Source organism: Caballeronia sp. dw_276, from assembly GCF_018449635.1.
In the GTDB taxonomy this organism is placed as follows: Bacteria; Pseudomonadota; Gammaproteobacteria; order Burkholderiales; family Burkholderiaceae; genus Caballeronia.
On record NZ_JAAVUV010000006.1, the window covers coordinates 344,007 to 459,349 of the forward strand.

The following is a 115,343-nucleotide window of genomic DNA, read 5'->3' on the forward strand; positions in this document are numbered from 1 at the left end:
GATACCGATCAGATCGAATGGTGCAATGCCATCGCTGAAACGCATTTCGGACTCGATGCAAAACGCGACCTGCGCCAGCATATAACCCACCTTGTACGTCAGCCCGATTTTGTCCGGTATCTGGCTTCGCAGCATTACGAAGAAGTGCTGGTCATGCGCGGAATGGGTTTGAACCGGCAGCATGTTTTGTCGGTGCAGATATTCCCTTACGGTGAAAATCGGAAGCTGATTCTCACGCAGGACATCACCGAGCTTGAAAGAACGGACTCCATGCGGCGCGATTTCGTCGCGAACGTTTCGCATGAGTTGAAGACGCCATTGACCGTGTTGTCGGGCTTTCTCGAAACCATGCGGGAGATTCCTCTCAACGAAGCGGACCGCGCGCGGTATCTGGAAATGATGGAGCAGCAATCGGCGCGGATGCAGAACATCGTGCGCGATCTGCTGGTGCTCGCGAATCTAGAAGGCGATGGCAAACCGCCCAGCGACGACGTGCTAGATATGCGCGCCGTACTGCGTCACCTTGAAGAAGACGCCGAGAATTTATCGAGCGGCCGGCACAGGATCACGTTCAACGTCGATGAAGCGCTGACCGTGTCCGGTTCCGAAACGGAGATTGTCAGTGCGCTCGCCAATCTGGTGACGAACGCAATTCGATACACCCCGGATGGCGGCACCATCGATGTCACGTGGCAACGCGTGCGTGACCGCGCGGTGTTTTCGGTGCGTGACAGCGGACTTGGCATACCGGCCGAACATATTCCGCGTTTGACCGAGCGGTTTTATCGCGTGGATAGAAGCCGGTCGCGCGATACCGGCGGTACCGGTCTTGGTCTTGCGATCGTCAAGCACGTATTGCAGCGCCACCACGCAGACCTGGAGATCAAAAGCGAGGAAGGGCGTGGCAGCACGTTCCTGGTGAAGTTTCCGGCCGCGCGTACGTCGCTGAGGAAGTCGATCGCGGCCTGAACCGGTCAGGAGCAGAACTTCGTCAGCAAACCAAGTTGCGCGTTGCGCATGGATTTGCCCGGCCGCCGCCGCCGATAATGTCCATCGCTTTGCATGAGCCACGCGGACTGGTTATCGCCGAGAAAGGCTGACAAACCTTCCGCAATGACTCGCCGTTTCAGGCGCCGGTCGTTCACGGGAAACGCCACTTCCACACGCCTGAAGAAGTTGCGATCCATCCAGTCGGCGCTCGACAAATAGACATTCTCCTTGCCGCCCGCGTAGAAATAAAAGATGCGGTGATGCTCGAGAAAACGCCCGACAATCGAGCGCACGGTAATGTTCTCGGATAAGTCTTCCACGCCCGGTTTCAGCGCACACACGCCGCGCACGATCAAGTCGATCTTCACGCCCGCTTGCGAGGCTTCGTATAAAGCGGCGATCACGGTGGGTTCGAGCAGCGCGTTCATCTTGGCGACAATCCGCGCCTTCCTGCCGGCACGTGCGTTTTCGGCTTCAACGCGAATCGCTTCCATGAGGTTCGGATGCAGCGTGAACGGCGCTTGCCAAAGTTGATGCAGACGCAGCTCGCCGCCAATGCCCGTGAGTTGCTGGAACACGTGATGCACGTCTTCGCAGACTTCCTGATTCGACGTCATCATGCCGAAATCGGTATAAAGGCGCGCGGTGCGTGGGTGATAGTTCCCGGTACCAAGATGCGCATAACGCCTGAGCATCATCTTGCCGTTCTGCAGTACGCGCCGCACGATCAGCATCATCTTCGCGTGGCATTTATGGCCGACCACCCCATAGACCACATGCGCGCCGACGGCCTCGAGTTGCGAGGCCCAGTTGATGTTCGTCTCTTCGTCGAAGCGCGCAAGCAGCTCGACCACCACAGTCACTTCCTTGCCGTTGCGCGCCGCTTGCATCAGCGCGTCCATCAACGGTGAATCCGTTCCCGTGCGATAGATCGTCTGCTTGATCGCGACGACTTGCGGGTCCTTTGCGGCCTGAAGCAATAACTCCAGGACGGGCTGGAAGCTCTCGTAGGGATGATGCAGAAGCACATCGCCTTTATCGATGACATCGAAGAGGTTGGACGCGTTTGCGATCACGCTCGGTACAGCGGGAATATGCGGCACGAACTTGAGGTCGGGACGATCGACCATCTCGGGCAACTGCATCAAACGCACGAGGTTCACCGGCCCGCTCACGCGATAACAATCGCGGTCATTCAGCTCGCTCTCGTCCAGGAGCCTGCGAATCATATGCGGCGGCGTTTCCGCCGACACTTCCAGGCGCACCGCATTGCCCAGATGCCGCGCCGGCAATTCACCTTGCAGCGCGACGCGAAGGTTGGTGATTTCGTCTTCATCGACGAACAATTCGCTATTGCGCGTGATGCGAAACTGGTTGCAACTGCGCACGACCAGATGCGGAAACAGCTGGTCCACGAAGCGCTGCATCAACGAGCTCAGCAGCACGAACCCGTGCGGATATCCCGACAGCGCCTCAGGCATGCGCACGAGCCGGGGCAGGGCGCGCGGCGCCTGCACGATACCCATCACCGCCTGGCGTCCGAACGCGTCCTTGCCTTCCAGTTCGATGACAAAGTTCAGGCTCTTGTTCAGCACGCGTGGAAACGGATGCGCGGGATCGAGCCCGATTGGCGTCAGCACCGGCAGCAACTCGTTATGAAAATAGTCGCGCGCCCAGTCGGTCTGTGCTTCGGTCCAGGACTCGACGCCATGAAAATAGATGCCCTCGCTTTCGAGCGCGGGATAAACGCTGTCCTGCAGCATTGCGTACTGCTGATGCACCAGCCTGTGCGCACGCTCGACCACGAGGTCATACACGTGCTGCAGCGACATGCCATCGGGCGAAAGCGAGCCGGGGTTGTCGCGCATCTGCTCCTGCATGCCGGCCATGCGGACTTCGAAAAACTCATCGAGATTGCTGCTGGTGATGCAGATGAAACGGAGTCGTTCGAGCAGGGGGACGGCGGTATCGGCGGCTTGCGACAATACGCGTTCGTTGAAGCCCAGAATGCCCAGTTCGCGGTTCAGAATGGGATAGCGGTTGGACATCGGTATTAAAAGCGCTCAGAAAAACAGAATGTGCAAGGATCGCCCGGAATGAATCACAATATGATGACGTTTTCGTGAAATCGTAATGTCACGAATTTAACGCAGGGCACGCGTAAGGTCGACCCTGGCGATATTCGCCCGGACACGCCTCAAAATCGATTTATCCTCTTTGTTTGTTTCATTTGCTTTTCGCCAGACCAGCACGCCGGTCCGCTTGGAATTAAAATTGGCGCGCTGCGGAACGCATGCACATTGTTTGCGCGCCCGGACTTGCAAGCGAATGCAGGAACAACCCTACGGAACCTAAAAAATCGATGGTCAACTCACCTCATCTTTTGGCAGCCGTAGATCTTGGATCGAACAGCTTCAGGCTGATCGTCGGACGCGTTGAAGAAACGCCGTCGGGCAGCCCGATCTATCAGGTCGACGCACTGCGCGAACCCGTGCGTCTCGCGGCCGGCCTGTCACGCGACAAATATCTCGATCGCGCCTCGCAACTGCGCGGCTGGGACGCGCTGAAACGTTTTGGCGAACGGCTGCGCGACTTTCATCCCGATCACGTGCGCGCCGTTGCAACCAACGCGCTGCGCGTAGCCAAGAACGCCGAGGAGTTTCTTGCCGAGGCGCAGAACGCACTTGGGTTTCCCATCGAAGTGATTGCCGGGCGCGAGGAAGCGCGCCTGATCTATGCAGGCGCCGCACACTCCGTGCCCGCGAGCGCCGGCAAACGGCTTGTAGTGGATATTGGCGGCGGTTCGACGGAGTTCATCATCGGCTCGCATTACACGCCCATTCATATGGAAAGCCTTTATATAGGCTGCGTGAGCCATAGCCGGCAATTCTTCGCCGCCGGCAACGTCGATGAATACTCCATGCGCCAGGCCGAACTTGCCGCCAAGCGTGAAATTGAAATCATCTCCAGCGAATACAAGCAGACCGGCTGGGACCAGGCGATCGGTTCATCGGGCACGGCGCGGGCGCTTGCCGAGTTGATCGAAGCCAATGGTTTCAACGATCCCGGCATCACTCACGGCATCTCGCGCGGCGGCCTTGAGCGGTTGAAGAAGGCGTTGATCAAGGCCGAGAACGTGAACCGGCTGAAGCTCATTGCGCTGAAGGCCGACCGCATTCCGGTGCTTGCCGGCGGCTTGTCGATCATGCTGGGCGTGTTCGAGGAACTGGGCATCGATTACGTCGATACCACCGACGGCGCGTTGCGTCTCGGCGTGCTTTACGACTTGCTTGGACGCACGCAGCATCAGGACATGCGTACCGTGACGGTGGAAGGGTTCAAACGTCGTTACGCGGTCGATGGCGCGCAATCGGAGCGCATCGCGGAGCTGGCGATCAGCTTCTACGAGCAGCTCGAGGCAGGCGAATCTTCCGCCGACGCCGAACGCCGTATCGAGAACAAGATGTTCCTCGGCTGGGCCGCCGCGCTGCACGAGATCGGTCTTTCGATTTCGCATAGCGCCTATCACAAGCATTCGGCGTATATCGCGAGTCACGCCGATATGCCCGGATTTTCACGTACCGATCAGGCGCGCCTGGCGGGTCTGGTGCTGGGACATGTTGGCAAGCTCGGCAAGCTGTCGCACGCGCGCGATGTCGACTGGACGCTGCTGTTTTGCCTGCGGCTCGCGGCGTTGCTGTGCAGGAGACGAGCCGACGTGGGCTTGCCGGCCATCGAGGTCACGGCAACAAACGGCGGTTTCGACGTAAAGCTGCCCAACGACTGGGTCTCGCTGAACCCGCTGACCGACTATAGCCTCGTGCAGGAGGCGGCCGAGTGGGAGAAGATCGGCAAGCCGTATCGGGTGGTTTATACGGGGGTTTGATTCCGGAGGTGCGCAGCGGTCAGTCAGCCATGAAATGCCGCGCGTACCGTTCGTTGATATCGCACAGGCGCAGCAAGGTCAGGAAATCGGCCGTGTTGAAATCCGGGTCCCAGGCCGGTGCGCCACAAATCTTCGCGCCAAGGCGCAAATAGCCTTTGACCAGCGGCGGCGGCGCGACCTTCGCGCCCGTGCGCAATTCCTGCACTGGCAGCGGCGTGTGCGCGAACGCGCGGTATTCGAGCGCCGTCAACGCGTCCTTCTCCATTCCATCGAAAAGATCGGCGGCGTAGTGGCCGCCATCGGCCATCGATACGCTCGCGCAGCCCAGCATGGTCTCGTAGCCGTTCTGCTTCATGTACGCGGCGAGCCCGCCCCATAACGACATGATGACCGCGCCGCTGCGGTAATCGGCATGCACGCACGAGCGGCCGACTTCGACGAGTTTCGGGCGCAGATGGGCCAGGCGCGAGACATCGAATTCACTCTCGGCGTAGAGGCGGCCTGCGCGTGCGGCCTGATGCGGGGGCAACACGCGGTACGTGCCGACGACCTTCAGCGTGTCCAGGTCGCGGACCAGAAGGTGGTCGCAGAAGGCGTCGAATGCATCGACGTCGAGGCCCGCCGGACCTTTCAACTGGGCGCCCATTTCGTCGGCAAACACACGGTAGCGCAGTCGCTGGGCCTCGCGGAGTTCGGCTTCGGAATGCGCCCACGATACCCGCAGCCTGTGCTGCGCCGTCACCGTTTCGGCCGCACGGGGCAAGCGGTCGGAGCCGCCTACACCATTCGATGGGTTCACGAAAGCGTGCATCGTCGATTCCTGCATTGACAATCCCCAGGTGGATTTGGCTGACGTATTACCGATAGCCGACAATGTAAGTTTCCCGAATGACGCTCGCATGGCATCACGGTGACGATTCAATGAAGTGCGTGGTTTGTCTCCCTTGTCGATGCGAACCGGCGGCCGGGTTTAAAGCAGGTCGGGGCCGGTGACGGCGCGCAATACGATCTGGTCGTCGCCCGCGCGTGAACGTCCCTGGAACCACCAGATGCCCGCTTTCTTGATGGTCCAGCCGGCTTCCTGCCCGGTCATGAGCCAAGCCGCGACGTGTCCGAGCGTCGGCTGATGCCCGACGATCACGACCGTTTCTGCTACGCCTTTCGGCCACTGCGCGGCATCGAGCACGGCCTGCGCCGAGGCGCCCGGCGCGATTTCCTTCAGCACCTGATACCGGTCGCCGAAGGTTTCCACTGTCTGGATGGTGCGCGCGGCGGGACTGACGAGAAAGAGCGCATCGTCATCGATACGGCTTTTCAGCCATTTCGCCGCCGCTTGCGCCTGTTTGACGCCGCGTCCGGTCAACTGGCGCGCGAGGTCGCTTGCGGCCTGGTCCTCGGCTTCGGCGTGACGCCAGAGAATAAGGTTCATCGGATATCTCCTTTTTGGGGGCTTTGAGCGTTTTCGATTGCGCCGGTATCCAGTACACGCTATAGTCTCGCTCTTGTCGGAGCGTAGCGCAGCCTGGTAGCGCATCTGATTTGGGATCAGAGGGTCGAAGGTTCGAATCCTTTCGCTCCGACCACGTTACACATGAAGGGGTCACGAGTTCAACTCGCGACCCCTTTGTCATTTCTGGCGCGGTTTGGTTGCTCTTTTGGGCCGTCGCATCCGGTTGCAATTCCCGATATCGTTTAATCTTCCTGCTTCATCCTCAATTCAACGAAATCTTTCCGGGCCGTCCATGCCGCGCTTCGCCGTTCTGTTTGCCTGTTCCGTGCTCCTTTCCGCATGTGCCGATTCAACGCCGCATCGAGTGATACCGCAGGATCCGCCTGACTACAAAGGCGTTCCAACGGATACCACCCCGCCCGACATGACTATCATTCCGGCCAAGCCAGCCCCGTCCGCGCAGCCGCAATGATCGTCTGCATGCGGCGCGCCGGTTGCCTGCCCGAACGCCGCGGCAGCGTATAATTTGCTCATGAACACGCCCGCCAACGCCGCCCAGTCTCACGACCACTCGTCCGCCGACGCGCTTCAGGCCGCAGTTACCATGGCCGACGACTACTGTCGCGAGCGCGGGCAAAAGCTCACGCCCATCCGCCGCACGGTGCTGGAACTGCTGCTTACGTCCGGCCGCGCGACCAAGGCTTACACGCTGCTCGACGAAATGCGCGCCATGCACCCCAATGCATCGCCACCGACGGTTTATCGGGCGCTGGATTTCCTGCTGTCGGCGGGGTTGATTCATCGGATCGAATCCATCAACGCGTTCACGGTCTGCCACGACCTGACGCATTGCCAGCACGGCGTTTTGGTTGTTTGCCAGCAGTGTGGGCGCGTGACCGAATTGCAGCAGCAAAAGCAGCTGCGCCAGAGTCTGCTGTCGCAGGTCGAGGCAAGTGGATACAAGCTGGCGGGCGACGATATCGAGCTAAAGGGTATATGTCCGGCGTGCCAGGCGGCTGAGGATCCGGGCGCGCATAAGCACGATCACGATCACGCGGCGCATTAAACCAGTCGATCAAAACAAAAGGCCGTTCTGACGAGAGTCAAAACGGCCTTTTTGCATGGCGCGGCGTGTCTCGCGGTCACGGCAGGAGGGATTCAACAAGAAGGCGAAACGCCGATGCGGGCACATCGGCGTTTCTAACCCGCGGGACCTGTTCGCGCAGAGAGGCGCGGGCTAAGAACATTCTAGGGCGCAACAATTTGCCGGATTGCGATCACTTGTATCAACGCGTAACCCAATGTGCGGATGCCAAATACTTGACGAACAATCGGCCACGGCAACGAAGGCCACGGCACGTAATTGTTACGATCGATATATGGTATTACCGGGCGTCATGCGAAATTCTTGCTGCACCGGTATGATCGAATTTCTCTCCGGCTAAAACTATCTTTGATCATGACCGCGCTGTGGATCTTTCTTGCAGTCTGCCCGCTTGCGATGATTTCGCTGCTGGTGTTCGCGTCGCACATCGACCCGTTGTCAGGACGGTGGCGCGGAGCACGGCTGATCGGCTCCTTGCATGTCCCGGACGTGCGGAATCAAGGCAGGCGCCTTGGCGACGCCCTGAAAAATCAAGCTGTTGCCAGCCGCGCGAATACTACTGCTTACAGCGAATCACCATCGACCGGTTCTTGACGTTCGCGCCAAAAATTCCGGCAACCGATCCGCCCGAGGTTGCTCCGTTGTCCACGTCCTTCGACACAACGTCGTAGCCATACGATCCGCAGATTTCTCCGGCCTTTTTATAGCATTCGGCCCAGCTTGTGCTGGCGTCACCGCCGCTGCAGTTGATGGCGAACCCCGTGTCGCCAGTTGGCAAATAGGTCCGTTTTGCTGTGTTTGCGCAGCCTGTCAGCGCGGCTGCGGCTACCAGCACAACAGCCATTGCGGCCAGTTTTTCAAGCGCCGAAGCGCGGACGTTCTCTTTCATCGATTCTTCCCTGTAACTGATTGAACCTATCCGAGCGCGTTTTTGCGCGATGGACTCATCGAGGCGGCAGATAGCGCGACGGATCGATCGAACTGCCCTTGTAGCGCAATTCGAAGTGCAGCATCACGCGGTTCGTGTCGCTGTCGCCCATCTCTGCAATGGGCTGGCCTTGCGTAACTTGCTGGCCTTCCTTCACGAGCAGCACGCGGTTATGCGCGTAGGCGGTTAGGTAGTCGGCGTTGTGCTTCACGATCAGCAGGTTGCCGTAACCACGCAAGCCGTTTCCTGCATAAACCACCGATCCGGCAGCCGCTGCCACGATCTGCGTGCCCGGCGTGCCGCCAATATCGATACCCTTTGAAGTCTTGCCGTCGAAACCGCGGATCACGGCGCCTTGTACCGGCCAGATCAGCGAAATGCTGGTGGCCGGTTTGACCGCGCCGCCTGAAACGGCGGGCGCCGTGTCCGCAGAACTCGTGCCGCCGCCAGTACGGGCCGGCGCGGACGAAGACGGCGAAGACGGCGAAGACGGCGAAGACGCGAGAGCCGTTCCCGCCGGCGGCGCCACGCGCAACACCTGATCGACTTCAATTGCGTTCGGGTCGGTGAGATTGTTCCAGCGCGAAATATTCTGTACCGATGTCCGGTTCGCGCGCGCTATCTTGGACAGCGTATCGCCCCGTTCCACACGATAAAACCCCGGTCCGACAGGTGCGGAGCCACACGCGGCGAGCACTGCGACCAGGGTCGCACAGGCCAGCCGTCGAATTATTTTTGTCAAACTCAGAACCTCGCAAAGCGCCGCACAACCCGAAGAGCCACGGCGGACAAACAACAACGCGTAACGTCGAAAAGTATGATTTTAACGTCCTCGCGCCGTGGCACTCAGAAGCGTGCGTGCGCCAAGTTGGGCCAGGCTCCTGTATTCGTTTTACGATGCCGGCGAAATGGTCAGCCGGAGTGCCGCCGTTTCTGTTTTACCGGGTGCGAGCCACCGCAATCCGTGGCCGTTGTGAATGGCATCCGGGAGACCCACCCACGGCTCGACGCAATAAAAATCCGACGCAGGGGCTTCAGTCCACGTCGTCACGGCATACCAGGGTACCGAGTCGGGGCGTTGCAAATCGAAATTGACCGCGCGCTTCAGGCCAGGCGTCACGAGCCGGACCGGCTGGTCGGACGGGCCGGTGAAGCAGTGAAAACGGTCGAGGATGCTTGGGTCATCGATCGAATAAAGTGATTTGCCCGCTTCCGGTTCGGTGATCGAGCCGTCTTCGAGCTGGCGGCGCATTTCCGTGCGCGGCAGTTCAATGCTGCTGATGCCACGCTGATCGTGCGGCAAAGCGAAATAGAAATGGTGACCGGAGTAGTAGGGCAGAGGGACTTCGCCCGGATTCGAGGTCGTCAGTTCGACGTCGAGCGTCACACCGTCCACGAGCCGGTACGCGGCTTCAAAGCGAAAGGCGAATGGATAACCCTGACGCGTGAAATCGTTGTCGACCAGCGTCATTCGCACGCCGTGTCCGTCCGGATCTATCCTGTGTTCGAACGGCAGGTTGCGCGCGAAGCCGTGCATGGGCAGGTCGTGCACGACGCCTTCGGGGTCGCGCCACTTGCCGATTTCACCTTCTACGAAATGGCGCCCAAGGAACGGGAACAGCAGCGGATTGCCGCCGCGAATCTTGACGAAGTTGGACCAGTCGGGTGCAGCAGGCCAGAAAATGACCGGTTCGCCGCCGACTCGCCACGTCATCAGGCGTGCGCCGGCGTGCGGGGCGATTTCGAGAACGGCGTCGTCGCGTTTGATTTCCAGGATGTCGGGCGTTGATGACATGTCGGCGGTCTCCTTGGCGTTAATGGTCGGACAGGTCGATGCGTTTGGCGTATGAATCGCGCTCAATTCTACGGGGAAACCCTTTTGGGGAAACTGCGACTGACACACCTGGTTTCATTGGCCCGATAATGCAAGCACGATGTAACGCACATGAAACATTTTTTCGGCCTTGGCGATCGAGTCGTCCAAGATGATCCTACGAAATACGAGGTTGATATGGATCTGGCTTTGATGTTCGGAGTTTTTATCTTTGGTACGTTTGGCGCGGGAACGGCTTTGTTCTTATACAAGCTATAAGCGCTGCGTTGCCAGGTCGGCAGTTGTAAAAGGCTCGTCTTACGACGAGCCTTTTTTATTTTTCTTTTTATATTCATATACCTAACAATAAGCTTTCGACTGCGCGATCTCGCACGCAAACGCTTGGCGCTGCAATTGGCGACCGGCATAATCGGCGCGTTTTGCGTGCCGTATGCTGCACCGCCGCGGCCATGCGACTTGTCGCTGGCCTGTCGCCACCAACGAAAGAGGACTGACGCGTGACTTTGTGGTTTCTGATTTTCCTGAGCGTGCTGCAGGGCGTGACCGAGCTGTTCCCGGTCAGCAGTCTTGGCCATACCCTTCTCGTGCCGGGCTTGATCGGCATGCATATCGATAAACACGCGCCACAATTGCTGCCGTTCCTCGTCGCGCTCCACCTCGGAACCGCGCTTGCGTTGCTGTGGTATTTCCGCAAGCGCTGGGTGGCGCTGGTGATCGGGTTTGTCGGATCGCTGCGTGGCCGCAAGAACGCCGATGGTCACATGATGTGGGCACTGATCATCGGCACGATTCCGACGGGCATCGTTGGCCTCCTGCTCGAGAAGCGGCTCGAGGCACTTTTCCACGACCTCCGGATCGTCGCAGCGGCTTTGATGGTCAACGGCGTGTTGCTGTGGGTGGGTGACCGGTTAACACGCACGCGCGCCGAGCGCGCTCCGGAAGACCTCACCTTCAGGCAGGCGTTCCTGGTCGGTCTGGCGCAAATCGGCGCGCTGATTCCCGGCTTCTCGCGCAGCGGCCTGACGATCATTGCCGGCGTGGGCGCGGGTTTGAGCGCCGAAAAAGCAGCCGAGTTTTCGTTCCTGCTCGGTACGCCGATCATTTTCGCGGCCGGTGTGCTCGAATTGCCCAAGCTCTTCCATGCACCCGATCAACTCGCCGATGCCATCCTTGGCGGCGTGCTGACGGGCATCGCCGCGTATCTCAGCGTGCGTTTCCTGATGCGGTATTTCGAAGGAAAAGGGCGGCTTGCGGCGTTCGGCGTGTATTGCCTGATCGCGGGCGCGTTCTGCCTTGGCTGGTTCATGCTCCATCCGCAACCAGTTTGAGACGTTGCAAATGACGTGAGGGGCCCCGGAATGGGGCCCCTCACGCTTTCAATGAGGTAAAATCGCAGATCGTCTGCACCGCGGCAGTAGCTCAGCTGGATAGAGCATCGGCCTTCTAAGCCGAGGGGCGGGGGTTCGAGTCCCTCCTGCCGTACCAAAGTCACTATTTGCGCTGGTTCACAGCGCAAGTTGCTGGCACAAAAACATCAGCACAAGCAGCGCCGCGAACAACAGCGCGCAGCCTATGGCGGTGACGACGCGTGGCCACATGGCCGGCTTCGCTTCATCGATGTATCCATGTTCCTCCGGCCAGCCTTCCAGCCCGACTCGCTCGGGTTGTCTTGCAAGCAGCCGATCCATCGCTGCCAGGCCTTTTGGCATGACGAGCGCACATGCAATGACCACGATGCACAGGCACCCGTAAAGCGTCGGTATGAGATGGGCATCCATGATCGGAGGAGCGCTGAAGTCGACAAGCCTCTGATGTTAGATTTGCTCTTCGATGGCCTCCATCGGACACGTCTGAGATAGTCCTGCAATACTCTGAAATGCATCCGCGATGGCCATTCGGCCTAGCTTTTGCGCTTGCGGCGCACATGTGGCCTCATGCTATCCTCGACGCCAGACGATCGTCATTTGCCAACGGGTCCCGGCATTTCGAATCGCGATCCACGCAGAAAATCAATCAATATCCATCGAGGGAGAACATTTCATGTCACAGCCGGTGTCACAGTCCGTCCGCGGGCTCAAACGCGTCTCCACGCAGTTCACCTTGTCGCTGGTCGCGGGCTGCGTTTTGCTGGCCAGCGGCGCAGCACAAGCGGCTAATCTCGGGTTCCTGAACAACACGCCCATCACGTACATGAAGCAGCGTGATATGGAGATTCTCAACAAGGCCGCGCACACCGCGCTGGATACCAAGCAGGACGGCGAATCGCTCGACTGGAACAATGAAGGCGCCCGCAATCCAGTGGCAGTCAATGGCACGCTCACGCCATCGGATACGGACAAGAAAGGCGACAGGACCTGCCGCAAGCTGACCATGGTCGCGCATGCCAAGGGGCAGACGCAAACCTGGGCGCCGACTATCTGCAAGACTGAAGGCGGCAAATGGGCGCTGCTCAAGCAGTGAGCCGCATTCAACCAAAAACTTGCGGCGAATATTCGTTCAAGGCTCGGCCGGACAGGTCGATCAATGGCTGAGCGAACGGTTTCGTGCGGCGTCGTGATACTCAACACGCAAGGCGACGTGTTGCTCTGTCACGCGACCGAGACCTCGCACTGGGACGTTCCCAAAGGTCAGGGCGAAGAAGGTGAGGAACCGGTCGAAGCGGCGTTGCGCGAGCTCGTGGAAGAGACGGGGATTGTTCTGCCGGCGGAGCGGCTCAAGGATCTCGGGCGCTTTGTGTATCGGCGGGACAAGGATCTGCACCTGTTCGCGGTTCTAGTCACCGAGAACGAAGTCAAGATCGAGGAGTGCGTTTGCGAATCGTACTTTCCGCGTCGGCGTGACGGCACGATGATCCCCGAAATGGATGCATACAGATGGGTATCGCCAGCCGATGTCGATCAGTATGCAAGCCGAAGTCTTGCGCGGCTTTTCCAGACTACGCTGTCACTCTCAGAATTGCATCAAACGCTCGCGTGACCGCTTGACCTAGCCGTTCAATTATCCGATGGCCGGTCGTTCGGGTTCGCGAACAGCGCTCTCATTTCGGGCGAAAGCGGGAAGCGCAGGTTGATGTTGTCGGGCGGAATGGGCTGCATGAACCAGGTGTTGTACAAGCTTTCCGCTTCGCCCGAACGCTGCATGCCGGCAATGACGTCATCGGCGAGTTTCTTGAAGACGGGGTCGCCCTTGCGCATGACGCACGCATATGATTCGTGTGCGAGCGGGTCGCCTGTGACCACGTAATCGCGCTGCGCGGCGCCTTCTTGCGCGATCTTTCCATACAGCAGCGGATCATCCATTACGAACGCGACAGCGCGGCCGGTCTTCATCGCATCGAACGCTTCTGCGTGATCGCGGGCGGCAAGGATCCGCAAGTCGAGCTTTTGATTAAGCGACAAAGCGCGGATCAATTGTTCGTCGGATGTGCCTGCGGTCGTGGAAACTGTCTTGCCGCGAAGGTCGCCGTAATTGCGGATGCCGGACTTGCGCTTCACGACCATCCGGATGCCATAGTCGAAGAAGCTGTTCGAGAACGCGACCAGTTGTTCACGGTCGCGAATATGTGCGGTCGAGCCGCACTCCAGGTCGATCTGGTGGTTGACCACAAAAGACAAGCGGTTCGTGGACGTCACCACTACCGTGCTCACGGCGAGATGAGGCTTTTGCAGGCGGCGGCGGACTTCATCGACGATCTTGAGCGCGATGCTTTGCGAATAGCCGATAGGTTGCTGCTTCGCGTCCAGATACGAAAACGGCACCGACGATTCCCTCACGCCGAGAACAACGCTGTTGTTCTCGGCGATCTTGCGCAGCGTGGGCGATACCTGGGATTGTTCCACCGTGCTCGCGCAGACCGCCTGCGCCGCCATCAGCAGCGAGATCGCGGACGCAGCGCACATTGCGCGAACGAGCCGCCGCGTCAATGTGCGATCAGAACGGTTACCCGGCGACATTGGTGTAAATCCCGCCGGCCTCAAGCCGGCTTGCCCCAGCTATCCCGCAAGCTGACGATACGATTGAACACCGGCACGCCCGGTTTCGAGTCGACCCGGTCAGCCACAAAGTAGCCATGCCGTTCGAACTGGTAGCGATCTTCGGCGTTGGCATTGCGCGCCGACGGTTCGAGATACGCACGGACAATGCGCTTTGAGTCCGGGTTCAACGCATCGAGAAATTCAGCGCCGCCGGCTCCCGGTTGTGGTTCCTTGAAGAGGCGATCGTAGAGACGGACTTCGGCTTCGTACGCGTCTTTTGCGCTGACCCAATGAATCGTGCCCTTGACCTTGTAGGCGTTCGCGCCTTCCGTGCCCGATTTGCTGTCGGGGAAATAATTGCAGTGCACGGCGGTGATGTTGCCGTTCTCGTCCTTGTCCGCGCCGGTGCATTCCACCACGAAGCCGTATTTCAGCCGCACCTTGTTGCCCGGGAACAGACGGAAATAGCCCTTCTTCGGCTCTTCCTGGAAGTCCTCGCGCTCGATCCACAATTCCCGCGAGAACGGGAACTCGCGCACACCGCGATCCGGATGGTGCGGATGCACGGGCGCGCTGCACGTTTCGCTCGTGCCTTCCGGATAGTTGTCGATGATCAGCTTCAGCGGATCCAGCACGGCGATCGAGCGTGGCGCTTTCTCATCCAGGTCGTCGCGCAGCGCGCCTTCGAGCACGCTCATGTCGATCCACGAATCGACCTTCGTCACGGCCACGCGATCGCACATGAGGCGAATGCTTTCGGGCGTGAAGCCGCGGCGCCGGACGCCCACGATAGTCGGCATGCGCGGATCGTCCCAGCCTTCCACGTGGTTTTCATTCACCAGTTGCAGCAGCTTGCGCTTGCTGGTGATCGCGTACGTCAGGTTCAGGCGCGAAAACTCGATTTGCTGCGGCAGGGGACGGGTGAACTTGCCGTCGTCGGCGAGTTGATTGAGGAACCAGTCGTACAACGGACGATGATCCTCGAATTCGAGTGTGCACAGCGAATGCGTGATGTTCTCGAGCGCGTCCGATACACAATGCGTGTAGTCGTACATCGGATAGATGCACCACGTGTCGCCGGTCCGGTAATGATGCGCGAAACGAATCCGGTAGATCACCGGGTCGCGCATGTTGAAATTCGGCGATGCCATGTCGATTTTCGCGCGCAGCACGTGTTCGCCTTCCTTGAATTCGCCGGCTTTCATGCGGCGAAACAGGTCGAGATTTTCTTCGGGCGTGCGGTCACGGAACGGCGAATTCTTGCCGGGTTCCTGCGCGGAACCGCGCGTCAGCCGCATTTCCTCGGCTGTTTGGCTATCCACATATGCTTGACCGCGCTCGATCAGCAGTTCGGCGAATTCATAGAGCTGGTCGTAGTAATCGCTCGCGAAGTACAGGAATTCCTGACCGTCCTTATTCCAGTCGAAACCGAGCCATTTGACGGCGTCGATGATGGAATCCACGTACTCGACGCTTTCCTTTTCCGGGTTCGTATCGTCGAAACGCAGGTGGCAGACGCCGCCATAATCACGCGCGATGCCAAAATTCACGCAAATACTCTTCGCATGGCCGATGTGCAGATAACCGTTCGGCTCGGGCGGAAAACGCGTCTCGACCCGCTGCGACCATTTGCCGTTGCGGTTATCTTCGTCAATGATATTGCGGATGAAATTATTTACCGCCGGGGCGTCGTTGCGATCGGTGTTCATGCGAAATAGAAGGAGAGCTGACGAGGGCGCTAGCGTTCGAAGACGTGCGGCTTGCGTTCGGTAAGACTGAATTGATCCAACGATTCTACCTTAGCAACCGGCCCGGGGCAGCGCGGGCCGGGATTTTGCCGCGATGTGCGGGGCGGGTGCGACATGTTTCTTATCTGGTGCGAACGCACGGCGTTTCAATACCGGATGTATCGAGCGTAACGGGAGGTAAATCGCATTGTCGGTAATGATGAGACGATTTTAAGATAGCTTCGCGTTCTGAAATAATGAGATTGAAAGGTTCGGGGCGCGGCGTTCTGACAATAAAAAGGAAGGTTCCATCATGAACAAGATCACGCGGGTATCGATTCGGGTTGCTGCAGTTGCGACGTTGATCGCGGCAATGTCAGGGTGTGCGATGAGTCGTACGCAAGCGCACGCGGGGATTGGGGCTGCGGCCGGCGGGGCGTTGGGATACGTGTTGACGGGCGGGCCGTTGGGGACGGTTGCCGGGGCGGCGGCGGGTGGACTCGTCGGGGCGGGGGTTAGGTAGGTTTTTTTGCGCGGGGCTGGAGTCGGGGGTTGGTGCCGGGATGCTGCTTTTTCGGTCTTCGCGCGTTATATCTTGGGCGTTTTCTTTAGCACTGTTAGCCACTGTGCGTGGCGGCACTTCATTTCTTTGTCCAAACGGCGACAAAGAAACGGAGCAAAGAAAACGCCTTTCAACAATCGGCTCATAAGTGTCCCGAGCGTGCAGTTATGACGATTTGGGACCCCAAAAGCACGCTCGGCGTATAACCCCGGACCGTTGAAACCCTCCCCCTCCGGTCACAGATACCCACACGCTTCGCCACCAGTGTGGGTAGCCGTTAATACGGAAGCCTGGGTTGTGCCTATTTACCCGTGAACGCATGGTTTGGTCGTGATGGTCCCCGGAATAGGCGGAATTGCCCCGACACAGCACCGAACCGCAGTTCCCCGGCCGCCGGGCGCCAGCAAAATCCGCCGCCCATTCCCGTATAATCGACAATCCCGAATCTGGCCCCGGCTGGTGTTCATCGGCAGAAGTCGAAGCCTTGCCGTGCGCCGCAGCCGTACAAAACAGCAGACCCGCAAGCCATGAAAGCCGCCGACATCCGCGAGAAATTCCTCAAGTTCTTTGAATCGAAGGGCCACACGATCGTGCGCTCGTCCAGCCTCGTGCCGGGCAACGATCCCACGCTGCTGTTCACAAACTCCGGCATGGTCCAGTTCAAGGACGTATTCCTCGGCACCGAATCGCGCCCCTATTCACGCGCGACCACGTCCCAACGCAGCGTGCGCGCCGGCGGCAAACACAACGACCTCGAAAACGTCGGCTACACAGCCCGCCATCACACGTTCTTCGAAATGCTCGGCAACTTTTCGTTTGGCGACTATTTCAAGCGCGATGCAATCCACTACTGCTGGGAACTGCTGACCAAGGTCTACGGCCTGCCGCCGGAAAAACTCACGGTCACGGTCTATCAGGAAGACGACGAAGCGTTCGCCATCTGGGAAAACGAAATCGGCGTGCCGAAGGAAAGAATCATCCGCATCGGCGACAACAAGGGCGCGCGCTACGCATCGGATAACTTCTGGACCATGGGCGACACCGGTCCGTGCGGCCCGTGCTCGGAAGTGTTCTACGATCACGGCCCGGAAGTGTGGGGCGGCCCGCCAGGATCGCCTGAGGAGGACGGCGACCGTTTCATCGAGATCTGGAATCTCGTGTTCATGCAGTTCAACCGCGAGGCCCAGGGCAACATGACCAAGCTGCCCAAGCAAAGCGTCGATACCGGCATGGGCCTCGAACGTCTCGCCGCCGTGCTCCAGCATGTGCACAGCAATTACGAAATCGACCTGTTCCAGTCGCTCATCAAGGCCGCAGCCCGCGAAACGGGTACGCCGGACCTCACGAACAATTCGCTGAAGGTGATCGCCGACCACATTCGCGCATGCTCGTTCCTGATCGTCGACGGCGTGATTCCCGGCAACGAAGGCCGTGGTTATGTGCTGCGCCGTATCGTGCGCCGCGCGATCCGCCACGGTTACAAGCTCGGCCGCAAGGGCGCGTTTTTCCACAAGCTCGTAGCCGATCTGGTCGAGCAAATGGGCGCGGCCTATCCGGAACTGAAGGACGCCCAGACGCGCGTCACGGATGTGCTTAGACAGGAAGAAGAGCGTTTCTTCGAAACCATCGAACACGGCATGTCGATGCTCGAAACAGCGCTGGCCGAACTCGACGCAAAGGGCTCGAAGCAACTCGACGGCGAACTCGCGTTCAAGCTGCACGACACGTTCGGCTTCCCGCTGGATCTGACGGCGGACGTGTGCCGCGAGCGCGGCATCACGGTAGACGAAGCTGCGTTCGATGAAGCCATGGCGCGTCAACGCGAACAAGCGCGTTCGGCTGGCAAGTTCAAGTCGGCGCAAGGCCTGGAATACGCAGGCGAGAAAACCACGTTCCACGGCTACGAGAACGAGATTTTCGATGACGCGAAGATCGTCGCAATCTATGTAGACGGCGTTTCGGCAAAAGAAGCGCAGCCGGGCCAGCAGGCCGTCGTCGTGCTCGATCACACGCCGTTCTACGCGGAATCTGGCGGGCAGGCCGGCGATCAGGGCGTACTCGCGAACGCCGCGGTGCGCTTTGCAGTGGCCGATACGTTGAAGGTCCAATCGGACGTCGTCGGTCATCACGGCTCGGTCGAGCAAGGCACGCTGAAAGTGGGCGACGTGGTCAAGGCGGAAATCGATACGATTCGCCGTTTGCGCACCGCCCGCAATCACTCGGCAACGCACCTGATGCACAAGGCGTTGCGCGAAGTGCTCGGCAGCCATGTGCAGCAAAAGGGTTCGCTCGTCGATCCCGACAAGACCCGTTTCGACTTCGCGCACAACGCGCCCATGACGGACGAACAGATCCGTCGCGTGGAAGAAATCGTGAATGCGGAAGTGCTGGCGAACGCGCCGGGCATCGTGCGCGTGATGCCGTACGACGAAGCGGTGAAGGGCGGCGCAATGGCGCTCTTCGGCGAAAAATACGGCGACGAAGTGCGCGTGCTGGATCTCGGCTTTTCGCGCGAGTTGTGCGGCGGTACGCACGTGAATCGCACGGGTGATATCGGCTTGTTCAAGATCGTGATGGAAGGCGGCGTCGCGGCGGGGATTCGTCGCGTGGAAGCCATTACCGGCGACAACGCCGTGCGTTTCGTGCAGGAACTCGACGCGCGGATCAACGCGGCATCGGCGGTATTGAAGGCGCAGCCGTCGGAGCTGACCCAGCGCATCACGCAGGTTCAGGAACACGTGAAATCGCTGGAAAAGGAACTCGGCGCGCTGAAGTCGAAGCTGGCATCGAGCCAGGGCGACGAACTGGTGTCGCAAGCGGTCGAGATCGGCGGCGTGCATGTTCTGGCTGCGCAATTGCCGGGCGCGGATGGCAAGACGCTGCGCGAAACCGTCGACAAATTGAAGGACAAGTTGAAGAACGCGGCTATCGTTCTCGCTGCCGTCGATGGCAACAAGGTCAGCCTGATTGCAGGCGTGACGGCGGAGGCATCGAAAAAAGTGAAGGCGGGCGATCTCGTAAATTTCGTTGCTCAGCAGGTTGGCGGCAAGGGCGGTGGCCGGCCGGACATGGCACAGGCGGGCGGCACGGAACCGCAGAACCTGGCTGCAGCGCTGGCAGGTGTCAATGAGTGGGTCAAAGGAAAGCTTTAACCCGCCGCGAGGCCAGATTGAAAGCCCGCCATTGCGCAAAGCACGGCGGGCTTTTTCGATTGCGAACGCACTATTTGCAAGCCGATCGACAGGTACGTCACTTGCGGTTCCTTGCGTCAGCGCGGACACGAAGTCCCGCGCATTGACTACAAAAGGAACACGTTCATGAACAAGAAATTTGTCTCGCTCGCACTCGCGTCCTCGATGCTCTTCACCACCGGCGCGGTCTATGCCAAGGGATGTCTGGAAGGCGCGGCAGTTGGTGGCGTGGCCGGTCACGTCGCGGGTAAGCACGGCGTGGTGGGTGCAGCCGGCGGTTGCGCAATCGGTCATCACGAAGCCAACAAAAAGGACAAACAAGCACAGCAATCCGCGGCAGCGAGCCAACCCGCCGCCAAGTAATTCGGATTTGTCTGTATCCGGGCGATGAAATCCGCGGCGGCGTCTTATTGACGTCTCCGCGAGTCTGGACGCGAACCGCTAAAATAACGGCCACGTCCACATCGCTCCGGCACCAGACCGCATGCAACATTTCGCCTCCGACAATTACGCCGGCATCTGCCCCGAAGCGCTGGCTGCGCTGATTGACGCCAACAATAGCGGCCACGAACCCGCTTACGGCGACGATTCCTGGACGCAAGGCGTCTGCGATCGCATCCGCGATCTTTTCCAGACAGACTGCGAAGTCTTTTTCGTCTTCAACGGCACGGCCGCCAATTCCCTGGCCCTTGCTTCGCTCTGCCAGTCCTATCATTCGGTGATCTGCCACGAACTTGCGCACATCGAGACCGATGAATGCGGCGGCCCGGAATTCTTCTCCGGCGGTTCGAAATTGCTGACGGCGCCGGGTATCGATGGAAAACTCACGCCGGATGCCATTGAAGCAATCGTCACGCGTCGCGCCGATATCCACTACCCAAAGCCCAAGGTCGTCACGCTCACGCAATCCACCGAAGTGGGGACCGTGTATAGCGTCGAGGAGATTCGCGCGATCGCGGCCATTGCCAAGCGACGGCATTTGAAGGTGCATATGGACGGCGCGCGCTTTGCGAACGCGGTGGCGTCGCTGAACGTGCATCCATCGGAAATCACGTGGCGCGCAGGTGTCGATGTGCTGTGTTTCGGCGGCACGAAAAACGGCTTGCCGGTTGGCGAGGCGGTGATCTTCTTCGATAAAGCCCTGGCTGTCGATTTTGCGTATCGGCTCAAGCAGGCGGGGCAACTGGCGTCGAAGATGCGCTTTATTTCCGCGCCCTGGCTCGGCCTTCTGAACAACGATGTCTGGCTGCGCAATGCGCGTCACGCCAACTCGATGGCTCAGCTGATGGCCGACCGCCTTGCCGATATTGAAGGCGTGAAGGTCATGTTCAAGCCGCAATCCAACGCCGTGTTCGCCGAACTGCCGCCGCACGTGGCGCAGGCGCTACGCACGAAGGGCTGGAAGTTTTATCAGTTCATCGGCTCGGGCGGCTGCCGGCTGATGTGCGCGTGGGACACGCTGCCGGAAACGGTGGAACAATTCACTGCCGAAATCCGCGCGCTTTGCGCCGCTCGTTGAGTTCTCGACATCACGGAATTTACCCATGATCGAATACCATTTCTGTCCGCGCGATGCGAATAAGCTGGTCGAACGTGCCGATGCCGCCCACGAAGGCGGCCGCGTGCGGCTCGCGTGCCCGGACCCGGAGTGCGGCTTCGTTCACTGGAATAATCCGCTGCCGGTGGTGGCGGCTATCGTGGAATACGAGGGCAAGATCCTGCTCGCGCGCAACGCGGCGTGGCCCGAAGGCATGTTTGCGCTGATCACGGGCTTTCTGGAGAACGGCGAGACGCCCGAAGAAGGCATCGCGCGGGAAGTGCTCGAGGAAACATCGCTGGTTGCGCAATCCGTGGAACTGGTTGGCGTGTACGAGTTCATCCGCAAGAATGAGCTGATCATTGCGTATCACGTGAAGGCGAACGGAACGATCGCGCTGTCGCCGGAATTGCTCGAATACCGGCTGGTCGAGCCGCCGAAGCTAAGGCCGTGGCGCGCGGGAACGGGACACGCCGTTGCCGAATGGATGCGCAGGCGCGGGTTGGCCGTCGAATACGTGGACCGGCCGGGACAGTAGGCGCGCTCGCGGGTCTGCGTGATTGACGGACTCTCCCTGCACTCCTAACATGCCTGACGCAGACTACAACGGGGACACGTCATGGCTTTCATCTTTTATCTCACGCATATTCATCTCGGCTTCGACGCGCTCGCCTCACTCGATGGCGAATGTGCGCGCATTGGCATCAGGCGGCCGCTGATCATCACGGACAAGGGCGTGCTCGCGGCAGGCCTCGTTTCGCAGACCGTCCAGGCGATGACCCTCGACGCCGGCGCGGTTCCCATCTTCGATGAAACCCCGTCGAACCCAACCGAAGCCATGGTGATGAAAGCCGCGGCGCTCTACAAAAGCGAAAAGTGCGACGGCTTGATTGCGGTGGGCGGCGGGTCGTCCATCGATCTGGCAAAGGGCGTGGCGATCGCCGCGACGCATCCGGGCACGCTGACCGAATACGCGACCATTGAAGGCGGCAGCAACAGGATCACGTCGGACGCTGCGCCGCTGATCGCTGTTCCGACCACCTCCGGCACGGGCAGCGAAGTGGCGCGCGGCGCGATCATCATTCTCGACGATGGCCGCAAGCTCGGCTTCCATTCATGGCATCTGCTGCCGAAATCGGCGATCTGCGATCCGTCGCTGACGCTGGGCTTGCCGCCCATGCTCACGGCCGCGACCGGCATGGATGCGATCGCGCATTGCATCGAAACGTTTCTTGCGCCCGCGTTCAATCCGCCTGCTGACGGCATTGCGCTGGATGGGCTCGAGCGCGCTTGGGCGAATATCGAAAAAGCGACGCACGATGGCCAGGATCGCGACGCGCGCCTGAACATGATGAGTGCCTCCATGCAGGGCGCGATGGCGTTCCAGAAGGGTCTTGGCTGCGTGCATTCGCTTTCGCATCCCATGGGCGGACTGGTCGTGAACGGACGTACCGGCTTGCATCACGGCACGCTGAACGCCGTGGTTCTTCCAGCCGTGCTGCGCTTCAACGAAAGTGCGCCGAGCGTGATCGCTGAAAACCGTTTCGCACGCATGCGCCGCGTGATGAATCTCCCCGCTGGCGCCGATGTCGCTCAAGCCGTTCATGACATCACCGCGCGTCTTGGCTTGCCAACGCGTTTGTCGCAAATGGGCGTGGAAGAGAACATGTTCGACAAGGTCATCAAAGGGGCGCTCGCCGATCATTGCCACAAGACGAATCCGCGCGAGGCGAGCGCGGAGGATTATCGGCGGATGCTGCAGGAGTCGTTCTGATTCATGACGCGACCTGTACCCACGAAGCGCGCGGATTATCCGCATTTTCTCTCGATCAACACGCGCTGGTCCGACAACGATATCTACGGCCACGTGAACAACGTGGTGTATTACAGCTACTTCGATACGGTGGTGAACGAGTATCTGATCCGCGAAGGCGCGCTGGATCTGGAAGCCGGCAAGACGATCGGCCTCGTGGTCGAGACGCATTGCAGCTACTTTGCGTCGCTGGCGTTTCCTGATCGTATCGATGCCGGTCTGCGCGTCACGCAGCTTGGCACAACGAGCGTGCGTTATGAAGTCGGCATCTTCAGCGCCGGGTCTGAGCGACCGGCCGCGCAAGGGCATTTCGTGCATGTCTATGTGGATCGCGATACACGCCGTCCGGTGCCGCTGCCCGATGCGCTCGTTGCGGCGCTCAAGCCGCTCGTGAACGGGTAGGGCCGCGCAGCGTGGACGCGTTCGTTCAGTGGTTCGCGATCAACCTTCTGAATGGCGTGAGCGTCGGGTTGCTGCTGTTCATGCTGTCGGCGGGATTGACGCTGATCTTCAGCATGATGGGCGTGATCAACTTCGCGCACGCGAGCTTTTATATGCTCGGCGCGTATGTGGGTTACGCGCTCGCGGCGCATTTCGGTTTCTGGTTTGCATTGATCGTTTCACCGATGATTGTTGGCGCGCTCGGCGGGTTGTTCGAGCGCTTCCTGCTTCGTCGGATCGAAACGCGTGGTGCACTCGCCGAATTGTTGCTGACGTTCGGCGCGGCGTATTTGATCGCCGAAGCGGTCAAGCTTGTCTGGGGGCTCGCGCCGCTCAACGCCGCTGTCCCTCCTTCTCTCGATGGTCCTCTCTTCACGCTCTTCGGCGCGGCTTTTCCGCGTTACCGCGCGTTCATGATGGTCGTATCCATCGCGATGCTTGTAGCGTTGTACACAGTGTTGCATGTATCGCGGATAGGACTTGTGGTGCGGGCCGCGCTGACGCATGCAGCGACAGTCGAGACACTCGGGCACAACGTGCCCTATGCGTTCACGCTGGTCTTTGCTGCCGGCACGGCGCTCGCCGCGCTCGCCGGCGTGATCGGTGCACCGCTGTTCGTGATCGAGCCTTCGATGGCCGAGAACATCGGGCCGATCGTGTTTGTGGTTGTCGTCGTGGGCGGCCTGGGTTCCATTGGCGGGGCGCTCGTTGCGTCGATATTGATCGGGTGCGTGCAGACGTTCGCAGTCGGCACGACGATGTCGCTGGGAATCATCTCGAAGGCGATGGGCGCCGAGTTGCCGCCGGCCTGGGCGGCGTTGAGCGTCGCGCAGATCGCGCCCGTGTTGCCTTATGTCCTGCTGGTTGCAATGCTCGTGCTACGGCCACGCGGGCTCTCCGGACAACGGGATGACGATGCTTGAGTTCAGGCGCCTGACACCATGGCTGCTGCTCATAGCGGGTCTCGCGTTGCCGCCTGTGTTCAGCTCACAAAGCTGGCTGCTCGCGTATCTCGCACAGACGGCGACGATGATCGTGTTCGCGCTTTCATTCAATCTGCTGCTTGGCGAAACAGGATTGCTGTCGTTTGGTCACGCCGTGTACGCGGGTCTTGGCGCGTTTGCCGCCGCGCATTTCTTCAATCGATACCACTTGCCCCTGCCGTTGTTGCCGCTGGTCAGCGGTCTTGCCGCGGCGTTTGCCGGCATCGTATTCGGCTTCTTTTCCACGCGCCGCGCCGGCACCACGTTCGCGATGATCACGCTCGGAATCGGAGAGCTGGTTGCGGCGGCTGTGTGGCTCGTGCCGGGATGGTTCGGCGGCGAGGGCGGCGTTTCCATCGATCGTGCGAGCGGACCCGCGGTTCTGGGTTTGACCTTCGGACCCGCGATTCAGGCTTATGCATTGATCGCGATCTGGTGCGTGCCTGCATCTCTCTCGATGTACAGGTTCTCGCGCATGCCGTTTGTGCGTGTCGCGAATGCCGTGCGCGATAACCCCGTGCGTGCCGCTGCCATTGGTTTCGATCCGCGCCGTGTGCGCTTTGTCATGGTTATCGTGGCGGCGTTTTTTGCGGGCGTGGCGGGGGGGCTTGGGCTCATCAACGTGGAACTGGCATCGGCGGAAGGCGTGGGGCTGGCGCGCTCGGGAAGCGTGCTGATTGCGGTGGTTATCGGTGGGACCGGGGTATTTTTCGGGCCCGTGTTGGGCGCGGTTCTGCTTACGTTCTTTAGCGTGGCGGTGGCGAGTGTGTCGCCCGCATGGGCGGCCTATCTCGGCTTGTTTTTTGTGTGGGCCGTGGCCGCGGCGCCGAGGGGATTGTCGGGATTGTTGGTTGAACAATCACGCGAACTTTCAGCTCCTGTTGCATGCGCGTCTCTAGCATGGTTGATAGCGATTGTGATCGCGGTAGAACTCGCTTACGCGCTGCAATTTGATAGCCACGGCGACGGCTTCGCGCATATTGCAGGATTGCTGCTTGACGCTCACCGCGCCGGTCCGTGGTGTCTCGCGTTGTTCAGCGCCGCGATTGCCTTGGTGCTCACAAGAGTTTCACGGAGCGCACGATGAAAACCGCGCTCGAACTCAGGCAGATCACCAAGCGCTTTGGAAATACGGACATATTGCGAGGCATCGACCTCGACATTCGCAAAGGCGAGCGTCATGCGTTGATCGGTCCGAACGGCGCAGGGAAATCGACGTTGTTCGATCTCATCGCGGGACGTACGTTGCCGTCGAGCGGCCAGGTCATATTGGACGGCGTGAACGTTACGGGATTGCCGGCTCATCGGCTTGGACGTATGGGACTCGCGCGCAGTTTCCAGACATCACGCGTATTCGACGGCCTGAGCGTGTGGGACAACGTTCAGTGTGCGGTGCTCGGTGCCCAGGCGTCGTGGTTGGCCAGATGGTTCGGGACAAGCGGGATCGATCAAGAAACTCGGCGTGTTGTCGATGCGATCGGATTGTTGAAGCGCCGCGACCAACCGGCATCGGGTCTCAGTTATGCAGAGTTGCGCGCGCTGGACCTTGGCCTTGCACTTGCGTCGGGCGCGTCGACATTGTTACTCGATGAACCCACCGCCGGCATGAACCGCTCGGAAGCGGCGCGCGCGCTTGCGCTGATACGCGAGACCACGCAAGGCAAAACCTTGCTGATAGTCGAGCACGACATGGAAGCCGTTTTCGCGCTCGCCGACAGAATTTCGGTGCTCGTTCAAGGCCTCGTAATTGCAACAGGAACGCCGGATGAAATCGCCGCCGACAATGACGTTCGCACGGCCTATCTCGGTGACGCATCATGACGGTACTGCTTGAAGTCGAAAATCTGAACGCATGGTACGGCGCAAGTCAGGTGCTGCGTGGTTTGAGTATGAGCATCAACGAAGGGGAGGTCGTCGTGCTTGCCGGACGCAACGGATCGGGGCGCTCGACGCTCGCAAAAGCGCTGCTGGGACTCGTGCGGGCAGAAGGCGTGGCGCAATTTCGCGGCTTGTCGATCATTGGAGAACGACCTTATGTCATTGCGCGGATGGGACTCGGTTACGTGCCCGAACAACGCGACGTGTTCCCCACACTAAGCGTTCGCGAGAACTTGCTGCTTGGCATGAAGCGCGGCGGTTCACGTTTCAGCATCGCCGATGCGGAAGAACTTTTCCCGGTCCTGCAGGAGCGCAAGGCGGTCAAAGCGGGTTTGCTATCGGGCGGCGAACAGCAGATGCTCGCGCTCGCGCGTACCTTGATGGGCGACCCGTCGTTCGTGATCGTCGATGAACCCACGGAAGGGCTCGCGCCGCAAATCGTGACGCAGGTTGCCGCGTGTCTCAAGAGCCTGCAAGCGCGAGGCGTGGCAATCCTGTTGATCGAGCAACGCATGACGATCGCGCGTGAACTTGCGACGCGCATTGCGGTAATGGGGCACGGCGCGATTGTGTTCGATGACACCCCCGATGCGCTCGCCGCCAACGAGCGCATCACGCGCGAATGGCTATCCGTCGGCAGTTGAAGAGTCAAGAAGCCTTGCTATCCCGCTCCACGATCCACTCGTGCTTGGGATCGTTCTTGAAGTGCCACGTGCGTTTGTCGCCGGCCATCACGTTGAGATAGTAGTTGTCGTAACCATACGGCACCACGACCGGATGATAACCGCGCGGCACCATGACCACGTCATGATCTTCTACGGCCATGGTTTCATCGATATCACGTTCGTCGGTATAGACGCGCTGGAACGCAAAACCTTGCGGCGGGTTCAGCCGATGGTAATAAGTCTCTTCAAGCGAACTCTCCACCGGCACGTTGTCCTTGTCGTGCTTGTGCGGAGGATAGCTCGATGCATGTCCGCCCGGCGTCTTCACTTCGACGACAAGCAGGCCTTCGGCGTCTTCGGTTTGCGGAAGAATATCGCATACGTATCGCGTATTTGCGCCTTTGCCGCGGGTCGAACGTTTCATTTGCGATGGCTCGATGAGACGCGGCGGATACCTGCCCGTAGCGGGCGCACTCGCAACACCGATCTCTGCATCCCGGTCCGCGCGCACGGTCGCGGCCATCTTCGGTGGCAGATAAACGGCGTAGGGCGCGGTGTCTTCGAACACGCTGTCACGCGAACCGAGTTTCTCCCACTTTTGATCGCCGGCTTCAATGCTCACTGTCCCCGACAATACAACGATACACACCTCGCGTTTCGCCTCATGCACATGCACGATATCGCCGGTTTCGAGCCGATAAGCCGCAAATCCCACGTGCTTCCACAACGCGGTTTCCGGCGTGACGCGCGCGATGGTCTGACCTTCGCGCGATGCCTTGACGAGCAGGCTCATGCTGCCTCCTGAAGTGATTGATCAACGAGCGCGCGCAGCGTCTTGTAGCCTTTCTCGGCGTACGCGTAACTCGTTGCGATAACGGGGTCCTGTTCAGCCTCGACCACGAGCCAGCCGCTGTAGCCGTGCCGTTTCAAGCGCGCAATGATCGATGGAAAATCGACTGCGCCATCACCTGGAACTGTGAACGCGCCGTTGATGACCGAGTCGAGAAAACTCCAGTTGCGGTTGCGCGCAAGCTTGACGATGTCCGGCCGAACGTCCTTGCAATGGACGTGGCATACGCGTCCGATGTGTTTATCGAGTACGACGAGCGGGTCGCCGCCGGCGAACGTAATGTGCCCTGCATCGAAGAGCAGGCCGACCGAATCGTTGGTCAGGCTCATCAGCTTGTCCACGTCCGCAGGCGTCTCCACGTACGCGCCCATATGATGGTGATACGCGACGCGAACCCCTTTGGATAAGGTGTATTCAGCAAATGTGTTCAGGCGTTTTGCGTATTCGGTCCAGCGGTCTTCCGAGAAAAAACGCGGACGTTGATAGAGCGGTCGCGGCGAGCCTTGAATTGAATCCGCGACTTCGCCGTAGACCATTACCGTGGCTCCGTTCTTCGCGAGCAGTTCGAGATGCGGGCCCACGGCAGCTATCTCGTCCTCCGCACTACGCTCGGCGAGTCGGCCGGAATACCAGCCGGAGACCAACGCCAGATCGTAGTCACCCAGCAGTTTTTTCAACGCGTCCGGTTCGCGCGGAAACTTGTTGCCGAGTTCGAAGCCATCGTAGCCGATCTTCTTCCCTTCGGTGAGCGCAACGCTCAACGGCGTCTCGCCGCCGAGCGAGGGAAGGTCGTCGTTCATCCATGAAAGCGGATTGATGCCGATTCGTACATCGAACGTGCTCATCTGTTATTCCTTCGTGCGCTTCGAGCGCGCAGTGAGTCTTTTCTCATAGTCAGCGCGCGCCGCGCGCACCGTTTCACGCGATGACACTTCAGGCACGGCGACTTCCCACCACCAGCCGCCTTCTTCCGTGGGACGCGCGGGGTCGGTATCGATGCTGACAAGATACGATTTCGTCGATGCCCGCGCGCGTTGCATCGCGCCTTCGAGTTCATCGATATTCGCAACATGTTCCGCCGTCGCGCCGAGCGAGCGCGCGTGCATTGCGAAGTCGATGGCGGGCGCCCCATCGGGTCCCTGGCGGCTATCGGCCAGCAGGTTGTTGAACGGTGCGCCACCGCATGCTTGCTGCAATCGGTTGATGCAACCATAGCCGCGGTTATCGAGCAGCACGACGATGATTTTCGCGCCAAGCATCACGGACGTGGCGAGTTCGCTGTTCATCATCAGATAGCTGCCGTCGCCTACGATCACGATCACTTCACGCTCCGGCCGCGCGAGCTTCGCGCCCAGTGCGCCAGCTACCTCGTAACCCATGCACGAGTAACCATACTCGACGTGATACCCGCCTGGTGTGCTCGTGCGCCAGAGCTTTTGCAGATCGGCCGGCAAGGTTCCGGCTGCGCAAACCACAATGTCGTTCGAGGTCGATTGTTCGCTGGAACGCTGCACGGCGCCGATAACATCAGCTTCACGCGGCAAGCTGTTGTCCCGCTGCGGCGCGTTGGTCACGTGGTCGACAGTCGAACGCCACCTGTCTGCAAGCTCGTTCGCGCGTACAGTCCAGGGCGGTGACGCACGCCAGTCGCCGAGCGCTGCGCTCAACGCCTCAAGTGCGAGCCGTGCATCGGCTTCTACCGCCAGGGCGCCTTGTTTCAAGGCATCGAACGCGTTTGCATTGATGCCGACAAGCTGCGCCCACGCGAACAACGTGTTCGATCCCGTCGTGAAATCCTGCAGCCGCGTGCCCACCGCGAGCACACAATCGGCATCGTGTGCCAACGTATTCGCGGCTTCCGAACCAGTCACACCGATACCCCCAAGATTCAGCGGATGATTCCATTCGAGTGCGCCTTTTCCCGCCTGCGTTTCCGCGACGGGAATGCCATGACGTTCCGAGAAGGAGCGCAATGCTTCGGTTGCCAAACCATAAAGCACACCGCCGCCCGATACGAGCAATGGCTTTTTAGCCGCGCGCAATGCGTTGGCGGCGCGCGTGATGTCATCGGCTGCGGGCGAGGGTGCGTGGAACGAAACCACGCGCGGTTCGAAGAACGATTCGGGATAGTCGTACGCCATTGCCTGCACGTCTTGCGGCAACGCGAGCGTGACGGGACCGCACAACGCGGCATCGGTCAATACGCGGATCGCGCGAGGCAGCGCGCTCAACAATTGCGCGGGATGCACGATGCGGTCGAAGTAACGCGAGACGGGTTTCAACGTATCGTTCGCGGACACGTTGCCATCGGCGAAATCCTCCACTTGTTGCAGGACGGGATCGGGCGCACGCGACACGAAGATATCACCGGGCAGCAACAACACAGGCAAGCGGTTCACGTGCGCCAACGCAGCGGCGGTCACAAGATTCGTCGCGCCCGGGCCAATGGATGTGGTCACCGCCATCATCCTCCGGCGAAAATTCGCCTTCGCATATGCGATGGCCGCATGCGCCATGGCCTGTTCGTTGTGCGCGCGAAAAGTCGGCAAGGTCTCGCGATGCGCGTACAACGCCTCGCCCAAACCCGCAACATTGCCGTGGCCGAAGATCGCAAAAACGCCGCCGAAGAGCGGCTCGCCATCCTCGGTCCGTTGCGCCGCAAGGTAGCGGACCAGTGCCTGCGCGGTGGTCAAACGGATCGTGCTGTTCATGCTGCCTGCTCCGCGGTGGCTTTCGATTGCTGGGCGGCACGCGCGTCTTTCCAGGCGTCGATCAGCGTTTCGAACGTGCGCCGCACGCGTGCGATGAGCTCGGCATCATCGATGGTCCCGGCAAGCCACGCGTGACTCGGCTCATGAAAGATCGTGCGGCCGACGGTAAACCCGCGACATGTCTTCGATAACGCCGCCGGTTTGAACCCTTCGCAAAGCTGATCGACCGCCGCCGATAACCCCAGCAGCACCACGCCGCGACACGCCGGATCACGCTCGGCGATCAACGCATCGACCGCTTGCCATTGCGTTGCGCTCATTGGTTCGAGCTTCCACCACTCGGGATAAATGCCGAGGTTATACAGCCGTTTCAATGACCGCAGCGCGGTGTCTTCCGCAATCGGCGGACCGTTTTTCGGCACGATCACTTCGAGCAGCAACTCGTGGCCGCTCGCCTGAACCGCGTCGTACAGCGTGCGAATCTGCGCTTCTTGTTCAAGACGGATATCGTGAGGATGATCGGGGTGATAGTGGACCAGGCACTTCGCGACATGCTCGCGCGGCCATTCGATCAACGTGGTTCCGATCGACCGGCCGTGATCGAACACAAGCGGCATGGAACCGGGCAATTCAACGGGCCGGCCGATCCACCAGCCGCGGCCGGTCGCGGCGTTCAGCGCGTCCTGACCATAGCGGTCATCGATCAAAACACCAATACGTCCTTCAAGTCCGCGTTCTTTTTCGGTCTGCGCGACGGCTTCCACGAACAAGCCCTTGAGCGCGGCGATACGGGTTTCGTCCGCGCCGGTTTGCTGCGCAAGATCGAAGAACTGGTTGCGATGATCGAAGGCGAAACCCAGCACTTCATCCCATTGTTTTCGAGCTGGCGTCACGCGATGCAAACGCGCAAGCGTCGCATCGCGATCGGGGCGGCGCATGCGGATGGGATCGGCGCGGGCGGCTTCCAGGAAGTAGCTGAGCTCGGCAGGTGTGGGCATGGCCGGCGCGCAACCGTGACGCGAGACCACCAGCCCGCCGCACGCGTTGGCCGTGCGGGCGCAGACCTCCATGGGCTCGTCGCGTAGCCATCCGGCGAGGAAACCTGCGGCGAACGCATCGCCGGCGCCAAGCACGTTCAGGACTTCGACTTCCACGCCGCCATGAACGGGTGCATCGTCTATCGACACGGGAATGTCGCCTTCGATGATCGAGCAGCCCATCGGTCCACGTTTAACGACAAGCGTTGCGCCGGTGACGGAACGAACCGCCGTCAACGCTTCGATCAGCGTGTCCTTGCCGCCGGCAATCCGGAACTCTTCTTCCGTGCCGATCACGAGGTCCATCAGCGGCAGGATGCCTTGCAAATGCGCGGTGACGCCATCGTTCGCGACGAACCTGGTTTCGCCATCGGCCTTGCCGGTCAAACCCCACAGCACTGGCCGATAATCGATATCGAGCACCGTTCGAACCTGATTGCGGCGTGCGTAATCCAGCGCGCGCCGGCTCGTGCGGTTCACTTGATCCGTGGAGAAGTGCGTGCCCGTAATCAGCAGCGCTTTCGATGACGCTATGAACGCTTCATCGAAGTCGTTTTCATCGACCGCCATATCCGCGCAATCATCGCGATAGAACACGAGCGGGAACGTATCGCGATCCTCGATGCCGAGCAGCACGAGACCCGTCAGCCGGTCGTGGTCGATGCGTACGTGACTCGTGTCGCACCCTTCGCGCTCCAGCGTCTCGGTAAGAAAGCGGCCCATGTGATCGTTGCCGACGCGCGAGAGCATCGCGGATTTGAGACCGAGTCGCGCGCACCCGAACGCAATGTTCGCCGACGACCCGCCCAGGTATTTCGCGAAGCTCGATACATCTTCGAGCCGTGCGCCGACTTGCTGCGCGTAGAGATCGACCGCAAGCCGTCCGAGACACACAATGTCCCGCGTTCGCCCCGCGGCGAATCGCGATCCGGTTGATGAATGCAATGCCATGTCCGATCCTTTGAATAGATGAAAACTCGCGAAGCCGCCCGTCTTCACGCCGGGGCGTCTTCCAGTTCGCTCATCATTTGCTGCATCTCGGCGCCGCCCGCCATCATGTCGAGGACTTCGTTCTTCGTGATCGTGTCTTTGGTGAACGTGCCCATTGAACGTCCGCGATTGAGCAGCGTGAACGAATCGCCGATGGGATACGCGTGATGTACGTTGTGCGTGATGAAGATCACGGAAATGCCTTTCGCGCGCGCTGTATGGATCAGGCGCAGCACGTTGAACGATTGCTTGACGCCGAGCGCGGCCGTGGGTTCATCGAGGATCAGAACGCGTGCGCCGAAATGAATCGCGCGTGCAATCGCGAGGCATTGCTTCTCGCCGCCTGACATGGTGCCGATAGGTTGATGCGCATCGCGAACATTGATGCCCATTTCGGAAAGACGCGCAGTCGATGTTTCTGCCGCGAGGTCGAGATCCATTACGTTCAAGAAGCCGAAGAGCTTCTTTTGCGGCTCGCGTCCCATGAAAAAATTACGCGCGACGGATAACAGCGGCACGAGCGCGAGATCCTGGTACACCGTCGCGATACCCATGTCGAGCGCTTCCTTGGGCGAGCCGAACTGCACGGGTTTCCCATCGACGAGATATTCGCCGGAAGAGGGCGTGTGAACGCCCGCGAGCGTCTTGATCAACGTGGATTTGCCCGCGCCGTTGTCGCCCAGCAGGCAATGCACTTCGCCGCGCTTCAAACGCAGGGTCACGCCGTTCAGCGCGATCACGCGGCCGAAGAATTTGCTGACGTTTTCCAGCGCGAGAATGGTGTCTTGTTCAGCCATGACCGTTCCCCTTATTGAGCTTGTTTATTGAGCCTGCGAGACGCGACGACGCACGTAGTGATTGAACAGCACGGCGATCAGCAGCATCACGCCGAGGAACACGCGGAACCAGTCGGAGCTGACGTTCGTGTACGTGATGCCGATCTGCACCACGCCGAAAATCAGCGCACCAAAGCACGCGCCGATCACCGATCCATATCCGCCCGTGAGCAAGGTCCCGCCGATCACCGCCGCGATGATCGCTTCGAATTCCTTCTGCAGGCCGCGATCGGCCGCCGCCGAGCCGATGTCGCACACTTGCAGCACGGCAAAGAGGCACGAGCAGAACGCAGTCAGCACGAACAGAGAAATCTTCACGCGCCGCACCGGCACGCCGACGTTCTTTGCTGCATTTGCATCGCCGCCGACTGCGAGAATCCAGTTGCCGAATCGCGTCTTGGCAAGCACGAACGCGCTGACCGCGGCGAGTCCGAGCCACCACAAAATGACCTTGGGAATGCCGGGCACGAGCGGTTCGCCGCTATCGAGCAACTTGCCGATACCCATGTGCCCGAGCCACGAAAAAAGTCCATGCAACGCGACGCCATGAAACAGCGTGTTCGCAAGCCAGTCGTTCTGCGCGAGATCGCCGACGCCCGAAATGATCGTGCGGTCCGCGAAGAGAATGGAGAGTGCGAGCGTAAGACCCCGCAAGATGAACAAGAACGCCAGCGTGACGATGAACGATGGCAACCGCGTCTTCACGACCAGATACCCGTTCAACGCGCCAAGCAGCATGGAACAGACGAAGGCGAACAGGATCGCAACAGACAATGGCCAGTGAAAATACACTGATGGAATTGCGACCATCATGCCGGCGAAACCGATCATCGAACCGATGGACAGATCGAACTCGCCCGCGATCATCAAGAGGCATGCGCCGACCGCAAGCAGGCCAAGATACGCCGCGACCTGCGACCAGTTCATCACGCCGTCTAGGTTGAACATGCCCGAGCTTCCAGCGCCCACACCGAACACAATGAACACGAGCACGGCGCCGGATATGGCCGCGAATTCCGGGCGGTTCAAGATGTGGCCGAACCAGGATTGCCGCCTGACGCGTTCATCGGCGGGAATGGTCGTGGCCGGCGTGTTTGCGGAATCGGCCGGATTGGAAAGGGGAGGAACGTGCTTGCCGGCTATACCCATGATGGCTCCTTGAAGCGCGCGGCCGGCCGCCTGAGCGGACCCGGGCGGCGGCGCGTTGAGAGAAAGCGGGTGCTGCGGACGGTCGCGTCAGGTCAAGGAAGACCTGACAGCCGTCTGCATTTAATTACCGATATTGGCCTGCGAACTTCAAGACCTTGTCGATGTTGTCCTTCGTGATGAAGCCCGGACCCGAACGAATGTTCTTCGGGCCGTATGAAGGCTCGAGGCCATACGTCGCGAGGCGCGCCTTGAACTTCGGATTGGCTTCGAGGATCTGGCGGATCTTCACCGGATCGGTGGTCTTGTCCTTCTTCACAATCGCCAGCACGGCGACCGGGATATAGCCCTGCAAGTACGGCTGCTGATCGATTGCGAACTGGATCGTGCCGGCTTGAATGGCTTTGGCGATGTCATCGGAAAAGTCGAAGGTTGCAAACCAGATCTTCTTTTCCAGGCCCATCTGCTGCACGGCTTTCAACGTGGCCGATGCGGGCGTCGGCCCGAGCGTCAGGATGGCCTGCGTGTTCGGATGGTTGCGCAAATACGCGCTGACTTTCGACTGGATCTCGGTTGGGTCTTGCCCTGAGTCGAGCGTCGACGGTTTGTAATCGACGCCGATGGCATCGGCGAAACCACGGCAACGATCGAACGAGACCACGTTGGTCGCCAGATGGTTGACGCACAGGAACGACTTGATGCCCGCGGCCTTTGCCTTCTCGCCGGCCGCTTTCCCCGCGACATATTCCGGCTGGCCGATATGCATGATCGCGCCGAGCTGCGCGCTTTGCTCTTCGGTGCCCGAGTTGATCGTGACGAGCGGAATCTTCTTGGCCGTCACCTTGTTCATCGAACTCTTGAGTACGTCGAAATCCGCGATGGTCACGATCACACCATCGTAATTACGTGCCGCCGCCTGTTCGATCAAGCGCGACATGTCGGCGAGATCGCCGTTGGGCGGGTTGCGGTAATCCGTCTCGACGTTGAAGTCCTCGTCGGCTTGTTTGATGGCGTTCTTGATCGTGTTCCACCACGAGTCTGAATCCGGCGCGTGGCTGATCAAAACGAAATGGGCGTCTGGAGCCGCGTGGGCCGCCTGGCTGCTCAGTGCCGCTGCGCCGCACAAGGCGGCAGCCGCCGCGAGCGCGCGCAGGGCGGCTCGGCCATTGCAAAGTCTCATTGTCTCCACCTATCTCGGTTGTTTTTCTGGATGAGCAACAGGCGTGGTGGTCAGCGTTCACGTCCCCTCGCTCACGACCAAGATTAGGACAAGTCACATCGCTATGCAATAGGAAGTTTAACTACCCGATGTTTGGAAAATTCATTCCATTTGTTGTGCGAGGTATCTATAATCGGTTGCATCGAATATGGGAAATACGAAGAGCGCGGCATGAAGGAAGACACGCAAGACATTCAGGAAGCAACAACGCAGACGCAGACCGTCGACGAGCTGATGCAACGCATCACCGAAGCTTACGATGCGCTTCCGCGCCAGTTGAAAAGCGTGGCCACATATATAGAGCAGCATCGCAGCAACGTGATGATGGATCGCACCGGAGACATTGCGGCTGCGTGCGGCGTGCATCCGTCTGCGGTCGTGCGCTTCGCGCAGCGCTTCGGTTTTTCCGGCTTCTCTGACCTCCAGGCGATTTTCAAGCAGGCGTACACGGGCCAGAACGGCTCGGCGCAAAGCTACCAGCAGCGAATCAGAAAACTGATCGATGAAAAACCCGGCAAGTTGTCGGGCGGGTCGGTCGCGCGCGAATTTATTGCGGCGAGTCAAAGCGGGCTCGCCGAACTCGAAGCAGGTCTCGACGACGAACAATTCGAAGCCGCCGTGAAGATGTTGCAGCAAGCCGAAAACATCTACGTGATCGGGGTGCGGAGATCGTTTCCGGTGGCGAGTTATATCGTCTATGCGCTGCAGCATACGGCCAAGCGCGTGCATCTTGTCTCGGGCTTTGGCGGCATGTATCGCGAGCAGATTCGCAGCGTGAAAAAAGGCGATGTGGTGATCGCGATCAGCTTCGCGCCGTACGGCAAGGAGACGCAATACTGCGTGCGCGCGGCGCAGCATCACGGCGCCAAGACTTTAGTCATTACCGACGGCCAGCTTTCGCCGCTCGCGCGTCACGCGAGCGCGCATTTGTTCGTGAAGGAGGGCAGCGCGTTTGCGTTCCGCTCGCTCACGAGCACGATCTGCCTGTGCCAGGCGCTGTTTATCGCGCTTGCGTACCGGCTTGAATTGAACGTAGAAGAATCAAGGGAGACAGGCGGCTATGACGATTGATGTAGCAGTTTTTGGAGCAGGGCGGATCGGCAAGATCCATGCGGCGAATCTGGCGAAACAGCCGGGCGTGCGCCTGAAGTATGTAGTCGATGTCAACAAGGAAGCCGCCGCTGCTTTGGCAGCACTGCACGGCGCGCAAGTGGCGGACGTGGAAGGCGCGCTCGGCGATGCGTCCATCGGCGCGACCGTTGTGTGTTCAAGCACCGATACCCATGCCGACCTGATCATGAAATCGGCGGCGCAGAAGAAACATGTGTTCTGCGAAAAGCCCGTGGACCTGACGCTCGAGCGCGCACGCGCTTGCGCCGATGCCGTTGCGAAAGCCGGCGTGGTCTGCATGATCGGCTTCCAGCGCCGCTTCGATCCGACGTTCTCCGCGCTGAAGGCGCGCGTGGAGGCGGGTGAAATCGGCGATCCGGAAATGCTGGTTGTCACGAGCCGCGACCCGGGCGCGCCGCCGGTTGAGTACATCAAGCATTCGGGCGGCATTTTCAAGGACATGCTGATCCACGACTTCGACATCTTCCGCTGGATGCTCGACGACGAAGCCGACACGCTGCACGCCACCGGAAGCTGCCTGAGCGACCCGGCGATTGCGGATGCTGGCGATATCGATTCGACGGCCGTCACGATCCGCACCAAACGCGGCCGCCTGTGCCAGATCAACACAACACGGCGCGCGGCGTACGGTTACGACCAGCGCTTCGAATTGCTCGGCAGCAAAGGCATGCTGCAGGCAGGCAACGTCCGGCCGACGGAAGTCACCGCGTACTCGAAGACGGCGGTATCGAACGATGTTCCCGAGGCGTTTTTCCTCGAGCGATACCGCGCGGCGTACGCGCTGGAAATCGCCCATTTCTTCGATGCCGTCCAGGAAGGCAAACCGGTCCGCACGACGGTCGCCGACGGACTGAAAGCGCTGGAACTCGCCGATGCCGCCACGCGTTCATGGCGCGAAGGTACGATCATCAAGCTGGGCGCGGCATGAAAGCCACGGTGCGGATCGGCATAGTCGGATTGGGACGGCTCGGCCAGCGCCACGCGCGCAATCTCGCGTGGCACGTGCCCGGCGCGACGCTCGCCGCCGCGTGCAGCCCGGTTGCGGCCGAACGTGAATGGGCGGCGGAAAACCTGCCCGAACTCACGCTTCACGACGACTACGCGTCGTTGCTGCAGGACCCATCGCTCGATGCCGTCTGGCTCGTCACGCCTACGTCCTTGCACGCCGACCAGATCATCGCGGCGTTGCGGGCCGGCAAGCACGTGTTCTGCGAGAAGCCGTTGTCGCTGGATCTTGCGCAGTGCGATCGGGTTATCGAAGAAAGCGCGCGGTTTCCCGACCTTCAGGTGATGATTGGTTTCGTGCGTCGTTTCGATGCCAGTTATCGCGACGCCTTCAACAAGATTCGCGAAGGCGCGATCGGCCGGCCGTTCATGGTTCGCTCGCAAACCGTCGATAAAAACGATCCCGACGGCTTCTTCGTGCGGTTTGCGCCGACATCGGGCGGTTTGTTCCTAGATTGCAGCGTGCACGACATCGACCTCGCACGCTGGATGCTCGGCAATCCGAAGGTCACGCGCGTGTTTGCAAGCGGCACGATCGCGATCCACGAAGGCCTGGCCGAATGCGGCGACATCGATAACGGCGTTGCCATCTGCGAGTTCGGAGGCGGCCAGATGGCGGTTTTCCATGCGTCGCGGACAAGTGCGCACGGCCACGATACCCAGACGGAAGTCGTGGGAACGGGCGGGGCGTTATCGGTGGGAAACAATCCGCGGGCAAATCGCGTGGAAATTTTCGATGCCACCGGCATCCGCAACGAATGCACGCCAACCTTCTTCGAGCGCTTCGAACACGCGTTCCTGAACGAGGCAGAAGCGTTTGTGGCCGCGCTCAACGGCGGTCCGGCAACGGGTCTCACGCTTGAAGATGCGCGCGAAGCGACACGCATTGGCATTGCAATGAGGGAATCCCTTGCCAAGGGCGAAGCGGTGAATTTTTAGGCAGTGGGGTAAAATCGAACTCTTACAAAAGCAAGTTCGAACAAGGCTCATCCGATGGAAGTGCACAAGGAAGTCGACGCGCGCGGGCTCATGTGTCCGCTGCCCATCTTGCGGGCGAAGAAGGCGCTGTCCGACATGCAAAGCGGTCAGATACTGAAGGTCCTCGCGACCGATCCTGGTTCCCAGCGCGACTTTGCCGCGTTTTCGAAGCAGACCGGTAATGAACTGGTGGAATCGTCGTCGCACGACAAGGTTTTCACTTTTCTGATGCGGCGGCGTTAAACGGCGTGGCTGGATAAAAAAATGCCCATGATAAAAATCATGGGCATTTTTTCTGGGGCGCCGCAAAGGCGCCCGAAGCCAGCTTCATCCAACCAGATGCGGCGAGCGCGTATCCAGATATTCCTGGAAGTCAGCCGCAACTTCCGGGTGACGCAGCGCAAATTCCACCGTCGCCTTCAGATAACCGAGCTTGCTGCCGCAGTCGAAACGCGTGCCGTGGTACTTGTACGCGAGCACTTGTTCATCGGCGAGAAGGGATTGGATTGCGTCCGTCAACTGCAGTTCGCCGCCGGCACCCGGCTTCAATGCGCGGATATGGTCGAAAACGCGCGGCTTCAGCACATAACGGCCGACCACACCGAGATTCGACGGAGCGACAGCCGGTTCCGGCTTTTCCACGATGCCCGACAACTTGAAAATATTGTCTTCCCACTCTTTCCCGTCGATAACACCGTACGACTTCGAATCCTGAGCCGGGATTTCTTCCACGCCGATCACCGAGCTGTGATAGTGATCGAACACTTCGATCATCTGCGTCATCACTGGCGGCGTGCCGTACAACAAGTCATCGGCGAGGATGACGGCGAACGGGTTGTCGCCAACCAGCTTTTCCGCACACAACACCGCGTGGCCCAGACCGAGCGCTTCCGCCTGGCGCACGTAGAAACAGTCCACGTGGCTCGGCTTGATGCTGCGAACGAGGTCGAGCAGCTTCTGCTTGCCGCGCGCTTCCAGTTCGGCTTCGATCTCATACGACTTGTCGAAGTGATCTTCGATAGCGCGCTTGCTGCGCCCGGTCACGAAGATCATTTCCGTTATGCCGGCCGCCATGGCCTCTTCAACCGCGTACTGAATCAGCGGTTTGTCGACAACGGGCAGCATTTCCTTCGGGCTGGCCTTGGTCGCGGGGAGGAACCGGGTACCGAGACCCGCAACCGGGAAAACCGCTTTCGTAACTTTTAGCATTTGATGACCCTGATCCTCTTATCGTGTTTAAACGTCAAGCCTGAAATTCGTGGGCGGCAAGCCACTGCCATGATGCAGGTTGATGCGTTAATAAAAAAGTGCGACGAGATTAATTCTTTCCAGCGTCAAAACTGCACTTTGCTATAGACGGAACAAGACATGGGTTAGTTTCCGGTCGTGCCTTGGCGTTCAGGTCGGCTCGCTGGGAATTCTCAAGCCGGCAAACGTGAAAGCTGTGCTTTCAGCTTGTCGGCCGCCGATTCGAATTCCGCGAGCCGCTTGCGTTCCTGTTCAACCACGGCGGCCGGTGCGCGAGCTACAAAACTTTCATTTTCCAGCTTTACGCGCGCACGGCCGATTTCCTGCGTCAAGCGATCCACTTCCTTCGTGAGGCGTTCGCGTTCTGCAGCAACATCGATTTCGACCTTCAGCACCAACTTGTTCGATCCTACGATAGCAACTGGCGCGCCACTTGCCTCTGCGTCGAGCGCGGTTTCGTCGGCGATGATCTTCACTTCCGACAAACGCGCCAGCGCCTGGACATAAGGCGCGAACGATTTCAGCTGCGCTTCGTCGCCCGTTGCCAGCAGCGGCACTTTCACTGCCGGCGACAAATTCATCTCGCCGCGCAGATTACGACATGCATCGATGACACCCTTCAGTTCGGCTGCCCACTGTTCTGACGATTCGTCGATTTTCGACGGCTGCGCCTGAGGGTAGCGCTGAATCATGATCGACGTTGTTTCGCCGCCATTTGCGAGCTGCGGATACAGGTCCGTCAGCGGCGCAACCTTCTGCCACAAGGCTTCCGTGATAAACGGAATGATTGGGTGAGCCAGGCGCAGCACGGTTTCCAGTACGCGGAGCAGAGTGCGGCGCGTCGCGCGCTGCTGCTCGGGCAGGCCATTCTGGATCTGCACTTTCGCCAGTTCCAGGTACCAGTCGCAGTACTCGTCCCAGACGAATTTGTAGATCGTGCTTGCCACGTTGTCGAACCGGTAATCCGCGAAACCCTTCGCCACGTCCGCTTCCACGCGCTGCAGCAGCGACACGATCCAGAAGTCCGCCTGCGAGAAATGCAGGTAGCCGCCCGGGCCGCAACCACCGGCTTTGCATTCTTCCGGTTTGCCGAAACCACAGTCGTGGCCTTCGGTGTTCATGAGCACAAACCGTGTAGCGTTCCACAGCTTATTGCAAAAATTACGATATCCCTCGCACCTTGCCAGATCAAAATTCACGTTGCGACCGAGCGTGGCCATTGACGCCATTGTGAAGCGCAAAGCGTCCGTGCCATAAGGCTGGATTCCGTCCGGGAATTCCTTGCGGGTTTTTTTCTCGATCTTCTCGGCCTGCTTCGGGTTCATCAGGCCCGTAATGCGCTTGGCGACGAGCGTTTCCAGATCGATCCCGTCGACTATATCGATCGGATCGAGCGTGTTGCCCTTGCTCTTCGACATCTTCTGGCCTTCGGCGTCGCGCACGAGGCCATGGACGTAGACCGTGCCGAAAGGAACCTGACCGGTGAAATGCGTGGTCATCATCACCATCCGGGCGACCCAGAAAAAGATGATGTCGAAACCGGTCACAAGCACCGAAGAAGGCAGGAAGTGCTTCAGTTCCGGCGTTTGCTCCGGCCAACCCAGCGACGAAAACGGCACCAGCGCGGACGAAAACCATGTGTCGAGCACGTCGTCGTCGCGTTTCAGCGTGCCGGTATAGCCTTTCCCGGTCGCTTCCGCGCGTGCTTCGGCTTCTGTTTTCGCGACGAAGATCTCGCCGTTCTCACCGTACCACGCGGGGATTTGATGGCCCCACCAGAGTTGGCGGGAAATACACCAGTCCTGGATATTTTCGAGCCACTGGTAATAGGTGTTCGACCAGTTTTCAGGCACGAACTTGATCTCGCCGCTGCGCACGACGTCGAGCGCCGTTTTCGCAATCGATTTGCCCGGATGGAACGTGCCTTCCGGTGCCGGTTTGCTCATGGCCACGAACCACTGGTCCGTCAACATGGGCTCGATCACCACGCTCGTGCGGTCGCCGCGCGGCACCATCAGCGTGTGCGGCTTGACGGATTCCAGCAGGCCGAGCGCTTCCAGGTCGGCTACGACCTGCTTGCGGGCATCGAAACGATCCAGTCCACGGTATTTTTCCGGCGCGTTGTCATTGATCCTGGCGTCGAGAGTGAGGATCTCGATCATCGGCAGCTTGTGGCGCAGGCCGACCTGATAGTCGTTGAAATCATGCGCAGGCGTGACCTTCACCACGCCGGTTCCGAACTCGCGATCCACGTAATCGTCCGCAATCACCGGAATCTCGCGATCCGACAACGGCAGCATCACCGTCTTGCCGATCAGATGCGCATAACGCTCGTCTTCCGGATGGACCATCACGGCGGTGTCGCCCAGCATGGTTTCCGGGCGCGTGGTGGCTACGGTCACGTGGCCCGAGCCGTCCGGAAGCGGGTAGTTGATATGCCACAAATTGCCGGCTTCTTCCTCGCTGACCACTTCCAGGTCGGACACAGCCGTGCCCAGCACCGGATCCCAGTTCACCAGCCGCTTCCCGCGATAAATCAGGCCCTGCTTGTAGAGCGTGACGAACACATCCTGCACGGCGGCCGACATCTTGTCGTCCATCGTGAAATATTCGCGCGACCAGTCGATGGACGCGCCCAGCCGGCGAACCTGTCCCGTGATGGTCGAGCCTGATTGCTGTTTCCATTCCCAGACGCGTTTCAGAAATTCCTCGCGGCCGAGATCGTGGCGCGAGATGCCTTTGGCGTCCAGTTGACGCTCGACGACGATTTGCGTCGCGATGCCCGCGTGGTCCGTGCCCGGCAGCCACATGGTGTTCTCGCCAAGCATGCGGTGATACCGCGTGAGGCTGTCCATGATGGTCTGGTTGAATGCGTGACCCATGTGCAGCGTGCCGGTGACGTTCGGCGGCGGGAGCTGGATCGAGAAGTCTTTCTTCCCTTCGTCGAGAGTGGGCGCGGCGTAACCGCGCTTTTCCCATTCCGGTCCCCAGTGGGACTCGATGTTTTGGGGCTCGAAACTCTTCGCAAGCGTGTTGTCACTCATGGGGTGGGATCTGCCGAAAAATGCGTAAAAAAGAAGCGGGGGTCGAACAGCGACATCGGTGAATTATAAGGTCTTACCGGACCGGCAGCCGATTTAGGCGCTCCAGGGCGGCTTGAGCGCTGATCGTTTCGAAAACGTGTCCGGTCGCGCGGTCTTATAATGTTCGACCCACCGGAAGACTCGCCCATGCCCGATCTGCTTGCCAATCTGAACCCCGAACAACTTGCCGCCGTCACGCTGCCAAACGAGCCGGCGCTCATCCTGGCGGGCGCGGGCAGCGGGAAAACGCGCGTCCTGATCACGCGCATAGCGTGGCTGATCCAGCAGGTTTATGCGTCGCCGCAAACCATTCTTGCCGTCACGTTCACGAACAAGGCCGCCAAGGAAATGATGGCGCGGCTGACGGCCATGATGCCCATCGATACGCGCGGCATGTGGATCGGCACCTTTCACGGCCTGTGCAACCGCATGCTGCGCGCGCATTTCCGCGATGCCGGCCTGCCCCAGGCGTTCCAGATCCTCGATACGGCGGACCAGCTCTCGGCCATCAAGCGGCTGATGAAGGGCCTGAATATCGACGACGAAAAGTATCCGGCGAAAAACCTCCAGTACTTCATCAACAACGCGAAGGAACAAGGGCTGCGACCAAAAGACGTGGACGCCACCGACGCCTTCAATATGAAGTTCGTCGAGTTGTACGCGGCGTACGAGCAGCAATGCCAGCGCGAAGGCGTGGTGGACTTTCCCGAGCTTTTGCTGCGCTGCTACGAGCTGCTTGCGCACAATCCGCCGCTGCGCGCGCATTACCAGGCGCGCTTTCGCAACATCCTGGTCGATGAGTTCCAGGACACGAACAAGCTGCAATACGCGTGGCTCAAGATCCTGGCGGGCGAGCACAACGCCATCTTCGCGGTGGGCGACGACGATCAGTCCATCTACGCGTTCCGTGGCGCGAACGTCGGCAACATGCATGACTTCGAGCGCGAATTCCACGTGCGAAACATGATCAAGCTGGAGCAGAACTATCGCTCGCATGGTCATATTCTCGATACCGCCAACTTCCTGATAGCGAAAAATTCGCGGCGGCTGGGCAAGAACCTGCGTACCGATGCCGGTCACGGCGAACCAGTGCGCGTGTACGAAGCCGCGACCGATACGCAGGAAGCCGGGTGGATTGTCGAGGAGATCAAGGCGCTGATTCATGCGGGCGCCGCACGTGGCGAGATTGCGATCCTGTATAGAAGCAACGCGCAGTCGCGGACCATCGAACATACGCTCGTGAATGCGGGCATTGCGTATCGCGTGTATGGCGGCTTGCGGTTCTTCGAGCGCCAGGAAGTGAAACACGCGCTCGCGTATCTACGCCTGATCGACAACCCCAACGACGACACCGCGTTCTCCCGCGTCGTGAATTTCCCGACGCGTGGTATTGGCGCCAGGTCGATCGAACAACTCGCCGATGCCGCGCGTCTCTACAACTGCTCCATGGCCGCGGCCGTGCCCTATGTGGCCGGCAAGGCGGGTTCGAGCCTCGCGAATTTTGCGCAGTTGATCGGCAAGATACGCGCGGAAACGCAGCACATGAGCTTGCCGGAAACAGTGGAGTACGTGGTTCGCGCGAGCGGTCTCGCGACGCATTACGAGAACGAACGCGAAGGTCAGGACCGGCTTGAGAACTTGCAGGAAGTGGTGAACGCGGCGGCGGCGTTCGTGCAGGAGGAGGGCTACGGGCTCGATACCCCCGCGCGTTCCATCCCGCTGCGTCCAGGCGCTACGAACGCGCCGGAAATTGGCGTGGCCACGGATGATCCGGCCGTCGATGTGCTCGATCCCGAAAGCCCCGCCGATCCCGCGCAAAACCCCGACACCATGACGCCGCTGGCGGGATTCCTGTCGCATGCATCGCTCGAGGCCGGCGACAACCAGGCGCAAGCCGGCCAGGACGCCGTGCAACTGATGACAGTGCACGCGGCGAAGGGTCTCGAGTTCATGGCGGTGTTCATCACCGGGCTGGAAGAGGGCTTGTTTCCGCACGAAAACAGCGCGCAGGAAAGCGACGGGCTCGAAGAGGAACGGCGCCTGGCATACGTGGCGATCACGCGGGCGAAGGAGCGGTTGTACTTATCGTTTGCACAGAGCCGGATGTTGCATGGCCAGACGCGCTACAACATCCGCTCCCGTTTCTTCGATGAACTCCCGGAAGAGTCGCTCAAATGGCTCACGCCGAAAGTGGAAGCGGGCGCGCGTTGGGGCGGCCGGGCGGACAACGCCGGCTGGGGCCGCGACTGGTTTGCGCGTCCGGGGCAGGAACGCGGGGAACGCGCCGCGTACACGGACCCCGATGCGGGCAAACCGTTGCCCGCGTTCGCCAACAACCAGCGCGCGGCGGACACCGGGTTCAAGATCGGCCAGCCGGTCTTCCACAACAAGTTCGGCGAAGGCACGGTGATCGCGCTGGAAGGCGCGGGAACCGACGCGAAGGCGCAGGTCCGCTTCAAGCGTCATGGCGAGAAATGGCTCGCGTTGGCGGTGGCGAAATTGCAGGCGGTCGAATGACGAAGGCAACAAGCGGCGCGGGTTTGCTCGGCATCATGGCCGCGTTGCCGCAGGAACTGGGCGATCTTATCGATGCAATGCGTCTTGCCGGGAATGTTCGCACCGAGGTCATCGGGCGGCGCGAATATCACGTCGGGACGGCGCATGGCGTGCCTTGCGTAGTGACGCTGGCGCGCGTTGGCAAGGTGGCTGCGGCGGCTACGGCGAGCGCGCTGATCCATGTGTTTGGCGTCGAGGCAATCGTGTTCACGGGCGTCGCGGGCGGCGTTCGGGAAGACGTGCGGGTGGGCGATATCGTGATCGGCGATACGCTGCTGCAGCACGATCTGGATGCATCGCCGTTGTTTCCGCGCTTCGAGGTGCCGTTGCTCGGCATGGCGCGTTTTGCCGCAAATGCGGAATTGAGCGATGCGCTGGCAAAGGCCTGCATCGCCTTTCTCGCCGATGAACACGCGACGCTCGAAGCGCGGTTCGGTGTGCATCCGCCGCGTTTGCATCGCGGGCTGATTGTGAGCGGGGACCGGTTTGTATCGAGTCACGCCGAGGTGAACGCGCTTCGCGTCGCGTTGCCCGATGCGCTCGCCGTCGAGATGGAAGGCGCCGCGCTCGCCCAGGTCTGCTACGAGTACGACGTGCCGTGCGCGGTGGTACGAACCGTGTCCGATACCGCCGACGCCGACGCGCCCGAATCATTCCTCGATTTCCTGCACGCGCTGGGCGGCGCGTATTCTTCGGGCATCTTGCGACGGTTCCTGGCCGCGCGCGCTTAAACCCCGTCTTTTCTCTTCTTCAACGCTATAGCGCTGCTCTCTGCAGCGCGTTCGGCTTTTCAGTTTCCCCGCAACAACGCCTCCAATCGTTTCCGAACGGTCCTGCCCCAAAATTCCCGCTTGTAAGTGAGAATGATTCTCAATTACAATGCATCGGACGACAGGAGGTCCACTTTGACCCAAACGACGCCCGAATTGCCCGGTTTGATGCACGTTTCGTCGCCCGATCTCGGCCGGGCAACGCAGGTTATATCCGTCAACGCGGCGCGTGTGATCGAGACAACTCGCCACGCCTGGCTCGGCGACGCTTCAAAAGCCGCATCAAAACCCGCGACGCACAGCGCCAAGCAAGCCCGGCGGCCCCGCTTTTTGCGCCGCCCAATGGTCGCGAACCTGGCTTTAGTGATGAATTTCTGGAGTACGAGACCGCTGTGATCGCCATCCAATCTCAAACTGCAACATCAGCGACGTCCGCACCGCAAACGATCAATCCGTCCGATGTCCCCAACCAGCGCATGCACGACGCCAGCCGTTTTCCGCTCGTGCGCTTGCGCCGCCGCTCGGTGCAGCCCGGTTACGCCTTCGCATGGGGCGCCGAAATGCAGCGCCTGCTCGCGCTGAAGGCGCCGTTCGTGATCGTCGCGGAGTATTGCACGGACGAACCCGCCGACGATCTTCGCCTGCGCTCCGCCTGGCTGCGATCGAACCGGGCCGCCCTGGCGATGTATTGCCGTGGCCTGATCGTGATCGAGCCACGCATCGAGGCACGGGCATCGACACGCGAAACCGTGCGCGGCATGTGCGAGGGCAGCGGGTTGCGCATGGTCGTGGTGTCGGGCATGCGCGTGGCGAACGAACTTGCGCCCGTGCTGCTCAAGCACTCGGGTCCGGACCTCTCGAAACCGCCTTCCATCGATAAACCCCGTCTCCAGATGCCGTGACGCGGGATCAAATCAGGGCCGTCCCTCTCTAGCACGGCCTTACCGGCTGAACTATGCTCAGGAGCAATTCGCCACGCCCGATGATCCGGGCGCGGCGATTCCGCTACCCGACAGAGGTTCGAATGCCGACTTATCGTGAAGCTCACCGCCGTTCGATCGACGATCCCGAATCATTCTGGGGCGAACAGGCCAGGCGCATCCATTGGGAAACGCCGTTCGATCAGGTGCTCGATCGCAGCAATCCGCCGTTTGCGCGCTGGTTTGTCGGCGGCAAGACGAACCTCTGCTACAACGCCGTCGACCGTCATCTCGCCTCGCGCGCGCAACAGAACGCGCTCGTGTATGTATCGACGGAAACGGGCATCGAGCGGCGTTATACCTACGCCGAACTGCACGGCGAAGTGAACCGGATGGCCGCTGTCATGCGCTCGCTCGGCGTCAAGCAGGGTGAACGCGTGCTGATCTATTTGCCGATGATCCCCGAAGCCCTGTTCGCAATGCTGGCGTGCGCGCGGCTCGGCGCGGTGCATTCGGTCGTGTTCGGCGGCTTCGCGGCGCCGAGCCTGGCGGCGCGCATCGATGACGCCACGCCCGTCCTGATCGTCACCGCCGATGCCGGCGCGCGCGCGGGCAGGGTGATCGATTACACGCCCCTCATGGATGAAGCGCTGGCACGCGCGGAGCACAAGGTGGCGAACGTGTTGTTGATCGACCGGCAACTTGCGCCTGAACGGTTGCAGGCGCCGTATCTGGTCGATTACGAACCGCTGCGCGAACAGTTCTTCGATGCCCAGATTCCATGCGTATGGCTCGAGTCGAACGAACCTTCGTACGTGCTTTACACGTCCGGGACGACCGGCAAACCGAAGGGCGTACAGCGCGACGTGGGCGGGTACGCGGTGGCGCTGGCGGCGTCGATGGAACACATCTTCCAGGGCAAACCCGGCGACACCATGTGGACCGCGTCGGACGTGGGCTGGGTGGTCGGGCACAGCTACATCATCTACGCGCCGCTGATTGCCGGGCTGACCACAGTCATGTACGAAGGCACGCCCATTCGCCCGGATGGCGGGATCTGGTGGCGCATCATCGAGCAGCACAAGATCAACCTGATGTTCACTGCACCAACCGCGCTGCGCGTGCTGAAGAAGCAGGACCCGAAGCTGATGGAGCAGGCGGATTTATCGAGTTTGCGCACGCTGTTTTTAGCCGGCGAACCGCTTGATGAACCCACCGCGCAATGGATCCAGGGCGCGCTGAAAAAGCCGGTCGTCGATAACTACTGGCAAACCGAAACCGGCTGGCCGATGATCGCCATTCCACGCGGCATTGAAGCGTTGCCGCCAAAACTGGGATCTCCCGGGGTGCCGTCGATGGGCTTCGCCTTGACCGTGCGCAACGAAGCAACCGGTGACATTTGTGCGGCAGGCGAGAAGGGCGTGATCGCGCTCGACTACCCGTTGCCGCCCGGCTGCATGCAAACCGTCTGGGGCGACGATTCGCGGTTCATCAAGACTTACTGGCAGAGCATTCCCGGCCATCAGTTGTATTCGACCTTCGACTGGGGCGTCACCGACGAAGACGGCTACGTTTCCATTCTCGGACGTACCGATGACGTGATCAACGTCGCCGGGCACAGGCTAGGGACGCGCGAAATAGAAGAGGCAATCAGCAGTCATCGGGCGGTGGCGGAGGTTGCGGTTGTAGGCGTTGCCGATCCGGTCAAAGGGCAGGTCGCGCTGGCGTTCGTTGTTTTGCGCGATGCGCAGGCGCTGGACCAAGAGGGCGCACGCGAAGCACTGGAAGCGGAACTTGCACGCAGTGTCGATTCACAGCTTGGGGCGATCGCCCGTCCCGCCCGCGTGCATTTTCTTGCGATGCTGCCCAAGACGCGCTCGGGCAAGCTGCTTCGACGCGCGATCGCAGCGCTGGCCGAAGGCCGCGACCCCGGCGACTTGCCGATGATCGAAGACGCCGGGGCGTTGGTGCAGGTGAAAGAGGCTTTGACGCGATAATGAAACGTTCCGGGTGCGCCGCCCGGAACGCTTTTGTTCCTTCAACGAACCAGCTTTTGCAAGGCCGATTGCGTCTTCGGCGATCCATGCACCGCTTCCTTCGCCAGGTTGATTTGCATGGTTGTAGCCGCGACTTCATGCACGGCCCGCTCGAGTTGATACGTTCCCCGGGCGTTGAGCCAGTCCAGAATTTCCGCCAGATGCCAGACCACCGCGCTGCCTTCGTGAACCGGTGCAGGAAAAGTCGAAGGATTCGCGAGCATCAGCTTGCGCATGTTCTGGCGCGTGACGCCGATGGTATCGGCGACGTCGGTCAGGCCCACAAAATCCGGCGATGCCTCCACCAGCGTGGCTGATGGAACGGCTGATTTCACGTCCTTCAATGCGCTCATCAACGCAGCTTCCGCGCTGTCCGCTTCGCGCGTAAATTCGAGTGCGATGCGACCCGCTTGTCCGATGCCAATCAATGCGTCGTCGCATCCGGCGGCGCCAAGACGCCCGATCAATTCCTCGTGATCGCAGTCGCTTTCCGATAGCCGATATTTCAGTGTGAACGTGTATTCCATGGCGCAAATTCAAGTAAGACCGCTGATTGCTGGGAAACCTTTTCTGGCTGGAACGCGCAATTGTCCACTACGCGTCTGATCGCCCGCGCGTGATTGACCGCGTTCTTGGGCGTGCTCCAGATGCTGGTGATACAAAACTCGCCACAACGGCAAGTAGCCTCGTTGAATGGACAGTACATCCGTCCCCACGCGTGGCTGGCGCCTGGTTCAACGCGCCACCCGTGCGATTCAGCATGCCGCAGTGCTTCTTCAATTTCCTTCTTCTGATGCTTCGAACGAGTCATCCTTAGCTCCATAGTAGAAGCGCCGCCCAAAGTTGTCAAGTGACAACCTTGGGCGGCGCTGGAACATCGAAACGAAAACTCGTTTTGGAGTCGTGCTTTCGCCGGCCGTGTGCCTGTCCTGCTCACACGACCGGAAACATCACGCGGGTGCCGATACCTTTTTCTCCCGGGTATTAGGCAGCAAGATGGTCAGGACTCCGATCAGCGGCAGGAACGAACAAACCTTATAGACATAGTCGATGCTCGTCGCGTCAGCCAGATGGCCAAGGACCGCCGCGCCAATACCGCCCATGCCGAACGCGAAGCCGAAGAACAGGCCTGCGACCATGCCGACCTTGCCGGGAACCAGTTCGGTCGCATAAACCAGGATGGCCGAGAACGCCGACGCCAGGATCAGCCCGATCACAACGGAAAGCACGCCGGTCCAGAACAGGTTGGCGAACGGCAACATCAGCGTGAAGGGCGTCACGCCCAGGATCGATACCCAGATCACGACTTTGCGGCCGATCTTGTCGCCAACAGGACCCCCTACGATGGTGCCGACGGCGACTGCCGCGAGAAACCAGAAAAGGTGAACCTGCGCTGTTTCGATCGACAAATGAAACTTGCTGATGAGATAAAACGTGAAGTAGCTGGTAATGCTCGCAAGATAAAAATACTTCGAAAATGTGAGCACCATCAGGACGGTCATCGCAATGATCACCTTGCTGCGGGGCAATGCCGACACCACGGCGGTATGACGCGCTTTCTTCACAGCAGGATGACGCTGATACCACCGTCCGATATTGAACAACACAAAAATCGCGAGCAGCGCTGCCGCCGAAAACCACGCAATGCTGCGTTGTCCATGGGGCATGATGACCAGGGCAGCCAGCAAAGGTCCGAGCGAACTCCCCGCGTTGCCGCCGACCTGAAACACCGACTGCGCAAGGCCGTGCCGCCCGCCGGACGCCATGCGTGCCACGCGCGATGATTCCGGATGGAATATCGAAGATCCGCAACCCACCAGTGCCGCTGCTATCAACAAGACCGAGAAGCTTCCTGCCATCGACATCAATAACAAGCCGCACAGCGTGAATCCCATGCCGACAGGTAACGAATACGGTTTTGGATGTTTGTCGGTGTAAAGGCCGACGAGCGGCTGCAATAACGACGCCGTAATTTGATACGTCAGCGTGATCAGGCCGATTTGCCCGAACGAGAGGGAAAACTCGCTTTTGAACATCGGGTAAATGGCGAGAATCAGCGACTGGATCATGTCGTTGAGCAGATGCGCGAAACTGATCGCGCCCAATACTGGAAATACGGTGCGGGGAGCGGCCGTGATCGGCGAACTCGCCGAACTCAAGGGAGGCGCGGCGCCAAGTGCGTTTTTATCGATGCTGGTCTGCATGGGAAAGGGCTGGAGAAGTCGCGCGTTGCATTTGCTATTCGCCTTAACCACCGGCGGATAACCCATGCTGGCAATTTTAAAGTGTCCTCTATGCATTGTCCGGCCAAGTTTTGTCGCGAACCAGACACTGGCGGGGCGGGTCATACGGGTTTTCCATGCGTTTTCGTCATGAAACGGGGTTTTGCAATAGCCGCTGAAAACATTCCTAAAGAACTGCTGGTTCCCGCCGTTGACCATTGATGTACTCGCGCTTGCCGCCCAAAAAGCGGCTCCCGCGTGATGCCAATCAAAACTTGGGATTCAATCGATGAAATTGTTCTCGCTGCGTGGCAACCCCGGCGCTGGTTTTATTCCCGAGGCCGGTGCGGGCGACAAAAGCTCGAGGCTTCAGGTAAATGCAACAAGCCGCCGTTCTTTGTCCGTGAAAGCATCGCTGCGGCTCGCGTTTGCGGTGCTGTTGATCGGAACGCTGGTTATCGGCGTGATTGCGCTCACGCAAATCAGCCGTCTGAATGGCTCGACGGATTCGATTTATCGCGAAGGGTACGTGGCGAGCCGTGCCGCCGAGGAACTCCGTGCCGCAATGTTGCGCGCGAGCCGCTCGCAAAAGATGCTGCTGACCGCGACGACGGCAAAGGAGCGCGATGAGCTCGGCGCGGACATCGACCATGCATTGGCGGACATCGGCCGCGATCAAGCCCAGCTGCAAAGCTTCGCCGATCCAACGGGCGGCCAGAAGCAACTGGCCAAGGCCGTGGGCGCGTGGAGCAACGACTTGCGCGCTTTCGTCAAGCTCATGAAAGAGCAGCCGCTCGATTTGTCGCAGATGAACTGGCAAGTCGGCATGCAGGACGTGTCGTTGCTGGTGGCGACCGGCAAGCTGGAGAAGCTCGTCAATGTGCTGATCGAACAGCGCGGGGTGGCTGCGAAGGCGACCATCGATACCGCTTCGTCCATCTATCACGCGTCGTTCGTGATGGTCGCCGTGTTGACGCTGGCGCTGATCGTGCTGGCGTTTTTTGTCGCCGAATGGGTCGTGCGGCGGCTTGCCAGGCAACTCGGCGGCGAACCCGTCTACGCGATGCAGATCGCAAGCCGCATCGCTGCGGGCGACCTGTCGAACCGCATCACCATCGCCAAGCGCGATAACACCAGCATGCTTTACGCGCTTTCCGGCATGCAGTCGGGTTTATCGACGACGGTCGGCGAAATCGCGGCAAGCGCTGAAGCGATTGCATCGGCATCGGGCGAAATCTCGCAAGGCAACGTGGACTTGTCGCAGCGCACGGAGCAGCAGGCGGTCGCGCTCGAAAAGACCGCGTCGAGCATGGAGCAGTTGACATCGACCGTGCGCCAGAACGCCGAGAACGCGAAGCAGGCGAGTGCGCTCGCGCACAACGCGTCGGAGATCGCGGAGAAGGGCGGCGAAGTCGTCGGCCGCGTGGTCGCGACCATGGAGCAGATCAATGCCAGCGCGAAGAGCATTGGCGACATCATCGGCGTGATCGAGGGGATTGCGTTCCAGACGAATATTCTCGCGCTCAATGCAGCCGTGGAAGCGGCGCGGGCCGGCGAGGAGGGGCGCGGGTTTGCGGTTGTTGCGGGCGAGGTGCGCAGCCTTGCGCAACGGTCATCGGCGGCGGCGAAAGAGATCAAGGGCTTGATCCATACATCGGTTTCACGCGTCTCCGACGGTTCCACGTTTGCGCACGAAGCCGGCGCAACCATGGACGAAGTCGTGCGTGCAGTGAAGCGCGTGACGGACATCATGGGCGAGATATCGGCGGCTTCGGCGGAGCAGAGCAGCGGTATCGAGGAGATCAATCACGCCGTCACGCAGATGGACGCCGGCACGCAACAAAACGCGGCGCTCGTCGAACAAGCTGCGGCCGCTGCGCAATCGCTCGATGACCAGGCGCACGCGCTGAAACAACTCGTTGGAAAGTTTCAGTTGAAGTGATGTAACGCTGTGTTCGAAAGAACGAGGGCTTGCCGCAAAGCACGCCTTCGTTCTAGAATTCGCGACGGGCGCGGCAGGGCGCCCGGTCTCGCGAAAGTGAAAGCACCTGTCACGCGTTATCTCTTCATCTGGATAAACCGCAACGTTGAACCTTTAGCCGCAGCGAGAACGGCGCATTAAGGAGAAACGTCATGTGGTCGACATCCGCACCCCGCGCAGTCAATTCAACCCTCACCAATACCGAATTCCTTCGACGCCACGCGCGCCGGCTGCTTCGTCTCGCACGCGCAGAAAGCACAAGCACCGCGATGCCCGTACTTCGGCGTCTGCTCGCCGCCGGCGTGATGCGCGACACAACGCTTACGCAATTGCACGAAACCCGCGTGGAGATCCAGCTCAAGCACGTGCTGAACTTGCTTGCGGTCGAGCTCGGACATTTCGGCTGGGATGCCTGTAAAGCGGTGATCGATACACAAGCGCCGGCTGTCATCGACAGATACCGCTTCGATGCCGGCGCTTTCGGCGATTACGAAAAAGTGTGGTTCGCGAACGCTGCCGAAAGCCGTGAATGGCAGCGCGAGAATGGAGGGTACATCGTGGAATACGGAGATCAGGCGGTGGCCATTCTCTGGCGCGAGTAATTCATCCTGAGAACTGGCGGCGCGCTTGGCTGCTTCGACCTGAGCGCGCCGACTAGATCAATTCCATTTCTTTCCAGTCGGCGTTACTAAAAAAACGGCTTAATTCCCGCATCAGGTCGTTTAGCGCGGACATTTCCATCGATGTGATCTTGCGCACGTGCTGCGCCTGGGTCCAGTCGCCGTAGAGCATTGCCACCGTCGATCCATTCGCTTTCACCGGCAAGAGGACGAACGCGTGGGCGTCGCCGAACGACGATTTGAACCAGCGCGGCAGACGTGCATCGATACGCGGATCACGCGCATTCTCGATGAAAATCCCTACCGGATTCGAGATGGCCAGATGAAACACGTCCGGCTGGAACGCGGCCGGAAACGTCAGCGATGGCAACAATGATTCCACGCCCGGACCGAGTCCAAGCCGCGCCTGGAATTCCTCGTTGGCCTGGCGCACGAACACGACCGTGCGCGAGAACGAAAGCCCGGCGAGCACGGCTTCGGACGCAAGCGCGAGCACCGGCGCCAAGGCGTTCTTCGATGGCAGCGAGCGCAAGTCGTCGAGGCTCGCGGCAATGCGTGCTTCCGCCGATAACCCCGCGCGCGCGATCGCATCGGCGTCCGCGCGCAATTCCACGATCTCGCGCATCACGCCGTCGTTGGAGTCTTCGTTTGCAAGCGCCAGGCTCATTTCGGCGAGCGTGGCGGCGTCGGTTGAAAGCGCACGGCTATAACGGTTGGCAATATCGATCAGCGAACTCTCGCGATGGGCTTCATCGACATGTTGTGCGGTGAGCGCGTCCGCGACTTCGGTGGAGTAGTTGGTGACCGCCTGCAGCCAGCGCACATGGCGCGGCGTTTTTTCATCGACGGGCGCGAGCGGATCGCGCGTCAGCATGCCCGTGCGGATGGTCTCCGGCAAACGCCAGCGGTCCGCGGCCTCGATGCCGATCTCTTCGAACGTCACGCCCAGGAGCGCACCGCACGCAATGCTGTCGCTGATGTCCTCGGCGGCGGCTTTGCGGCGCAACTGATCCCATTCGGTCTCGAGATAAAACGCGACCAGCAGCTTGCCGATCTGCCGCATCAGCGTACAGACCACCGCTTCTTCCGATGCCCGGAATTCGCTGCGCTCGGTCACTTGCCGCGCGACCGCGCCGGACAGCAGCGTGCGGTTCAGCTCCAGCTTGGCATCGATACGGCGCGGCGCGCTGTGATGAAAATGATCGACGAGTTTCAGCCCGACCACCAGATGACCGACCGCGTCCATGCCGAGCACCATCAACGCGCGCGTGACGGTCGTGATGTTGCCGCCGAACGAGATGTACATTGCGGAATTGGCGAGCCGCAACACCTTCTGCGTGAGGCCGAAGTCAGACAGAACGACCTGGACGAGGGCGGTGAAGTCCAGATCGTCGTCGCTCATGGCGGATACCGTGGTGCGCAAGGCCTGCGACAGCATGGGGAAATCCCCGCGCTCGCTCATGCGTGCCCACAGTTTGTCCAGTAATTCGGCTTTGGTATTGCTTGCCATGCGATTGGTGTGTTGCCTTGCAGGTTCCAGTCCGGTTGGCTGAGCCAGCTTGGGTCAGGCGCGTTGCGGCGTTCAGGCCGGCAACGCGCGTTCGACTCAGCCGAAGTGTAATGCGCGGAAAAAAACTTGCCTAAGTCCGGCGTGCAAGTCCCGGGTCCCTTATCACAAGCTCATGTGTCTACGCCTTATAACGGCGCAACGGCACACAAGCTTTAAGGCAGACGCGAGACGTATCACAGTTTGTGACGGTATCTTATAAAGACGCCTGGAGAAAGAGCGTTTTATCCTCAAAGCAACGCTTGAGCTCCGTCGCCGGAAGCGCCTTGCTGATCAGCCAGCCCTGTATTTGATCACAGCCCATCTCGATTAGCAGATTACGCTGGGCTTGCGTCTCCACGCCTTCCGCGACAAGTTCAAGTCCGAGGGATTTGGCCAGGCCCACCACAGCGGTGACGATTGCCCGGTTATTACGCGATGTCAGCAAGTTTTCGATAAAACTCCGGTCTATCTTGAGCTTCGAAAGCGGGAAGCGCTGCAAGTACGAGAGGCTGGAATAACCGGTGCCGAAATCATCGACGGCAAAGTGGATGCCGAGCGCCGCCAGCGTTTCAAGCAACAGCGTGGCTTCCTCGGGATCGTGCATCAGCAGGCTTTCAGTGATCTCGAAGACCAGGCGGCGCGGATTCAGACCCGTCAGTTCGAGCGCGTCCTTCACGTTTTGCGTAAAGCGTTTGTCGCGGAATTGCTGCGGCGACACGTTCACCGAGACGTAATCCAGCATGATTCCGTCCTTGTCCCACTGCACCAGTTGCATGCACGCCGCTTTCAAAACCCAGTTGCCGAGATAGTTGATCAGGCCAATCGATTCCGCCAGTGAGATAAAAGCCGCGGGGGGAACCAGGCCATGCACCGGATGCTGCCAGCGGATCAACGCTTCGACGCCGACCACGCCGCCATGACGGCTTTCGGTGATCGGCTGGAAATGCAGCGCAAATTCGCCGTTGCGCACGCCTTCATACAGATCGGCTTCCAGGTTCAGCCGTTCGGCGTTGCGCGGATCGTTATCGGGCGCATGGAACACGACGATATTTCCGCCCGAACCCTTGGCCTGCGCGAGCGCGTGATCGGCCATGCGCAACAGGCTGCTGCCGGTATGTTCGACGGCATCAGGGTATATGGCGGCGCCAATGCTCGCTGACAAATGCGTATGTTGCCCGCGATATTTATACGGCTGCGCCACCGCACTCAGCAGGCGCCGGCCGAGGTCTTCAGCCGAAGCGATCGCTTCGTCCGCTGTGCCCGCCGTCATCAAGACAGCGAATTCATCGCTCGAGACGCGTGCCACGCGCTCGCCCGCGCGCGCCGCATGCTGCAGCCGGCGCGCGGTCTCACGCAGCATGTCGTCGCCGGCGTCGTAGCCGAGCGCGCGGTTGATGCGCTGAAAGTCATCGATGTCCACGCGCAGCAGCGCCGCGTGCGTTCCCATGTCAACGGCTTCGGCCTGGGCGGCATCGAGTGCCGCCTGCAGGGCCGTCAGGTTTTCCAGGCCCGTGAGCGGATCGTGATTGAGTGCGTGCCGCAACGCGGCTTCGGTTTCGCGCCAGTGCGAGACTTCGAACGCGGCGACCGCGAAGCCGCCATCAGGCGTCGAGAGGATTCGCAACTCCACCAGAATTGGCGTTGTCAGCGACTTCAGCAGATGCAGCGTCGCAGCTTCCTGCTTGCCGCTTTGCCGGGCGCGGACGACGAGTTCATCGAGTTCATCGATCTCATCCGAAGGCACCAGCTCGTGCAACGTCAGCGAGCTCAGGTAGTCGCGGTGATAGCCGAGGAACTCGACACTTCTCTCCGACACGTAATGGACCTGCAGCGACGCATCCACTTGCGCGATAAAGTCGACGGCGGCGAGTGTGGCTTCTGCGGCGCCTGGAGAAGTCCCGCCGGGCGCATTGATTGCGACAACCGAATGGGTTTGTTCACCGCGCGCGGAGGAAACCTGGACAAGCCGCGCCGCATTGGACGGAACCGGCGCATATGATTTCGCGCCGGCCGCCGGTGCATCGATGGTAGCGAGCCTGGGATTGCAATTGGCTTGCGCCCGGGCGACCAGCGTCGCGGCGGCCCGGCGCACGGTAACGCGAGTCTGGGCTGCGAAGGCGAGCCATGCATTGAGGCGCTGAGCGCGTGTCCGTTTTACTTGCATGTTGTATGGGTTTGGCCTGTCTGAACGCGCGTCTGGCCTTAAGGGAGCGCGACGCGCGCTGTCCGGCGCGCGCGCCGCATCGAAGTGCTGGAGAGTGCCGGCGATGCTGACGCAAGCCCCCGGAAGTTCCGGGAGCAGCGAGTCGGACCTGTTCTTTGCAAGTTAACGGTTATGCCGCCGAATTCTTTAGAAGAATGGCCGCGCGTCTGCAAGCCTTCAGCCCGGCGGGTTTCACGCAATTTGTCGCTATCCCGATTTGGGGTAGAGTGCGTGAAGGGGTGTAAGCAGGGGTGTAAGCAGGCGGGCCGGATTCGCTGCGGGAAGAGTCTGCAGATTCTTTCGAACGACGGTCCGCAGGCTCGAGTCCGATTCACCGCTTGTCATTGGTCGCCACCGTTATCCAGTTGTTATCGTTCCATTTGCCGTACGCCATGACCGTGTCCCCAAGCCGATTGTCACAACCGGACCAGAGTCCAGACGCCGCCGACGCCAGCATTGCGCTGCGCCGGTTTCCAGCGTGCCGGGAACGTGAGGCCAAGCAGGTGCGAACGGCTGAAGCCATCGGGTCGATCAATGCCACCGGTTGATCCCAACCCATCGTCAGGCGGTTCCGCCGATGCGTCCGCTGACCCGTCGGCCATCCGGGAACCGGAAAGTGTCTATCTGGGCCGCCAGCCGATCATCGACCGCAAGGGTGCACTGCACGCCTACGAGCTGCTGTTTCGCGACAGCCCCGACAACCGCGCGCGGATTTTCGACGATGTCCAGGCCACCGCCCATGTCGTGGCGCGAACGGTAGGCGAGATAGGTTTGTCGGCCGTGCTCGGCGACCATCGCGGCTTCGTGAACATGAATCGCGACTTGCTGTTCGATGACATCGTCCACATCATGCCGCCCGATCGCTTCGTGCTCGAGATTCTCGAAACGGTTACCTTCGACGCCCGGCTCTTCAAGCGCTGCGAGCAATTGCGCGCGGCGGGCTTTCAATTCGCCCTCGATGACGTCGTCGCGCTGACCGAACCACTGCACGAAGCGCTGCCTTACGTGGACTACGTCAAGATCGACTTCCTCGCCGCTGATCGCGCGCATATTCCGGAGCTCGCGGCCACGCTCAAGCGTCATGGCAAGACCCTGATCGCAGAAAAGATCGAAACTCACCAGGACTTCGACGAAGCCAGCAAACTTGGCTTCGACCTTTTCCAGGGTTATTTCTTTGCGCGTCCGCAAGTACTCGTAACGCGGCGCTCGAATCCATCGCGCACCGCGTTGTTGCGCCTGCTGGGCGTGCTTTCTGGCGAACCGGGAATTGCGGAACTCGAAGCCGAACTGAAGCTCAATCCGAACGTGGTCGTGCAGTTGCTGCGTCTGGCCAATTCGAGTGCGTTCAAGCTGGGCCGGCCGGTTTCATCGTTGCGCGAGGCGATTGCGGCGACCGGCACGCGGCAGATCTCGCGCTGGACCCAGTTACTGCTTTACGCCGATGGCCGCCATTTGCCGTGGCGTTCGGACCCGCTCGTGCAACTCGTCGGCACGCGCGCACGGTTCATGGAACTGGCGGCGCGCGCCTTGCGGCCATCGAATGAAGGATTCGCCGATGCCGCCTTCATGACCGGCATTTTTTCACTCGTCCATGTGGTCGTGGATCTGCCGCCTGTCGAGATCATGCAGTTGCTGAAGTTGTCGAAAGAGATTTGCGACGCGATCGTCGAAGGCAGCGGGCCGCTTGGCGCGTTGTTGCGTATTTCACAGGCCGCCGAACGGGGCGACGCGCCGGAGCTGGATTCGAGCGTTGGCTCGGACGCCGCGTTCGCGGTGCTGACGCCGGCCGTGCTTGCCCAGTTGCAGTTCGAGGCCGCCACGTGGTTCGGCGCCCACCGGGTGGAATAGTGTAGGCTCGCCGAACGGTTTTATTGTGTGCATGCTTACTACCCCGACAAAAGTAGCCAATCAGGAACGAAGGGAGTCTCATGAAGCGTAAATTTGCGGGTAAGTTGCTGGGTTTGTCGCTGGGCGCCGCGCTTGCGGCCTATGCGCTGGTTGCCTACGCGACTCTGAAACCAGGCGACCAGGCGCCCGGTTTCACGACGCAGGCGTCGCTGGGCGGGAACGTCTTCGACTATTCGCTCGCGAGCGCCCTGAAGAAGGGGCCGGTCGTGCTCTACTTCTATCCGGCCGCGTTCACGAAGGGCTGCACCATCGAGGCGCACGAATTCGCCGACGCCGTCGATGAGTACAAGGCGCAAGGCGCGACCGTGATCGGCGTGTCGCATGACAACATCGACACGCTGAAGAAGTTTTCGGTGAGTGAGTGCCGCAGCAAATTCCCCGTCGCCGCCGATGCCGACTCGAAGATCATCAAGCAATACGACGCGTCCATGCCGCTCGTAAATTCCATGGCGAACCGCGTTTCATACGTGATCGCGCCCGATGGCAAGGTGATTTACGAGTACACGAGCCTGTCGCCGGATCAGCACGTGGCGAACACGCTGCAGGCGTTGAAGGATTGGAACGCGAAGCACAAGACACAATAAATTCCCCCGCGCTCGAGGTTGTTTGCTGATGCCGATCATCGTTGTACTCGTTGTTTTAGTGGCCGTCATTTACGGCGCGTTCTGGTCGTTCCACGCAATATCGGCGGCTTTTGGCCTGGGCATTGCGATCAGCGCCGCGGTTCTGGCGGGGTTGATCGTCGTGGCCATTGCGGCCTACTTCTGGTTCCGATGGAAAGAGGTTGCCCCCAATGCCCACGATGGCGACTGGACACACGAGATCAAGGCCGATTGGGGTGGCGTGAGAGTGGCGGCGGGCAAACGCCTGTGCGAGGTTCGCGTGGCCGAGCACACCGGCATGTACATCTTTGCTGACCTGCGCGGCGCGCGCATGGAAGCAAGTTCGGCCGGGGGCGCATGGCAGGTCGTGCTGGATGTGGACGATGCTGCGCATGGACAGTGGATCTTGCCCATGCGCGATCGGCGCGAGGCGCACAAGTGGAGCCGGATCTTGCAGAAGGCTACCGATCAGAAGCTGTAAGCCCCTAGTGATACCCCATATCGCCCCGTACTTTCCCGCGAAACACCCAGTACGACCACACCACATAAAGCACGATCACGGGCAGCAGGAACATCGTTCCAATAATCAGGAACTGCTGTGACAGCGGCGTCGTGGACGCGTCCCACAACGTCACCGATGGCGGCGCAATAAACGGCCACAAACTGATCACAAGCCCGGTGAACGCCAGAAAGAACAGCCCGATCGAGCACATGAACGGCACGACTTCGCGGCGCTTGCCCAGCGCCGACCACAATGTCCACACGAGCAGCACCGTCAGCACCGGCACCGGCGCGAACACAAAGCTTGCAGGAAAGCTGAACCAGCGTTCCGAAATGCGTGCGTCCTTGAGCGGCGTCCAGATGCTGATCAGCAAGATGAACGCGATCACGCCGAACAAAACCTTCTTTGCCATCGTGCGTGCCCATTCCTGCAACTCGCCTTCGGTTTTCAACACAAGCCACGTGGTGCCTTGCAACGCATAACCAAAAATCAATCCGACGCCCGTCAAAAGCGGAAACGGCGCGATCCAGTCCCAGCTGGTTCCGACGAAAACCCGGCCATGTATGGGGAAGCCCTGGATGAACATGCCGAGCACCACGCCTTGCGAAAACGTCGCGATCAGCGATCCATAACCGAATGCGCCATCCCATATCCATTTGCGCGCACCGACCACCTCGCGGAACTCGAACGCGACGCCGCGAAAGATCAAGCCGAGCAGCATCAGGAGGATCGGAAAATAAACCGCCGGCACGATGATCGAAAATGCCAGCGGAAACACCGCGAGCAAACCGCCGCCGCCAAGGATCAACCAGGTTTCGTTGAAGTCCCAGACGGGCGCGACCGAGTTGATCATCAACTGCCGCTCGACGGGATCTCGCCGCAGCAGGAACACCATCCCGACGCCAAGATCGAAGCCGTCCAGCAGCACGTACATGAATACGGCGAGCGCCAGGATGGCGGCCCACATCGGCACGAGGTCGAGCATCATGGTCTCCTGGCTGGCGGAATCACGTCGTCGGGCCGGACCGCTTTCGCCGCGCCCGAAGCCGCTGGCGCACTTGCCGACGCCGCCGATAAAGGCCGTGCCGCCCGCGTCTCCGGTTGCAGCAGATCGTGGTCGGTATCGTTGTGTTCATCGGCGGGACCAATGCGCACAAGGCGCCGCAGCAGGATGAAGCCCGAGCCGAAAATAACGATGTACGCCAGCACGTAAAGCAGCCAGGAGAGCCCGACATCGCCAGCCTTGAGCGACGGCGTGACCGAATCGCTCGTGCGCATCAAGCCGTACACGGTCCAGGGTTGACGCCCGCTTTCGGTCGTCGTCCACCCCGCCAGCACGGCGATAAACCCGAGCGGCATGCCATATGTCGCGCAACGCAGCCAGCGCGTGCTGGTCTCGAGCTTGCCGCGCGCAAACAGCACGATGCCGGAAAGCACGAGCACGAACATGAGCACGGCAATGCCGACCATGATCCGGAACGCGAAGAACACCACGGCCACGTTCGGCCGATCCTCGCGCGGGAAGTCTTTCAGGCCTTGCACGACACCGTTCGGATCATGCGTGAGATAGATGCTGCCGAGCACGGGTATCGATATTTCGAAGCGGTTGCGTTCGTTCTCCTGGTCCGGAATGGCGAAGATCGCGGCGGGGATTCGCGATCCGGTCTCCCACAGGCCCTCCATGGCTGCGAGTTTGGCGGGCTGATGTTCGCGCGTATTGAGACCATGCATATCGCCGATAACCATCTGCACCGGCACCATGATCATCAGAAAGATCAGCGCCATCTTCGTCATCACGCGGCTTTCTTCCAGCGACCGTCGTTGCCGAAGGTACAGCGCGCCCACGCCGAGAATCACGAACGCCGCGGTGACAAGAAACGCGCTGACGGTATGGCCGAGGCGATAAGGGAAGGAGGGCGTGAAGATGGCGTCGAAGAAACTGGTGACTTCGAAGCGCCCGTCGGGAAGGATCTTGTAGCCGCGCGGGGTCTGCATCCAGCTATTGACGGCGAGAATCCAGAATGACGAGATCACCGTTCCCGACGCCACAAAGAATGCGGCCAGCACATGCGCCCATTGCGGCACGAGCTTGCGGCCGAACAGCAGCACGCCGAGAAACGCGGCTTCGAGGAAAAACGCGGTGAGGACTTCGTAGCCCATCAACGGGCCGATGACGCTCGCGGTAGCATCGGTGAAACGGCTCCAGTTGGTGCCGAACTGGAACGGCATCACGATTCCCGATACCACGCCCATGCCGAACGAAACCGCGAATATCTTGAGCCAGAATGCCGAAAGCCGTCGATAGACGTCGCGTTTGGTGATCCACCAGAGCACTTCCAACGTTGCAATAAAACACGACAGGCCGACTGTGAACGCCGGCAGCAGGATATGAAAGGCGATTACCCACGCGAACTGAAAACGGGACAGCAATACGGCATCTAATTCCATGAACACTCCGCATGAGAAGTTTTCGATGGCGCACTTACCGGTTTAGATTAAACCAGCTTTTCGTAAAACGACGGTTTTATTTGCTGACTGCTTTCTGAATAAGAATCCAATATGCCGTATAACAGCGCGATAAACCGTCAAATGCGGCGCTTTCTTATCGTTGATATAATTACGCTTTCATTACATGCTGCGTGGACGACCACGTGCGCATCGATCACACCGGGGACGGCCCCACTTTTGTCGATGGGGAACATCCATGTCCTGGTTTCTTTTGTTTATCGCCGGATTGCTCGAAGTTGCGTGGGCCGCCGGGCTCAAGACTTCCGAAGGTTTTACGCGGCTGTGGCCGTCGGTCTTCACCATCGTGACAGCTACCGGCAGCTTCGTGCTGCTTGCCATGGCCATGCGTCAATTGCCGCTTGGCACCGCTTACGCCGTCTGGACGGGCATTGGTGCGGTCGGGGCTTTTATCTTCGGCATCGTGATGATGGGCGAGGCGCTGACGGTGGCTAGGGTTGCCAGCGCCGCGTTGATCGTGGTCGGGCTAATCGGGCTGAAGCTGTCTTCGGGACATTGAACGCGAGCTTTTGCTGCATTAATCGCTCAAACAATCGCTGGAACAGCCGTTAATGAGTCTATGCAGTTCGTTGTCGCTCGGCAGTTCAGCTTCGAGGGATGAATCGGGAACGTTGGGTGCGTGACACGCAGCGGGGCCCGGCGCGCTGCATCGGTGAGCAACCGGTGGCTATAATGGGTTCAAACGGCCTGCGGGTTCCAGCGTTTCCATGGTGCGGTCCGTAGCTTGTCGATTACGTCCGGCTCCAAGGCTTTACGTTTTGTCCATTATCCCCACCTGATGCTCGTCCCCGAGCGGCGGGTAGAACTCAAAGTCAGGAGCGCCGCGACGGTCCTGGTGCCTGGCGCGGGGTGAGCAGCGCGCAAGGAGACGGTGATGCTTGAAGCACTTTCGCTGGCAGCGGGGCTCTCCTGGGCGAGCGGGCTGCGACTCTACCTGACGGTGTTCGTCGCCGGCCTGTTTGAGCGGCTGGGGCTGATCCACCTGCCCGAGACGCTGTCTGTGCTGGCTTCTCCGTGGGTGATCGGTGTGGCGGCGGCGCTGACCATCGTCGAATTTTTCGCCGATAAGATTCCCGCCTTCGATTCCCTCTGGGACGCAATTCATACCTTTATCCGCATTCCTGCCGGCGCCGTGCTGGCCGTCGGCGCGTTCGGTCACGCTGATCCGGCCCTCCTGACCATCGCGGCGCTTGCCGGCGGTACGCTTGCGGGCGCGGCTCACCTGGCTAAAGCCGGAACGCGCGCGTTGATCAATTTATCGCCGGAACCGGTGTCGAACTGGGTTGCTTCCGCCACCGAAGACTTTGGCGCGCTGCTCGGCATCACGCTGGCGTTGTTCGTGCCGTTACTGTGTCTGGTGCTGATCATCGCGTTTCTGTTGTGCGCGGGATGGGCGTTACCGCGACTCATGCGAGGCGTGCGCGGCGGATTCGGCCGAATGGCCAAACACATGGTCGCAGCACCGAGCGTCAGCGCGCGCATTAATTCCGCCGGACCGTTCAGGAGCAAGCACGATTGAGTACCAGCAGCCTGGATAGCAGCGGTTCGGATTCGAAGCAAGGATCGAAACAGAATTTGGGTCGGCGTGGCTTGAGCGTCGGGCAGATTGCGCGGCAATCGCTGCGGATGACAGCGCGCGACTGGCGCGCCGGCGAACTGACCATGCTCATTCTGGCGCTCGTGCTGGCGGTTGCCGCGCTGGCAAGCGTCGGTTTTCTCGGCGACCGGATGCGGCAGGGACTCGAGCGCGATGCGCGGCAAATGATTGCGGCGGACTTTGTCGTTCGTGCGGATCATCCTGTCGATCCATCGTTTGCCGCCGAGGCGGCGCAACTCAAACTCGAGACCGCGACCACCGCGATTTTCCCAAGCATGATCAGCGCCGGAGTTTCCGGTAGCGGCGCAGCGGCGCCCGTTGCCCGGTTATCGGCGCTCAAGGCCGTGTCGCCGGGTTATCCGCTGCGGGGCGCGTTGCGCATTGCGCCAGCGGTCGGTCAACCTGATGCCCCCGCCACGTCCATTCCCGCGCCCGGCACCGTCTGGGCCGATCCCGCCTTGCTCGATGCGCTGAAAGTGCCTGTCGGCGGAACGGTGCGAGTGGGTACGCGCACGTTCAAGGTGTCGGCGATCATCACGCGCGAACTCGATCGCGGCTTTTCCTTCGTGAGCTTTTCTCCACGCCTGATGATGCGTGCCGACGAACTCGCGTCCACCGGACTCGTTACGTTTGGCAGTCGCGTGACATACCGTCTGTTAGTGGCGGGCCCCGACGCGCAGGTCAAGCAATTCGCCGAATTCGCGCGCGACAAGGTCGACGGAAAACCGAATGGCGGCTCGAATGGCGCGACGCCGGAAGGCGCCAAGCTGCGTGGCGTGGCGCTGGAATCGTTGCAGGATGGCCAGCCGCAAGTGCGCCAGACCATCGACCGGGCGAGTCATTTTCTGACGCTGGTTTCGCTTCTGACCGCGTTGCTCGCGGCAGTTGCGATCGCGATGGCGTCGCATCGTTTTGCGCGCCGTCATCTCGACGGTTGCGCCGCGATGCGCTGTCTCGGCGTAAGTCAGACGACGTTGCGATCGTTGTTTATCGGCGAGTTCTTGCTGGTGGGTGTGCTGGGCAGCGTGGTCGGCGTGGTGCTCGGTTTTGGCGGGCATCTGGTCCTGCTGAGCTGGCTTGGAACGCTTGTCGATGTCGAGTTGCCATCGCCCAGTATCTGGCCTGCAGTGCAGGGCGTAGCGACCGGACTCGTTCTATTGCTGGGTTTTGCGGTGCCGCCGCTGTTGCCGCTGACGCGTGTGCCGCCGGTGCGCGTGATCCGGCGCGAACTCGGCGATGCAGGCCGTATCGCATGGGTGGCTTATGCCGTTGGCGTGCTGTTGTTCGCAGGCTTGCTTGTGATCGCGGCGGGCGAGTTGAAGCTCGGCGGGATCGTTGCGGGCGGGTTTGCGGGTGGCTTGCTCGTGTTCGGTTTGGTCGCGCGCGTGGCGCTTTGGGCGGCAGCGCGTTTCGTGCGCAGCGAGCGCGTGGGGGCGGGCGTGGGCTGGCGCTACGCGCTCGCATCGCTTGAACGGCGCAGCGGCGCGAGTGCGTTGCAAATCACGGCGTTGGGTATCGGCTTGATGTGCCTGTTGTTGATCGCCATGACGCGCAGCGATTTGATCGCAGGATGGCGGCAATCCACGCCGCCCGACGCGCCGAATCAGTTTCTCATCGATATCCAGCCCGACCAGCGCGCCGGCGTCACCACATATCTGAAGCAGCACGGACAAGGCGACGCTGCTTTATCGCCGATGGTGCGCGGCCGTCTCGTCGCGGTCAACGGCAAAGCGGTGAGCCCGGACAACTACGAGAAAGCCGATGCCAAACGCCTGGTCGACCGCGAATTCAACCTGTCGTACACCACCGAACTTCCTGGCGATAACCGTCTGGTCGGCGGCGACTGGTACGGCACGGATGGGAAACCGCAAGTGTCGATAGAACAGGGGCTCGCGAAGACCATTGGCGTGAAACTCGGCGACACCATGCGTTTCGATGTCGCCGGCATGCAAGTCGAAGGGCCGGTGACGAGCCTGCGCAAGGTCGACTGGAATTCGTTCAAGGTGAACTTCTTCGTGCTGATGCCGCCGCCGTCGATCAGCGACTTGCCCGCCACGTTCATTACGAGTTTTCATCTGCCGCCGGGGCAGCAGGGTTTGATCGATGGATTGGTGGGACAGTATCCGAACGTGACTGCCATCGATACCGCGCCGATCCTCGCTCAAATCCAGCGCGTGCTGGAACAGGTGATCGGCGCCGTGCAGTTCCTGTTCATCTTTACGCTGGCTGCGGGCGTGCTGGTGTTGTACGCCGCGCTTGCCGGTACGCGCGACGAGCGCATGCACGAGTCCGCGTTGCTGCGCGCGCTGGGCGCTTCGCACAAACAGGTGCGCTCGGTGCAGACGGCTGAATTCATCGCGGTGGGCGCGCTGAGCGGGCTGATGGCGGCGCTCGGCGCGCAAGGCATCGGCTTCTTGCTCGCGACGCGCGTGTTCGAGTTTCACATCGATTTCAATCCGTGGCTCGTGCCGGCCGGCATTGCCGCGGGCGTGGTCTGTTCGGGGCTGGGCGGCTGGTTGAGCCTGCGCCGCGTGCTGTCGCGTCCGGCGCTGCAATCGCTGCGGGACGCCTGAGCCATCATTCAAAGATACGCATGACCGAAGCAACTTCTGACGCAACTACCCAGGAAACGCCGCAACCCACGGCATTCGAACTCATCGGCGGCGAGGAGCGCGTCCGCGCGCTCGTCGACCGGTTCTACGACCTGATGGATCTGGAGCCGGAGTTCGCCGTGCTGCGCGGCTTGCATCCGCCCACGCTGGAAAATTCCCGCGACAAATTCTTCTGGTTCCTGTGCGGCTGGATGGGCGGCCCCGATTACTACATCAGCAAGTTCGGTCATCCGCGTTTGCGCGCGCGGCATTTGCCTTTTGCGATTGCATCGCCGGAACGGGACCAATGGCTGCGCTGCATGGCCTGGGCGATGGAAGACATCGGCCTCGACGAACCGATGCGCGAACGCCTGCTCACGTCTTTCTTCGATACCGCCGACTGGATGCGCAATCGTCCGGGCTGAGGTTTTATGACAGACGCGCTGGATCATCGCGCTCAAGAAGTGCTGGACGCCTGGTTCGGAACGCCGGGTTCGCCGGAGTTCGGTCACGCGCGCCGGCAATGGTTCAAGAAGAACGCCGCTTTCGATAACGCGCTTCACGAGCGCTTCGGCGCCTTGCTTGATCTGGCGTTGAGGGGAGAACTCGCGTCGTGGTCAGCCACGCCGTCAGGCGCTTTGGCGTTGATCGTGATGCTCGATCAGTTCACGCGCAATTGTTTTCGTGGGACGCCGCGCGCATTTTCCGGTGACGCGACAGCTTTGAAACTCGCCCGGGAACTGATCGATTCGGGCCAAGAACGCAGCCTGCCGACTGTCTATCACCGCATGTTCGTGGCCATGCCTTTCGAGCACGACGAGGCAATCGAAAGCCAGCGCGAGGCGGTTCGTCTTTATCAAATCCTTTTCGATGAAACCCGCGAAGATGACATCGAATCGGGCCTGAAGTACGCGATCCGGCACGCTGAAGTGATTGAGAAATTCGGGCGCTTTCCGCATCGAAACGTGATTCTCGGCCGCGAATCGACGGCCGAAGAACTTGAGTGGCTCAAGAAGAATCGCGGTTTTTAGTTCACTACAAAACTCAACGTCCGCCCGCGACATCAAGCAACGCGCCGGTCACGTAGGACGACGCATCCGACAGCAACCACACGACCGATTCCGCGACTTCATCGGCGGTACCGGGCCGGCCTAGCGGCGCGAGCGAGCCCAATTGCGCTGCGCGATCGGGCTTGCCGCCGCTTGCGTGAATCTCGGTATCGATCAAACCTGGACGCACGGCATTCACGCGCACGCCTTCCGGACCGAGTTCCTTCGCGAGGCCGATGGTCAGCGTATCGACGGCGCCTTTCGAGCCCGCGTAATCCACATATTCATTCGGCGAACCAAGCCGCGCCGCCGCCGATGAAATATTGACGATCGATCCGCCGATACCCCCACGCTTCGTCGACATCCGCCGCGCCGCTTCTCGCGCGCAGAGGTAGGCGCCGAGCACGTTGGTATCGAAGACGCGTTTCATGCGGGCCACGTCCATGTCGGCGAGCGCCGAACCCGGGGCGACGATGCCCGCGTTGTTCACGAAACCATCGATTGGCCCGAACGCTTTCACGGTGGCATCGAACATGGCGATGACATCGGCTTCTGCGCTGACGTCGCCCTGAATGGCGATCGCCCGCCCGCCCGCAGCTTCCACGCGGGCGACGGTTTCATCGGCGGCGGCGCGGTTCGTCGCGTAGTTCACGCCGACTGACCATCCTCGCGCCGCACATAACAGCGCGGCGGAGCGCCCGATACCGCGGCTGCCGCCCGTAATCAAAACAACCTTCGACATAATCAAAACTCCGTTTAAACAGCGTCGCGTTTCTCGGGCCAGCGATCGATCGCCGGCGGCGTGTATGCCTTCAACGCGCCGATCAGCTTCACCGGATCGGACTCGACCTGGAGCATGTCGAGAAACGGCGCGCGCATGAAACCTTCCTCGACCGTATGCTTGAGCATGGCCAATAGCGGATCGTAGTAATTGTCGATGTTCAGGAGCGCAACCGGTTTCTCGTGATAACGCAACTGCGCCCACGTATAAACCTCGAACAGCTCTTCGAACGTGCCGACACCTCCGGGCATCGATACAAACGCGTCCGAAAGATCGGCCATCTTCTTCTTGCGCTGATGCATGTCGGGCACGACATGCAATTCGGTCAGCCCTTTGTGGCCGACTTCCTTGTTCATGAGCAATTCGGGGATGACGCCGATTGCGCGGCCGCCGTGGGCGAGCACTTCATCTGCGATGGTGCCCATCAGTCCCACGCTCCCGCCGCCGTAGATCAGCGCGAGATCCGCTTGAACCAATGCACGTCCGAACGCCTTGGCCGCTTCGGCATAGACCGGCCGGGCTCCATAGGAGGAGCCGCAATATACACACACTGCTTTCATTAGATGGGTTCCTTGGGCGCGCCGTCATCCTTCGGCGCGCGGTAGTCGGCAAAGACACGTTCAGGCATTTTCCCCGACACGAGGTCATCGAAAATCTGCCGCGAGCGGCCGCGCAAATACGGCGCCATTACCGAGATGATATTCAGGCTTGCCTGATGCAATTCCGCGCGAATCGTGTCCTGCTCGTTGTATTTGCGCGGGTTCATGACGAACTGATACGACAGCCAGTACGTCGCGATAATCCCCATGTTGGTCGCAATCACCTTGATTTCCGCGGGCGTCGCAACCATTTCGCCGTCGGTCACGAGCGCGTCGCAGAGTTGCTGCGCGAAGTTGACCTTGTGCGTGATGATCTGCTTGAAATGCGTTTCGAGCGTGCGATTGCGGGCGAGCAGGTCGTTCAGGTCGCGGTACAGGAAACGGTATTGCCACAGGAAATCCGCCATGTACTGCAAGTAAGACCACATTTCGTCGATAGTCGGACGATGATCTTCCGGGAACCGCAGCCGCTTTTCGATCAACTGTTCGAACTGCGCGAAGATGCTGTTGATGATGTCGTCTTTATTGCGGAAATGGTAGTACAGATTGCCCGGGCTGATCTCCATCTCTTCCGCGATGGTCGTGGTCGTGACGTTCGGTTCCCCGATGTCATTGAAGAGCTTCAGCGACAGTTCGAGAATGCGCTCGCGGGTGCGGCGGGGAGGTTTTGCTTCCATGTCGTCCGACCTGGTTGACCGGCTTCGGGCGAGCCGCCTGGACGGCAGCGCTCGGGCCCTGAAACCGGAGGCTATCTTGAATATCGGACGATTATAAACGGGTGGTTCGCAGGTGGGGCCGGCTTCAGAATAGCGCGAGCGTCCATCGCCAAAGAAGAGGGCCGACGATCAGCCCCCACGTCAGCAGGCACACGAGCAAAGCGACCATCACCGCCGCGCTGCCAAAATCCTTTGCGCGCTTGGACAGCTCGTGGCGTTCCAGCGAAATCCTGTCGATGGCCGCTTCCACGCTCGAATTCAGCAATTCCACCAGCAACACCAGCAACACCGATGCAATCAGCACCGCGCGCTCCACCGGCGCGACTGGCACGAAAATCCCGCACGGCAAAAGGATCGCCGCAAGCGTCAGTTCCTGACGGAACGCGCTTTCCTCGCGGATCGCCACACGAAAGCCGTTCAGCGAGTTTTTCATCGCGTGCCAGGCGCGTGTCAGGCCGCGGTTGCCCTTGTACGGATTGAAGGGCAGGGGCGCCAATGGGTCGTCGGGACCCAGCGGTTCACGGGCGTGCGGCGAGGCACCCGTTTCACCGTCGTCCTCTTCCTGATCGAAGGGTTCGCGATGAACATAGAGCAACGAGTCCGCTTGCACTGAAGGTTTGGCTTTCACATTGCGAGTCGGTGGTGGTGCGTTGGTCTTGCGTTGCGTGCTTTTCTAAGCCGCGGCTTGTTTCTGCGTCGCGCCACGCGTACCGAGCGGCTTCAGATGCGAAGCAAATTGCTCCGATGCCGCACGCCACGAAAACTTTTCCGCCCATGCGCGCGCATCGGCACGTTCGATTTTAAGCGCACGCAGACAGGCTTCGTGCAAATCTTCGTCGAGTGCGCCGGGGCCATCTGTTCCCAAAACATCGATAGGACCCGTTACCGGATAGGCCGCCACCGGCGTGCCGCAGGCCATGGCCTCGAGCAGTACCAGCCCGAAGGTGTCCGTGCGGCTCGGGAACACGAAGACGTCGGCCGCCGCATAAACCTTCGCGAGCTCGGCCTGCGACAGCACGCCGAGATAATTCACGTTGGTATAGCGCGACTTGAGTTCGGCGAGCGCCGGGCCTTCGCCTGCCACCCATTTTGAACCAGGCAGGTCCAGCTTCAAAAAAGCCTCGACGTTCTTCTCGACAGCCACGCGTCCCACGTACAAAAAGATCGGGCGCGTGGTGTTGAGAACCTTTGAGTCCATCGGTTGAAAAATATCCAGATCCACGCCGCGCGTCCACAGGACGACGTTCGTGAAGCCGAACTTTTCGAGGTCGGTTTTCACCACGGGAGTCGGCGCCATCACCGCCTGCGACGGTTTGTGAAACCAGTGGAGGAACTTGTACGTCACGCCGAGCGGAATGCCAAAGCGCGCCTGTACATATTCAGGAAAGCGTGTGTGATACGCGGTCGTGAACGGCAATTTATTGCGTATGGCAAACGAGCGCGCCGCCATGCCGAGCGGACCTTCCGTTGCGATGTGCAACGCATCCGGCGCGAACTCTTCGATGCGCTGCGCCACGCGGCGTCGCGGCAACAACGACAGCCGGATCTCGGGATACGTCGGGCACGGGATGGTCTTGAACTCGAGCGGCGTCAACAATTCCACGCGATGCCCCAGCGCCGTCAATTCGCGGCTCGTGCTTTTCAGGGTCCGCACGACGCCGTTGACTTGAGGTTCCCAAGCATCGGTCACGATCATGATCTTCATTCGATGGCCTCTCAGTAAGTGAAACGCTCAGGCGGTTGCCCCGGCCTTTTGTGCATGCAGTTCAGGTGAGCGCAATACGGTCCAGTAAACGATCTTCAATTCGCCTTCGAAGGTCTCGACCAGCGCCGACAAGCTCTCGACCCAGTCACCGTCGTTGCAGTACAGAACGCCGTCGATATCGCGTATCTCGGCTTTGTGAATGTGTCCGCAGACCACGCCGTCGCAACCACGGCGGCGGGCTTCATCGGTCATCACGGACTCGAACTTCGAGATGAAGTTGACCGCGTTCTTGACCTGATGCTTGAGGTACTGCGAGAGCGACCAGTAGTTCAGTCCGAGGCGGCTGCGTGCCCGGTTGAACCAGCGGTTGAGCAGCAGAATGAGCGTGTAGAGCGTGTCGCCGAGATAAGCGAGCCACTTGGCGTGCTGGATGACGCCATCGAAGAGATCGCCGTGAACGATCCACAAGCGCTTGCCGGCAAGCGTGGTGTGGAAGGCCTCTTGGCGCACGTGGATGTCGCCGAACGCGAGGTCGCAGAACTGGCGCGCGGCTTCGTCGTGATTGCCGGGGATGTAGACCACTTGCGTACCTTTGCGGGCCTTGCGCAGGATCTTCTGGATTACATCGTTGTGCGCCTGCGGCCAGAACCAGCCTTTGCGCAGTTGCCATCCGTCGATGATGTCGCCGACCAAATACAAGTATTCCGAATCATTGTGGCGAAGAAAATCGAGCAGATAATTCGCCTGACAGCCACCGGAACCGAGATGGATATCGGAGAGCCAGATGGTTCGGTATCGATGATCGAAGGGGCCGTCGTCTGGACGGGAAGTGCTTTGTGGCGCGAGATTTGCGCTGGTCGTGTCAAGCGGTGGGGGCGGCGAGCGTGGCGCGGCGTCGGTGCGAAACGCGATGGCTTCTGCATCGCGAAGGGTGACAGCTAACAGATCACTCAGGTTGCTCGCAGACGATTTGGTGGCCATGGGCACGCGCAACGGGTTGCAGTGAGCCCATTGCGCCATGCCCGCGTGACGGTGCCATGACAGTCACAAAAACTTCTTATTGATCGGGTGTCCGATGCATCAATACGACAGCGCCGCCTGCATATAAACCGTCAGCGGTTGACCCACGTATTTGCCGCCGTTGTTATCGGTGGAGCGGGTGAAATAGCGGCGATCGAAGAGGTTCTTCACGCCGACCGCGAGCTTCAGGTTGTTAAGTTCCTTCCCAAAGTCGTAACCGGTACGCAGGTTCAAGGTCGCGTAGCCGGGGATATCGCCAAGACGGCCGGACGCATCTTCTTGCGTGATGTACGTGGCGCCCGTGTTCGGATCGCCCGGCGAATGCTGCTTCGTCTGCGCGAAGATATCGGCGTTGAATGTCCAGCGATTCTTGTGATAACTCGCGCCCAAAGTGGCCACCTGGCGCGAGTAGAACGGCAGGTCGCGTCCCGCAAAAACCCCGGCCTTCGAAATTGCCTGCGTGTACGTGTAGGTTGCGTAAACCGAAAGCCCGTCAAGCGATGGAACCAGGTTGCCGATGTTGTATCGAACGCCCGATTCCACGCCGCGATGCCGCGTTGCGCCAAGATCGGTCCAGATGCCGTCGCCGACAATCGATCGGCTCAGCTGCAATTCCTGATCAAAGTCGATGTTGAAGAACGTCAGCTCGCCACTCCACGCGCGCCCGTTGTAGTGTGTGCCGACCTCGTACGTGGTGGCTTTCTCGGGATGCAGGCCCTGCGTGGTCGATGCAAGCTGCGCATACTGCTGCGGCCCGAATGACTGGCCGCCGTTCGCGAACAGCGACCAGCTGTCGTTCACGCGATACATCACCGACAACATCGGCAACGCCACGTGCGAATCGATCTGCGGATAAAGCTTGCTCGTCACCGCGCCGCTCGCGAGGTTCGTCACGTTGTTGAACGCACGGATGATTTCGTAGCGCACGCCCGGCGTGATCGTCCACCGGCCGATATCGATCCGGTCGTCGATATAAAACGCATTTGCCGTTGTGCCGCCCTGGCTCGTTTGATAGGCGGGCGAGGGCAGGGTCGTTGCATCCACGCTGCCATTCGGGTTGTAGAACGCCGTGCGCGTGGCTGTCTCCGAACTCGCCTCGTTCAGGAACCGGTAGCCGACGCTGATTTCCTGCACGATGCTGCCCATATCGATCAAACGCGAATAGCGCGGTTCGACGGCGAACGTGTGATAACCGCGCGGCGCGGATGTCAGGCGGCGTTGCCCCGCGCTCGCCCCCGTCCCTTCCTGTTCGATATTGCTGCCGCGAAACGAGTCCGTGTAATACGTCAGGAGTTCGAAGCTGTTGACGTCGTCCTTGTGCGTGTACTTGAACGAGCCGTCGGTGCGCCGCCCGGTGAAGTTATCGTAGGGACGATCGGACTGGAACGGATTGGACGCATATTGTTTCGATGTCAGCCCGCCCGGCATGTCTCCCTTGCCCTCGAAATGATGGAGGGACACAGCGACATCGTCGTTGACCGTGAACTTGTATGCGCCCTTCAGGATGACGTCGTCAATGTTCGTGCGGTCATTGCCCTGGCGAAACCCGTCGCCATGCGTGCCGGAATACAGGACCGCGCCGCCCAGCCCGTTCGCATTCGTTCCACCTATGAAGGCATTGGGCGTCGTCTTGATGTCGCCGCCGTGGCTGTAGATTTCGGTTCCGACGGAGGCGTCGGCGGTAAATTGCTTCGGAATGGGCCGCGTCACGAAGTTGATGATGCCGCCCACGTTCTGCGGGCCATATCGAACGGACCCAGCGCCGCGCACCACGTCCACCGTCTGCAAGTTGCCAAGCGATAACGGCGCCAGCGACAACTGCGGCTGACCATACGGCGCATAGGCGAGCGGCACGCCGTCCATGAGGATGGTGGAGCGCGGTGAGAGGCGCGCGGTCAGCCCGCGTACGCCGACGTTCAGCGAAATATCGCTGCCGCCCGTGCCGTTGCTTTCCTGAACCTGCACGCCCGGAATCCGGCGCAATACATCGCGCACGTTGGCCGCGCCGCTTTCCACGATCTCCGTGCGCTCGACGATGGTACGCGCGCCCGGATGCTCGACCACTTTTTGCTCGGTGGGGCTTCCCAACCAGTCGCCGGTGATGGTGACCGCTTCCAGCGCTGTTTCCTTGGCCGGCTCTGCCGTCTCGGCGTCCGCGGCGTACACGGGGACGCCAAACGGCAGCAGGGCAATGGCGATGGTCACGGGCTTGTAGCGAAGCATTACGCAGGTCCTCGAATTAGATAGTGGAGCGTCAAAGAGTTGGAAGGGCGAACGAGTTCGGTCGCGCGTGCAGATCGCGGTTGTCGGATAGACGTGTTCGCTCGGAATTTGAACGGGAGGCGTTCGTGCGCCCGGGCAGAGTTCGATAGATTGAATCGAAATGCGAGTGAGAATGATAGTTATTTACAACGAAAGGTAGAAATCATGGCAAATTTCGGTCAAAAGTGCAGGTAGCGTTGGCTGGCCGGAATAATACTTGAAAGTTTCTGTAATGACCACGTAATACATTGCGGTCTGCGCGGGTTTTAGAGCGTTACGGACGCGGGTGAGGCGACGCCGCACCGCAGGAAATCAGGAGATCGAGGCCGTATTTCAACAGTCCGCAGATAACCAATTTGCTTCGGCATCCCAACGAACTACCACCTGCGACCCGAGTTGCAGCTAGTTCCTGGATTTCACATCGAATTGCGGTATGAAAAAAAACCAGGTGCAAGGTCAACTTTTCGAGCTGGGTTTGACTCTATACTCACCGGTTTTAAGCGGAATCCTAACTAAATGAACAACGTAGCGGTACGTCCGGTCGAACGCGTCTCGACGTGCAAGATCTGCAGCGCGCAGGCACCTCTTTACGGTGTCACTGATTTTCACAAGAGTTGTGAAGAAGCGCGCGGGCGCTATCTGCCGCTCACGGGCGTGGCAATTTATTATCATCGATGCGGCGACTGCGGCCTTGTGTTCACGCACGCGTTCGACGACTGGAGCAAGGCCGAATACGTACAGCACATCTATAACGATGACTATGTGCTGATCGACCCGGAATATATCGATACACGGCCAACCGGGAACGCCGCGTTCATTCTCGATTTCATCAAGAAGGGCAAAGATCTTAAATGCCTGGACTACGGCGGCGGGAATGGAAAGCTGGCGGGGTTATTACGTGAAGGCGGATTAGACGCCCAAAGCTGGGACCCGATGGACGCACCGGAAACCCCGCTGCCCTCCGAGTCTTTCGATTTCATCAGCGCATTCGAAGTGCTCGAACACACGCCGGAACCGGTTGCGACAGCTCGGCAAGCGTTAGGCAGGCTCGGTCCGCGGGGCGTATTGATGTTCTCGACATTGACCATCGATCACGTGCCGCCGCGTGGCATGGACAACTGGTACATCGCGCCGCGCAATGGCCACATCACGCTTTACACGCGACGCGCATTGGACACGTTATTCGAGCGGGAGGGCTATCGCGTACATCACTTCAACGACGGCCTGCATATGGCGTTGAAGACCACGCCGGACTGGATGAGCTGATTCGAAAGCGAAAGTGCCTGACGCGTGCTCAGGCAGCAACCACTGGCGGGACAGCCACTACACGCGTCCCAGCCAGCCGGTCATGGAGAAATTGTCGCGAAGGGTCGAGCCAGACAGCCGCAGCCCAGAGCACGATCCACCCGGCGCACAGGCCAAGCGTGACGGGTACGGTCAAACCAAGCAGCGGATGCAACGCCAGCGGCGGCAGGAACCAAAGCCACGCGAGCAGATATCGCAAAATTGCGCGCGCGGTTGAAAGAGGCGCGCCGCGTGCATCGACTACTTTCAGACGCCAGGTTTTCATCGGAAGGGTCTGGCCGCCGTGGGTCCAGAAGTAGACAAAATAGACGGCGACCACCATCCCGATCCACGTCATCAACACGTTGTGATGCGTGAGTCCGTTTCGTTGCTGCGTGAGCGTACTGAACAAATACCCGGCGATAAACACAATCCCGAACAGGATCACGCCTTCGTAGACCATCGTGGCCAAACGTCGGCGCAACTTGGGCGCGACGAGTGGGGCCAAGGCGAGTGACTCGAAGGAAGCACTCACCATGACTCAGGAGCCGTTAAATATTGATGGCGCCTGCTGAGGCGAGACCGGAATCGGCGTGGCGGGGACAAAACTGGCCGCACTCGGTATGGCCGGCGCTGCAGATGCGGGGCCTCCAATTTCCAGTTCGGTTGCCTCGGACGCGTGCGCATGTTCCCGGCTGGTAATCAGCCGGTTGATGTCCTTCACTTCGGTTTTCCCGGAAGGCGGCGCGCTGACGACGGTCGGCCGGCGCGGTTTTTCAGCAGCCGCGAGCTTCTTCTTTTGTTCTTCGGGAAGTTTCTGATACGCATCCCAGGCGCGTTCGCGCTTTTCCACCGGCACGGATTTGGAAACCTGGTAATTTTCCCGCGCGACCTTGCGCTGGTCCGGCGTCATGCGCACCCATTCGGCCATGCGTTCGTGCAGGCGTTTTTGCCCTTCGGGTGAGAGCTTGCTATACCGCGATGCGATCTTCATCCATTTGAGCTTTCGTTCTTCGCTGAACTGATCCCACTGCCTGGCGAAGGGCGCGAGCGCAGTCCGTTGGGCTTCAGTAAGGCGAGCCCAGGCAAGGGGACTATCGGGGGAAAGCGAAGAAAGCGGGGACAGCACCTCACCTGCGCTTGCACCGGTGGGTGCGGAAGCGACTGTAACGGCGGAAGCGGCCGAGTAGAAACGCGGATAGGTGGCGGCAAACGCGACGAGTCCCGCAATTGCGCATCCAAAGACAATCGCGAGGCCGCGCTTGTAACTCACCCGATAACTCCTGCAGACTTAATGATTGCGCGTCAGGTACGCGTTGAAACCGTGGTCGAGATACGCATCCAGCGGAAGGTTGTCGCTCAGCATGGCGGCGTCGATATCGGCGAGTTCGGCGGTGCGCTGCTGATCTTCCCAATAAGCGATGCCGGCCAGCCCGACTACGAGCGCCAGCAACGGCCACGCAAGCGTCAGGCGCGAAAAGCGGCCACGTTTGCCTGAGGAGCCAGATGCGGGGCTCCCGAGGCTGGGCGCCATGCCCGCGCCGGCGAGCGCCGGGGCAAAAACCGGCACTACGACTTTCTCCGGTTTTTTACGGGCCAACGCCGTCCGGCGCGCCACAGCGAGCTTGTCCAGCGACGCGGCGGGTAGCGTTGTAATACTTTCGTCGAGCGCGCGGCGTACTTTCAGCGCGAATTCGGCTTCTTTCTGATCGAGAGCGTTGCTCATAGCGTGATTCCTTTCGCCTTCAGCGCGTGTGCCAGCGCATGCGTGGCCCGCGAGCAATGCGTTTTTACGCTGCCCTCGGAGCAGCCCATTGCAGCGGCGGTTTCGGCGACATCCATATCCTCCCAGTAACGCATGAGAAACGCTTCTCGTTGACGTGCTGGTAGTTTCTGGATTTCCGCGTCGATCAGATTGAGCACCTGTTCGCGCTCGAGCCGGCTCTCGCTGCTCTCCGCACCGACCGTGCCATCCTGCGATTCGAAGGTTTCGAGGGGGTCGAATTCGTCGTCGTCGGCATTCCCGAACGACGAAAACAGGCTCACCCACGTATTCCTGACCTTCTGGCGCCGGAAATAGTCGTGCGTTGCATTTTGCAGGATACGCTGAAACAAAAGCGGCAATTCGGCCGGAGGGCGGTCGCCGTATTTTTCGGCGAGCTTGATCATCGCATCCTGAACGATGTCGAGCGCCGCGTCGTCGTCACGTACGGTGTACACCGTCTGCTTGAACGCGCGTCTTTCGACGCCCGCCAGAAAATCGGCGAGTTCCTTGTCTGATGCCATCCGTGAGGCCCGGCGCAACGAGCGTGCGTCGATAAGGGTTGGTGAGAGGTTAAAAACCTGCGGATGCTAACAAACTTTTGAGTGAACAGCGAGGAAATGCCAGCGGGGCACAGCCGGAAACGGGACTTTTGCCGGAGTATTCGGAGATTTCCGAGCCCGGTTTTCTTGTAATTCGTCATGTTCCCGTTGCAATCATAGAAATTTTTGCTTGACTGCCTTTATTGCCTCGGGCTATCGTTTCCGACTCGCATCATCAGTGAACTGTCTCTTTGAGGCGAGCCCAAGAAGCCCGCTTCCCATTAAGACGCGCCGCTTGAACCCGAGCCACAAGCACGGCAGAGAGCACCCAATCAATTTTTTGCCGAAAATTCGAAAGGTGAATGTATGAATATGCCCAGCGCGGAATTCTCCACGTCGGATACGACTCCCCCACTCGAAGCTGAATCCATTGGCGGCACCGTGCTCATGCGCGCGCTGGCCGACGAGAACGTCGAGTTCATTTGGGGCTATCCCGGCGGCTCGGTACTTTATATCTACGACGAGTTGTACAAGCAGGACCAGATACAGCACATCCTCGTGCGCCACGAACAGGCCGCGGTACATGCCGCCGACGCCTATGCGCGCTCGACGGGAAATGTCGGCGTCTGCCTCGTGACCTCCGGCCCCGGCGTCACCAATGCGGTGACCGGTATTGCCACGGCTTACATGGATTCCATTCCGCTGGTCGTCATCAGCGGTCAGGTTCCGACTGCGGCGATTGGCCAGGATGCGTTCCAGGAGTGCGACACGGTCGGCATCACGCGTCCATGTGTGAAGCACAACTTCCTTGTGAAGGATGTGCGCGAACTCGCCGCCACCATCAAGAAAGCGTTTTATATCGCGCGTACGGGTCGTCCCGGCCCGGTGCTGATCGACATTCCGAAAGACGTGTCGAAAACGCCGTGCAAATACGAGCCGGTCAAGTCAGTCTCGCTGCGTTCATACAATCCGGTTACCAAGGGCCATTCGGGCCAGATCCGCAAGGCCGTGCAGCTTCTGCTGTCAGCGAAGCGTCCGTATATCTATACCGGCGGCGGCATCATCCTGGCGAATGCAGCGCGTGAACTGAACCAGTTCGCCGATTTGCTGGGTTATCCGGTCACGAACACGCTGATGGGCCTGGGTGGTTATCGCGCGGACAAGAAGCAGTTTCTCGGCATGCTCGGCATGCATGGCACCTACGAAGCCAACATGGCCATGCAGCATTGCGACGTGCTGATCGCGATCGGTGCGCGGTTCGACGACCGCGTGATCGGCGATCCAGAGCATTTTGCGTCGCATGCGAAGAAGATCATTCACATCGACATCGATCCGTCGTCCATCTCCAAGCGCGTGAAAGTCGACATCCCCATTGTCGGCGACGTGAAGGAAGTGCTGAAGGAGCTGATCGAGCAATTGCAAACGGCCGACCATGGCCCGGATACCGCGGCGCTCGCAGACTGGTGGAAGGATATCGAGGCATGGCGTTCGAAGGACTGCCTCAAGTTCGACCGCAAGAGCGAGATCATCAAGCCGCAGTACGTGGTCGAAAAGGCCTGGGAACTCACCGGCGGCGAAGCGTTCGTCTGCTCGGACGTGGGCCAGCATCAGATGTGGGCTGCGCAGTTCTACAAGTTCAACCAGCCGCGCCGCTGGATCAACTCGGGCGGTCTCGGCACCATGGGCTTCGGCTTGCCGGCGGCCATGGGCGTGAAGATGGCGCATCCTGATGACGAAGTGCTGTGCATCACGGGCGAAGGCTCGATCCAGATGTGCATCCAGGAATTGTCGACGTGCAAGCAGTACAACACGCCGATCAAGATCATCTCGTTGAACAACCGCTATCTCGGCATGGTTCGCCAGTGGCAGCAGATCGAATACAAGAAGCGTTATTCCAGTTCGTATATGGACGCGCTGCCTGACTTCGTGAAGCTCGCCGAAGCGTATGGCCATGTGGGCCTGCGCATCGAACATACGCGCGATGTCGAACCGGCGCTGAAGGAAGCGCTGCGCCTGAAGGATCGCACGGTATTCCTCGACTTCCAGACAGATCCCACCGAAAACGTCTTTCCGATGGTCCAGGCAGGCAAGGGCATCACGGAAATGCTGCTCGGATCGGAAGATCTATAACGGCTGTTTTGTCGTGCGGATTCGCGCGCGCCCGTCTTCACAAAAGACGTCTGGCCGCGCACGAGTCTCGCGAAAACACGCTATCCAACTGGATTAATCGGGAACGCAAACATCATGAGACACATCATTTCCGTGTTGCTGGAAAACGAACCGGGCGCGTTATCGCGCGTCGTCGGCCTTTTTTCCGCACGCGGCTACAACATTGAGACCTTGACGGTGGCGCCGACTGAAGACAGCTCGCTGTCACGGCTCACCATTGTCTCCATTGGCTCGGACGACGTGATCGAACAGATCACGAAGCACCTGAACCGCCTGATCGAGGTGGTGAAAGTGGTCGACCTGACAGAGGGCGCCCACATCGAGCGCGAGCTGATGCTGATCAAGGTAAGGGCGGTCGGTAAGGAGCGGGAAGAGATGAAGCGGATGGCGGATATTTTCCGTGGCCGCATCATCGACGTCACCGAAAAAAGCTACACGATGGAACTGACGGGCGCGAGCGACAAGCTCGACGCCTTTATTCAGGGGCTTGATGCGACGGCGATTCTCGAAACCGTGCGCACCGGAAGTTCAGGCATTGGCCGGGGCGAGCGCATCCTGAAGGTTTGAGACCCGCTGGAACGAACTCGCAATCATTTGCACCCACTCAACGAATCAACGAATCTACTTAAGGCAAAGGAACCGACATGAAAGTTTTCTACGACAAAGACGCCGATCTCTCCCTCATCAAGGGCAAGCAGGTCACGATCATCGGCTATGGCTCGCAAGGCCATGCACATGCGCTGAACCTGAAGGACAGCGGCGTGAACGTGACGGTCGGCCTGCGCAAGAACGGCGCATCGTGGAGCAAGGCTGAGAAGGCCGGACTGAAGGTCAAGGAAGTGGCCGAAGCCGTGAAGGGCGCGGACGTGGTCATGATGCTGCTGCCGGACGAGCAGATCGCTGAAGTCTACAAGAACGAAGTGCACGACAACGCCAAGGAAGGCGCAGCATTGGCTTTCGCTCACGGCTTCAACGTGCACTACGGCCAGGTCATTCCGCGTGCCGACCTCGACGTGATCATGATCGCCCCGAAGGCGCCGGGTCACACCGTGCGCGGCACGTACGCACAAGGCGGCGGCGTTCCCCACCTGATCGCAGTGGCGCAAGACAAGTCGGGCTCGGCGCGCGACGTGGCTTTGTCGTATGCAGCGGCGAACGGCGGCGGCCGTGCTGGCATTATCGAAACGAACTTCCGCGAAGAAACCGAAACCGACCTGTTCGGCGAACAAGCTGTCCTGTGCGGCGGTACGGTCGACCTGATCAAGGCCGGCTTCGAAACGCTGGTGGAAGCCGGCTACGCGCCGGAAATGGCTTACTTCGAATGCCTGCATGAACTGAAGTTGATCGTCGACCTGATCTATGAAGGCGGTATCGCCAACATGAACTACTCGATCTCGAACAACGCCGAATACGGCGAGTACGTGACGGGACCGAAGATCGTGACGGCTGAAACGAAGAAGGCGATGAAGCAGGTTCTTACGGACATCCAGACGGGTGAATACGCGAAGAGCTTCATCATTGAAAACAAGGCAGGCGCGCCGACGCTGCAATCGCGCCGTCGTCTCACGGCTGAACACCAGATCGAAACGGTCGGCGCCAAGCTGCGCGCAATGATGCCGTGGATTGCCGCAAACAAGCTGGTCGATCAGTCGAAGAACTAAATAAAGCTTGAACGACCGGCGTTGTTTGCCGGTCTTAGTAATGACCGAAAGCCGTCCGGAGTCGCTTGGCGCCGGACGGCTTTTGCTATCCTACGGTTTTACTAAAATATAGAACTCGTTCATGAACTATCCACATCCGATCATCGCGCGTGAAGGCTGGCCGTTTATTGCCATTGCGGCTGTCATTGCCGTGTTGATCCAGGCCATCGGCAGCTTCAGTTTTGCCTGGCCGTTCTGGTTGCTGACGATCTTCGTCGTGCAGTTTTTCCGCGATCCCGCACGCCCGATTCCGGTTCAGGCAAACGCCGTGCTGTGTCCTGCCGACGGTCGTGTCGTCGCGGTGGAAACGGCGCATGACCCGTATGCAAACCGCGAGGCGCTCAAGATCAGCGTGTTCATGAACGTGTTCAATGTCCACTCGCAGCGCTCGCCGGTCGATGGCGCCATCAGCAAAGTCGAGTATTTCCCTGGTTCGTATTTGAATGCCGCCGTCGACAAAGCATCGACCGAGAACGAACGCAATGCCATCGTGATCCAGACCGCGGCAGGGCACACGGTGACGTCGGTGCAGATCGCCGGCCTGATTGCGCGGCGCATTTTGTGCTATGTCCACGTGGGCGAACCGCTCAATCGTGGCCAGCGTTATGGTTTTATTCGCTTTGGATCGCGTGTTGACGTGTATTTGCCGGTTGGAAGCCGTCCGCGAGTGGCGATCGGCGAGAAAGTGTCGGCGTCGTCCACGATTCTTGCCGAGTTCGCAGAGTAAGCATCAATAAGCGGTAAAACCAGGCTGCACAACGGAGGACTCGATGGCGGCACTCAAACCGCGCCGGACGCGTAGCACGACAACACCCCCGCGGGCGTTTCGCCGCAACAAGTCGGCGCAGGACATCGGCGTGCTCGAAACGAGGCGTGCCAAGCGGCAACAATTCTTGAGAAAGCGCGGCATCTATCTGCTGCCCAATGCGTTCACCACGGCCGCGTTGTTTTGCGGCTTCTTCGCCGTCGTCCAGGCCATGAACGTGCGCTTCGAGATCGCGGCCATCGCGATCTTCGTGGCCATGGTGCTCGACGGTATGGACGGTCGCGTTGCGCGCATGACGCATACGCAGAGCGCGTTTGGCGAGCAGTTCGACAGTCTTTCCGACATGGTTTCGTTCGGCGTTGCGCCCGCGCTGGTGATGTACGAATGGATCCTGAAGGATCTCGGCCGATGGGGCTGGCTTGCGGCGTTCGTCTATTGTTCGGGCGCTGCCTTGCGGTTGGCTCGCTTCAATACAAATGTAGGTGTGGTCGACAAACGCTATTTCCAGGGCCTGCCTAGCCCGGCTGCGGCCGCTTTGATCGCAGGTTTCGTGTGGCTCGCCACCGATAACCGCGTGCCGCTCAAGCTGGTCTGGCTGCCTTGGGTGGCGTTTGCCCTGACTATCTACGCCGGCGTGACAATGGTCTCGAACGCGCCGTTCTACAGCGGCAAGGCGCTCGACGTACGGTTTCGTGTGCCGTTTGCCGGTGTATTGCTGGTAGTCGTGGCGTTCGTGCTGGTGTCTTCAGATCCGCCTTTGATGCTGTTCGGACTCTTCGTTCTTTACGGTTTTTCGGGCTACGCCTGGTGGGGATACATGAGTTTGAGAGGACGGCCGAATCCGGCCCGGTCATCGGAAAAAGCGCATTGATATGAAGCGCGCATTGGTTATCGCAGCCAATGCGCGTTTTTTTCGACCGCGCCCCGCCGAAAGAACCCCAATCGTCCCGATCGGAAAGCCCAATTGCACGCTTTTCAAAATGTAGTTATAGTTTGCGAATGAATTTTTTCGCCCATCTCCTCTCGTTGTCCCTAGCCGGTGCGCCGCTACGCGCGCTACCGCTACTAGCGCGCCTGCCGCGCTAAGCTTCCCGCCTCCCGTCTGCTCGTTCGTGGTTTTCGACGCCAGCGGTGGCGCGAACACCCGAATTCCGTATCGCCTTTCTCCACCGCCTTATTAAATCCAAAATTCCCCACTGGAGCCCGAACATGGCAGACAAACTCATCATTTTCGACACGACGCTTCGCGATGGCGAGCAGTCCCCCGGCGCGTCGATGACGAAAGACGAGAAGATCCGGATCGCAAAAGCGCTCGAACGGATGAAAGTCGATGTGATCGAAGCCGGTTTCGCCGCCAGTTCGAACGGCGACTTCGATGCTATCCACACCATTGCCGGCCTCATCAAGGACAGCACGATCTGCTCTCTCGCCCGCGCCAACGACAAGGACATCCAGCGCGCTGCCGACGCCCTCAAGCCCGCCGATCACTTCCGCATCCATACCTTCATTGCGACGTCGGCGTTGCACATGGAAAAGAAGCTGCGCATGAGCGCCGATCAGGTCTACGAGCAGGCGCGTCTTGCCACGCGTTTCGCGCGCAAGTTCACGGATGACGTAGAATTTTCGCCAGAAGACGGCAGCCGCTCGGATCTCGACTTTTTGTGCCGCGTGCTCGAAGCGGTGATCGATGAAGGCGCGACCATCATCAACATTCCGGATACGGTCGGCTACGCCGTGCCGGAAGGCTACGGCAATCTCATCAAGACCATCCGCGAACGCGTGCCGAATTCGGACAAGGCGGTCTGGTCCGTGCATTGCCACGACGACCTCGGCATGGCGGTCGCCAATTCGCTGGCCGGCGTGCATATCGGCGGGGCGCGTCAGATCGAGTGCACCATCAACGGTCTCGGCGAGCGCGCGGGTAACACCGCGCTCGAAGAAGTCGTGATGGCGATGAAAACACGCAAGGATTATTACGGGTTGGAGCTCGGTATCGATACAACGCATATCGTCCCGACGTCGAAGCTCGTCTCGCAGATCACGGGTTTTGTCGTGCAGCCGAACAAGGCCGTGGTCGGCGCAAACGCGTTTGCGCATGCATCGGGCATTCATCAGGACGGCGTTTTGAAAGCGCGCGATACCTACGAAATCATGCGTGCGGAAGACGTTGGCTGGGCGACGAACAAGATCGTGCTTGGCAAGTTGTCGGGCCGAAATGCGTTCAAGCAGCGCCTCGAAGATCTGGGTGTGTCGCTGGAATCGGAAACGGACGTGAACGCGGCGTTCGTGCGCTTCAAGGAACTGGCCGACCGCAAATCGGAAATCTTCGATGAAGACATCATGGCAATCGTCTCCGAAGAATCTGCGGAAGCCCAGGCGAAGGAAACGTTCCGTTTTGTATCGCTGGCGCAGCACTCCGAGACGGGCGAGCAGCCGCACGCACGCGTGGTGTTTGCGGTCGATGGAATCGAAGTGCGCGGCGAAGCACGCGGCAATGGTCCGGTCGATGCGACCTTGCACGCAATCGAATCGAAGGTGACGAGCGGCGCCGAGCTCGTGCTGTATTCGGTGAATGCAATCACCACGGGTACGCAAGCCCAGGGTGAAGTGACGGTGCGTTTGTCGAAGAGCGGCCGGATTGTGAACGGCGTGGGCACGGACCCGGATATTGTGGCGGCATCGGCGAAAGCGTATCTTGCCGCGCTCAACAAACTTCATTCGAAAGTCGAGAAGCTCAATCCGCAGCTTTCGTGATCTTCATGAATCAACAGCAAGGCATTTGACCCGGTCGCCTTGTTGATTAAAAACGGCTCTCGCCAAAAGCGAGGGCCGTTTTTTATTGTGGTGCTGACTAGCGCAATACCCGTTTGAAAAAAGCTATCCGTGACGGATGCGCTGGCCGTTCCCGCGCCGCGTTGTCCAACTGCCGGCACTCAACGTGAATCCCGCGAGCGGGAGCATCTGCGATGAACTTATCGATGAGTTCACGCACGTCGGGATCGATGAAATCCGCGCGGCTTGCGTCGACGATCACCGTCGCGTTGTCGGGAATCTGCTTGAGGTGATGCTTGAGCGATACCTTTCCGAGAAACGACACGTCCTTGCGAAACGAGAGCAGGAAGTGATCGTCGTGTTGCGCTATGGTGATCGGCCGCTGCAAGTTCGCGTGGATAGCAAGCGCGATGCTGCACGCGATACCGAGCAAAATGCCGATCAGCAAATCGGTCGTCAACACGCCGACGATCGTCACAATAAACGGCGCAAACCGCACGAATCCCTGCTTCGCGACGGCTTTGAAAAGCGAAGGTTTTGCGAGCTTCAAACCGGTAAAAATCAGGATCGCGGCGAGGCACGCCAGCGGAATGAGATTGATGACCGCCGTCAGCGCGAACACGCTCGCTAGCAGCAGCACGCCGTGAATGACGGCCGACCATCGGCTTTGCGCGCCCGCGTGGACGTTGGCCGAACTGCGCACGATCACGGACGTGATCGGCAATGCGCCAATCGCGCCCGCCATCATGTTGCCGATTCCCTGCGCCTTCAATTCACGATCCGGATGCGCCGCGCGTTTTTTCGGATCGATCTGCTCGACAGCCTCCAGACTCAGCAAGGTTTCGAGACTCGCCACGATGGCAAGCGTCATCGCAAGGCGCCAGACATCGGGATTGATGAGTTGTTCGAAGTTTGGCCAGTCGAGGGCGGCGTTCAATGCGGCGAACGAAGCCAGCGAGGGCAGCGACACACGATGCTCCGCCGGCGGCGCAAAACCCGGTGCGGTGTAGTCGAGCGCCAGCGTGATTGCAATGCCGAGCATCACCACGGCAAGCGGCGCAGGCATTGCGCGTACCAGCGCAAAGCGGCGCATCGCCCGGGTTTCCCAACCGGCCAGGATCGCGATCGACACAATGGCGACCGCGCAGGCGGCGAGCGACATCGCGCCAAAAGGTGTGGCGATCGTGCCGGGCGCTCCGGCCGCGACGTGGGCGCCATCGTTGGCAAAACCGGCGGCGAGCGGCACTTGCTTGATGATGAGCAACAAGCCGATCGCGGCGAGCATCCCTTTGATCACCGACGACGGCACGTACGCCGCAAAACGCCCGGCCTTCAGCATGCCGAATCCGAACTGGATCGCGCCCGCGAGCATCACGGCCATGAGGAAAGTGGAAAAGCTGCCGAGCTTGGCAATGCCGTCCACCACGATCACGACGAGTCCCGCCGCCGGTCCGCTCACGCTCAATTGCGAGCCGCTCAAAAGCGCCACCACCAGCCCGCCGATAATGCCCGACAGCAAGCCCGCAAACGGTTCGACGCCGGATGCATTGGCAATGCCGAGGCACAACGGCATCGCGACAAGGAAGACGACGGTGCCCGCGAACATGTCGCGAGGGAAATTGGCAAACGTTTGGCGTAGGTTCATAGGCTTTTTTGGGCGCGAGTTGGACCGTGCGATGTCCCAGGGGATGTCGCACAGAAGAAGTTTGGAGCTGGGGTTTTGCGCCGGCTGGCTGGTAACTAATTGCCGGCTGTTTCGGTCATGTAGTGCACGGCGCTTGGGGCAGGTTCAGCGTCCGCGTCAGCCGGATCGCCGGATGAAAGCACCTTGATGCGGCCATCGCGCAGGCCGAAGATCCAGCCATGGACGCGCGGCGGGCGCTCGGCGTCGCGAACGGTCGACACGCGCCGTATTGCGTGGACTTGTTCCAGCACGCTCAGCTCGGCGAGCCGGTCGATGCGTCCGTCGCCGGGTTCGATGGCATCGAGTTCATCGCTGTGTTTTCGAGCCAAAGCGCACAACGGCGCGATCCGACGGTTGACGTGCGGCAGCGACGGCGACATGGGCAGCAACGACGCGCGCACGCCGCCGCATCCGTAATGTCCGCACACGATCACATCGTCCACTTTTAGCACGTTCACCGCGTATTCGAGGACGCTCATGGTGTTGTCGTCGTCAGGTGAAAAGAGGTTCGCGATGTTGCGATGGACGAACAGATCACCGGGCTTGGAGTGCGTAATGGTCTCGGCCGGCACACGGCTGTCCGAACAGCCAAGCCACAGTACGGTCGGGCTTTGTCCCTGAGCGAGGGTTTCGAAAAAGGCGGGGTCGCTGGCAGCGATTTCCGCCGCCCAACCCACGTTTTCGACAAGCATGCGTTTGGGTCTAGTCATGGTGAATGCTCCAATCAGCTCCAAAAGCGTAATGGTAGGCGATGTACAGGGAAACAATGTTCCGGTTTGCTGACACATCGTAGGCGTAAGCTTACGAATTACTTTCTATGAAAAGGTTCCGGACGTCCAGGCATAAAAAATGCCGCGTTTGACGGCGGCATTTTTTTCGGACGAGAAATAAATCGCCCGGTGGGCGCGAGAGGCGCTTGATTGCTGGCTGCTTCAGAAGAAGTTGCGGCGATCTGGATCGTGCAGCGGATCCGGTGTTTTTTGCGTGAGGCGGACGATGCCCTGGTCATCGAAGTAGAAGCTGAACATCATGTACCAATAACCCGCTTCCATATACCGATAAGTCCAGACTTCACGCTTCATCAACGGGAAGTAGGATGTCTCGACCGGGCGCCCGAAGTTCAGCAATACGTCCTTGCGGGTCCACGTACCAATTTGCGCCTTATAGAACTCGTTTTCGTCTAGAACCTGCCGCACGCTCACAATTTTTCCGGATGCATCGATGTCAGCCGCCGTCGTGACTTCGCCCAGCGGTTGGGTCGGCCACATCAGGCGCTTGCCGCCGTTCGGCAGGTCGTAGACCTCTTTCGGCGGCCCGAGCCGGGCGGTCACCGTCGATGAATCCGCGCCCGCCTGATAGTTTTGCCACGGCTGCGCACATGCCGTCATCAACAGGGCCAGAACTATCGCGGCCGGTTTTCGTATCGATTTGATCAACATTGAAGCCTCCTTCGTGTGCGTGTCCACAAGTCATCGTGGGTTTTTTGCTGTGGTGCTTATTTTGACATGGGGCAGGGCGGGTGATTGCAGCCGTTGCCCGGCTCGCTTGTTCAGGAAACGCGCAGCCACGCACGGGTATTCCATTTAAGCGCGCATTTCTTTGGATGTTGCACGCGGCGTGCCCCGAGGCCTATGATCCGCGGTTCGGTTTTTATCTTGGATGGGGCGGTATGGGATTGCGTGATTTCTTGGCGAAATGCAGCAGAGCGGCAGTTACAGCGATTGTTTGCGGTGGCTTCGCTGCGCCGGCCGTGGCCGCCGACCTCGCGCCGATTCGCATCGCGATGATCGAAGGGATGTCGGGCCCGTTTGCCAACGCGGGTGCGTCGGTCGAGCGCAATTTGCGCTTCGGCGTGGAACGCGTGAATGCCAACGGGGGCGTGGTGTTGCCTGACGGGCGGCATCTGCTGCAACTGGTGGTGCTCGATGGCAAAGGCAGCAGCGAGGCGAGCCTCGTGCAACTGCGCGCGGCCATCGACCAGGGAATCGGTTTCGTCACGCAGGGCAATAGCTCGGCGGTGGCTGCGGCGCTCGTCGATGCCATCAACAAGCAGAACGCTCGCGATCCTGAACATCGCGTGGTCTTCCTGAATTATTCCGCCGACGATCCGGCCCTCACCAACGAAAACTGCAGTTTCTGGCATTTCCGCTTCGATGCTCACGCCGGCATGCGCATGAACGCACTCGCCGATGTAATCCAGCGCGAGAAATCGGTGAAAAAGGTCTATTTGTTCAACCAGGACTACAGCTTCGGCCACGATGTCAGCCGCGAAGCACAACGTGCGCTGAAGGAGCGCCGGCCGGACATCGCAATCGTCGCCGATGAATTCATCCCCGCCGGACGCGTGAAGGATTTCGCGCCGTACATCGCGAAGATCCGTTCGAGCGGCGCCGATGCCGTCATCACCGGCAACTGGGGCAACGACCTGACGCTGCTGGTCAAGGCCGCGCGGGAGCAGGGCCTCGACACGCACTTCTACACGTTTTATGGCAACAGCCTGGGAGCGCCCGCCGCATTGGGCGATGCCGGCGTGGAGCACGTGGTGGCGGTGGCGGACTGGCATCCGAACGCGGGCGGCGCGAGCTCCGATGCGTATTACGCGGCGTTCCGGAGCCGTTATCCCGCTTCCGCCGACGACTACCTCTTCCTGCGCATGCCGCTGATGATCGAAATGCTCGGCAACGCAATGCAAAAGGCGAGGAGCGCAGATCCGACAGCCGTCGCTCGCGCCCTGGAAGGCATGAAGCTCGACACGGGTTTCCAGACAACTGAAATGCGCGCGGCGGACCACCAGGTGATCCAGCCCCTTTACGTCATCGAAATGGACAAAGCGGGCACGCCGGGCGTGCGCTTCGACAATGAAGGCTCGACCTTCGGCTTTCGCACCTTGCTCAAGATTCCGGCGGCAAATACGGCGATGCCGACGACCTGCCAGATGAAACGTCCGGCGCCGTGAACGCAGCCGGAAAAGCTTGGGCGCAGGCCTATTGCGTAATAGCGTTCGCTGGCCGTAACCGTGTCGACGGACAAAACCGCTGTGCTATAATTCGCGACTTGCCGTATGCAGGGCTGGGCTTCAAACCCCGCTTGAACGCGTCCGGCAAGGTAATCCAAGGCCGAAGTATGGCTGAGGAAAGATGCAGAAAACCCACGGCACGGCCCTTCTTCCGTGACCGCCTGTTCGTATCAAAGGAAAATCAAATGTCTACCGTAGTTGCTCATGCAAAGAAGTCCGACGTCGTCGCAGAATATGCGCGCGCCGCAAATGACACTGGATCGCCTGAAGTGCAAGTCGCACTGCTCACGACCCGTATCAACGAACTGACCGTTCACTTCAAGGCCCACACGAAGGATCACCACAGCCGCCGCGGTCTGCTGCGCATGGTGAGCCGTCGCCGCAAGCTGCTCGATTACCTCAAGGGCAAAGACGCTGACCGTTATCGCTCGCTGATCGAAAAGCTGGGTCTGCGCAAGTAAGCGGCTAGCGTTCTCAACGAAATGCCTGTGTCAGTTTGCTGATACAGGCATTTTGTTTTTGAACGGCGCGCTGTGTATGGGCGCAATGCAGGAAATCAGCAGGAAAACAGTGGGAAATATCGAAGGCTTGCATTAAAGCCAACCCGGATCGGAAGCAGATTCGACTACAGGGCCGGGCCTCGCGGCAGAGCTTTGTGTCATTCCAGCGCGTCATGCGCATCGCGTGTCGTGTTGCGTTGGAATGACATACACCCCTCTCTTGCGTGGTTCCGGTCATCGCTTGGCTTCGCGGTTTTCATCGGCGTGTGCGCGGGTTCCGGATGGTCCGGAACGCACGACAACACGTCGGAACGCTGCGGGGCATAACGAAGAAGGAGTGAGAATGTTTAAGAAAATCGTCAAGGAATTCAAGTGGGGACAACACAACGTTCGCCTGGAAACAGGTGAAATCGCGCGCCAGGCAAGCGGCGCTGTGATCGTCGATGTGGAAGATACCGTGGTGCTCGCGACGGTTGTCGGCGCGAAGACGGCAAAGCCGGGCCAGGACTTCTTCCCGCTGACCGTCGATTATCTGGAAAAGACCTATGCAGCCGGCAAGATCCCGGGTGGTTTCTTCCGTCGCGAAGGCCGTCCGTCGGAAGGTGAAACGCTGATCTCGCGCTTGATCGACCGCCCGTTGCGTCCGCTTTTCCCTGAAGGCTTCTACAACGAAGTCCAGGTTGTGATTCACGTGCTGTCGCTGAACCCGGATGTACCCGCCGACATTCCCGCGCTGATCGGCGCGTCGGCGGCTCTGGCCATCTCCGGCCTGCCGTTCAACGGCCCGGTGGGCGCCGCCCGCGTTGCGTACATCAACAACGAATTCGTGCTGAACCCGACGCGTCCGCAAATGAAGGAATCGGCGCTCGACTTGATCGTCGCCGGTACGGAACGCGCGGTTTTGATGGTGGAATCAGAAGCGCAGCAATTGACTGAAGAAGTCATGCTGGCCGCCGTGGTGTTTGGTCACGACCAGATGCAAGTTGCTATCGATGCAATCCATGAGCTGGTGGCGGAAGGTGGCAAGCCGGAATGGGATTGGGCGCCGGCTGCAAAGAACGAACCGCTGATCGCGCGCGTGGCTGAATTGGCAGAGGCAGAATTGCTGTCGGTTTATCAGATTCGCGACAAGTCGGCACGCAGCGCAAAGCTGAAGGAAGTCTACGCATCGACGACCGCAAAGCTCACCGAAGAAGCCGCTGCCCGTGGCGAAACGCCGGCGGACAAGGCGACTATCGGCAACGTGTTGTTCGATATCGAAGCGAAGATCGTCCGTACGCAGATCTTGAACGGCGAACCGCGTATCGATGGCCGTGACACGCGCACCGTGCGCCCCATCGAAATCCGTACCGGCGTGCTGCCGCGTACGCACGGCTCGGCACTGTTCACGCGCGGCGAAACGCAAGCGCTGGTTGTGGCGACGCTCGGCACGAAGGGCGACGAACAGAACATCGACGCGCTCGAAGGCGAGTACCGCGAACGCTTCATGCTTCACTACAACATGCCTCCGTTCGCGACCGGCGAAACGGGCCGCGTCGGTTCGCCGAAGCGCCGTGAAATCGGCCACGGCCGTCTGGCCAAGCGCGCGCTGGCCGCGTGCCTGCCGAGCGCCGACGAATTCGGCTACTCCATCCGCGTTGTATCGGAAATCACGGAATCGAACGGTTCTTCGTCGATGGCATCGGTCTGCGGCGGCTGTCTCGCGCTGATGGACGCCGGTGTTCCCATGAAGGCGCACGTTGCTGGTATCGCGATGGGCCTGATTCTGGAAGGCAACAAGTTCGCGGTGCTGACGGACATCCTCGGCGACGAAGATCACCTCGGCGACATGGACTTCAAGGTGGCGGGCACGGCGCAAGGCGTGACGGCACTGCAGATGGACATCAAGATCCAGGGCATCACCAAGGAAATCATGCAGGTCGCGCTCGCTCAGGCGAAGGAAGGCCGCATGCATATTCTCGGCAAGATGACGACGGCGGTTCCGGGCACGAACACGAACCTGTCGGACTACGCGCCGCGCATGATCACCATGAAGATCAATCCGGAAAAGATCCGCGACGTGATCGGCAAGGGCGGTTCGGTGATCCGTGCGTTGACCGAAGAAACCAACACGACCATCGATATTTCCGATGACGGCGTGGTGACCATCGCGAGCACGAGCAGCGAAGGCATGGCGGAAGCGAAGAAGCGCATTGAGAACATCACGGCCGAAGTAGAAGTGGGTCAGATCTACGAAGGTCCGGTACTGAAATTGCTTGACTTCGGTGCGATCATCAACATCCTGCCGGGTAAGGATGGTTTGCTGCACATCTCGGAAATCGTCAACGAGCGCATCAAGGACATCAACGACTACCTGAAGGAAGGTCAGATCGTGAAGGTCAAGGTCATCCAGACAGACGAAAAGGGTCGTGTGCGTTTGTCGGCGAAGGCGCTGCTGGCCGAAGGCGGCGAGCCGATTCAACCGATCCAGCCGACGCAACCGCAGTAATGCGGTAAGTTGGAATGGCCGGCGCGAGTTGCTTGCGTGCCGGCCGTTTTTAAATATGACGGTTCGAATGTGATTCCGTGTTATTGCGGGTTCTTGACGGAGCCTGCAATGCCATGAGGTTACATCGCGGTTTGACGAAGTCCGACTCGAAGGAATACGCAGATGAAAGCGATCGAAATCACCGAATTTGGCGCGCCCGAAGTGTTAAAGCTGGGCGAGCGCCCCATGCCGGAACCCAAGGCTGGCGAAGTGCTGATCAAGGTTGCGGCTTCGGGCGTGAATCGTCCGGACGTGTTCCAGCGCAAGGGCGGTTACGCGCCGCCGCCGGGGGCGTCGGATTTGCCGGGGCTGGAAGTGGCGGGTGAGATCGTGCGCGGTGACTTCGACCCGAAACACAATCCGTTTGGCCTGAAGGCGGGCGATCGTGTCTGCGCGCTGCTTGCGGGCGGTGGTTACGCCGAGTATGCATGCGCGCCACTCGAGCAGTGCCTGCCGGTGCCTGCGGGTTTGACGGATATCGAAGCGGCGTCATTGCCGGAGACGTTCTTTACCGTGTGGAGTAACGTATTTGAGCGCGCGCACCTGGGTAAGGGTGAGAACGGCGCCGAAGAGACGCTCCTGATCCAGGGCGGTTCGAGCGGTATCGGCGTGACGGCAATCCAGATTGCCAAGGCGCTGGGGCATCGCGTGTTCGTGACGGCCGGTTCCGACGAAAAATGTCAGGCGTGCGAAAAGCTAGGTGCGGAACGGGCGATCAACTACAAAACGGAAGATTTCGTCGATGTCGTGAAGTCGCTGACGAATGACCGTGGCGTGGACGTGATCCTCGACATGGTCGCGGGCGATTACCTTCCCCGCGAACTGAAAGCGCTGGCCGATGGCGGCCGTGTGGTGGTCATTGCAACGTTGGGTGGATCGAAAGCCGAGATCAATCTGAACGAAGTGCTGCGCCGCCGTCTCGTGATCACGGGTTCGACCCTGCGTCCGCGTTCGGTCGCGTTCAAGGGCAAGGTCGCGGTCCAATTGAAAGAGCGGGTGTGGCCGGAAATCGAGGCAGGGCGCATCAAGCCAGTAATTCATCAGGTTTTCGCCGCCGATCAGGCCGCAGCAGCCCACGAATTAATGGAAGGCAGTACGCACATCGGCAAAATAGTGCTCGACTGGAGTCAGGTTGCCTGACCGCGAGTGTGTGCGCAAAGCTGAAAATAAGCTGTCGGCAAGATTTCGGTGTTTGACCGTCTTCCGCCAGGCACAGTAAAATTGCATGTTGTACTGGAGTGGCGTGCCCGAAAGTTCCGTTTCGGTTCATTTTTCTGGTTCCTTTCCACCTTTTAATCGGCAGCCTCGCTGCTAAGACGAGACAAATGCCGCAAGAACAAGCCAAACGCGCAAAGCTGGTAGTTGGAAACTGGAAGATGCACGGTCGGCTGGTCGAGAACGCGGCCTTGCTGCAGGCAGTCGCCGCGGGCGCGGCTGCGTTGCAGAATGGCGTTCGAACAGGCTTGTGCGTGCCGACGCCGTACCTGGCGCAAGCGCAGGCTCTGCTGGCCGGATCGGTAGTCGCGTGGGGCGTGCAGGATGTTTCGGCTCATAAGCAAGGTGCTTATACGGGTGAAGTTGCTGCCGGCATGGCAGCGGACTTGGATGCGACTTACGCGATCGTTGGCCATTCTGAGCGTCGTGCCTATCATCACGAACATTCGGACTTGGTGGCGGTGAAGGCGCAGCGTGCTTTAGAAGCTGGCCTCGTACCCATCGTCTGCGTGGGTGAGACGCTGGAACAACGCGAAAACGGCTCGACTGAGCAGATTGTTGGAACACAGCTTGAGGCTGTATTGCTGGTCCTGAGCGAGAGCCAGGCGGCGAAAATCGTTGTGGCTTACGAACCGGTCTGGGCGATCGGGACGGGTAAAAGCGCAACAACGGAGCAGGCGCAACAGGTTCACGCGTTTTTGCGCGGGCAGCTCGCTGCGAAGGGTGCGAGTGTGGCGACCGTGCCCGTGCTCTACGGCGGCAGCGTCAAGCCTGAAAATGCGGAAGAACTGTTCGCTCAACAGGACATCGACGGCGGATTGATAGGCGGCGCGTCGTTGAAGTCTAAGGATTTCCTTGCGATTTGTCAGGCAGCACAAAACGTTTCGGTTTAATTGCCGAGTTTAAGCTTTCGAAAATGTAAGCATTAAAAAGCGTGGCGCAACAGTGTCGCGTGAACATTAAAGAGTCGGGTGAACGGAATGCTGTATTTAAAGACATTGATTATCGTCGTCCAGTTGCTGTCGGCGTTTGGCGTTATCGGGCTGGTATTGTTGCAGCACGGTAAGGGCGCCGATATGGGAGCGGCTTTCGGTAGCGGCGCATCTGGAAGTCTGTTCGGCGCGACCGGTTCAGCGAACTTTTTATCCCGTACGACTGCGGTCCTCGCGGCGGTGTTTTTCATCTCGACGCTGACGCTGACTTACTTGGGAAGTTACAAGCCTGCAGCCTCGGCAGGCGTGCTGGGCGGGGCTGCAGTGACCGCGCCCGCTGCAAATACGACCGTCGGTGCATCGGTTCCTGTGGCTGGTTCGGCGCCGGTTGCATCGTCGGCTCCGGGCTCTGATGTCCCGAAATAAATTTTCGCTTTCAGCACCTTTTGTGCGTTGAACAAACTGCTTAACCCAGTTATAATTTTGTTCTCGAAGCGATTCCCGGCAATTAGAAGTTGATTTACCGGATTGCAAGACAGTGCCGACGTGGTGAAATTGGTAGACACGCTATCTTGAGGGGGTAGTGGCGAAAGCTGTGCGAGTTCGAGTCTCGCCGTCGGCACCAAAAAGTTATCCAATGCCAGCCGCATGCATTGCTTCGGCTGGCATTGTCACTTCTGGCGGGCGAATATGTAAGGGTTCTTACGTATTGGTCGTCTTTAGTTGAAAATCGGTTGGGCAGTCGTCCCGGCCGGCACACCAGATCAAACCGATTTGAGGATAGTCGTGAATCTCTCAGCCTATTATCCCGTCTTGCTGTTCCTCGTCGTGGGCACCGGTTTGGGTATCGCTCTCGTCAGCATCGGCAAGATCCTCGGTCCCAACAAGCCTGACACGGAAAAAAACGCGCCCTACGAGTGCGGCTTCGAGGCCTTCGAAGACGCGCGGATGAAGTTCGATGTGCGCTATTATCTCGTCGCTATTCTGTTCATTATTTTCGATCTCGAAACCGCGTTCCTGTTTCCGTGGGGCGTTGCCCTGCGCGACATCGGTTGGCCGGGTTTCTTGTCCATGATGGTTTTTCTGCTCGAATTTCTGCTGGGTTTCGCCTACATCTGGAGAAAGGGTGGGCTGGACTGGGAGTGAAGGGCAGGCGGCGAGTTGAGAATTTCGGATCACCGGATTGCTGGGTAGCTATGGCTGGCTGCTCATCTGGAGTGAAAGCAAATGAGTATCGAAGGGGTCTTGAAGGAAGGGTTTGTCACCACCACGGCTGACAAGCTGATCAACTGGACGCGCACGGGGTCGCTGTGGCCCATGACGTTCGGTCTTGCGTGTTGCGCGGTCGAGATGATGCATGCGGGCGCTGCCCGCTATGACCTGGATCGTTTCGGCGTCGTATTTCGTCCGAGTCCGCGGCAGTCGGACGTGATGATTGTCGCCGGCACGCTGTGCAACAAGATGGCGCCTGCGCTACGCAAGGTGTACGACCAGATGGCCGAGCCGCGCTGGGTCATCTCCATGGGTTCGTGCGCCAACGGCGGCGGCTATTACCACTATTCGTATTCTGTCGTGCGCGGCTGTGACCGGATCGTCCCGGTCGACGTCTACGTGCCCGGATGCCCGCCGACGGCTGAAGCGCTTGTATATGGCGTGATCCAGCTGCAGGCGAAGATTCGCCGCACCAGCACGATCGCCCGCCAGTAATTGAACAAGCGCGGTCGATACAAGGTCGTGACGCCATCATCAGCATGCCGGTCAGCGTCACAGAAGTCCAATTAAGCGTCACCAAGGCCTGAGCCTCCCCAATATGGCAAGCAAACTCGAGACCCTGAAAGCGAACCTCGAGGCGGCGTTCGGCGACCGCCTGCATAGCATCACCGAGTCGCTCGGGCAATTGACAGTCGTCGTCAAGGCGGCGAATTACCTCGATGTCGCGCTCAAGTTGCGCGACGACCGCTCGCTCGGTTTCGAGCAGCTCGTCGACCTGTGCGGCGTCGACTATTCCGCGTACGGCGACGGCGCCTACGAAGGTCCGCGTTTCGCGGCCGTCCTCCATCTCCTTTCGGTCGCCAACAACTGGCGTCTGCGCGTGCGCGTCTTCGCACCGGACGACGAAGTGCCTATCGTCGCCTCGGTGGTGGACGTGTGGTCGTCGGCGAACTGGTACGAGCGCGAAGCATTCGACCTGTTCGGTATCGTTTTTGAAGGTCACCCGGACCTGCGCCGCATTCTCACCGACTATGGATTTATCGGCCATCCGTTCCGCAAGGACTTCCCGGTGTCGGGATATGTCGAAATGCGTTACGACCCGGAGGAAAAGCGCGTCGTGTACCAGCCCGTGACGATCGAGCCGCGCGAAATCACGCCGCGAGTGATCCGCGAGGACCGCTATGGCGGTCTGAAACACTAAGAGAACGCCATGGCAGAGATCAAGAACTACACGCTCAATTTCGGCCCGCAACACCCGGCTGCGCACGGTGTGCTGCGCTTGGTGCTGGAGCTCGACGGCGAAGTGATTCAACGTGCCGATCCGCATATCGGCCTCTTGCATCGCGCGACGGAAAAGCTCGCCGAATCGAAGACCTTCATTCAATCCGTGCCGTACATGGACCGTCTCGACTATGTGTCGATGATGGTGAACGAGCACGGCTACGTGATGGCCATCGAAAAACTGCTCGGCATCGACGTGCCGGTGCGCGCGAAATATATTCGCGTGCTCTTCGACGAAATCACGCGGGTGCTGAATCACCTGATGTGGATCGGCTCGCACGCGCTCGACGTCGGTGCAATGGCGGTCTTTTTGTATGCGTTCCGTGAGCGCGAAGATTTGATGGACGTGTACGAAGCGGTATCCGGCGCACGGATGCACGCGGCGTATTACCGTCCGGGCGGCGTGTATCGCGACTTGCCTGACGCAATGCCGCAATACAAGGCATCGAAAATTCGCAATGCGAAGGCGTTGTCGCGCATGAACGAAACGCGTCAGGGCTCGCTGCTCGATTTCATCGACGATTTCTTTACGCGTTTTCCGAAGTGCGTGGACGAATACGAAACGCTCTTGACCGATAACCGCATCTGGAAGCAGCGGCTCGTGGGTATTGGTGTGGTCAGTCCTGAGCGCGCGTTGCAGCTCGGCATGACCGGCGCGATGCTCCGTGGTTCGGGCATCGAATGGGATCTGCGCAAGAAGCAGCCGTACGAAGTCTACGACCAGCTGGATTTCGATATCCCCGTTGGTGTGAACGGCGACTGCTACGACCGCTATCTCGTGCGCGTTGAAGAGATGCGTCAATCAACGCGTATCGCGAAACAGTGTATTGAGTGGCTTCGTAAGAATCCTGGCCCTGTGATGATCGACAATCACAAGATTGCGCCGCCTTCGCGCGTTGGCATGAAAACCAACATGGAAGAGTTGATTCACCACTTCAAGCTCTTCACGGAAGGTTTCCATGTTCCCGAAGGCGAGACGTATGCAGCCGTCGAGCATCCGAAGGGTGAGTTTGGGATTTATCTGATTTCGGATGGCGCGAACAAGCCGTATCGATTGAAGATTCGTGCGCCGGGTTATGCGCACCTTGCTTCGCTCGACGAAATGGCGCGTGGCCACATGATCGCAGATGCAGTGACGATCATCGGAACGCAGGATATCGTGTTCGGCGAGATCGACCGCTGACATGCCGTCGCGGACATCAATCGCATCATGTTGCATCATGCCGGCCCGCTCGCGCTTTAGTGCTGAACGTGCCGGCGAACCAACAACAGCAGGACGCCAGGTCTGCCGCAAAAGAAGGGCGCGGCGGGTTTTCGTTCGGTAGGAACTGAAAGAGTCGTGTCTGAAATGATCTCAGCTGAAGGCCTGAAAGAAATCGATCGCGCGATCGCGAAATATCCCGTGGAGCAGAAACAGTCCGCGGTGATGGCGGCGCTGACTGTCGCTCAGGAAGAGCATGGCTGGCTGTCGCCGGAAATCATGCAGTTCGTGGCCGACTACCTGAGCATGCCCTCGGTGGCCGTGCAGGAAGTGGCGACGTTCTACACCATGTACGAGACCGCGCCGGTCGGCAAACACAAGATCACGCTCTGTACGAACCTGCCATGCCAACTGGGTCCGGATGGCGGATCGGAAAGTGCTGCTGAATATCTGAAGCAAAAGCTCGGCATCGATTTTGGCGAAACCACCGCTGACGGCAAGTTCACTTTGAAAGAAGGTGAATGCTTTGGCGCGTGCGGCGATGCACCCGTGTTGCTCGTGAACAATCATCGTATGTGCAGTTTCATGAGTCGCGAGCGGATCGACACGCTCCTCGAGGAACTATCGAAATGACGTCTCTTCACGACCGCCACATCCAGCCCCTGATTCTCGCCGGCCTCAACGGCGAAAACTGGCACCTCGAAGACTATGTGGCGCGCGGCGGTTATGCCCAGCTGCGCCGTATTCTCGAAGAAAAAATTCCGCAAGAACAGGTGATTGCCGACGTGAAGGCGTCGGGCCTGCGTGGTCGCGGCGGCGCGGGTTTTCCGACCGGTCTGAAGTGGAGCTTCATGCCGCGTCAGTTTCCGGGGCAGAAATATCTCGTCTGCAACTCGGACGAAGGCGAACCGGGCACGTTCAAGGATCGCGACATCCTTCGCTGGAATCCGCATGCGCTGATCGAAGGCATGGCCATTGGCGCGTACGCCATGGGCATCACGGTCGGCTACAACTACATTCACGGCGAGATTTTCGAGGTCTACAAGATCTTCGAACAGGCGCTTGAAGAAGCGCGTGCAGCCGGTTATCTCGGTGCGAATATTCTGGGTTCGGGCTTTTCGTTCGAACTGCATGCGCACCATGGCTACGGCGCATATATCTGCGGCGAAGAAACGGCGTTGCTCGAGTCGCTGGAAGGCAAGAAGGGCCAGCCGCGCTTCAAGCCGCCGTTCCCGGCGAGCTTTGGCGTGTACGGCAAGCCGACCACGATCAACAACACCGAAACGTTCGCAGCGGTGCCGTTCCTTTTGGCTATCGGCCCGCAGAAGTATCTCGAGATCGGCAAACCGAACAACGGTGGCACGAAGATTTTCTCGGTTGCCGGCGACGTGAACCGGCCGGGCAATTTCGAAGTTCCCCTCGGTACCTCGTTTCAGACCTTGCTCGAGCTGGCTGGCGGCGTGCGCGGCAAGTCGGTGAAAGCGGTGATCCCGGGTGGATCATCTGCGCCGGTCGTGCCGGGTGAGCTCATGCTGGCCACCGACATGGACTACGACTCGATTGCCAAGGCCGGGTCCATGCTGGGTTCGGGTGCGGTCATCGTAATGAACGAAACGCGCTGCATGGTGCGTTCGCTCTTGCGCCTTTCGTACTTCTACTACGAAGAATCGTGCGGTCAGTGCACGCCTTGCCGCGAAGGCACGGGCTGGCTGTATCGCGTGGTGCATCGGATCGAGCACGGACTCGGGCGCAAGGAAGACCTGGATCTGCTGAACTCGGTCGCTGAAAACATCATGGGTCGCACCATTTGTGCTCTCGGCGACGCGGCAGCCATGCCGGTGCGCGGCATGCTGAAGCATTTCTGGGACGAATTCGAATATCACGTCGAGCATAAACATTGTCTCGTCGACGGACATGCGCATCATGCGCATACGTCCGAAGCGCTTACCGCGTGATCAGTGATCAGGCCAAGGACCATTCCCCATCATGGTTGAATTAGAAATCGACGGCAAAAGTGTAGAAGTGCCTGAAGGCAGCATGGTGATCCAGGCTGCGCATAAGGTCGATACATACATTCCTCACTTTTGCTATCACAAGAAACTGTCGATCGCGGCTAACTGCCGGATGTGCCTGGTCGAAGTCGAGAAGATGCCGAAGGCGGTTCCCGCCTGTGCCACGCCGGTGTCGGCGGGCATGATCGTGCGTACGAAATCGGACAAGGCCATCAAGGCGCAGCAGTCCGTGATGGAATTCCTGCTGATCAATCACCCGCTCGATTGCCCGATCTGCGATCAGGGCGGTGAATGCCAGTTGCAGGATTTGGCCGTGGGTTACGGCAAGTCGCAATCGCGCTACAACGAAGAAAAGCGCGTGGTGTTCCACAAGAACGTCGGACCGCTGATCTCCATGGAAGAGATGACACGCTGCATCCATTGCACGCGTTGCGTCCGCTTTGGTCAGGAAGTGGCCGGCGTAATGGAACTCGGCATGCTGGGTCGTGGCGAGCACTCGGAAATCACGTCGTTCGTCGGCAAGACGGTGGATTCGGAATTGTCGGGCAACATGATCGACCTGTGCCCGGTCGGTGCATTGACGAGCAAGCCGTTCCGCTACAGCGCCCGTACTTGGGAACTGTCGCGCCGCAAGTCGATCAGCCCGCACGATTCCGTCGGTGCGAATCTGGTCGTGCAGGTGAAAAACAACCGCGTAATGCGCGTTCTGCCGATGGAAAACGAAGCCATCAACGAATGCTGGATCTCGGACAAGGATCGTTTCTCGTACGAATCGCTGAACAGCGACGAACGTCTCACGCAGCCCATGTTGAAGCAGGGCGGCAAGTGGATCGAGACCGACTGGCAAACGGCGCTGGAATACGTGGCGAAGGGTATCAAGGGCATTACGGCTGACCATGGCGCGAATCAGATCGCCGCTTTGGCTACGCCGCACAGCACCGTCGAAGAACTGTATTTGTTGAAGCAGTTTGCTGAAGGCGTGGGTACGCCGAACGTCGATTTTCGTCTGCGTCAGAGCGACTTTTCCGCACCGGTTTCGGACAGCGCGCCCTGGCTTGGCGTGAAGATCGCGGATCTGTCGAATATCGATACAGCGTTTATCGTCGGCTCGTTCCTGCGTCGCGATCATCCGTTGTTCGCGGCACGTCTGCGTCAGGCCGCCAAAGGTGGTGCGAAGCTCACGTTCCTGAACGCAACAGACGACGACTCGCTGATTCCCGCCGCGCATCGCGTGGTGGCGGCGCCGTCGGAATGGCTCGCGCATCTCGGCAGCATTGCTGCGGCCGTATCCGAAGCGCGCGGTGTTGCTGCGCCGGAAGCGTTCGCCGGAATCGAGGCATCGGTGGCGGCCAAGGACATTGCGGCATCCTTGTCGGCTGGCGACAAGCGCGTCCTGTTGATCGGCAATAGCGCGGTTCAGCATCCGCAGTTCGCGCAGATCCAGGCTGTTTGCCAATGGATCGCGGACGAAACGGGCGCAACGCTGGGTTATCTGACAGAAGCCGCAAACACCGTAGGCGCACATCTGGTCGACGCGTTGCCGGGCGAAGGCGGCCTGAACGCACGCGAAGCATTCGAGCAACCGCGCAAGGGCTACGTGCTGTTCAACGTCGAACCTGCATTCGATACCGCCAATCCTGCTCTGGCGCTCGCCGCTTTGAAGCAGGCCGAAATGGTTGTTGCATTGTCGGCGTTCAAGCACGGCACGGATTACGCCGACGTATTGTTGCCGATCGCTCCGTTCACGGAAACGTCGGGCACGTTCGTCAATGCAGAAGGTACGGCTCAGACGTTCAACGGCGTAGTGCGTCCGCTGGGCGAAACCCGTCCGGGCTGGAAAGTCCTGCGCGTGCTTGGCAGCATCCTGGGCCTGAAGGGTTTCGAATTCGATACCGCCGAAGAAGTCCGTGACGCAGCGCTGGGCAAGGGTGATCTGACTTCGCGTCTGTCTAACAAGACGAACGTGGCGATCAAGGCGGTGACAAAGGCTGCATCGAATGAAGGCAGTTTCGAGCGCCTTGCCGACACGCCGATCTATCATGCCGACGCACTTTCGCGCCGCGCTGAATCGCTACATCTGACGGCTGCGGCGCGCGATGCAAATCTGGTCGGACTGCCGACGTCGCTGTTCGAGAAGCTCGGTCTGAAAAACGGCGATGCCGTGCGCGTCGCCCAAGGCGGTCTCTCGGTAACCCTGCCGGCAGTTCGCGACGCGAATCTGGCGGAAAGCGTGGTGCGGGTATCGACGGGAACGTCGGCCGGTGCAGCGCTCGGGGCTCTGTTCGGTGAACTGGTAGTGGAGAAGGCGTAAATGGGCTTGTTCGATACGATCAACGCAGGCGGGACACAGATCCTCGGCGTCGCCTGGCCCACTGTGTGGGCAGTCATCCGCATTCTCGTGGTGTCGGTGGTGATCCTGCTGTGCGTCGCGTACCTGATTCTGTGGGAACGCAAGCTCATCGGCTGGATGCACGTGCGCCTCGGCCCGAATCGCGTAGGCCCGCTCGGCCTGTTGCAGCCGATTGCCGACGTGCTGAAGCTGCTGCTGAAGGAAGTGATTCAGCCGACGCAAGCCAGCCGCTGGATCTACCTGATCGCGCCGATCATGACCGTGGTGCCGGCGTTCGCGGTTTGGGCGGTGATTCCGTTCCAGGCGAAAGCGGTGCTGGGCGATATCAACGCCGGTCTGCTTTACGTGATGGCGATCTCGTCCATCGGCGTGTATGGCGTGATCCTGGCCGGCTGGGCATCGAACTCGAAATACGCATTTCTCGGCGCCATGCGTGCTGCGGCGCAAATGGTGTCGTACGAAATCTCGATGGGCTTCGCGCTGGTCGTCGTGCTGATGGTCACGGGCAGCCTGAACATGTCGGCTATCGTGGTCTCGCAGGAACACGGCATCTTCGCGAACTGGGGCATCAACTTCCTTTCGTGGAACTGGTTGCCGCTTCTGCCCATGTTCGTTGTGTACTTCATCTCGGGCATTGCCGAAACGAACCGTCACCCGTTCGACGTGGTGGAAGGCGAATCGGAAATCGTCGCGGGTCACATGATCGATTACTCGGGTATGGCGTTCGCGCTGTTCTTCCTCGCCGAGTACATCAACATGATCGTGATCTCGGCGATTGCATCGACCTTGTTCCTTGGTGGCTGGAGCGCGCCGTTTGGTTTCCTGTCCTTCATCCCGGGCATTTTCTGGTTCGTGCTGAAGATCTTTCTCCTGCTGTCCGTATTCATCTGGGCCCGCGCGACGTTCCCGCGTTATCGCTACGACCAGATCATGCGTCTTGGCTGGAAAATCTTTCTGCCGGTGTCGGTGGTGTGGGTGGTCGTGGTCGGGTTCTGGATCATGTCACCGCTGAACATCTGGAAATAATGGGCGGATGAAAAAACCATGAACGCATTACAGAATTTCTTTAAAACGTTTTTCCTGACCGAGTTGCTGAAGGGTCTCGCGCTGACGGGCGGTTATCTGTTCCAGCGCAAGGTGACCGTTCAGTTTCCGGAAGAGAAGACGCCGATCTCCCCGCGTTTCCGTGGCCTGCACGCATTGCGCCGGTACGAAAACGGCGAAGAGCGCTGCATTGCATGCAAATTGTGCGAAGCCGTTTGTCCGGCGCTCGCGATCACGATCGAATCGGAAACGCGCGCTGACAATACGCGTCGCACCACGCGTTATGACATCGACTTGACCAAATGCATCTTCTGCGGTTTTTGCGAAGAAAGCTGCCCGGTTGATTCGATTGTGGAAACGCACATTCTCGAGTATCACGGCGAGAAGCGCGGCGACCTGTATTTCACGAAAGACATGCTGCTGGCAGTCGGCGACCGTTATGAAACGGAGATTGCTGCTGCGAAGGCTGCCGACGCGCCTTATCGGTAAAGCGGAGCGGGGCGCTTGTCTTCACCGCGCCTTTTGCTGTTCCTGCATTTGAATTGACCTGCTGTTCCGGCCCGCGCGCCATGGTTGTAGGTTGCGTCCTTGAAAAGATGCGACACGGCGCGCTTGTGTCAAAACACAAAGCCTAACGATGAACCGGTAATCATGGAATTCACGACCGTACTGTTTTACATCTTCGCGCTGCTGCTGGTTGTTTCAGCGCTGAAGGTGATCACTTCGCGCAACCCGGTGTCATCCGCGCTGTTCCTCGTGCTCGCGTTCTTCAACGCGGCCGCGATCTGGATGCTGCTCGAAGCCGAATTCCTCGCCATCTTGCTGGTTCTCGTCTATGTCGGCGCGGTCATGGTGCTGTTCCTGTTCGTGGTGATGATGCTGGACATCAACCTCGACGTGTTGCATCGGGACTTCAAGCGATTCGTGCCAATCGCGAGCATCGTGGGCGCGATCATCATCATCGAAACGGCTCTGATCCTGTGGCACGGCTACGGTGCGACGGTTACGCCGGTACGCGACGCAATGCTCGTCAATGGCGTGGGTTCCGGCGTTGGCCCGAACGAGGTGATGTCGAATTCGCACCTGATCGGCAAGGTCATCTACACCGACTACATCTTCGCGTTTGAAATTGCCGGCCTGATCCTGCTGGTTGCGATCATCGCGGCAATCTCGCTGACCATTCGCGAGAAGAAGGACAACAAGCGCCAGACGGTGAGCGACCAGGTCAAGGTGCGCGCGAAAGATCGCGTGCGGATTGTGAAGATGAAGTCCGAGCAGGAAGCGCCGGATGCTACGACCAACCCGCCCGTGACCGGCAATGCCGGCGCAGGCACGGTCGATAACAAAGGCTGAGGAGATAAACAACCATGTTGAGTCTTGCCCATTACCTCGTGCTCGGCGCGATCCTGTTCGCGATCAGCATTGTCGGCATCTTCCTGAACCGACGTAACGTGATCATCATCCTGATGGCGATCGAACTAATGCTGCTGGCGGTCAATACGAATTTTGTCGCCTTCTCGCACTATCTCGGCGACATCCACGGCCAGATTTTCGTGTTCTTTGTATTGACGGTAGCGGCGGCCGAGGCGGCCATCGGTCTCGCGATTCTGGTCACGTTGTTCCGTAGCCTCGACACGATCAACGTCGAAGATCTCGATCAGCTCAAAGGTTAAATTCAGGCAAGACAGATATGTCCACGACACTCAATGAAAACCTTCTGCTTGCGATTCCGCTGGCACCGCTTGCCGGTTCGCTGATCGCGGGGTTGTTCGGCTGGAAGATCGGGCGCCGCGCGTCGCACAGCATCACCATTCTTGGTGTGGCGATATCGCTGGTGCTTTCGTGTTTCGTCTTCCTCGACGTCATGAACGGCGCGAGCTTCAACGCGACCATCTATGAATGGATGACGGTTGGTCCGCTCAAGATGGAGATCGGCTTCCTGGTCGACTCGCTGACCGCGATGATGATGGTGATCGTCACCTTCGTCTCGCTGATGGTGCACATCTATACGATCGGCTACATGGCCGACGAAGAAACGGGCTATGAGCGTTTCTTCTCGTACATCTCGCTCTTCACGTTCTCCATGCTGATGCTCGTGATGAGCAACAACTTCCTGCAGCTGTTCTTCGGCTGGGAAGCGGTGGGGCTGGTGTCGTACCTGCTGATCGGTTTCTACTTCACGCGCCCGACGGCCATCTACGCAAACATGAAGGCGTTCCTGGTCAACCGCGTGGGTGACTTCGGCTTCCTGCTCGGCATTGGCTTGTTGCTGGCGTTCGCCGGGTCATTGAATTACGGCGATGTCTTCGCGCATCGCACGCAACTCGCCGGCATGACGTTCCCGGGCACCGACTGGGGCTTGCTGACGGTTGCATGTATCTGCTTGTTCATTGGCGCAATGGGTAAGTCGGCGCAATTCCCGCTGCACGTGTGGCTGCCCGATTCCATGGAAGGTCCGACGCCGATTTCCGCACTGATTCACGCGGCAACCATGGTGACCGCCGGTATCTTCATGGTCACGCGCATGTCGCCGCTGTTCGAATTGTCGGATTCGGCGTTGTCGTTCGTGACGGTGATCGGTGCGATCACGGCGCTGTTCATGGGTTTCCTCGGCGTGGTCCAGAACGACATCAAGCGTGTGGTGGCTTACTCCACGCTGTCGCAGCTCGGATACATGACGGTCGCGCTCGGCGTGTCCGCTTATCCGGTCGCTGTGTTCCATCTTGCTACGCATGCGTTCTTCAAGGCACTGCTGTTCCTTGGCGCGGGTTCGGTGATCATCGGCATGCATCACGACCAGGACATGCGCAACATGGGCGGCCTGCGCAAGTACATGCCGATCACGTGGATCACGTCGCTGCTCGGCTCGCTGGCTTTGATCGGTACGCCGTTTTTCTCGGGTTTCTATTCGAAAGATTCGATCATCGACGCCGTGAAGCTCTCGCATCTGCCGGGTTCGGGCTTCGCGTACTTCGCGGTGGTCGCAAGCGTGTTCGTTACTGCGCTCTATTCATTCCGTATGTACTTCATGGTTTTCCACGGCAAGGAGCGTTTCCGCGGTCCGAAGCATCCGGAAAGCCCGATGGGTATCGAAGAAGCGGCGCGCGCGCATGATGCGCATGGTCACGATTCACATGGCCACGACGCTCACGGCCATGGCCATGGTCCGCATATCCCGCATGAAACGCCTTGGGTCATTACGCTGCCGCTGGTGTTGCTGGCGATTCCGTCGGTGATCATCGGTGCGTTGGCGATCGGTCCCATGCTGTTCGGCGATTTCTTCGCGCACGGCGTGGCGTTCGACAAGGTCATTTTCATCGGCGAGAACCATCCGGCGCTGCACGAAATGGCCGAGGAATTCCATGGCTGGTTCGCGATGGGCCTGCATTCTGTTGCGGGTCTTCCGGTATGGCTGGCGTTTGCTGGTGTCGTGGTGTCGTGGTTCCTGTATCTCAAGCGTACGGATCTGCCGGGCGTGATCAAGCAACGCTTCCTGCCGATCTACAACTTGCTGGATAACAAGTACTACCTCGACAAGATCAACGAAGTCGTATTTGCAAAGGGCGCGGTCGCCATCGGTCGCGGACTCTGGAAAGAAGGCGATGTCGCCGTTATCGACGGGATCGTGAACGGTCTTGCGAAGTTCGTCGGCTGGTTTGCCGGTGTGATTCGCTTCCTTCAATCCGGTTACATCTATCACTACGCGTTCGCCATGATCATTGGCATGTTGGGGCTCTTGACCCTGTTTGTAACGCTCGGCGGCAAATAAGGCGGGGACACCTATCTATGCACTCTTTTCCAATTCTTAGTCTCGCGATCTGGTTACCGATCATTGTCGGTATCCTCGTACTGGCGGTAGGCAACGACAACAATCCGGCACCTTCGCGCTGGATTGCCCTGATCGGCTCGATCCTTGGGCTGGTCGTCACGCTTCCTTTGATTACCGGTTTCGACAATTCGTCGGCCGCGCTGCAATTCGAAGAAAACGTCAGCTGGATCGAACGCTTCAACATCTCGTATCACCTGGGTGTCGACGGTCTTTCAATGTGGTTTGTCGTCCTGACCGCGCTGATCACCGTGATCACGGTGATCGCGGCCTGGGAAGTCATCACCGTGCGCGTGGCGCAATATCTGGCTGCGTTCCTGATCTTGTCGGGCCTCATGATCGGCGTGTTCTCGACCGCCGACGGCATGCTGTTCTACGTGTTCTTCGAAGCCACGCTGATTCCGATGTACATCATCATCGGCGTGTGGGGCGGGGCGAATCGTGTCTATGCCGCGTTCAAGTTCTTCCTGTACACGCTGATGGGCTCGCTGTTGATGCTGATCGCGTTGCTGTACCTGTACACGCAGACGCATACGTTCGATATCGCCACGTGGCACGCATTGAAGATCGGCTTCACCCCGCAGATATTGTTGTTCATCGCGTTTTTCATGGCTTTCGCCGTGAAGGTGCCGATGTGGCCGGTGCACACGTGGTTGCCGGATGCCCACGTGGAAGCGCCGACGGGCGGCTCGGTCGTGCTGGCCGCGATCATGCTGAAGCTGGGCGCGTACGGTTTTATCCGCTTCTCGTTGCCCATCGCGCCGGACGCCAGCCATTTCCTGGCGCCCGTGGTGATCACGTTGTCGCTGATTGCGGTGATCTACATCGGCTTCGTGGCGCTGGTCCAGGAAGACATGAAGAAGCTGGTCGCGTATTCGTCGATTGCGCACATGGGCTTCGTCACGCTTGGCTTCTTTATTTTCAGTACGCTCGGCATGGAAGGCGCGATCATCCAGATGATCTCGCACGGCTTTGTCTCGGGCGCGATGTTCCTGTGTATCGGCGTGCTGTACGACCGCATGCACTCGCGCCGGATTTCGGACTACGGCGGTGTGGTCAACGTCATGCCGAAGTTCGCGGCGTTCGCCATGTTGTTCGCGATGGCCAATTGCGGCTTGCCGGGCACCTCGGGTTTCGTTGGTGAGTTCATGGTGATTCTGGCTGCCGTGAAGTTCAACTTCTGGATCGGCTTCCTGGCAACGTTCACCCTGGTTCTTGGTGCGGCCTACACGCTGTGGATGTACAAGCGCGTGCACTTCGGCGCGGTTGCCAACGAACACGTTGCGAAGCTGAAGGACATCAACAAGCGCGAATTCTTCATGCTGGCCGTGCTTGCTGTATTTACGCTGTACATGGGCCTGTACCCGAAGCCTTTCACCGATGTGATGCACGCATCCGTGGAAAATCTCCTCTCCCACGTCGCGCAGTCGAAACTGCCGCTGGCCCAGTAACGCGTGCGGAGGAATTAAAAGATCATGCAAAACGCCCCAATGAGTGCCTTGTTACCCGATGGACTGTTGATGTTGATGGTCGTCGTAGTGTGGTTGAACGACACCATCTACGGCGTGAAGAGCCGTCAAACGTCCTATTTCATCTCGGTCATTTCGACGATCGTGGTCGGCGTATGGTTCGCCGTCCAGGCACTCGATCCCACGCCGCATTACTTCTTTACGCGCATGTATGTGGTCGATCCGTTCGCCAGCGCAATGAAAGCGGTGGTGACGTTAGGCTTTGCGGTATCGGTCATCTATTCGCGCAAGTATCTTGAAGACCGCGACCTGTTCCGCGGCGACTTCTTCCTGCTTGGTCTGTTCTCGCTGCTTGGCCAGTGCGTGATGATTTCGGGCAACAACTTCCTGACGCTGTATCTCGGCCTGGAACTGATGTCGCTGTCGCTGTACGCCGTGATCGCGCTGCGCAAGGACTCGCCGCAAGCCAACGAATCCGCGATGAAGTACTACGTTCTCGGCGCGCTGGCGTCCGGTTTCCTGCTCTACGGCATTTCGATGCTGTACGGCGCGACCGGTTCGCTTGAACTGAACGAAGTGGCGAAGGCCATTGCAACCGGCCGTATCAACGACGCCGTGCTGCTGTTCGGCGTGATCTTCGTGGTCGCCGGTATTGCGTTCAAGATGGGCGCGGTCCCGTTCCATATGTGGGTGCCTGACGTCTATCAGGGCGCGCCGACGGCCATGACGCTGATTACCGGTGGTGGTCCGAAGGCTGCGGCATTCGCTTGGGGTCTGCGTTTCCTGGTGATGGCGCTGTTGCCGCTTGCAGTCGACTGGCAAGAGATGCTGGTGATCCTCGCCGCGTTGTCGCTGATCGTGGGTAACGTCACGGGTATCGTGCAGAAGAACATCAAGCGGATGCTGGCGTACTCGGCCATCTCGAACATGGGCTTCGTGCTGCTCGGCATGCTCGCGGGCGTGGTCGAAGGCAAGGCGGACGGTGCGGCCGGCGCATATAGCTCGGCAATGTTCTACAGCATCATCTACCTGATCACGACGCTCGGTACCTTCGGCGTGATCATGCTGCTGGCACGCAAGGACTTTGAAGCCGAAACGCTCGATGACTTCAAGGGCCTCAACCAGCGCAGCCCGGTGTTTGCGTTCGTGATGATGATCATGATGTTCTCGCTCGCCGGCATCCCGCCGATGGTCGGGTTCTACGCGAAGCTCGCCGTGCTCGAAGCCACCATGAACGCTGGCCTGACCTGGCTTGCGGTGCTGGCGGTCTTGTCGTCGCTGGTTGGCGCGTTCTACTACCTGCGCATCGTCAAGCTGATGTATTTCGACGCACCCACAGACGCCTCGCCAATCGTCGCCGACAACCTCAAGCGCGCGTTGCTCGCGTTCAACGGGTTGGCCGTACTGGTGCTTGGCATCGTTCCGGGACCGTTGATGAATGCTTGCCTGACCGCAATCACGCACACCTTGCCGTTCCAGTTGTAATGTCGGCTGCGGGCTGGTTTATCGTTTTGTTGGCGCTGGTCGGCGCCAACCTTCCGTTTGCGAATCAGCGTATTTTTGCCGTCGCGCCAATCAAGGCGGCGAAAAAAAGCGCGTGGATTCGCATCGCGGAATTGATCGTGCTTTATTTTGTCGTGGGCGCGCTCGGCTTTATGCTTGAGGCGCGTGCCGGAAACCGTTTCGAGCAAGGCTGGCAGTTTTATGCCGTGACGTTCAGCCTCTTTCTCGTGCTCGCGTTCCCCGGTTTCGCTTACCAATATCTCGTCAAGCGCCGTTGACGGCCAAGGCCGTCGCGGCTTGATCCACGCGTTTGCCGGCCGGTTTGCCGCATGACGCGTTTCCTTCAAGGCGCAAGATGGCTGACAGTTCTTCCCTCGACCCTGCGCATTTCCCGGATTCCGATGCTGGCCTGATCGAGAAGACGGTCGAAAGCAAGTTGCTTCATCAGGGCAAATTTCTCACGCTGAAACTGGATACGGTCGAACTGCCGGATGGAAAGCACGCGACGCGTGAATTCGTCGAGCATCCGGGCGCGGTGATGATCCTGCCGCTTTTCGATGATGGCCGCGTGCTGCTCGAGCGGCAATATCGATACCCGATTCGAAAGGTGTTGCTTGAATATCCCGCGGGCAAGCTCGATCCCAACGAGAGCGAGCTGGCGTGCGCCAAGCGCGAGTTGCACGAAGAAACGGGTTACACGGCACGCGAATGGTTTTTCCTGACGCGGATTCATCCCGTGATTTCGTATTCGACCGAATTTATCGATCTGTATCTCGCTCGTGGACTGACCGCGGGCGAGAACAAGCTCGACGAGGGCGAGTTTCTGGAGACGTTCATTGCGGAGCGGTCGCAAATTTTCGAATGGATCAAAAGCGGCCATATCAGCGACGTAAAGACGATCATCGGCAGTTTCTGGCTTGAGAAAGTGATGTCGGGCGAATGGAAACTCGGCGATCCGGTCAGCGAGTGAACGGTTCAAGATCAACTAAAAGCGGCCTGCGGGCCGCTTTTTATTTGCCCACGTCATCAAAACCACACGTCCAAGCGCGCGGATGACCGCCGGGCTAAAATCAGTCCTACGTTTCCTCGATTCATCAAACAGTCGCAGACGCAAATTTACGAACGACCGTTCACAAAATGCGCTTTTGCGATTAAACTTTCTGGCAAGCCCCAATTAGCATGAAGGTTCTCGACTTGAAGTGCTCGCACGACCATCGGTTCGAAGGCTGGTTTGCTTCGGCCGATGAGTTCGAATCCCAGTTGTCGCGCAAGCTCGTAGCGTGTCCGGTGTGTTCGACGACGGAAGTGAGTCGCATGCCATCGGCGCCGCGGTTGAATTTATCGACAACGCGCTCCGATCGCACCGAGCAGTCAAGCGACAGCAACCGCGCGACTCCAGTGGTTCCGCAGCAGCAGGCGGAGCCCGCGATACAAGCGCGTGCGCTGCAACTCATGCGGGAATTTCTCGCGAAGACCGAGAATGTGGGCGACCGTTTTGCCGAAGAGGCGCGGCGCATGCATTACGACGAAGCGCCCGCGCGCAACATTCGCGGTGTCGCTACGCCCGAAGATGCGCACGCATTGATGGAAGAAGGCATCGACGTGATGCCGCTGCCCGTGCCGGCCGCACTGAAAGAGCCGCTGCAATAAGCCAACATCCGTTGGTTTAGCGCACGTCTCCTCGTGGCCGACTCGGGCCATGAGAGGAGACGAGAGCGCATGGACCTGAATTATTCCCCCGCCGACGACGCATTTCGCGCCGACATCCGCGCCTGGCTCGACGCCAACTTGCCGCAAGCGTTGCGGACCAAGGTACTCGATCACAAACGTTTGAGCCGCGACGACTACGCGAGCTGGCACAAGCTGCTCGGCACGCGCGGCTGGTCGGTTGTCGCCTGGCCGAAAGAATTTGGTGGTCCCGGCTGGAACGCGACGCAGCGCCACATCTGGGACGAGGAATGCGCACGCATCGGTGCGCCGGGCGTGTTGCCGTTCGGCGTATCGATGGTCGCGCCCGTTCTCATGAAATACGGCAGCGACGCGCAAAAAGCCCATTACTTGCCGCGCATTCTCGATGGCAGCGACTGGTGGTGCCAAGGATATTCCGAACCGGGATCGGGTTCGGATCTGGCATCGCTGAGAACTCGTGCCGAGCGCCAGGGCGATCACTACCTGGTCAACGGCCAGAAGACCTGGACCACGCTCGGCCAGTTCGCTGACATGATGTTCTGCCTCGTGCGCACGGACAGCGGCGCGAAGAAGCAGGAAGGCATCTCGTTTTTGCTTATCGATATGAAGACGCCGGGCATCACCGTACGCCCCATCATCACGCTCGATGAGGATCACGAAGTCAACGAAGTGTTTTTCGAAGACGTGAAAGTGCCGGTTGAGAATCTCGTCGGTGAAGAGAATCGCGGCTGGACGTACGCGAAGTATTTGCTTGGACACGAGCGCACCGGCATTGCGCGCGTCGGGCAATCGAAGCGTGAACTGGTATTCCTCAAGCGCCTCGCCGCCGATCAGAAGAAGGGCGGTGTTTCGTTGCTGAAGGATCCTGTGTTCGCGGCAAAAATCGCGGCGCTTGAAATCGAGATCATGGCGCTAGAGGTGACCGTCCAGCGCGTGGTCGCAAGCGAAGCGAACGGCCGTGGACCTGGACCGGA

The 115,343-nt window shown here is 59.7% G+C and carries 105 protein-coding genes, 3 tRNA genes and 1 pseudogene (2 of these 109 cut by a window edge); 69 read left to right on the plus strand and 40 right to left on the minus strand.

Translation table 11 applies throughout. From position 1 onward, the window contains the following. Positions 1-969, plus strand: partial view of a phosphate regulon sensor histidine kinase PhoR gene (phoR, locus tag HB633_RS15360; protein ID WP_213778917.1) — the 3' portion only. It extends 345 nt beyond the left edge of the window; only the last 969 of its 1,314 coding nucleotides appear in the window; its start codon lies beyond the left edge, outside the window; the stop codon is at positions 967-969. A gap of 5 nt (positions 970-974) precedes the next feature. On the opposite strand, the gene ppk1 is transcribed toward phoR, so the two are convergent. Continuing rightward, positions 975-3,038, minus strand: a complete 2,064-nt coding sequence (gene ppk1 / locus HB633_RS15365) for a polyphosphate kinase 1 (protein WP_213778918.1) — start codon at positions 3,036-3,038, stop codon at positions 975-977. Between the two features lie 314 nt (positions 3,039-3,352). Between ppk1 and ppx the strand changes: the two genes are divergently transcribed. Beyond that, complete coding sequence (gene ppx / locus HB633_RS15370) at positions 3,353-4,876, plus strand: exopolyphosphatase (protein ID WP_213778919.1); 1,524 nt, start codon at positions 3,353-3,355, stop codon at positions 4,874-4,876. A gap of 19 nt (positions 4,877-4,895) precedes the next feature. On the opposite strand, the gene HB633_RS15375 is transcribed toward ppx, so the two are convergent. Both HB633_RS15375 and sixA read right to left on the minus strand, forming a co-directional pair. Beyond that, positions 4,896-5,687, minus strand: coding sequence for a GNAT family N-acyltransferase (locus HB633_RS15375; RefSeq protein ID WP_213778920.1), 792 nt, complete (start codon positions 5,685-5,687; stop codon positions 4,896-4,898). A gap of 159 nt (positions 5,688-5,846) precedes the next feature. Beyond that, positions 5,847-6,305 (minus strand): phosphohistidine phosphatase SixA, encoded by a 459-nt coding sequence (gene sixA, locus HB633_RS15380; protein ID WP_213778921.1) that lies wholly within the window; start codon positions 6,303-6,305, stop codon positions 5,847-5,849. Between the two features lie 77 nt (positions 6,306-6,382). On the opposite strand from sixA, the gene HB633_RS15385 reads away from it, so the two are divergent. Beyond that, positions 6,383-6,459: transfer RNA gene (locus HB633_RS15385), tRNA-Pro, on the plus strand. A gap of 254 nt (positions 6,460-6,713) precedes the next feature. Here HB633_RS15385 and HB633_RS31130 read toward each other — a convergent pair. Continuing rightward, positions 6,714-6,860 (minus strand): hypothetical protein, encoded by a 147-nt coding sequence (locus tag HB633_RS31130; RefSeq protein ID WP_213778922.1) that lies wholly within the window; start codon positions 6,858-6,860, stop codon positions 6,714-6,716. On the opposite strand from HB633_RS31130, the gene HB633_RS15395 reads away from it, so the two are divergent. Further along, a complete protein-coding gene (locus HB633_RS15395) occupies positions 6,859-7,392 on the plus strand; it encodes a Fur family transcriptional regulator (RefSeq protein ID WP_213778923.1) in 534 nt (177 codons plus the stop codon). The genes HB633_RS31130 and HB633_RS15395 overlap by 2 nt on opposite strands. A gap of 595 nt (positions 7,393-7,987) precedes the next feature. Here the strand turns inward: HB633_RS15395 and HB633_RS15400 are convergent. From HB633_RS15400 to HB633_RS15410, 3 genes are all read right to left on the minus strand, one after another. Continuing rightward, complete coding sequence (locus HB633_RS15400; RefSeq protein ID WP_213778924.1) at positions 7,988-8,320, minus strand: hypothetical protein; 333 nt, start codon at positions 8,318-8,320, stop codon at positions 7,988-7,990. A gap of 55 nt (positions 8,321-8,375) precedes the next feature. Beyond that, positions 8,376-9,092: a peptidoglycan DD-metalloendopeptidase family protein gene (locus HB633_RS15405; RefSeq protein ID WP_213779093.1), complete on the minus strand. Its 717-nt coding sequence runs from the start codon at positions 9,090-9,092 to the stop codon at positions 8,376-8,378. Positions 9,093-9,251: 159 nt separating this feature from the next. Then, positions 9,252-10,154 (minus strand): aldose epimerase, encoded by a 903-nt coding sequence (locus tag HB633_RS15410; RefSeq protein ID WP_213778925.1) that lies wholly within the window; start codon positions 10,152-10,154, stop codon positions 9,252-9,254. Between the two features lie 536 nt (positions 10,155-10,690). Here HB633_RS15410 and HB633_RS15415 point away from each other — a divergent pair. Together HB633_RS15415 and HB633_RS15420 are read left to right on the plus strand one after the other, a co-directional pair. After that, complete coding sequence (locus HB633_RS15415; RefSeq protein ID WP_213778926.1) at positions 10,691-11,521, plus strand: undecaprenyl-diphosphate phosphatase; 831 nt, start codon at positions 10,691-10,693, stop codon at positions 11,519-11,521. A gap of 80 nt (positions 11,522-11,601) precedes the next feature. Then, positions 11,602-11,678 (plus strand) — tRNA-Arg (locus HB633_RS15420). Between the two features lie 20 nt (positions 11,679-11,698). Here HB633_RS15420 and HB633_RS15425 read toward each other — a convergent pair. Continuing rightward, entirely contained in the window at positions 11,699-11,971 is a 273-nt protein-coding gene (locus HB633_RS15425; RefSeq protein ID WP_213778927.1) for a hypothetical protein, read from the minus strand. Between the two features lie 262 nt (positions 11,972-12,233). Here HB633_RS15425 and HB633_RS15430 point away from each other — a divergent pair, with 262 nt between their 5' ends. Together HB633_RS15430 and HB633_RS15435 are read left to right on the plus strand one after the other, a co-directional pair. Further along, positions 12,234-12,653 carry an RT0821/Lpp0805 family surface protein gene (locus HB633_RS15430; RefSeq protein ID WP_213778928.1) on the plus strand — a complete coding sequence of 140 codons (420 nt, stop codon included), beginning with the start codon at positions 12,234-12,236 and terminating at the stop codon, positions 12,651-12,653. A gap of 63 nt (positions 12,654-12,716) precedes the next feature. Next, entirely contained in the window at positions 12,717-13,169 is a 453-nt protein-coding gene (locus HB633_RS15435; protein ID WP_213778929.1) for an NUDIX domain-containing protein, read from the plus strand. Positions 13,170-13,186: 17 nt separating this feature from the next. Here HB633_RS15435 and HB633_RS15440 read toward each other — a convergent pair whose 3' ends face one another. Both HB633_RS15440 and HB633_RS15445 read right to left on the minus strand, forming a co-directional pair. After that, positions 13,187-14,146, minus strand: a complete 960-nt coding sequence (locus HB633_RS15440; RefSeq protein WP_255580939.1) for a transporter substrate-binding domain-containing protein — start codon at positions 14,144-14,146, stop codon at positions 13,187-13,189. Between the two features lie 20 nt (positions 14,147-14,166). Next, entirely contained in the window at positions 14,167-15,876 is a 1,710-nt protein-coding gene (locus HB633_RS15445) for a glutamine--tRNA ligase/YqeY domain fusion protein (protein WP_213778930.1), read from the minus strand. 331 nt (positions 15,877-16,207) lie between these two features. Here HB633_RS15445 and HB633_RS15450 point away from each other — a divergent pair, with 331 nt between their 5' ends. The 11 genes from HB633_RS15450 (at position 16,208) to HB633_RS15500 (ending at position 26,943) form a co-directional block, all read left to right on the plus strand. Further along, positions 16,208-16,417, plus strand: a complete 210-nt coding sequence (locus HB633_RS15450; RefSeq protein ID WP_213778931.1) for an ornithine acetyltransferase — start codon at positions 16,208-16,210, stop codon at positions 16,415-16,417. Between the two features lie 566 nt (positions 16,418-16,983). Beyond that, the gene (gene alaS, locus HB633_RS15455) at positions 16,984-19,608 is read left to right on the plus strand and encodes an alanine--tRNA ligase (protein ID WP_213778932.1); all 2,625 of its coding nucleotides are present in this window, start codon (positions 16,984-16,986) and stop codon (positions 19,606-19,608) included. Between the two features lie 165 nt (positions 19,609-19,773). Beyond that, positions 19,774-20,010: a hypothetical protein gene (locus HB633_RS15460; RefSeq protein WP_213778933.1), complete on the plus strand. Its 237-nt coding sequence runs from the start codon at positions 19,774-19,776 to the stop codon at positions 20,008-20,010. A gap of 121 nt (positions 20,011-20,131) precedes the next feature. Beyond that, a complete protein-coding gene (locus HB633_RS15465; RefSeq protein WP_213778934.1) occupies positions 20,132-21,166 on the plus strand; it encodes a low specificity L-threonine aldolase in 1,035 nt (344 codons plus the stop codon). Between the two features lie 25 nt (positions 21,167-21,191). Then, the gene (locus HB633_RS15470; RefSeq protein ID WP_213778935.1) at positions 21,192-21,722 is read left to right on the plus strand and encodes an NUDIX domain-containing protein; all 531 of its coding nucleotides are present in this window, start codon (positions 21,192-21,194) and stop codon (positions 21,720-21,722) included. Between the two features lie 81 nt (positions 21,723-21,803). Next, positions 21,804-22,958, plus strand: a complete 1,155-nt coding sequence (locus tag HB633_RS15475) for an iron-containing alcohol dehydrogenase (protein ID WP_213778936.1) — start codon at positions 21,804-21,806, stop codon at positions 22,956-22,958. A 3-nt stretch (positions 22,959-22,961) separates the two neighbouring features. Beyond that, complete coding sequence (locus HB633_RS15480) at positions 22,962-23,399, plus strand: thioesterase family protein (RefSeq protein WP_213778937.1); 438 nt, start codon at positions 22,962-22,964, stop codon at positions 23,397-23,399. A gap of 11 nt (positions 23,400-23,410) precedes the next feature. Further along, positions 23,411-24,361, plus strand: coding sequence for a branched-chain amino acid ABC transporter permease (locus tag HB633_RS15485; protein ID WP_346730318.1), 951 nt, complete (start codon positions 23,411-23,413; stop codon positions 24,359-24,361). Continuing rightward, positions 24,348-25,508: a branched-chain amino acid ABC transporter permease gene (locus tag HB633_RS15490; protein WP_213778938.1), complete on the plus strand. Its 1,161-nt coding sequence runs from the start codon at positions 24,348-24,350 to the stop codon at positions 25,506-25,508. The genes HB633_RS15485 and HB633_RS15490 overlap by 14 nt, the downstream gene beginning before the upstream one ends. Then, on the plus strand, positions 25,505-26,242 hold the full coding sequence (locus HB633_RS15495) for an ABC transporter ATP-binding protein (protein WP_213778939.1): 738 nt from the start codon (positions 25,505-25,507) through the stop codon (positions 26,240-26,242). The genes HB633_RS15490 and HB633_RS15495 overlap by 4 nt, the downstream gene beginning before the upstream one ends. Further along, positions 26,239-26,943, plus strand: a complete 705-nt coding sequence (locus tag HB633_RS15500) for an ABC transporter ATP-binding protein (protein WP_213778940.1) — start codon at positions 26,239-26,241, stop codon at positions 26,941-26,943. Before HB633_RS15495 ends, HB633_RS15500 begins: the two co-directional genes overlap by 4 nt. Before the next feature lie 4 nt (positions 26,944-26,947). Here the strand turns inward: HB633_RS15500 and iolB are convergent, their stop codons facing one another. The 7 genes from iolB to HB633_RS15535 all read right to left on the minus strand — a co-directional run bounded on the left by iolB (position 26,948) and on the right by HB633_RS15535 (position 35,714). After that, entirely contained in the window at positions 26,948-27,757 is an 810-nt protein-coding gene (gene iolB / locus HB633_RS15505; RefSeq protein WP_213778941.1) for a 5-deoxy-glucuronate isomerase, read from the minus strand. After that, entirely contained in the window at positions 27,754-28,659 is a 906-nt protein-coding gene (iolE, locus tag HB633_RS15510) for a myo-inosose-2 dehydratase (protein ID WP_213778942.1), read from the minus strand. The genes iolB and iolE overlap by 4 nt, the downstream gene beginning before the upstream one ends. Positions 28,660-28,662: 3 nt before the next feature. Then, positions 28,663-30,525, minus strand: coding sequence for a 3D-(3,5/4)-trihydroxycyclohexane-1,2-dione acylhydrolase (decyclizing) (gene iolD, locus HB633_RS15515; RefSeq protein WP_213778943.1), 1,863 nt, complete (start codon positions 30,523-30,525; stop codon positions 28,663-28,665). Continuing rightward, positions 30,522-32,513 (minus strand): 5-dehydro-2-deoxygluconokinase, encoded by a 1,992-nt coding sequence (iolC, locus tag HB633_RS15520; RefSeq protein ID WP_213778944.1) that lies wholly within the window; start codon positions 32,511-32,513, stop codon positions 30,522-30,524. The genes iolD and iolC overlap by 4 nt, the downstream gene beginning before the upstream one ends. Before the next feature lie 44 nt (positions 32,514-32,557). Next, positions 32,558-33,349 (minus strand): ATP-binding cassette domain-containing protein, encoded by a 792-nt coding sequence (locus HB633_RS15525; protein WP_213778945.1) that lies wholly within the window; start codon positions 33,347-33,349, stop codon positions 32,558-32,560. A 24-nt stretch (positions 33,350-33,373) separates the two neighbouring features. After that, positions 33,374-34,537 carry an ABC transporter permease gene (locus HB633_RS15530; protein WP_213778946.1) on the minus strand — a complete coding sequence of 388 codons (1,164 nt, stop codon included), beginning with the start codon at positions 34,535-34,537 and terminating at the stop codon, positions 33,374-33,376. A 124-nt stretch (positions 34,538-34,661) separates the two neighbouring features. Then, a complete protein-coding gene (locus tag HB633_RS15535) occupies positions 34,662-35,714 on the minus strand; it encodes a sugar ABC transporter substrate-binding protein (RefSeq protein WP_056354125.1) in 1,053 nt (350 codons plus the stop codon). A gap of 210 nt (positions 35,715-35,924) precedes the next feature. On the opposite strand from HB633_RS15535, the gene HB633_RS15540 reads away from it, so the two are divergent. Genes HB633_RS15540 through HB633_RS15555 form a run of 4 tightly spaced genes read left to right on the plus strand, consistent with a single transcriptional unit; the run spans position 35,925 to position 39,110 of the window. Further along, positions 35,925-36,824: a MurR/RpiR family transcriptional regulator gene (locus HB633_RS15540; RefSeq protein ID WP_213778947.1), complete on the plus strand. Its 900-nt coding sequence runs from the start codon at positions 35,925-35,927 to the stop codon at positions 36,822-36,824. Further along, positions 36,814-37,812: an inositol 2-dehydrogenase gene (gene iolG / locus HB633_RS15545; RefSeq protein ID WP_213778948.1), complete on the plus strand. Its 999-nt coding sequence runs from the start codon at positions 36,814-36,816 to the stop codon at positions 37,810-37,812. The genes HB633_RS15540 and iolG overlap by 11 nt, the downstream gene beginning before the upstream one ends. Beyond that, the gene (locus HB633_RS15550; protein ID WP_213778949.1) at positions 37,809-38,828 is read left to right on the plus strand and encodes a Gfo/Idh/MocA family oxidoreductase; all 1,020 of its coding nucleotides are present in this window, start codon (positions 37,809-37,811) and stop codon (positions 38,826-38,828) included. The genes iolG and HB633_RS15550 overlap by 4 nt, the downstream gene beginning before the upstream one ends. Before the next feature lie 54 nt (positions 38,829-38,882). Continuing rightward, on the plus strand, positions 38,883-39,110 hold the full coding sequence (locus HB633_RS15555) for a sulfurtransferase TusA family protein (RefSeq protein ID WP_213778950.1): 228 nt from the start codon (positions 38,883-38,885) through the stop codon (positions 39,108-39,110). A gap of 84 nt (positions 39,111-39,194) precedes the next feature. On the opposite strand, the gene galU is transcribed toward HB633_RS15555, so the two are convergent. Continuing rightward, entirely contained in the window at positions 39,195-40,076 is an 882-nt protein-coding gene (gene galU, locus HB633_RS15560) for a UTP--glucose-1-phosphate uridylyltransferase GalU (protein ID WP_056354112.1), read from the minus strand. A 212-nt stretch (positions 40,077-40,288) separates the two neighbouring features. Next, positions 40,289-43,159: a valine--tRNA ligase gene (locus HB633_RS15565; RefSeq protein WP_213778951.1), complete on the minus strand. Its 2,871-nt coding sequence runs from the start codon at positions 43,157-43,159 to the stop codon at positions 40,289-40,291. 186 nt (positions 43,160-43,345) lie between these two features. Here HB633_RS15565 and HB633_RS15570 point away from each other — a divergent pair, with 186 nt between their 5' ends. The 4 genes from HB633_RS15570 (at position 43,346) to HB633_RS15585 (ending at position 49,441) form a co-directional block, all read left to right on the plus strand. Beyond that, positions 43,346-45,715 carry a UvrD-helicase domain-containing protein gene (locus tag HB633_RS15570; RefSeq protein WP_213778953.1) on the plus strand — a complete coding sequence of 790 codons (2,370 nt, stop codon included), beginning with the start codon at positions 43,346-43,348 and terminating at the stop codon, positions 45,713-45,715. Further along, positions 45,712-46,485: a 5'-methylthioadenosine/adenosylhomocysteine nucleosidase gene (locus HB633_RS15575; protein WP_255580940.1), complete on the plus strand. Its 774-nt coding sequence runs from the start codon at positions 45,712-45,714 to the stop codon at positions 46,483-46,485. Before HB633_RS15570 ends, HB633_RS15575 begins: the two co-directional genes overlap by 4 nt. Before the next feature lie 431 nt (positions 46,486-46,916). Beyond that, the gene (locus tag HB633_RS15580; protein WP_346730319.1) at positions 46,917-47,426 is read left to right on the plus strand and encodes a hypothetical protein; all 510 of its coding nucleotides are present in this window, start codon (positions 46,917-46,919) and stop codon (positions 47,424-47,426) included. 80 nt (positions 47,427-47,506) lie between these two features. Continuing rightward, on the plus strand, positions 47,507-49,441 hold the full coding sequence (locus HB633_RS15585; protein WP_213779099.1) for a propionate--CoA ligase: 1,935 nt from the start codon (positions 47,507-47,509) through the stop codon (positions 49,439-49,441). Between the two features lie 41 nt (positions 49,442-49,482). Here the strand turns inward: HB633_RS15585 and HB633_RS15590 are convergent, their stop codons facing one another. The 3 genes from HB633_RS15590 to HB633_RS15595 form a co-directional block, all read right to left on the minus strand. Next, on the minus strand, positions 49,483-50,007 hold the full coding sequence (locus HB633_RS15590) for a DNA-binding protein (protein ID WP_213778957.1): 525 nt from the start codon (positions 50,005-50,007) through the stop codon (positions 49,483-49,485). Then, entirely contained in the window at positions 49,986-50,291 is a 306-nt protein-coding gene (locus tag HB633_RS30880; protein WP_255580941.1) for a hypothetical protein, read from the minus strand. Before HB633_RS30880 ends, HB633_RS15590 begins: the two co-directional genes overlap by 22 nt. A gap of 139 nt (positions 50,292-50,430) precedes the next feature. Continuing rightward, entirely contained in the window at positions 50,431-51,684 is a 1,254-nt protein-coding gene (locus tag HB633_RS15595; RefSeq protein ID WP_213778959.1) for an MFS transporter, read from the minus strand. 307 nt (positions 51,685-51,991) lie between these two features. Here HB633_RS15595 and HB633_RS15600 point away from each other — a divergent pair, with 307 nt between their 5' ends. Next, the gene (locus HB633_RS15600) at positions 51,992-53,644 is read left to right on the plus strand and encodes a methyl-accepting chemotaxis protein (protein ID WP_213778961.1); all 1,653 of its coding nucleotides are present in this window, start codon (positions 51,992-51,994) and stop codon (positions 53,642-53,644) included. A 191-nt stretch (positions 53,645-53,835) separates the two neighbouring features. Further along, on the plus strand, positions 53,836-54,285 hold the full coding sequence (locus tag HB633_RS15605) for a hypothetical protein (protein ID WP_213778962.1): 450 nt from the start codon (positions 53,836-53,838) through the stop codon (positions 54,283-54,285). Between the two features lie 52 nt (positions 54,286-54,337). On the opposite strand, the gene HB633_RS15610 is transcribed toward HB633_RS15605, so the two are convergent. Together HB633_RS15610 and HB633_RS15615 are read right to left on the minus strand one after the other, a co-directional pair. Then, complete coding sequence (locus tag HB633_RS15610) at positions 54,338-55,813, minus strand: HDOD domain-containing protein (RefSeq protein ID WP_213778964.1); 1,476 nt, start codon at positions 55,811-55,813, stop codon at positions 54,338-54,340. A 253-nt stretch (positions 55,814-56,066) separates the two neighbouring features. Further along, entirely contained in the window at positions 56,067-58,016 is a 1,950-nt protein-coding gene (locus tag HB633_RS15615; RefSeq protein WP_213778966.1) for an EAL domain-containing protein, read from the minus strand. A 573-nt stretch (positions 58,017-58,589) separates the two neighbouring features. On the opposite strand from HB633_RS15615, the gene HB633_RS15620 reads away from it, so the two are divergent. The 3 genes from HB633_RS15620 to HB633_RS15630 all read left to right on the plus strand — a co-directional run bounded on the left by HB633_RS15620 (position 58,590) and on the right by HB633_RS15630 (position 61,046). Then, entirely contained in the window at positions 58,590-59,903 is a 1,314-nt protein-coding gene (locus tag HB633_RS15620) for an EAL domain-containing protein (RefSeq protein ID WP_213778967.1), read from the plus strand. An 80-nt stretch (positions 59,904-59,983) separates the two neighbouring features. Continuing rightward, positions 59,984-60,547, plus strand: coding sequence for a peroxiredoxin (locus tag HB633_RS15625; RefSeq protein ID WP_056354083.1), 564 nt, complete (start codon positions 59,984-59,986; stop codon positions 60,545-60,547). A gap of 28 nt (positions 60,548-60,575) precedes the next feature. Continuing rightward, positions 60,576-61,046 carry a hypothetical protein gene (locus HB633_RS15630; protein WP_213778969.1) on the plus strand — a complete coding sequence of 157 codons (471 nt, stop codon included), beginning with the start codon at positions 60,576-60,578 and terminating at the stop codon, positions 61,044-61,046. Positions 61,047-61,050: 4 nt separating this feature from the next. Here the strand turns inward: HB633_RS15630 and cydB are convergent, their stop codons facing one another. Together cydB and HB633_RS15640 are read right to left on the minus strand one after the other, a co-directional pair. Continuing rightward, complete coding sequence (cydB, locus tag HB633_RS15635) at positions 61,051-62,055, minus strand: cytochrome d ubiquinol oxidase subunit II (protein ID WP_213778971.1); 1,005 nt, start codon at positions 62,053-62,055, stop codon at positions 61,051-61,053. Further along, positions 62,052-63,515, minus strand: a complete 1,464-nt coding sequence (locus HB633_RS15640; RefSeq protein WP_213778972.1) for a cytochrome ubiquinol oxidase subunit I — start codon at positions 63,513-63,515, stop codon at positions 62,052-62,054. Before HB633_RS15640 ends, cydB begins: the two co-directional genes overlap by 4 nt. 256 nt (positions 63,516-63,771) lie before the next feature. Here HB633_RS15640 and sugE point away from each other — a divergent pair, with 256 nt between their 5' ends. The 5 genes from sugE (at position 63,772) to HB633_RS15665 (ending at position 68,812) form a co-directional block, all read left to right on the plus strand. Then, positions 63,772-64,092 (plus strand): quaternary ammonium compound efflux SMR transporter SugE, encoded by a 321-nt coding sequence (sugE, locus tag HB633_RS15645; protein ID WP_062170154.1) that lies wholly within the window; start codon positions 63,772-63,774, stop codon positions 64,090-64,092. Positions 64,093-64,467: 375 nt separating this feature from the next. Then, on the plus strand, positions 64,468-65,112 hold the full coding sequence (locus HB633_RS15650) for a DUF4126 domain-containing protein (RefSeq protein WP_213778973.1): 645 nt from the start codon (positions 64,468-64,470) through the stop codon (positions 65,110-65,112). Between the two features lie 107 nt (positions 65,113-65,219). Then, complete coding sequence (locus HB633_RS15655) at positions 65,220-67,763, plus strand: FtsX-like permease family protein (protein ID WP_213779101.1); 2,544 nt, start codon at positions 65,220-65,222, stop codon at positions 67,761-67,763. 20 nt (positions 67,764-67,783) lie between these two features. Next, entirely contained in the window at positions 67,784-68,206 is a 423-nt protein-coding gene (locus tag HB633_RS15660; RefSeq protein ID WP_213778974.1) for a group II truncated hemoglobin, read from the plus strand. Between the two features lie 6 nt (positions 68,207-68,212). Beyond that, entirely contained in the window at positions 68,213-68,812 is a 600-nt protein-coding gene (locus tag HB633_RS15665) for a DUF924 family protein (RefSeq protein WP_213778976.1), read from the plus strand. A 13-nt stretch (positions 68,813-68,825) separates the two neighbouring features. Here the strand turns inward: HB633_RS15665 and HB633_RS15670 are convergent, their stop codons facing one another. The 7 genes and pseudogenes from HB633_RS15670 to HB633_RS15700 all read right to left on the minus strand — a co-directional run bounded on the left by HB633_RS15670 (position 68,826) and on the right by HB633_RS15700 (position 75,874). Beyond that, on the minus strand, positions 68,826-69,572 hold the full coding sequence (locus HB633_RS15670) for an SDR family oxidoreductase (RefSeq protein WP_213778978.1): 747 nt from the start codon (positions 69,570-69,572) through the stop codon (positions 68,826-68,828). 14 nt (positions 69,573-69,586) lie between these two features. Next, positions 69,587-70,171, minus strand: a complete 585-nt coding sequence (locus HB633_RS15675) for a TIGR00730 family Rossman fold protein (RefSeq protein ID WP_213778979.1) — start codon at positions 70,169-70,171, stop codon at positions 69,587-69,589. After that, complete coding sequence (locus tag HB633_RS15680) at positions 70,171-70,887, minus strand: TetR/AcrR family transcriptional regulator (protein ID WP_213778980.1); 717 nt, start codon at positions 70,885-70,887, stop codon at positions 70,171-70,173. The genes HB633_RS15675 and HB633_RS15680 overlap by 1 nt, the downstream gene beginning before the upstream one ends. A 124-nt stretch (positions 70,888-71,011) precedes the next feature. Further along, positions 71,012-71,521: a diacylglycerol kinase gene (locus HB633_RS15685; RefSeq protein ID WP_218626771.1), complete on the minus strand. Its 510-nt coding sequence runs from the start codon at positions 71,519-71,521 to the stop codon at positions 71,012-71,014. 78 nt (positions 71,522-71,599) lie between these two features. Next, positions 71,600-72,631, minus strand: coding sequence for a glycosyltransferase family 1 protein (locus HB633_RS15690; protein WP_213778982.1), 1,032 nt, complete (start codon positions 72,629-72,631; stop codon positions 71,600-71,602). Between the two features lie 27 nt (positions 72,632-72,658). Continuing rightward, positions 72,659-73,432, minus strand: a pseudogene (locus HB633_RS15695) (UDP-2,3-diacylglucosamine diphosphatase); the annotation flags it as partial. Positions 73,433-73,711: 279 nt separating this feature from the next. After that, positions 73,712-75,874 carry a TonB-dependent siderophore receptor gene (locus tag HB633_RS15700; RefSeq protein ID WP_213778984.1) on the minus strand — a complete coding sequence of 721 codons (2,163 nt, stop codon included), beginning with the start codon at positions 75,872-75,874 and terminating at the stop codon, positions 73,712-73,714. Between the two features lie 555 nt (positions 75,875-76,429). On the opposite strand from HB633_RS15700, the gene HB633_RS15705 reads away from it, so the two are divergent. Continuing rightward, positions 76,430-77,179, plus strand: a complete 750-nt coding sequence (locus HB633_RS15705; RefSeq protein ID WP_213778986.1) for a class I SAM-dependent methyltransferase — start codon at positions 76,430-76,432, stop codon at positions 77,177-77,179. A gap of 28 nt (positions 77,180-77,207) precedes the next feature. On the opposite strand, the gene HB633_RS15710 is transcribed toward HB633_RS15705, so the two are convergent. From HB633_RS15710 to HB633_RS15725, 4 genes are read right to left on the minus strand one after another with little or no spacing between them, the layout of a single operon-like run. Beyond that, positions 77,208-77,735, minus strand: coding sequence for an RDD family protein (locus HB633_RS15710; protein ID WP_213778987.1), 528 nt, complete (start codon positions 77,733-77,735; stop codon positions 77,208-77,210). A 3-nt stretch (positions 77,736-77,738) separates the two neighbouring features. Beyond that, on the minus strand, positions 77,739-78,470 hold the full coding sequence (locus tag HB633_RS15715) for a DUF3106 domain-containing protein (protein ID WP_213778988.1): 732 nt from the start codon (positions 78,468-78,470) through the stop codon (positions 77,739-77,741). An 18-nt stretch (positions 78,471-78,488) separates the two neighbouring features. Then, positions 78,489-78,923: a DUF3619 family protein gene (locus tag HB633_RS15720; RefSeq protein WP_213778989.1), complete on the minus strand. Its 435-nt coding sequence runs from the start codon at positions 78,921-78,923 to the stop codon at positions 78,489-78,491. Then, entirely contained in the window at positions 78,920-79,483 is a 564-nt protein-coding gene (locus HB633_RS15725) for an RNA polymerase sigma factor (protein ID WP_056354030.1), read from the minus strand. The genes HB633_RS15720 and HB633_RS15725 overlap by 4 nt, the downstream gene beginning before the upstream one ends. 384 nt (positions 79,484-79,867) lie before the next feature. Between HB633_RS15725 and HB633_RS15730 the strand changes: the two genes are divergently transcribed. The 6 genes from HB633_RS15730 (at position 79,868) to HB633_RS15755 (ending at position 86,890) form a co-directional block, all read left to right on the plus strand. Next, positions 79,868-81,631: an acetolactate synthase 3 catalytic subunit gene (locus HB633_RS15730; RefSeq protein ID WP_213778990.1), complete on the plus strand. Its 1,764-nt coding sequence runs from the start codon at positions 79,868-79,870 to the stop codon at positions 81,629-81,631. A 114-nt stretch (positions 81,632-81,745) separates the two neighbouring features. Then, on the plus strand, positions 81,746-82,237 hold the full coding sequence (gene ilvN, locus HB633_RS15735; protein ID WP_047844600.1) for an acetolactate synthase small subunit: 492 nt from the start codon (positions 81,746-81,748) through the stop codon (positions 82,235-82,237). Positions 82,238-82,314: 77 nt separating this feature from the next. Beyond that, complete coding sequence (ilvC, locus tag HB633_RS15740; protein ID WP_213778993.1) at positions 82,315-83,331, plus strand: ketol-acid reductoisomerase; 1,017 nt, start codon at positions 82,315-82,317, stop codon at positions 83,329-83,331. 121 nt (positions 83,332-83,452) lie between these two features. Then, on the plus strand, positions 83,453-84,097 hold the full coding sequence (locus HB633_RS15745) for a phosphatidylserine decarboxylase (RefSeq protein ID WP_213778995.1): 645 nt from the start codon (positions 83,453-83,455) through the stop codon (positions 84,095-84,097). A gap of 43 nt (positions 84,098-84,140) precedes the next feature. After that, entirely contained in the window at positions 84,141-85,007 is an 867-nt protein-coding gene (pssA, locus tag HB633_RS15750; protein ID WP_213778997.1) for a CDP-diacylglycerol--serine O-phosphatidyltransferase, read from the plus strand. 338 nt (positions 85,008-85,345) lie between these two features. Further along, positions 85,346-86,890 (plus strand): 2-isopropylmalate synthase, encoded by a 1,545-nt coding sequence (locus HB633_RS15755; RefSeq protein ID WP_213778998.1) that lies wholly within the window; start codon positions 85,346-85,348, stop codon positions 86,888-86,890. A 97-nt stretch (positions 86,891-86,987) separates the two neighbouring features. On the opposite strand, the gene HB633_RS15760 is transcribed toward HB633_RS15755, so the two are convergent. The 3 genes from HB633_RS15760 to HB633_RS15770 form a co-directional block, all read right to left on the minus strand. After that, on the minus strand, positions 86,988-88,553 hold the full coding sequence (locus tag HB633_RS15760) for a SulP family inorganic anion transporter (protein WP_213778999.1): 1,566 nt from the start codon (positions 88,551-88,553) through the stop codon (positions 86,988-86,990). Positions 88,554-88,648: 95 nt separating this feature from the next. Continuing rightward, positions 88,649-89,302, minus strand: a complete 654-nt coding sequence (locus tag HB633_RS15765; RefSeq protein ID WP_213779001.1) for a carbonic anhydrase — start codon at positions 89,300-89,302, stop codon at positions 88,649-88,651. A 222-nt stretch (positions 89,303-89,524) separates the two neighbouring features. Then, positions 89,525-90,031 carry a hypothetical protein gene (locus HB633_RS15770; protein WP_213779003.1) on the minus strand — a complete coding sequence of 169 codons (507 nt, stop codon included), beginning with the start codon at positions 90,029-90,031 and terminating at the stop codon, positions 89,525-89,527. Positions 90,032-90,261: 230 nt separating this feature from the next. On the opposite strand from HB633_RS15770, the gene HB633_RS15775 reads away from it, so the two are divergent. The 25 genes from HB633_RS15775 to HB633_RS15895 form a co-directional block, all read left to right on the plus strand. Then, positions 90,262-91,548 carry a branched-chain amino acid ABC transporter substrate-binding protein gene (locus HB633_RS15775; protein ID WP_213779004.1) on the plus strand — a complete coding sequence of 429 codons (1,287 nt, stop codon included), beginning with the start codon at positions 90,262-90,264 and terminating at the stop codon, positions 91,546-91,548. Positions 91,549-91,793: 245 nt separating this feature from the next. Next, positions 91,794-92,069: a 30S ribosomal protein S15 gene (gene rpsO / locus HB633_RS15780; protein WP_056353993.1), complete on the plus strand. Its 276-nt coding sequence runs from the start codon at positions 91,794-91,796 to the stop codon at positions 92,067-92,069. Between the two features lie 376 nt (positions 92,070-92,445). Then, positions 92,446-94,596: a polyribonucleotide nucleotidyltransferase gene (pnp, locus tag HB633_RS15785; protein ID WP_213779005.1), complete on the plus strand. Its 2,151-nt coding sequence runs from the start codon at positions 92,446-92,448 to the stop codon at positions 94,594-94,596. A gap of 162 nt (positions 94,597-94,758) precedes the next feature. Continuing rightward, entirely contained in the window at positions 94,759-95,775 is a 1,017-nt protein-coding gene (locus tag HB633_RS15790) for an NAD(P)H-quinone oxidoreductase (RefSeq protein ID WP_213779007.1), read from the plus strand. Between the two features lie 185 nt (positions 95,776-95,960). Beyond that, positions 95,961-96,743 carry a triose-phosphate isomerase gene (gene tpiA, locus HB633_RS15795; protein ID WP_213779008.1) on the plus strand — a complete coding sequence of 261 codons (783 nt, stop codon included), beginning with the start codon at positions 95,961-95,963 and terminating at the stop codon, positions 96,741-96,743. A gap of 87 nt (positions 96,744-96,830) precedes the next feature. Continuing rightward, entirely contained in the window at positions 96,831-97,208 is a 378-nt protein-coding gene (gene secG, locus HB633_RS15800) for a preprotein translocase subunit SecG (RefSeq protein ID WP_213779010.1), read from the plus strand. Between the two features lie 114 nt (positions 97,209-97,322). Continuing rightward, positions 97,323-97,407 (plus strand) — tRNA-Leu (locus HB633_RS15805). Between the two features lie 161 nt (positions 97,408-97,568). Beyond that, the gene (locus tag HB633_RS15810) at positions 97,569-97,928 is read left to right on the plus strand and encodes an NADH-quinone oxidoreductase subunit A (protein ID WP_056353980.1); all 360 of its coding nucleotides are present in this window, start codon (positions 97,569-97,571) and stop codon (positions 97,926-97,928) included. Between the two features lie 81 nt (positions 97,929-98,009). Beyond that, positions 98,010-98,489, plus strand: coding sequence for an NADH-quinone oxidoreductase subunit B (locus tag HB633_RS15815; RefSeq protein WP_027819582.1), 480 nt, complete (start codon positions 98,010-98,012; stop codon positions 98,487-98,489). A 103-nt stretch (positions 98,490-98,592) separates the two neighbouring features. Continuing rightward, positions 98,593-99,195: an NADH-quinone oxidoreductase subunit C gene (locus HB633_RS15820; RefSeq protein ID WP_213779018.1), complete on the plus strand. Its 603-nt coding sequence runs from the start codon at positions 98,593-98,595 to the stop codon at positions 99,193-99,195. A 9-nt stretch (positions 99,196-99,204) separates the two neighbouring features. Next, positions 99,205-100,458, plus strand: a complete 1,254-nt coding sequence (locus tag HB633_RS15825; protein WP_056353974.1) for an NADH-quinone oxidoreductase subunit D — start codon at positions 99,205-99,207, stop codon at positions 100,456-100,458. 165 nt (positions 100,459-100,623) lie between these two features. Further along, positions 100,624-101,109: an NADH-quinone oxidoreductase subunit NuoE gene (gene nuoE / locus HB633_RS15830; protein ID WP_060858512.1), complete on the plus strand. Its 486-nt coding sequence runs from the start codon at positions 100,624-100,626 to the stop codon at positions 101,107-101,109. Then, positions 101,106-102,431, plus strand: coding sequence for an NADH-quinone oxidoreductase subunit NuoF (gene nuoF / locus HB633_RS15835; RefSeq protein WP_213779020.1), 1,326 nt, complete (start codon positions 101,106-101,108; stop codon positions 102,429-102,431). Before nuoE ends, nuoF begins: the two co-directional genes overlap by 4 nt. 31 nt (positions 102,432-102,462) lie before the next feature. Beyond that, positions 102,463-104,799 carry an NADH-quinone oxidoreductase subunit NuoG gene (gene nuoG, locus HB633_RS15840; protein WP_213779022.1) on the plus strand — a complete coding sequence of 779 codons (2,337 nt, stop codon included), beginning with the start codon at positions 102,463-102,465 and terminating at the stop codon, positions 104,797-104,799. Beyond that, positions 104,800-105,864, plus strand: a complete 1,065-nt coding sequence (gene nuoH, locus HB633_RS15845; RefSeq protein ID WP_213779023.1) for an NADH-quinone oxidoreductase subunit NuoH — start codon at positions 104,800-104,802, stop codon at positions 105,862-105,864. 18 nt (positions 105,865-105,882) lie between these two features. Beyond that, entirely contained in the window at positions 105,883-106,371 is a 489-nt protein-coding gene (nuoI, locus tag HB633_RS15850; RefSeq protein ID WP_050381450.1) for an NADH-quinone oxidoreductase subunit NuoI, read from the plus strand. Between the two features lie 162 nt (positions 106,372-106,533). Beyond that, positions 106,534-107,235 carry an NADH-quinone oxidoreductase subunit J gene (locus HB633_RS15855; RefSeq protein ID WP_213779024.1) on the plus strand — a complete coding sequence of 234 codons (702 nt, stop codon included), beginning with the start codon at positions 106,534-106,536 and terminating at the stop codon, positions 107,233-107,235. Between the two features lie 14 nt (positions 107,236-107,249). Further along, positions 107,250-107,555 (plus strand): NADH-quinone oxidoreductase subunit NuoK, encoded by a 306-nt coding sequence (gene nuoK / locus HB633_RS15860; protein ID WP_031360677.1) that lies wholly within the window; start codon positions 107,250-107,252, stop codon positions 107,553-107,555. A gap of 17 nt (positions 107,556-107,572) precedes the next feature. After that, positions 107,573-109,651: an NADH-quinone oxidoreductase subunit L gene (nuoL, locus tag HB633_RS15865; protein ID WP_213779026.1), complete on the plus strand. Its 2,079-nt coding sequence runs from the start codon at positions 107,573-107,575 to the stop codon at positions 109,649-109,651. Positions 109,652-109,668: 17 nt separating this feature from the next. Then, positions 109,669-111,159 carry an NADH-quinone oxidoreductase subunit M gene (locus HB633_RS15870; RefSeq protein WP_213779028.1) on the plus strand — a complete coding sequence of 497 codons (1,491 nt, stop codon included), beginning with the start codon at positions 109,669-109,671 and terminating at the stop codon, positions 111,157-111,159. A 24-nt stretch (positions 111,160-111,183) separates the two neighbouring features. Next, complete coding sequence (gene nuoN / locus HB633_RS15875; RefSeq protein ID WP_255580942.1) at positions 111,184-112,662, plus strand: NADH-quinone oxidoreductase subunit NuoN; 1,479 nt, start codon at positions 111,184-111,186, stop codon at positions 112,660-112,662. After that, positions 112,662-112,958 carry a DUF2818 family protein gene (locus HB633_RS15880; protein ID WP_213779029.1) on the plus strand — a complete coding sequence of 99 codons (297 nt, stop codon included), beginning with the start codon at positions 112,662-112,664 and terminating at the stop codon, positions 112,956-112,958. The genes nuoN and HB633_RS15880 overlap by 1 nt, the downstream gene beginning before the upstream one ends. Positions 112,959-113,035: 77 nt before the next feature. After that, entirely contained in the window at positions 113,036-113,650 is a 615-nt protein-coding gene (locus tag HB633_RS15885) for an NUDIX hydrolase (protein WP_213779030.1), read from the plus strand. A 209-nt stretch (positions 113,651-113,859) separates the two neighbouring features. Continuing rightward, complete coding sequence (locus HB633_RS15890; protein ID WP_213779031.1) at positions 113,860-114,330, plus strand: DUF1178 family protein; 471 nt, start codon at positions 113,860-113,862, stop codon at positions 114,328-114,330. A 69-nt stretch (positions 114,331-114,399) separates the two neighbouring features. Beyond that, positions 114,400-115,343: the 5' portion of an acyl-CoA dehydrogenase family protein gene (locus HB633_RS15895; protein ID WP_213779033.1), read on the plus strand. The gene runs 253 nt beyond the window's last position; only the first 944 of its 1,197 coding nucleotides appear in the window; it begins with the start codon at positions 114,400-114,402; its stop codon lies off the right edge, out of view.

Excerpts from the sequence above, each read along its gene's own strand:
- ppk1 (WP_213778918.1), bottom strand. The coding sequence starts at position 3,038 with ATGTCCAACCGCTATCCCATTCTGAACCGCGAACTGGGCATTCTGGGC.
- ppx (WP_213778919.1), top strand. The coding sequence starts at position 3,353 with ATGGTCAACTCACCTCATCTTTTGGCAGCCGTAGATCTTGGATCGAAC.
- HB633_RS15375 (WP_213778920.1), bottom strand. The coding sequence starts at position 5,687 with ATGCACGCTTTCGTGAACCCATCGAATGGTGTAGGCGGCTCCGACCGC.
- sixA (WP_213778921.1), bottom strand. The coding sequence starts at position 6,305 with ATGAACCTTATTCTCTGGCGTCACGCCGAAGCCGAGGACCAGGCCGCA.
- HB633_RS15395 (WP_213778923.1), top strand. The coding sequence starts at position 6,859 with ATGAACACGCCCGCCAACGCCGCCCAGTCTCACGACCACTCGTCCGCC.
- HB633_RS31130 (WP_213778922.1), bottom strand. The coding sequence starts at position 6,860 with ATGAGCAAATTATACGCTGCCGCGGCGTTCGGGCAGGCAACCGGCGCG.
- HB633_RS15400 (WP_213778924.1), bottom strand. The coding sequence starts at position 8,320 with ATGAAAGAGAACGTCCGCGCTTCGGCGCTTGAAAAACTGGCCGCAATG.
- HB633_RS15410 (WP_213778925.1), bottom strand. The coding sequence starts at position 10,154 with ATGTCATCAACGCCCGACATCCTGGAAATCAAACGCGACGACGCCGTT.
- HB633_RS15425 (WP_213778927.1), bottom strand. The coding sequence starts at position 11,971 with ATGGATGCCCATCTCATACCGACGCTTTACGGGTGCCTGTGCATCGTG.
- HB633_RS15430 (WP_213778928.1), top strand. The coding sequence starts at position 12,234 with ATGTCACAGCCGGTGTCACAGTCCGTCCGCGGGCTCAAACGCGTCTCC.
- HB633_RS15435 (WP_213778929.1), top strand. The coding sequence starts at position 12,717 with ATGGCTGAGCGAACGGTTTCGTGCGGCGTCGTGATACTCAACACGCAA.
- HB633_RS15440 (WP_255580939.1), bottom strand. The coding sequence starts at position 14,146 with ATGTCGCCGGGTAACCGTTCTGATCGCACATTGACGCGGCGGCTCGTT.
- HB633_RS15445 (WP_213778930.1), bottom strand. The coding sequence starts at position 15,876 with ATGAACACCGATCGCAACGACGCCCCGGCGGTAAATAATTTCATCCGC.
- HB633_RS15450 (WP_213778931.1), top strand. The coding sequence starts at position 16,208 with ATGAACAAGATCACGCGGGTATCGATTCGGGTTGCTGCAGTTGCGACG.
- alaS (WP_213778932.1), top strand. The coding sequence starts at position 16,984 with ATGAAAGCCGCCGACATCCGCGAGAAATTCCTCAAGTTCTTTGAATCG.
- HB633_RS15460 (WP_213778933.1), top strand. The coding sequence starts at position 19,774 with ATGAACAAGAAATTTGTCTCGCTCGCACTCGCGTCCTCGATGCTCTTC.
- HB633_RS15465 (WP_213778934.1), top strand. The coding sequence starts at position 20,132 with ATGCAACATTTCGCCTCCGACAATTACGCCGGCATCTGCCCCGAAGCG.
- HB633_RS15470 (WP_213778935.1), top strand. The coding sequence starts at position 21,192 with ATGATCGAATACCATTTCTGTCCGCGCGATGCGAATAAGCTGGTCGAA.
- HB633_RS15475 (WP_213778936.1), top strand. The coding sequence starts at position 21,804 with ATGGCTTTCATCTTTTATCTCACGCATATTCATCTCGGCTTCGACGCG.
- HB633_RS15480 (WP_213778937.1), top strand. The coding sequence starts at position 22,962 with ATGACGCGACCTGTACCCACGAAGCGCGCGGATTATCCGCATTTTCTC.
- HB633_RS15490 (WP_213778938.1), top strand. The coding sequence starts at position 24,348 with ATGACGATGCTTGAGTTCAGGCGCCTGACACCATGGCTGCTGCTCATA.
- HB633_RS15495 (WP_213778939.1), top strand. The coding sequence starts at position 25,505 with ATGAAAACCGCGCTCGAACTCAGGCAGATCACCAAGCGCTTTGGAAAT.
- HB633_RS15500 (WP_213778940.1), top strand. The coding sequence starts at position 26,239 with ATGACGGTACTGCTTGAAGTCGAAAATCTGAACGCATGGTACGGCGCA.
- iolB (WP_213778941.1), bottom strand. The coding sequence starts at position 27,757 with ATGAGCCTGCTCGTCAAGGCATCGCGCGAAGGTCAGACCATCGCGCGC.
- iolE (WP_213778942.1), bottom strand. The coding sequence starts at position 28,659 with ATGAGCACGTTCGATGTACGAATCGGCATCAATCCGCTTTCATGGATG.
- iolD (WP_213778943.1), bottom strand. The coding sequence starts at position 30,525 with ATGAACAGCACGATCCGTTTGACCACCGCGCAGGCACTGGTCCGCTAC.
- iolC (WP_213778944.1), bottom strand. The coding sequence starts at position 32,513 with ATGGCATTGCATTCATCAACCGGATCGCGATTCGCCGCGGGGCGAACG.
- HB633_RS15525 (WP_213778945.1), bottom strand. The coding sequence starts at position 33,349 with ATGGCTGAACAAGACACCATTCTCGCGCTGGAAAACGTCAGCAAATTC.
- HB633_RS15530 (WP_213778946.1), bottom strand. The coding sequence starts at position 34,537 with ATGGGTATAGCCGGCAAGCACGTTCCTCCCCTTTCCAATCCGGCCGAT.
- HB633_RS15535 (WP_056354125.1), bottom strand. The coding sequence starts at position 35,714 with ATGAGACTTTGCAATGGCCGAGCCGCCCTGCGCGCGCTCGCGGCGGCT.
- HB633_RS15540 (WP_213778947.1), top strand. The coding sequence starts at position 35,925 with ATGAAGGAAGACACGCAAGACATTCAGGAAGCAACAACGCAGACGCAG.
- iolG (WP_213778948.1), top strand. The coding sequence starts at position 36,814 with ATGACGATTGATGTAGCAGTTTTTGGAGCAGGGCGGATCGGCAAGATC.
- HB633_RS15550 (WP_213778949.1), top strand. The coding sequence starts at position 37,809 with ATGAAAGCCACGGTGCGGATCGGCATAGTCGGATTGGGACGGCTCGGC.
- HB633_RS15555 (WP_213778950.1), top strand. The coding sequence starts at position 38,883 with ATGGAAGTGCACAAGGAAGTCGACGCGCGCGGGCTCATGTGTCCGCTG.
- galU (WP_056354112.1), bottom strand. The coding sequence starts at position 40,076 with ATGCTAAAAGTTACGAAAGCGGTTTTCCCGGTTGCGGGTCTCGGTACC.
- HB633_RS15565 (WP_213778951.1), bottom strand. The coding sequence starts at position 43,159 with ATGAGTGACAACACGCTTGCGAAGAGTTTCGAGCCCCAAAACATCGAG.
- HB633_RS15570 (WP_213778953.1), top strand. The coding sequence starts at position 43,346 with ATGCCCGATCTGCTTGCCAATCTGAACCCCGAACAACTTGCCGCCGTC.
- HB633_RS15575 (WP_255580940.1), top strand. The coding sequence starts at position 45,712 with ATGACGAAGGCAACAAGCGGCGCGGGTTTGCTCGGCATCATGGCCGCG.
- HB633_RS15585 (WP_213779099.1), top strand. The coding sequence starts at position 47,507 with ATGATCCGGGCGCGGCGATTCCGCTACCCGACAGAGGTTCGAATGCCG.
- HB633_RS15590 (WP_213778957.1), bottom strand. The coding sequence starts at position 50,007 with ATGGAATACACGTTCACACTGAAATATCGGCTATCGGAAAGCGACTGC.
- HB633_RS30880 (WP_255580941.1), bottom strand. The coding sequence starts at position 50,291 with ATGACTCGTTCGAAGCATCAGAAGAAGGAAATTGAAGAAGCACTGCGG.
- HB633_RS15595 (WP_213778959.1), bottom strand. The coding sequence starts at position 51,684 with ATGCAGACCAGCATCGATAAAAACGCACTTGGCGCCGCGCCTCCCTTG.
- HB633_RS15600 (WP_213778961.1), top strand. The coding sequence starts at position 51,992 with ATGAAATTGTTCTCGCTGCGTGGCAACCCCGGCGCTGGTTTTATTCCC.
- HB633_RS15605 (WP_213778962.1), top strand. The coding sequence starts at position 53,836 with ATGTGGTCGACATCCGCACCCCGCGCAGTCAATTCAACCCTCACCAAT.
- HB633_RS15610 (WP_213778964.1), bottom strand. The coding sequence starts at position 55,813 with ATGGCAAGCAATACCAAAGCCGAATTACTGGACAAACTGTGGGCACGC.
- HB633_RS15615 (WP_213778966.1), bottom strand. The coding sequence starts at position 58,016 with ATGCAAGTAAAACGGACACGCGCTCAGCGCCTCAATGCATGGCTCGCC.
- HB633_RS15620 (WP_213778967.1), top strand. The coding sequence starts at position 58,590 with ATGCCACCGGTTGATCCCAACCCATCGTCAGGCGGTTCCGCCGATGCG.
- HB633_RS15625 (WP_056354083.1), top strand. The coding sequence starts at position 59,984 with ATGAAGCGTAAATTTGCGGGTAAGTTGCTGGGTTTGTCGCTGGGCGCC.
- HB633_RS15630 (WP_213778969.1), top strand. The coding sequence starts at position 60,576 with ATGCCGATCATCGTTGTACTCGTTGTTTTAGTGGCCGTCATTTACGGC.
- cydB (WP_213778971.1), bottom strand. The coding sequence starts at position 62,055 with ATGATGCTCGACCTCGTGCCGATGTGGGCCGCCATCCTGGCGCTCGCC.
- HB633_RS15640 (WP_213778972.1), bottom strand. The coding sequence starts at position 63,515 with ATGGAATTAGATGCCGTATTGCTGTCCCGTTTTCAGTTCGCGTGGGTA.
- sugE (WP_062170154.1), top strand. The coding sequence starts at position 63,772 with ATGTCCTGGTTTCTTTTGTTTATCGCCGGATTGCTCGAAGTTGCGTGG.
- HB633_RS15650 (WP_213778973.1), top strand. The coding sequence starts at position 64,468 with ATGCTTGAAGCACTTTCGCTGGCAGCGGGGCTCTCCTGGGCGAGCGGG.
- HB633_RS15655 (WP_213779101.1), top strand. The coding sequence starts at position 65,220 with ATGACAGCGCGCGACTGGCGCGCCGGCGAACTGACCATGCTCATTCTG.
- HB633_RS15660 (WP_213778974.1), top strand. The coding sequence starts at position 67,784 with ATGACCGAAGCAACTTCTGACGCAACTACCCAGGAAACGCCGCAACCC.
- HB633_RS15665 (WP_213778976.1), top strand. The coding sequence starts at position 68,213 with ATGACAGACGCGCTGGATCATCGCGCTCAAGAAGTGCTGGACGCCTGG.
- HB633_RS15670 (WP_213778978.1), bottom strand. The coding sequence starts at position 69,572 with ATGTCGAAGGTTGTTTTGATTACGGGCGGCAGCCGCGGTATCGGGCGC.
- HB633_RS15675 (WP_213778979.1), bottom strand. The coding sequence starts at position 70,171 with ATGAAAGCAGTGTGTGTATATTGCGGCTCCTCCTATGGAGCCCGGCCG.
- HB633_RS15680 (WP_213778980.1), bottom strand. The coding sequence starts at position 70,887 with ATGGAAGCAAAACCTCCCCGCCGCACCCGCGAGCGCATTCTCGAACTG.
- HB633_RS15690 (WP_213778982.1), bottom strand. The coding sequence starts at position 72,631 with ATGAAGATCATGATCGTGACCGATGCTTGGGAACCTCAAGTCAACGGC.
- HB633_RS15700 (WP_213778984.1), bottom strand. The coding sequence starts at position 75,874 with ATGCTTCGCTACAAGCCCGTGACCATCGCCATTGCCCTGCTGCCGTTT.
- HB633_RS15705 (WP_213778986.1), top strand. The coding sequence starts at position 76,430 with ATGAACAACGTAGCGGTACGTCCGGTCGAACGCGTCTCGACGTGCAAG.
- HB633_RS15710 (WP_213778987.1), bottom strand. The coding sequence starts at position 77,735 with ATGGTGAGTGCTTCCTTCGAGTCACTCGCCTTGGCCCCACTCGTCGCG.
- HB633_RS15720 (WP_213778989.1), bottom strand. The coding sequence starts at position 78,923 with ATGAGCAACGCTCTCGATCAGAAAGAAGCCGAATTCGCGCTGAAAGTA.
- HB633_RS15725 (WP_056354030.1), bottom strand. The coding sequence starts at position 79,483 with ATGGCATCAGACAAGGAACTCGCCGATTTTCTGGCGGGCGTCGAAAGA.
- HB633_RS15730 (WP_213778990.1), top strand. The coding sequence starts at position 79,868 with ATGAATATGCCCAGCGCGGAATTCTCCACGTCGGATACGACTCCCCCA.
- ilvN (WP_047844600.1), top strand. The coding sequence starts at position 81,746 with ATGAGACACATCATTTCCGTGTTGCTGGAAAACGAACCGGGCGCGTTA.
- ilvC (WP_213778993.1), top strand. The coding sequence starts at position 82,315 with ATGAAAGTTTTCTACGACAAAGACGCCGATCTCTCCCTCATCAAGGGC.
- HB633_RS15745 (WP_213778995.1), top strand. The coding sequence starts at position 83,453 with ATGAACTATCCACATCCGATCATCGCGCGTGAAGGCTGGCCGTTTATT.
- pssA (WP_213778997.1), top strand. The coding sequence starts at position 84,141 with ATGGCGGCACTCAAACCGCGCCGGACGCGTAGCACGACAACACCCCCG.
- HB633_RS15755 (WP_213778998.1), top strand. The coding sequence starts at position 85,346 with ATGGCAGACAAACTCATCATTTTCGACACGACGCTTCGCGATGGCGAG.
- HB633_RS15760 (WP_213778999.1), bottom strand. The coding sequence starts at position 88,553 with ATGAACCTACGCCAAACGTTTGCCAATTTCCCTCGCGACATGTTCGCG.
- HB633_RS15765 (WP_213779001.1), bottom strand. The coding sequence starts at position 89,302 with ATGACTAGACCCAAACGCATGCTTGTCGAAAACGTGGGTTGGGCGGCG.
- HB633_RS15770 (WP_213779003.1), bottom strand. The coding sequence starts at position 90,031 with ATGTTGATCAAATCGATACGAAAACCGGCCGCGATAGTTCTGGCCCTG.
- HB633_RS15775 (WP_213779004.1), top strand. The coding sequence starts at position 90,262 with ATGGGATTGCGTGATTTCTTGGCGAAATGCAGCAGAGCGGCAGTTACA.
- rpsO (WP_056353993.1), top strand. The coding sequence starts at position 91,794 with ATGTCTACCGTAGTTGCTCATGCAAAGAAGTCCGACGTCGTCGCAGAA.
- HB633_RS15790 (WP_213779007.1), top strand. The coding sequence starts at position 94,759 with ATGAAAGCGATCGAAATCACCGAATTTGGCGCGCCCGAAGTGTTAAAG.
- tpiA (WP_213779008.1), top strand. The coding sequence starts at position 95,961 with ATGCCGCAAGAACAAGCCAAACGCGCAAAGCTGGTAGTTGGAAACTGG.
- secG (WP_213779010.1), top strand. The coding sequence starts at position 96,831 with ATGCTGTATTTAAAGACATTGATTATCGTCGTCCAGTTGCTGTCGGCG.
- HB633_RS15815 (WP_027819582.1), top strand. The coding sequence starts at position 98,010 with ATGAGTATCGAAGGGGTCTTGAAGGAAGGGTTTGTCACCACCACGGCT.
- HB633_RS15820 (WP_213779018.1), top strand. The coding sequence starts at position 98,593 with ATGGCAAGCAAACTCGAGACCCTGAAAGCGAACCTCGAGGCGGCGTTC.
- HB633_RS15825 (WP_056353974.1), top strand. The coding sequence starts at position 99,205 with ATGGCAGAGATCAAGAACTACACGCTCAATTTCGGCCCGCAACACCCG.
- nuoE (WP_060858512.1), top strand. The coding sequence starts at position 100,624 with ATGATCTCAGCTGAAGGCCTGAAAGAAATCGATCGCGCGATCGCGAAA.
- nuoF (WP_213779020.1), top strand. The coding sequence starts at position 101,106 with ATGACGTCTCTTCACGACCGCCACATCCAGCCCCTGATTCTCGCCGGC.
- nuoG (WP_213779022.1), top strand. The coding sequence starts at position 102,463 with ATGGTTGAATTAGAAATCGACGGCAAAAGTGTAGAAGTGCCTGAAGGC.
- nuoH (WP_213779023.1), top strand. The coding sequence starts at position 104,800 with ATGGGCTTGTTCGATACGATCAACGCAGGCGGGACACAGATCCTCGGC.
- nuoI (WP_050381450.1), top strand. The coding sequence starts at position 105,883 with ATGAACGCATTACAGAATTTCTTTAAAACGTTTTTCCTGACCGAGTTG.
- HB633_RS15855 (WP_213779024.1), top strand. The coding sequence starts at position 106,534 with ATGGAATTCACGACCGTACTGTTTTACATCTTCGCGCTGCTGCTGGTT.
- nuoK (WP_031360677.1), top strand. The coding sequence starts at position 107,250 with ATGTTGAGTCTTGCCCATTACCTCGTGCTCGGCGCGATCCTGTTCGCG.
- nuoL (WP_213779026.1), top strand. The coding sequence starts at position 107,573 with ATGTCCACGACACTCAATGAAAACCTTCTGCTTGCGATTCCGCTGGCA.
- HB633_RS15870 (WP_213779028.1), top strand. The coding sequence starts at position 109,669 with ATGCACTCTTTTCCAATTCTTAGTCTCGCGATCTGGTTACCGATCATT.
- nuoN (WP_255580942.1), top strand. The coding sequence starts at position 111,184 with ATGCAAAACGCCCCAATGAGTGCCTTGTTACCCGATGGACTGTTGATG.
- HB633_RS15880 (WP_213779029.1), top strand. The coding sequence starts at position 112,662 with ATGTCGGCTGCGGGCTGGTTTATCGTTTTGTTGGCGCTGGTCGGCGCC.
- HB633_RS15885 (WP_213779030.1), top strand. The coding sequence starts at position 113,036 with ATGGCTGACAGTTCTTCCCTCGACCCTGCGCATTTCCCGGATTCCGAT.
- HB633_RS15890 (WP_213779031.1), top strand. The coding sequence starts at position 113,860 with ATGAAGGTTCTCGACTTGAAGTGCTCGCACGACCATCGGTTCGAAGGC.